Source organism: Desulfobulbus elongatus DSM 2908 (assembly GCF_000621145.1).
Taxonomy (GTDB): Bacteria; Desulfobacterota; Desulfobulbia; order Desulfobulbales; family Desulfobulbaceae; genus Desulfobulbus; species Desulfobulbus elongatus.
This window is the reverse complement of sequence record NZ_JHZB01000014.1, coordinates 1-107689: the sequence shown is the minus strand read 5'-3', so window position 1 is coordinate 107689 and position 107689 is coordinate 1. Positions and strand designations below refer to the sequence as shown.

Genomic DNA, 107689 nt, shown 5'->3' with positions numbered 1-107689 from the left:
AGCACCGGCAGACGTTTCAGGCTGCGGTTCAGCCGTCACTGCCCGGCTTTTCCGGCCTTCGCGGCGGTGTATAACCGATTGCTGTCCGCGCATTAAGCGTAGGCGCACACCCCAATCGATGCAATCAGGGGAGAAGTGCGCTCATTGATCGCAAATTTACTGAAATTTTCAAGGAACAAGACGCCAATGTCGCCGTAGCGTGCGGGGTATGCCAACTTGGGGAGAAGTCACTCCCTGAAAAACGACTTAACAGAACCATGAAAGGAAAATCCGGCCATGGCTGTCACTGATTCAGGACCGCATTCAGCAGCCTCATAAAAAGAAGAAATTATTTCTCACTAAAAAATGGTATTTTCTTGATAATCAAAATCAGCAGAAACAAAAAACAACCATTCTTCGGTTTTGGTAAGCAATTTTTTGAGTTGTTCAACATTCTTACAGAAAATAATGGCACTTACTATTTTGTAGGTCTAGAAACAAAGCAATCAGGATATGTTCTATCCAAGCCACAATTACACAACATGATTTTCAACGAGTCATTAAGTTGCTCGAAAGATGGAAAAGAATTTAAAATAAATTACTACAATTTAAAAGACAATGATCATTTTCTATCACCAAGATATTTTTTAAAAAAAATAGAAGCAGATCACACTGAAAGCATTGATTAAATAAAATTTTTCATATTAAATAGTTTCACTGGGCCGCTAAAGCTCGCCGGCGAGCTGCACGTTAAAATCTGACATTACTCCAGGTTTCCTTGACTCGATAATTATGCTGAAGAATTAGGATGAAAAGCAAATAACGTTCATTACTACCTCTATACGGTCCGAATACAGTCAAACAACCGAACACGTTGCAGACCAACTACCTAACCACCTAAATTACCGACCTCATATGTCCACACCCTTCATCCATCTCCACGTGCACACCCAGTACTCCATGCTCGACGGCGCCATCCGCGTCTCCGACCTGGTCGAAACCGCGCAGAATTTCGGCATGGACGCGGTGGCGGTCACCGACCACGGCGCCATGTACGGCGCGCTGGAGTTCTACGAAAAGGCCAAGAAAGCCGGGATCAAGCCGCTGGTCGGCTGCGAGTTCTACCTGGCGGAAAACGGCATGCACCTCCACGACCGGAGCGGCGGCCACAATTTCCACCTCGTGGCCCTGGCCATGGACGAGACCGGCTACCACAACCTGATGAAGCTGGCCTCCCTGGCCCAGACCCAGGGATTCTATTACCGGCCCCGCATCGACCGGCAAACCCTCTATCAGCACCACGAGGGGCTGATCGTGCTCACCGCCTGCCTCAAGGGCGAGATCCCCTGGCGGCTGGCCCACAACGACCCGGCCGGCGCCCGAGCCCGCACCCTGGAGATGCAGAAGGTGTTCGGCGACCGCCTCTATCTCGAAATCCAGGAGAACGGCATCCCCGAACAGACCGTCGCCAATCAGGGGCTGATGGCCCTGGCCGACGAACTGGGAATCAAGCTGGTCGCCACCAACGACTGCCACTACCTCACCAAGGAGGAATCCTACGCCCACGAGGTGCTGCTCTGCATCCAGACCGGCAAGACCATAGGCGATCCCAACCGGTTCCGCTTCAACACCAACCAGCTGTACTTCAAATCCGGCGACGAGATGGCGGCCCAGTTCGGCTACTGCCCGCAGTCCCTGAGCAACACCCTGGAAGTGGCCGAACGCTGCAATCTGAACCTCACATTCAAGGACCACCATTTCCCCATCTTTCCGGTGCGGGAAGACGAAACCCTGGATTCGGTCTTTGCCCAGGCCTGCTGGGACGGCTTCAAACAGCGGCTCGCGCAGATGCGCGAGTTGGAGACGGTCAGCGCCGAAACCGAAAAAAACTACCGAGACCGGCTGACCCTCGAAGTCGAGGTCATCCAGAAAATGGGTTTCTCCGGCTACTTCCTAATCGTGGCCGACTTCATCAACTGGGCGAAGAAGCAAAAGATTCCGGTGGGGCCCGGCCGCGGCTCCGGTGCCGGCAGCCTGGCCGCCTACTGCATGTCGATCACCGACATCGATCCCATTCCCTACGGCCTGCTGTTCGAGCGTTTCCTCAACGTCGAACGGGTGTCCATGCCCGACTTCGACGTCGACTTCTGCAAGGACCGGCGCGACGAGGTCATCGACTATGTCCGCCAGCGCTACGGCGGCGACGAGCACGTGGCCCAGATTGTGGCCTACGGTTCGATGAAGGCACGGGCCGTGCTGCGCGACGTCGGCCGGGTGCTCGACATCCCCCTGCCGGTGGTGGACCGCATCGCCAAGCTGGTGCCGGAGGAGTTGAAAATCACCCTCAAGAAGGCCATCGAAAAGGAGCCCCGGCTACGCGAGGCGATGAAGGAGAACGAGGTCCGCGAACTGCTGACCATCTCCCAGAGCCTGGAAGGGCTGGCCCGGCACAAGTCGACCCATGCCGCCGGCGTGGTCATCTCGCCCAAGCCGATGGTCGAATACCTGCCGGTGTGCATCGGTCCGAACAAGGAAATCCTGACCCAGTACGACATGAAGTACACCGAGAAGACCGGGCTGATCAAGTTCGACTTCCTCGGCCTGAAGACCCTGACCGTGATCGACCGGGCGCTCAAGCTGATCGCCAACGACCTCGGCACCGAGGTCGACCTGCGCAAGATCCCGATGAACGATCCCAAGACCTACGCCCTGCTCTGCCGGGGCGACAGCCTGGGGGTCTTCCAACTGGAAAGCGACGGCATGCGCGAACTGCTGATCAAGATGCAGCCCGAGCAGTTTTCCGACCTGATCGCGCTGGTGGCCCTGTACCGGCCGGGGCCGCTCGACTCGGGCATGGTCGACACCTTCGTCGAAACCAAGCACGGCCGCAAGCCCGCCGACTACCCCCTGCCCCAGATCAAGTCGGTGCTCCAGGAGACCTACGGCGTCATCGTCTACCAGGAGCAGGTCATGAAGATCTCCAATATCCTGGCCGGCTACAGCCTGGGCGACGCCGACATCCTCCGCCGGGCCATGGGCAAGAAGATCCCGGAGGTCATGGAAAAGGAGCGGGGCAAGTTCATGGCCGGGGCCAAGGCGAACAATATCCCGGAGGAAAAGGCCAAGTACATTTTTGATTTGATGGCCAAATTCGCCGGCTACGGCTTCAACAAATCGCACTCGGCGGCCTACGCCCTGGTCGCCTACCAGACCGCCTACCTCAAGGCCCACTACCCGGCCCAGTTCCTGGCGGCCCTGCTCTCCTGCGACGTGGAGAACACCGACAAGGTGGTCAAGTACATCAACGAGTGCCGCCAGGAAAAAATTGAAGTGCTGCCGCCGGACATCAATGAGTCGGTCAACGACTTCACGGTCATCAACGACCGGATCCGCTTCGGCCTGGCGGCGGTGAAGAATGTCGGCGGCGCGGCCCTGGAATCGATTCTGGCCGAACGCGAGGCCGGCGGCCAGTACCGCTCGCTGGCCGACTTCTGCAGCCGGGTCGATTCCTCCAAGGTCAACCGCAAGGTGATCGAGAGCCTGATCAAGGCCGGGGCCTTCGATTCGCTCAATTCCAACCGGAAGCAGTACCTGGAGGCCCTGGACCAGTGCCTCGAACGGGCCAAGGCGGCGCAACGCGACCGGTTGAGCGGCCAGATGAATCTGTTCGCCATCGGCCAGCCGGAGGCTGTGCAGAACGGCAGCATCGAGGTCGATCTGCCGGAGGTCGAGGACTGGCCCAATCTGGAACGGCTGGGCTATGAAAAGGAAACCGTGGGCTTTTTCCTCACCGGTCATCCCCTGGAGGGCGTGCTGGACGATCTGCGCCGGGTGGTCGACACCGACATCGCCGGGGCCGAAAAGCTGCGCGAGGGCCAGGTGGTGCGGATCGGCGGCCTGATGGCCGCATACAAGGAGCACAAATCGAAAAAAGGCGAGCGCATGGCCTTCACCGTGCTCGAGGACATGAGTTCCAGCATCGAGGTGATCGTGTTTCCCTCCACCTTTGCCGAGTGCTCCCACCTGCTGACCAGCGACCGGCCGCTGATCGTGCTCGGCACGGTGCAGCAGGGGGAACGGGGGGCCAAGATCATCGCCCAGGAGGTCGCCGGCCTGGCCGAGACCATGGAGCAGTACACCGAACGGGCGGTGATCACCCTGCAGGCCGCCTCGACCTCACGCCAGCACATGACGGACCTGAAGGAGCTGCTCTACCAGCACCACGGCGCCACGCCGATCCTGCTCACCCTCCATTTCGACCAGCGGGGCGAGGTCGACATCCAGGTGCTGAAAGACATGGCCATCCGGCCGTCGACCGATCTCTTCCACCAGATCACCAGGCTCTGCGGCCCACGTTCGCTGGCGGTGCAGATGCGCAAGCCCGAGATACAGCCGCGCCGCAACGGCAATGGCAACGGGCGCAACGGTAACGGCCGCAACGGCCATTGACGCTCCACACTCCCGGCATAAAAAAAGGCGGCCCGTCCCTGCGAACGGCCGCCTTGCGCATCCCGTGAACGGCACCGGCCTTGTGGCCGGTCAGCCGCCCGTTTCTTCAGATATTTTCGAACACCTCGTACTGGGTCGGCGCCCCGAGCAGTTTATCGATCCGCTCCTGCACCTCGATCCGCTCCTTGCTGAGTGTCCAGGCCCGCCAGTCGTCGAGGGACTGCCAGGTGCTGATGACCATGCTCACCCCCGGTTCATCGAGCCGGGTGAACGTTTCCCCCGAAATGTAGCCCTTCTGGTTGAGGGTCAGTGCCCTCATCTTCCGAAGGAGGGCTTCGAGTTCGGGAGCCTGCTTGTCCGCGACCTTTCGTTTGATCAAAACCTTGACAGCCATGTGTTCCTCCTCTCGTGTGGGTGAATGAGACGTACAGAACAACCAGACAGCAACAGCTTTTATTTCCTATATAAACACATCCGACCGGGGACGCAAAAGAATGTGCGGGCATTGCTTGAAATAATTCTGCCGCCGCCTATTCGGGACCCGTGGCGGCGCGCCCGCGCTGCAGTCCTCAGACCGTCTCCTTGCGGAGGAGATGGACGGTCACCGGATCGCCGGGCCGGCAACCGGCCAGGGCGGCGGCACTGGCCTGATTGGCGGCGATCTCCAGGTAACCGGTACTGTCGACGAGCACCAGCAGGGTGCCCGGTTCCGCTTCGTGGTAGGAGCGCACCAATTGGCTGATGCGCTGGCTGCCGATCTCGACGAAGTTGAACAGGGCCGGATTCCACCAACCGGAACCGGCGCGGATGGTGGTGTGGAGATTGCCGAAATGATCGACGCGCCGTATCTGCCCCTGCAAGCGGTCGGCGGCGGTATGGACCGCCGAGGGGACGATCGCCATCCGGATGGTTTCCGGGGCCACGGCCGGGCCGAACTGGCTGAGGTCGCCGGTTCGGGCCAGGGCGGCCGCCACCGGGGCCATGATGTCGCGGCCATGAAAGGTGGGGCTGATGGTGGGGGCGAGAAAGGCGGGCTGCTCCAGCCGATGGACCGAGTCGATGCACCGGTCGGCGACCAGCAGCGACAGACAGCCGTTGTCCGGAGCGACGAAAAAATGGCCGTCGCCGGCCGCGGCCAGGATGGCGCGCTCGCTGCCCACGCCGGGATCGACCACGATCACGTGGATAGTGCCGGACGGAAAAAACCGGTAGCTGGTCCGGATGGTGACCGCGGCGGTCACCACGTCCCAGGCGGGGATGGCGTGGGTGAGATCAACGATGGTGGCCGTCGGACAGCCCTTGAGCACGGCCCCCTTGAGTTGGCCGACGTAGGGGTCCTGGAGGCCGAAATCGGTGGTCAGGGTGATGATGGTCGGTTCGTTGCCCATGGCTGCTCTCCGGAAGCTGGCGGGGAAGCGCGTTGGGATTATTGGCGGGCACCGCTCCCGATGCCGTCAACGCCGGCCGGCGCGGGTCCCGGAGCAGATGGAGCCTGACTTTCAGGCAAAGCAGAGACCGCAGTCCGGGCATTCGCTCGAGCCGGGAGGAAACCGGCAGCCGCAGGCCGGACAGACCGCCTCGGCCTCCCCGCCATCGCAGACCGCGCCGGCAAAGCGGGTATCGTGGTCTGCCAGCCCCGTGCTCTGCCGGTATTCCCGCTCCAGGGCGGCCATCACTTCAGCCAGATCCTCCTCCCGCACCTGGAGCAGGACTTCGGGGCCGCGACAGCCGCAGGCGCCTCCGGCCTCCCTGGCCACAACCGACGGCAGTCCCTGGGCGCGGAGAGTTGCCTGCAAGGCCTTCATCTGCAGAATCGGTCCCTTGCGGACGACCACCACCGGTTCTGCGGGATCAATCTCATCGGGTCGGGACACCCGCTCCTCTTGCCGGGCAAGCAGGAGTACGCCGCTGACCAGGGCAAGGCCGCAGTCCGCGCAACTTTGGATCTCGGCGCGGTATTCGCCCTTGCACTGCGGGCAATAGTTGCATTCGGGATCGATGTCCATGGTCCGGACTGATGGATGTTAGAGGATATACCGGCTTAGATCCTCGTTTTCCAAGATGTCGGCCAACCGGCGGCGGACATAATCGGCGGTGACCGTGAAGGCCAGGTCTTCCCGGTCCGAGGCGTCGAAGGAGATTTCGTCGAGCACCCGCTCGATGATGGTGTGCAGACGGCGGGCACCGATATCCTCGGTTTTCTGGTTGACCTGCACGGCAATCCGCGCCATCTCCCGGATGGCGGCATCCTCGAAAACCAGCCGGATGTCTTCCGTGGCCAGCAGCGCCATGTACTGCTTGATCAGGGCGTTTTTCGGTTCGGTCAGGATGCGGAAGAATTCCTCTTCGCCCAGGGCGTGGAGATTGACCCGGATGGGGAAGCGGCCCTGGAGTTCGGGCACCAGGTCCGACGGCTTGCAGACGTGGAAGGCGCCGCTGGCGATGAACAGAATATGGTCGGTCTTGACCGGGCCGTACTTGGTGGACACCGTGGTGCCCTCGACGATGGGCAGCAGGTCCCGCTGCACCCCCTCGCGCGACACCTCGGGCGAGCCTGAACCGGTGCCGCCCCGCGAGGCGATCTTGTCGATTTCGTCCAGGAAGATGATGCCCGACTGCTCGGTGCGACGGATGGCCTTCTCGGCGATGGATTCGGTGTCCACCAGCCGTTCGGCCTCTTCCTTTTTCAAAAATTCCAGGGCCTCGGGCACCTTCATCTTCTTGGGCTGCTTCTTTTTCGGGAAGAATTTGGAAAAGGCCTCCTGGAGGGAGTTCTGCATGTCCTCCATGACCGAGGCGGAAAACACCTCGACCACCGGCGTGCCGCCGGTCGCGGCCACCGCCAACTCCACCACCCGGTCGTCCAGTTCGCCCCGACGCAGCATCTCGCGAAACCGCTCCCTGGTGGTCTGGGCGCGGCTCTCCTCCTGCCGGCCGCCATCGCTACCGTCATACCCCAGGGAAATCACGTTGGCCGACGTAGCGGTACCGTGCCCGGCGGGACGGGGCAGGAGCAGATCGAGCAGCCGTTCCTCGGCCATGGCCGCCGCCTTCTCCTGCACGCCCTCCTCCGCCTCCCTGGTCACCATGTTGACCGCCAACTGGGTGAGGTCGCGAATCATGGATTCGACATCGCGGCCGACATAGCCGACCTCGGTGAACTTGGAGGCCTCGATCTTGAGAAACGGGCTCTGGGCGAGATGGGCGAGGCGCCTTGCGATTTCGGTTTTGCCCACGCCGGTCGGCCCGATCATGATGATGTTCTTCGGGGCGATCTCCTCGCGCAGAGGCGGTGCGACCTGCTGCCGTCGCCAGCGGTTGCGCAGGGCGATGGCCACCGAGCGTTTGGCCTCGGCCTGGCCGATGATGTAGCGGTCGAGCTCGGCCACTGTCTCCCGCGGCGTCAGGGAATTGATGCCTTTCATATTGTTTCGACAACGATGTGGGTGTTGGTGTAGACGCAGATCGAACCGGCGATTTCCAGGGCGGCGCGGGCGATGGCCTCGGCGTCGAGGTCGGAATGGGCCACCAGGGCCTTGGCCGCCGCCTGGGCATAAGGTCCGCCGGAACCGATGGCCAGGATGCCGTCGTCGGCCTCGATGACGTCGCCGGTGCCGGACAGCAGCAGGGAATGGGTGGCGTCCACGGCGACGAGCATGGCCTCCAGTCGTCTGAGCATCTTGTCCATGCGCCAGTCCTTGGCCAGCTCGACCGCGGACCGCATGAGGTTGCCGTTGTACTGTTCGAGCTTCTGCTCCAGCCGGTCGTAGAGGGTGAAGGCGTCGGCTGTGGCGCCGGCGAATCCGGTGATCACCTGGTCGTGGTAGAGCCGCCTGACCTTGCGGGCCTGATGCTTGATGACGGTGGCGCCGAATGAGACCTGGCCGTCGCCGGCGACCACCACCCGACCCTTGTGGCGGATGGCGATGATGGTGGTGGAGCGTATCTTCTGCATGGCTGTAGTTCGCTGCATACCTGTGCGATTCTGGTGCGTTATTGAAGGAAATATGGGCTTGATCTGTAACCACGATGCCGGGCGGAGTCAACCCCGGCCGCCATTTATCGGGACCGTCCCCTGGCCTGGGGATGGGCCTCATCGTAGACCTTGGCCAGGTGGTCGATGTTGAGGTGGGTGTACTTCTGGGTGGTCGACAGGCTGACGTGCCCCAGCAGTTCCTGGACCGTGCGCAGATCGGCCCCCATCTCCAGCAGGTGGGTGGCGAAGGAGTGGCGCAGGGCATGCGGCGTCACCTCCACGCCGATGCCGGCCCGCAGGCCGTAGAGCTGAATGGAACGCTCGACGCTGCGCGCGCTCAGCCGGCCTCCCTGGCCGTTCAAGAAAAGGGCCTCGCGCTCGGGCGGCCTGCCCCGCTGGATGCGCGCCGCCATCAGGCTGTCCCGCTCGGGCCGGTAGCGTTCCAGGGCTTCTGTGGCCGCCCGGCCGAAGGGAATCAGCCGCTCCTTGTTGCCCTTGCCCCGCACCCGGACCATCTCGGCCGCGAGATCGATGTCGTCCAGATTGCAGCCCGCCAGTTCGGAAACCCGCATGCCGGTGGCATAGAGCAGCTCCAATATGGCCCGGTCGCGCCGCCAGAACCGGTCGGTGGCCGCCACCGGTGCTTCCAGCAGGGCGAACACCTCGTCCACCGTCAGAAAGGAGGGGATGTGATGACCGAGTTTGGGACCGGCGACGCCGGCAACCGGGTCCGCGGCGATGATCTTTTCCCGCCGGAGAAAGCGGAAGAAGGTGCGCAGGGCCGAGAGCTTGCGCGCCACCGAGGCGCTGGCGTTCACCGCGTAGAGCGAGCCGACGAAGTCCTGCACCCGGTCGGCGGTGATGGCGGCCGGATCGGGCTCCTCCCCGCAAAAACGGGAAAACTCCACGATATCCCGGCGGTAGCTGTCGGCGGTATGGGGCGAGTAGCCCTTTTCCACCAGCAGCCAGGTCACGAATCGTTCGATCTGGGCGGTCATGGGCAAAGAGATATTGAAACCAAAATGGAGAATGTCTATTATAGACGATTACCTTTGCCCGAGCCAATGGGCAAATAAAATCGTGTGCAGCCCGGACGGGCGGAGCCCTTGTATGGCGAAAAAGACCTTCGAACAAGCGCTGGCCAGGCTGGAGCAGATCACCGCAGAGCTCGAATCCGGGGAACTCAGCCTGGAAAAGAGCCTGGAAAAATTCAACGAAGGCATGGCGCTGGTCCAATTCTGCAGCGGCAGGCTCGACGAGGCGAAATCGCAGGTCGAACTGCTGCTGCACAAGGATGGCGAGCTGACCGGCGTGCCCTTTGCAGAGGAAGACGGTGGAGATCCGAACCTATCTTGACGACCAGCGCCGGCGGGTCGAGGACCGCCTGGCCGCGCTCATGCTGGAGCCCATCGGCGCCTTTGCCGAGCATATCAAGGCCATGCGCTACAGCCTCTTCGCCGGCGGCAAGCGCATCCGGCCCGTTCTCTGCCTGGCCGGCGCCGAGGCGGTGGACGACGGCGAGCCGGCCCGGCAGCGCGCCCTTTCCGTGGCCTGCGCCCTGGAATGCATCCACACCTATTCCCTGATCCACGACGACCTGCCGGCCATGGACGACGACGATCTCCGCCGGGGCAAGCCGACCAACCACACCGTCTTCGGCGAGGCAGCGGCCATCCTCGCCGGCGATGGCCTCCTCACCTTCGCCTTCGACCTGCTCAGCGGCCCGGCTTCCGCCACCATTGCCGATCCGGCGCGCATCCGCATCATCCGGACCATTGCCCACGCGGCCGGCCCCCTGGGCATGGTCGGCGGCCAGTCTCTGGACATGATCTACGAGGGCCAGCAGGTGGGCTACGAGGAACTGCGCCGCATCCACCGCAGCAAGACCGGTGCCCTGATCACCACCTCGGTGGCCTGCGGCGCCATGGTCGCCGGGGCCAGCGAGGAGCAGGAGGCGGCCCTGACAACCTACGGCGACCACATCGGCCTGGCCTTCCAGATCGTCGACGACCTCCTCGATGTCGAAGCCACCACCGCCGAACTGGGCAAACCGGCGGGCAGCGACGTCAAATCCGACAAGGTCACCTATCCCTCGCTGTTCGGCACGGAGACCTCGCGGACCATGGCCAGGGAAGCGGTGCAGGAGGCGGTCGCCGCCCTGGCCGGCTTCGACCACCGGGCCGACCCGCTCCGCGCCCTGGCCCGCTACATCGTCGACCGCAAGAAATAGAACGTCATCATGCTCATTGTGGATGCCCTGACCGACCAGCCCGGCGCCCTGCTGGACACCATCGATTCGCCCCAAGATCTGCGCGGCCTCAGCCTGGCGCAGATGGAGCAGCTTGCCCGCGAGCTGCGGGAAACCATCATCGCCACCGTGGCCGAGACCGGCGGCCATCTGGCCCCCAGCCTGGGCGTGGTCGAGCTGACCCTGGCCCTGCACTATGTCTTCGATACCCCCCATGATCGCCTGATCTGGGACGTGGGCCATCAGGCCTATGCCCACAAGCTCATCACCGGCCGCCGGGACCGGTTCCATACCCTGCGCCGCTACCGGGGCATCAGCGGCTTTCCCAAACGGTCGGAGAGCGAATACGACACCGTCGAAACCGGCCACAGCTCCACCTCGGTGTCGCACGGCCTCGGCATGGCGGCGGCCAAGGCCATCCGGGGCGAGCGGGCCAAGATCGTCGCCGTTATCGGCGATGGCTCCATGACCGCGGGCATGGCCTTCGAAGGACTCAACCATGCCGGCGATCTCGGCCGCGACCTGGTGGTGGTCCTCAACGACAACGAGATGTCGATCTCGAAAAATGTCGGGGCCTTGTCCAGCTTCCTCAGCCGCAAGATGACCGGCAAGATGGTCCGCCGTCTGCGCGACCATATCGAGGAGCGGCTGCTGGCGCTCTCCTCGGTCGGCGAGAACATTCTCACCGTGTTGCGCAAAAGCGAGGAGAGCATCAAGGGCTTCTTCACCCCCGGCATGCTGTTCGAGGCCCTGAAGTTCAAGTATGTCGGCCCGATCCCCGGCCACGAGCTCGGCGATCTGATCGCCACCCTGGAAAACGTACGCGACCACAACCACGGCCCGGTGCTGGTCCATGTGATCACCACCAAGGGCAAGGGCTACGTGCCGGCCGAAACCCATCCCGGCGACTACCACGGCATCGGCCCCTTCGACGTGGCCACCGGCGCGCCCAAAAAAAATTCCGGCGCACCGGTCTCCTACACCAGGGTCTTCGGCGAAACCCTCTGCCGCCTGGCCCGGCAGGATCAGCGGCTGGTGGCGATCACCGCCGCCATGCCCGGCGGCACCGGCATGCTGCCGTTCGCCGCCGAGTTTCCCGACCGGTTTTTCGATGTCGGCATCGCCGAGCAGCACGCGGTCTCCTTTGCCGCGGGCCTGGCGCTCGAAGGGCTGCGGCCGGTGTTCGCCGTCTACTCCTCGTTCATGCAGCGCGCCCTGGACCAGCTGATCCACGATGTCTGCCTGCCCAACCTGCCGGTGACCATCGCCCTGGACCGCAGCGGCGTGGTCGGGGCCGACGGGCCGACCCATCACGGCGTCTTCGACCTCGCCTTCCTCCGCTTCATCCCCAACCTGACGGTGATGGCGCCCAAGGACGAGAACGAACTCCAGCAGATGCTGTTCACCGCCCTGCACCACGACGGCCCGGTGGTGGTGCGCTATCCCAGGGGCAGCGGCGAAGGCGTGCCCCTGGACGCCTCCTTCCGCCTGCTGGACATCGGCGCGGGCGAGGTGCTCAGGGAAGGGCGCGACGTGCTCCTCCTGCCGGTGGGCAACCGGGTCTCTCCCGCGCTGGCAGCGGCAGAACGGTTGGCAGAGGCGGGCATCGACGCCGCCGTGATCAACCCCCGTTTTATCCGCCCTCTGGACAGCGAACTCATCGCCACTTGGGCGGCACAGACCGACCGGGTGGTCACCATCGAGGACAACTGCGTCTCTGGTGGATTCGGCAGCGGCGTGCTCCAGTTGCTGAACAAACGCGGCCTCCATCTGCCGACCGCCATCCTCGGCTACCCGGACCAGTTCATCGAACACGGTCCCCAGGCCGTGCTCTGGGCCAAGGCCGGCATCGACGCCGACGGCATCGTCCGCAGCGTGCAGACGCTTTTGCGCTGAACAAAAAAACAAGGGGCGGCCACGCTGTGCGCGTGCCGCCCTTCCCGTCCCCTTCCGCCCGTTTCCCGGCGGATCGTGTTCACACCCGGTAATAGTCCCGGTACCAGTCAACGAAGTTTTTGATGCCGGTCTCGATCGAAGTGGCCGGCTTGAAGCCCACCGCCGCCACCAGATCGGCGACATCGGCGTAGGTGGCCGGTACGTCGCCGTCCTGCATGGGCAGGAAATTCTTTTTCGCCGTGCGGCCCAGGCAGTCCTCCAGCACCTCGATGTAGCGCATCAGCGGCTGTTTGCTGTTGTTGCCGATATTGTACACCCGCCAGGGGCAAAAGCTGGTGGCCGCGTCGGGGGCGCCGCCCCGCCACTGGGGATTCGGCTCGGCCACCTGGTCGATCACCCGGACCACCCCCTCGACGATGTCGTCGATATAGGTGAAATCCCGTTCCATGTTGCCGTTGTTGAACACGTCGATCGGCCGGTCCTCGAGGATGGCCTTGGTGAACAGGAACAGCGCCATGTCCGGCCGACCCCACGGTCCGTAGACGGTGAAGAAGCGCAGCCCGGTGGCCGGGATGCCGAACAGGTGACTGTAGGTGTGGGCCATCAGTTCGTTGGCCTTCTTCGAGGCCGCATAGAGCGACAGCGGATGGTCGACGTTGTCGTGCACCGAGAAGGGCATTTTGGTGTTGGCCCCGTAGACCGAACTCGACGAGGCGTAGACCAGGTGCCTGACCCCGGTATGGCGGCAGCCTTCGAGGATGTTGGCAAAGCCGACCAGGTTGGTGTCGACGTAGGATGAGGGATTGATTAAGGAATAGCGGACGCCGGCCTGGGCCGCCAGGTTGACCACGGCGTCGAACCGTTCCGCCGCGAACAGGGCCGCGGTCTGCTCCCGGTCCGCCATGTCGAACCCGGCATGGCGGTAGTTGGCATGGGCCGTCAGTTGGGCCAGGCGATCCCGTTTGAGCTGGGGATCGTAGTAGGCGTTGAGATTGTCGAGCCCGACCACCTCGCGGCCCTCGGCAAGCAGCCGCAGGGCCAGGGCATGGCCGATGAACCCGGCCGCGCCGGTGATCAGAATGTTCTGTAACCTGTCCAATCCGTTCTCCCGGTGGGCTCAGTCGTCGTAATTGCCCGCCGGCCCCTTGTCGGTGCCGAGGGATGCAGCCCGTTCCCGGATCTTGGCCACGGTCCAGTTTTCCGGCGATTCGATCCGGCCGGTCTTGGGTCCGATGTCGTAGGAACCGGCCTCGAGGATCGCCTCCACGCCGAAGCGGGCGGTATCGGCGGCGTTGAACACCTCGACCAGCATGGTATAGATGAAATTCTCCACCCGGCGGGCCATCCGCTCGCGCACCGCCTTGGGCTGCCCCAGGATCTTGTTTTCGAAGGGCAGGTTGAGGCTCTTATAATCCCCCTTCTTCCAGCCCTTGGCATCGGCGTAGGCCCGCATCGCCTGCCACAGCTCCTCGGTGACGCCCTCGTCCGGAACCTTGATGAATTCGCCGTTGGCATCCAGCGCGGCGTTGCCGTAATCGTTCACCTCCACGCCCCAGGACACCATCTGCAGGGCGGTGGCCACGTTGGCCTTGGTGGTGTAGGTCTGGGCGGCGATGGCCCGCAGCCGGTCGGAATTGTTGCCGGAGGTGCCGTGCTGGGCTCCGGAAACCGCGTATCCGGCCAGGGCCTTGTGGATCTCGGCGGTCAGTTCCACCTGGATGCCCTGGGCCGAGGCCTCGATGCCGTGGGTGGTGCCGTTGTTGAGCGCGATCCAGTCCGGAAAAATATCGTGGGCGTTCAACCCCTGGATGATGAACAGGGCCTCTTCCTTGGTGGACAGCCCCTGCTTGCCCTTGATCTCGCCCACTTCGGTCTCCAGTCCGGCCCAGGACGGGACGTATTGCGCCAGTTCGATGCTGGCCAGCAGGTTATCGGCGTCGGGCATGTGCGAGGCGTCGATGGCGATCGAGGTGATGCCGGCCTCGAAGATGGTCGGGATCTCGACGGCGGCCGGCGGCACGTCTTCCGGTTTCTTGATGCCGTAATGATCGGCATGGATGGCCACCGGCACGGTGATCGCCAGTTCGTTGCAGAGAGCGTCCACCTGGCGGGCCATGTTCCAGTAATTCACCGGGCAGTAGGCATTGGCCCCGCCCTCGGAGCGGGCGATCTCGATGATGATCGCCGCATGCGCCCGCTGCGCCGCCCGGAGCGCGCCGCGGATGATGAGATTGTTGCGGCCGTTGGCGGCGATGGTCATGGCCCCGCCCTTGGCCAGCATGGCGCGGTCGATCACCTTGCCGCTGACGATCAGGGCGCGCGAGTTGGGAAACAGGGTTCTGATGTTCGGCGGCCGGCCTACTTCCAGGGCTTTCTCGAAATCGGCGATATAGGACATATGCTCCTCCTGTTGACGATGCGTTCGGGTGATGGACGGTGGCGGGATCGGCACTCGCTTTCCGCCTACCGGAGGCGTACAGGCCAACTTGTCTAAAATAAACGAATGGTTCTCTATCCGGCAAGGAGAAAGTCACGGTCCCGGCACAGACGGCGGCGGATGCCTCACTCCTGTTCGTGGCTGTCCGCGTCGGCGGCCGGCTCTTCTTCCCTGTCGCCCCTGGGAGAAAAACCGGCCAAGGTGGTGCGGGCGAAGAGGGCCACGGCCACGATGCTGACCTCGTAGAGCAGAACCAGCGGGCCGGCCATCAGCAACTGGTTGACCACGTCCGGCGTCGGGGTGAGGATGGCGGCGACGATGAAGGCGATCAGCACGGCGTACTTGCGGTTTTTCGTCAGAAACGGCTTGTTGACCACGCCGATCCGCCCCAGAAACACCATCAGCACCGGCAGTTCGAAAATGAGGCCGAAGGCGAAAAACAGGCGCAGGGCCAGCGAGAAATATTCGTCGACCGCCGGCATGGGTTCGAGGAAATCGCTGGTGTAGCCGAGCAAAAACTGAAAGGCCGGCGGAAAGACCACAAAATAGCCGAAGGCGGCACCGGCGAGAAAGCAGAGGGTGGAAACCAGGGTGAACGGGATCAGCACCCGTTTTTCATGGCGATAGAGACCGGGAGAGACAAACCGCCACACCTGCAGGAAAATGACCGGGCTGGCGAAGACCACCCCTGCCACCAGGGCGAGCTTCAGATAAAAAAAAACCCTTCCTGGTAGGCGGTGAAGATCAGCGGCGTTCCCTCGGGCAGGACCTTGAGCAACGGTCGGAGAAACCAGGCGGCCAGCGGTTCGACAACGCTGTAGGCCGCGGCAAAGCCGGCGGCCACCGCCCCGAGCGACACCAGCAGGCAGGCGCGCAGCTCCCGCAGGTGCTCGGTCAGGCTCTGTTCAGTGAAGTGTTCCTGGGATGCCACGGCAGTCTCGTTTTCCCTTGAAGTTGGTCTTTTTCCCCCGCCTTTCTACCCGATCATCGGAGGAATGTAAACGGGTTATGGATAATGTTTGACTTCAACTTCCACTTGGGGCTACACTGGCCCGTAGAGCCAATGAATTGATTTCCAAGGATTTTTACAAGGTTGACCATGGCCGCCATTCTGGTTGTCGACGATGAGTTGAGCATGCGCGAGTTCCTCAGGATTCTTCTGACCAAGGAAGGATACGAGGTGACCACCGCCGCGGAGGGAACAGCCGCCCTCGCCCTGGTCGCGAAACAGGCCTATGATTTGGTGATTTCCGATATCCGCATGCCCGGCATGAGCGGCCTCGACCTGTTGTCCCGGCTCAAGCAGGTGCAGCCCGAGACCGGCATGATCATGATCACCGCCTTTGCCTCGCCCGACGATGCGGTGGCGGCGATGAAGAACGGGGCCTTCGATTACATCACCAAACCCTTCAACGTCGACGAGATCAAAGCCGTCATCCGGGCGGTACTCAAGAAGAAGCAGCAGAACGAGGCGCAACCGGCGAACTGCTTCCCGGAGATCATCGGCCAAAGCCCGGAGATGACGAAAATCTTCGACCTGATCGCCAAGATCGCGCCTACCCCGGCCAACGTACTGATCTATGGCGAATCGGGCACCGGCAAGGAACTGGTGGCCAAGGCCATTCACAATTGCTCCCGGGTCGCGGCCCATCCCTTCGTCCCCATCACCTGCAGCGCCATTCCCGAAAGTCTGCTGGAGAGCGAGCTGTTCGGCCATGTCAAGGGGTCGTTCACCGGAGCCATCGCCGACAAGGCCGGCCTGTTCCAGCAGGCCGACGGCGGCACCGCCTTCCTCGACGAGATCGGCGAACTGACGCCGATCATCCAGACCAAGCTGCTGCGGGTTCTCCAGGAGCGGGAATTCATGCCGGTCGGCTCGACCAGGACCCGGCAGGTCAACGTACGGATCATCGCCGCCACCAACCGGGTCCTGGAACGGGAAATCATCGAGGGCAAATTCCGGGAGGATCTGTACTACCGCCTGGCCGTGGTGCCCATCCGGGTGCCGCCGCTACGCGAACGGATCGGCGACGTGCCGCTTCTGGTCGACCATTTCCTGAAAAAATACTCCAGGCTGCTCGGCAAGGAAGTGCAGACCATTTCCTCCTACGGCATGGAGGTGCTGATGCAGTACGATTTTCCCGGCAATGTCCGCGAGCTGGAAAATATCATCGAGCGTGGCGTGGCGCTGGAATCCTCCAACATCATCCTGCCGGAAAGCCTGATCCTCTCCCTGCACCGCCGGGAAAAGAACAAGGCGGAACCGACCGCCCCCACCAGCGCGCCGCTCTTTGTCGCCGCCCACGACGAGACCGAACTCTTCAGCGAGGGCTTGGAGGAAATCCTGCAGCGGGTGGAGAGGGAGATGCTTCTCCACGCCCTGGCCAAGGCCGACAACTCCAAGATGCGGGCCGCCGACCTGCTCAAGCTCAGTTTCCGGAGCCTGCGCTACAAGACCAAGAAACACCAGATCGACTGAAGCCTCCGCCCGCCGGGGCGGAATCCCCCGATCCATACAAGCCGTCCGCTTTCAGCGTCCCATCAGCATGTTGCGTTTTCTCTCCCGACCGATCATCGACAGCGAGCAGGAAACCCGGAAGCATCTTCTGTGGTGGCTCATCACCCGTGTCGTCCTGTTCACCCTGCTGTTCGGCCTGACCACGGTGCTCCGGGAAAAGGGGCTCGCCCTCGTCATGCCCGACGCATCCGTGAGCCTCGCCTTTCTCGCGGGGCTCTACGGCTTTTCCTTCGTCTCCGCCCTGTTTCTGCAGAGACGCTGCCGGGCGGTGCGCCGGTTCGGCCTGCTCCAGCTCTGCTGCGACGCCGGCCTGATCGCCCTGCTGGTGTATGGCACCGGTTGCAGCAAATCCGATTTCACCTCGCTGCTCATTCTGCCGGTGATCGCCGCCGGCTTGATCCTCTACCGGATGGGCGGCTTGTTCCTCGCCGCGGTCACCACCTTCGCCTACGGCGCGATCCTGGCCCTGGAGCAATTCCGCTGGCTTCCCGCCTATTTCGCCCGCGCATCCCATGTCGGCACGGTTTCCCTGCTCTCGGCCACCAACCTGTTCGCCGTCTACGGCCTGCTCTTTTTCCTCGCCGCGCTGTTGAGCGGCCAACTGGCGCGCCGGCTGCGGGCCACCGAGGAAAAACTCCACCGGACGGCCCTGGAGTACGACCGGCTCTCGATTCTCTACAAACAGATCTTCGACGATATCTCCACCGGCATCATCACCACCGATCAGTCCGATTTCATCACCTCCTACAACCAGGCTGCGGAGCGCATCACCGGCATTCCCCGCGAGCAGGTGCTGGGCCAACCGTTCAGCCGGCGTTTTCCCGCCATGGTCCTCCAGGACATGCAGGGCCGCAATGTCTGCGATTTCGGCAGACCGGACGGCGCCGTGATCAGGATCGGCTATTCTTTTTCTTTTCTGAACATGCCCGTCCGGCAGGAACAGGAGGATGGACAGCAGTCGCGGTGGAAGGTGGTCACTCTCCAGGACATCAGCCAGATCGAACGGATGGAGCAGCAGGTGCGCGAGGCGGAAAAGATGGCGGCCATCGGCGAATTGAGCGCCTCGATCGCCCACGATTTCCGCAATCCCCTGGCGGCCATTTCCGGTTCCGCCCAGATCCTCGCCATGGACCAGGACAATATCGGCGCCCTCGACCCGGCGACCTTCAAGTCGCTCGTGGGGATCATTCTCCGGGAAACCGGCCGGATGGCCAAAACCATCACCGATTTTCTCCAGTTCGCCAGGCCGGCCCCAATCCAGCCGGAATGGTTCGACCTCAATCGGCTGGTGGACGAGGTGCTCGCCCGGGGACAACTGGCAACCGCCATGGTGGCTGGCACGGTGATCAAGGACATCGGGGCCCGCATCGACTGCTGGGCGGACCGGCAGCAGATCCAGACCGTCCTCGCTCACTTGGTGGACAATGCCTGCCACGCGGTCGCCGATCGACCGGGAAACGTGGTGATCGCCGCCGGAGAGATCAACGGAGGCGATCAGGGGGAACTGTGGCTGGAAATTCGCGATCAGGGCCCCGGCATCCCGCCGGATCTGCGGGAGAAAGTCTTCGTCCCCTTCTTCTCCACCCGGACGGACGGCACCGGCCTGGGTCTGGCCATTGCCCGCCAGATCGTGGAGCAGCACGGCGGTAGGATCGAGATCGACGCCAGTCCCGACTACCCTACGATCATGCGCGTACGTCTGCCCCTGCCCGCGCCGACTCCTCCCTGACCTTCCCCACCCTGGCGCCGAGCCGCTGCAATTTTTCCACCATGTTCTCGTAACCTCGCTCCAGGTGGTAGATCCGGGAAATTCGGGTCGTGCCGCCGGCGGCCAGGCCGGCGATCACCAGCGACGCCGAGGCCCGCAGATCGGTGGCCATCACCGGCGCGCCGCACAGTTTGTCGCGGCCGATGCCCCGAACCACGGCGCGGGAACCCTCGATGGTGATGTCCGCCCCCATGCGTTTAAGTTCGGCCACGTGCATGAACCGGTTCTCGAAGATGGTTTCGTGGATGATGGCGGTTCCGTTTCCCAGAACCATCAGGGCCATGAACTGGGCCTGGAGATCGGTAGGAAAACCGGGATACGGCAGGGTGGTGATGTCGACGCTGCACGGACGGCAGATGCTGCGGCCGTCGATTTCCGGGCAGGAAACGGTGAGCGATGTCGCTTCCGTTTCGATGTTGACGCCGCAGAGCAGCAGTTTTTCCGTCAATGCCGGCAGATGGGCGGGGGTGCAGTCGGTCAGGGTGACCGTGCCACCGGCGGCCGCCACGGCGATCATGTAGGTGCCGGTCTCAATGCGGTCGGGGATGATGGTCGATTCGGTGGCGTGCAGCCGGTCGACGCCGTGGACGACCAGCCGGTCCGTGTCCTTGCCCTCGATTTCGGCGCCCATGGCCACCAGCATGTCGATGAGATTGCCCACCTCCGGTTCCTTGGCGGCATTCTTGATCACCGTATCCCCCCTGGCCATGACCGAGGCCATGAGCACGTTTTCGGTGCCTGTCACCGAGGGAATGTCGAAATAGACGGTCCCACCGCGCATGCGGCCCTCAACGGCCGCCTCCACATAGCCGTGCTCCAGGCGGGTGGTCACCCCCAACTGCTCGAAGCCTTTGAGATGGAAATTAATCGGCCGGGCGCCGATGGCGCAGCCGCCGGGCAGCGACACCCGGGCGAAACCGGTGCGCGCCAGCAGCGGTCCCAGAACCAGGACCGAAGCCCGCATGGTTTTCACCAGGTCGTAGGGCGCCTCCACCCCGGTGAGGTGGTCGCTGTTGATCTGCACCGTCTGCCCCTGCCGCTGCCATCGCGCCCCCAGGATTTCCAGGAGGTTGAGCATGGTCCTGGTGTCGCGCAGATCCGGGACATTGTGCAGGGTATGCGATCCTGGCGCAAGCAGGGTGGCGGCGATGAGGGGCAGGGCCGCGTTCTTGGCGCCGCTGATCGCCACCGTGCCGTACAGGGGCGATCCGCCCTCGATGATGAGTTGGTCCATAAGGTGTGTCTGGTGAAAAAAACAAGACAGGACGCGGCGGCACCGAAAAACGCCCCGCGGCCGAGGTTACGGTTCGTGGCGCGCCCGCAGCACCCGCGGTCGGCCGGCCCAATCGTCGATGACCCGGACCTGACCATAGCCGGGCACGGCCGACCGGAAAAGACGGTCGACCCTTTCGCCCTGATCGGCGCCGATCTCCAAAAAAAGCCAGCCACCGGGACGCAGGTGGTGCCGGGCCTCTGCGGCGATCCGTTCGATGCAGCCCATCCCGCCCGGACCACCCGACAGGGCCAGCCGGGGCTCGGCCCGGCCGACCTCCGGCTCCAGGCCGTCGATCTCCTCTTCGGCGACATAGGGTGGATTGCTGACGATCAGGTCGAAGACAGCGCAGGGCGTCAGGGCGGCAAACAGATCGCAGCACAGGGGCAGAACCCGGTCAACGGTCCCATGCCGAACGCTGTTTTCCTGCGCCACCCGTAGCGCGGCCTCGGCAATGTCGGCGGCCACCACGGGGCATCCCAGTTCCCTGGCCAGAACCACCGCGATCACCCCGCTGCCGGTGCAGAGATCGAGGGCTCGGGTTATTGTGCCGCCCGTGCAGGTGGCCAGCACCTGCTCCAGGAGAAATTCGGTCTCGGGACGGGGAATGAGCACCGCCGGCGATACCGCGAAATCGAGCGACCAGAACTCCTGTGAGCCGGTCAGGTGCTGGAGGGGAATCCGCTGGCACCGGCGGGCCAGCAGTTCCCGATACCGGGCCAGGACCGTTTCGTCCACGTCCTGGTCGGCGCGCAGCACCAACTGGCTCCGGCTCAAGCCCGTGACATGTTGCAGGAGCAGGCGGGCGTCCGGGGCCGCATCGGCGATGCCGGCGGCGGCCAGCCGGGCGGCCGCGTCGGCCAACAGGGCATCGATCCGCATCGGGCCGCCGGTCAGTGGACCGATTTGAGGGCTTCGGTCTGATAGTGGGTGATGAGCGGCACGATGACGTCGTCGAGCATGCCGGCCATCACCTGATCCAGGCGGTAGATGGTCAGATTGATGCGGTGATCGGTGACCCGGCCCTGGGGAAAATTGTAGGTGCGAATCCGCTCGCTGCGGTCGCCGGAGCCGACCTGGCTCTTCCGCTCCTCGGAGATCCGGTCGTGCCGCTCCTGCTCCATCCGGTCGAGCAGGCGGGCGCGCAGGACCTGCAACGCCTTGGCCTTGTTCTTGTGCTGGGATTTCTCGTCCTGACAGGTGACCACCAGGCCGGTGGGCAGGTGAGTGACCCGGACGGCGGAGTCGGTGGTGTTGACCGATTGGCCGCCCGGACCGGAGGAACGGTACACATCGAATTTCAGTTCGTTGGGCTCGATGTGGAGGTCCACCTCCTCGGCCTCGGGGATGATGGCCACGGTCACCGCCGAGGTGTGGATGCGGCCCTGGGTTTCGGTGTCCGGCACCCGTTGCACCCGGTGTACCCCGGATTCGTACTTCAGACGGGAATAGACCTGCTGGCCGCTGATCAGGGCGATGATCTCCTTGAAGCCGCCGATGCCGATGGGATTGGAACTCATCACTTCGACCCGCCAGCCCTGCATTTCGGCATAGCGGCTGTACATGCGGAAGAGGTCGGCCACGAACAGGGCGGCCTCGTCGCCGCCGGTCCCGGCCCTGATCTCCAGAAAAATGTTCTTTTCGTCGTTCGGGTCCTTGGGCAGCAGACGGATGCGGATCGCCTTCTCCAGTTCCGCCTGCTTGCAGGCCAACTCCTCCAGTTCCGCTTTGGCCAGGGCCACCAGGTCGGGATCGTCCTGCTCGGTACGGATCAGTTCCTGGCTATCGCGAATCTGGACGCAGACCGAGGTATAGGCCGCGTACAGTTCGGCGATTCTGGCGACCTGGGCATGTTCGCGGACCACCTCCCGGTAGCGCTGCTGGTCGGTCACCAGCTGCGGGTCGGACAGCTGCCGCTCCAGCGCGTCCAGCTTTTCGTCGATGTCGCGGAGATTGTCAAACATGCCTGCCCTGCACGGACTCCGGGAAAGGAGAGAACCACATCATCCAGAAAGGACGGAACAAAGCCCACTGTGCCGTTGCCACCGTTGTTGGCGAAAACGGCCGGCCTTAAGCGGAAAAAGAAAATCCCTCGTGTCCCGGCACCTCAGGCACCCGCCGCGTGCCCGGTTTTCCGGGACGCGCAACGGCTGGCGAGAGAGCCGGGATCAGGAGGGGAAAAAGAAAAAAGGGCAACGACCGTCTTATTTCTTTTTGCTGCCCTGGTAGCCCGCATATTTCTTCTTGAACTTCTCAATCCGCCCGGCGGTATCGATCAGTTTCTGCTTGCCCGTGAAGAAGGGATGGCAGGCGGAACAGATTTCGACCCGTACCTCGCTCAGCACGGAACCGAGTTCGAACTCGTTGCCGCAGGCGCAGACGGCGGTCACTTTATGATAGGTGGGATGGGTATCCGATTTCATGGCACACACTCCTTGGGCAAAAATGGTCTCGATGCAGAATAATCAAAAAGCGGGAATATATCTTTTTTCGTCACTTCTTCAAAGAAAAAACAGGCGCTACCGGTTCATGGAAGCGAAAAACTCCTGATTGGTCTTGGTCTGGCTCATTTTATCGAGGAGAAATTCCATGGCGTCGGCGGGGTTCATCGAAGAGAGCAGCTTGCGCAGAATCCAGATACGGTTGAGTTCCTCGGGCGGCAGGAGCAGGTCCTCCTTGCGGGTCCCCGACTTTTGGATGTCGATGGCGGGATAGATGCGCCGGTTGGCCATCTTGCGGTCGAGCACGATCTCCATGTTGCCGGTGCCCTTGAACTCCTCGAAGATGACCTCGTCCATGCGGCTGCCGGTATCGATCAGGGCCGTGGCCAGGATGGTCAGGCTGCCGCCCTCCTCGACATTGCGGGCGGCCCCGAAAAACCGTTTCGGCCGGTGCAGGGCATTGGCTTCGACACCGCCGGACAGAATCTTGCCCGAGGCCGGGGTGACCGTGTTGTAGGCCCTGGCCAGGCGGGTGATGGAGTCGAGGAGGATGACCACGTCCTTCTTGTGCTCCACTAGGCGCTGCGCCTTCTGGATCACCATCTCCGCCACCTGGATGTGGCGCTGCGGCGGTTCGTCGAAGGTGGAACTGACCACCTCGGCGGCGACGCTGCGCTTCATGTCGGTGACCTCTTCCGGCCGCTCGTCGATGAGCAGGACAATGAGGATGATCTCCTTGTGGTTGGCGACGATCGAGTTGGCGATCTTCTGCATCAGCACCGTCTTGCCGGTCCGGGGCGGCGCCACGATCAGCCCGCGCTGCCCCTTGCCGAGCGGGGCGGTGATGTTGAGCACCCGCATGGACAGGTTGTCCGGCGTGGTTTCCAGATCGATCAACTGCTCCGGGTGCAGGGGGGTCAGGTTGATGAAGGCGGTCTTGTTCTTCGCCGCCTCCGGCAACTCATAGTTGATGGTGTCGACCTTGAGCAGGGCGAAATAGCGCTCGTTGTCCTTGGGCGCCCGCACCTCGCCTTCCACGGTGTCGCCGGTGCGCAGGTTGAGGCGGCGGATCTGCGAGGGCGAGACATAGATATCGTCCGGACCGGGCAGGTAGTTGTAGTCCGGCGCGCGCAGGAAACCGAATCCATCCTGCAGGATCTCCAGGACACCGCTGCCCCGCAACTTGCCGTCCTCATCGGCCTGCTCCTTGAGGATGGCGAAGATCAGTTCCTGCTTGGTCATGTTACTGTAGCCCTCGATATTGAGAGACGCGGCAAGACTGACCAAATCTTTTATTTTCTTGTTCTTGAGCTCAGTGGGATTCATGGACCGGTTGTTCCTCCAAGGTGGTCAACACGATAAACCGCCGAAGGGTATCATCTGTCATTATGGGATAGTGTAATAGGGAATTAAGCAGCGGCAAAGGGAACTTGCCTTCTTGTTCTCTGTGTGGGCCAGGGTACCGAGGTTGACTGGATGGGAAAGGCGGGACAGACCTTGCGACAAACAGGTATCCAGTTGATGCACCTGCATCGGGCAGCGCATCGGGCGCGATTCAAGGAATCGAGTATATTTTTCAGCGTGAAATAGCAGAGCAAAAAAGCGACAGACGCTATACCGGTCTGCTGAGAGTTCCTGTTAGATATTTGTTTCCCGGTCCGCTGTCAAGATTTTTCTTGGCAAAATCAGCCCCAAAACCGTTGCGACAGCTCATTTCCCAGGGAAACGACCCGGTCACGGCTCTCTATCCACCGGCCGCTGTTGTCGATCATCAACTCGGCGCGCGCGGCTTTTTCCTCAAGGCTCATCTGCGCGGCGATGGCCTGCGCCGCTTCCCGCCGCGTCACGCCGTCGCGCTGCATGATCCGGCAGCAGCGGGCGCCGCGCCGGGCATAGACCACCAGCACCTCGTCGACCTCGTCCCGCCAGCCGGCCTCGTACAGGAGGGGAATCTCGGCCAGGACCAACCGGACATGCTGACGGCCGACCTCTGTCCGGAGCGCCTCGCGCGCCAGGGGGTGGAGAAGGCAGTCGACCTGCCGGCGGATGCCGGCGTCCCCGAAGATGTGCCGCCGGAGCGCCACCCGGTCCACCGAACCGTCGCGCTGGAAGAACGTCCGGCCAAAGACCGACCGCAGCGCGTGCCAGCCCGGCTGGTCAAGATCGAGCAGCCGCCGGCAACACTGATCGATATCGATGAGCGGCACCAGGCAGTAGCTGGCCAGCAGGCGTCCCACGCAACTTTTTCCCGAGCCGATGCCGCCGGTGATGCCGAGGAGAAAGGGAGTCATGTGCCGGCCTCGCGGAGTGCGGTCAACACGGCTTGCATGTCCTCGGCCAGCGGAGCCGTGCAGCAGAACGCCTCGCCGGTGACTGGATGCCGGAACCGCAGGGTGCTGGCGTGCAGCATCTGGCGGCGCGGCCTGATGGCGGCGCGGCGGTCCACCGCCCCTCCGTAGAGCGTGTCGCCGGCAACCGGCGCCTTGATCGAGGCCATGTGGACCCGGATCTGATGGGTCCGGCCGGTCTCGATCCCGATCTCCGCCCAACACCAGCCGTTGGCGAACCGTTCGAGCACCCGCCAGTTGGTGGCGGCGTATTTCCCGTGCACGGGCCGGACAGCCATCTTTTTGCGGTCGACCGGGTGCCGGCCGATGGGGGCCACCACCCTGCCCTCGTTTTCCTTGGGGCAGCGCACCAGCAGGGCATGATAGGTCTTGCGGATCCTGCGGTCCTTGAAATCGGCCATCAGCGAGCGCAAAGCGATCTCCGTCTTCGCCACCAGCATCACCCCCGAGGTGTCCTTGTCCAGCCGATGCACGATGCCCGGCCGGCCGGCATCCGCTGCGGGCAACTCCCTGCACAGATGGAGCAGGCCGTGCACCAGGGTGCCGCTGCGGTGGCCGCCGGCGGGATGCACCACCAGTCCGGGCGGCTTGCTGATGACGAGGAGATGAGCGTCCTCATACAGTACCGTGAAATCGATCTGTTCCGGCGTGAGTTCGGGCAGTGACGGTGGCGGCAGAACGACGGTGACGGTTTCGTTCGTCCGCAGACGATGGCCGGCTTTGACCCGGCGACCGTCGACCAGCACATGGGACGTGCCGATCAGCTTGTTGAGTGCGGAACGGGTGTATTCCGGATAGGTGCCGGTTAAAAAATGATCGAGCCGCTGACCGGCATCGGCAGGGGTGGTGACAAAAACGGCCGCTGAAGCGGCCGGATCGCCGCCGTCCGGCGCCGGCGCTCCGTTCTTCTCAGGGCCGGTCATGGGAGGCGCGTGACGAAAAACGTCAGCAAAAGAGTTTCTCGATCTGTTGTTCTATGTTCGCTTCTTCCGTCTGCTTGGCGAGCGACAGCTCCTTGACCAGCAGATTCTTGGCGGTATCCAGCATCTTCCGTTCGCCGTAGGAAAGGTCCTTGTCCTCCTTCAGCAGGAAAAGATCCCGCAGCACCACGGCCACCTCAAATACCGAGCCGGTCTTGATCTTCTCCATGTACTCGCGATACCGGCGATTCCAGGTCTGGGCCGTGATCTTGACATCGCGCTCCTTCAGAATGTCGATGACCTTGGGCACGTCGTCCCGGGAGATGATCGCCCGCAGGCCGAACTTGGCACTGGTGGCGATCGGGATCATGATCGTCATATCGTTGTCCAGAATCTTCAGCACGTAAAACCGCTGGTCAACCCCGCCAATGGTTTGTGTTTCTATGGCCTCGATGAGCCCGACGCCGTGGGCTGGATAGACAGCCATGTCACCTTCTGCAAACACATGCTCCTCCAAAAACTAGAGAGACCTGCGCCGGCCGGCAAATGCTGCTGAGCGCATTCTTAAAATACTATACTACCATATTTTTTCATTTTTGGCAAAGGTTGTCTCTGTTTGACGGAGGAATGATGCGCGGTCAAAAGGGACACGGTCAAAAAGGAGACGGCGGGTGCCGTCCGCAAAGGCACGACACGGGAAGGCGGAAAAGTCTCCGCCCCTCGTCACCGCCTGTTGATCCGGTTCATACAGGTGTCGATTCCCTCGCGGACAAACAGTTCGATCGCCTCGACGATCACAGATTGGCGCTGGTCGAATAGGGCGCGTTCGTCGTCGCTCATGCGCGACAGGACAAACTGGTCGACCGGCTGGCCTCCACCTTTGGGATTCACCTGAGGGCGGCCGATACCGATTTTCATCCGGGCGAATTCCTGGGTGCCGAGGTGCCGGATGATGGAGCGGATACCGTTATGACCGCCGGCGCCGCCCCGGGCCACCAGTTTGATCCGGCCGGGCGCGAGGTCGATATCGTCATGCAGCACGAGAAGGTGTTCCGGGGGGATCTTGAAGTAATCGAGAAAAGAGCGGATGCACTCGCCGGAGCGGTTCATGTAGGTTTGCGGCTTCACCAGAAAAATCTGGGTGCCCGCCAGCCGCCCCTGGCAGTAGAGCCCCTGCATTTTCAGAGAATCGATCCGCCAGCCGTGGCTGTCGGCCAAGTGATCGATGCACAAAAAACCGATGTTATGCCGCGTCAGATGGTATTCCCGGCCCGGATTGCCGAGGCCCGCAAGTAAAAATCGCCGATCCGCCATGGCAACATACAGGAAACAATAAAAAAACGAGCCGAAAGAATCCTTCGGCTCGTCGGTGACACAAACAACAGCCAGTTGCTGTCAAAAAAGCAAAAGCGTTATTGAACAGCCACGCAGGTCACGCCGGGCTTTTCCAGCATTTCGACATTGGCCGGGAGGGGCAGATCGCCAAAGGTCAGACCAGGGCCGCCCTGCTCCAGCGGGGTGATGTCGACACGGATGACATCAGGGATATCGAGCGGACAGCCGCGCAGATGCACCACATTTTTGTACACGTGCAGTTCGCCACCCAGATCGACGCCCTTGGCGGTGCCGACATACTCGATCGGCACGATAAACTTGCCGGTTTTCTGCAGATCGATCTCGAGAAAATCGACGTGGAGCAGATGGCCGGTGGTGGGATCCTTCTGGATTTCCTGGACCAGCACGTGCCGCTCATCGACGTTATCGCCTTCCACTTTGAGCGTGATCACCGCATTGCGGCCATGGATGAAAAGAAGATTCTTGTACAGTTTCGGCGTTTCGAATTGAAGAGAAACCGGAGGAGTGCCACCGCTGTAAAGGTTGGCGGGTGTGATCTCGCTCATCCGCAACTGCCGCATCGGGCCCTTGCCAAAAACCGTGCGCACCTTGGAATCCATACGTACCTGTAACATGCAAACCTCCCCTTTTCTCCGGGACTCAACCAACTCGTTAGTAGAAATCGAATTCAAACAAATAAATAACTGACGGAATCCTCATTGTGGATTCTGCGGATTGCCTCGCCCAGCAATGGCCCCACGGACAAGACGGTGATTTTGTCGCACTGCCCGGCCTCTTCCTTGAGCGGGATGGAATTGGTCACCAACAGGGATTTCAGGCAGGATTTGGCGATCCGCTCGACCGCCGGGCCGGAAAGCACCGCGTGGGAGCAGCAGGCGTGCACTTCCCTGGCCCCCACCTCCTTCAGGATCTCCGCCCCGCCGCACAGCGTGCCGGCGGTGTCCACCATGTCGTCAAGCAGGATGGCCGTCTTGCCGGCCACGTCGCCGATGACGTGCATGGCCTCGCATTCGTTGGCCCGCTCCCGGCGCTTGTCGATGATGGCCAGCCCGGCGTTGAGCCGCTTGGCAAAGGCACGGGTCCGCTCCACGCCGCCGGCATCCGGCGACACCATCACCACATCGGAGAAACTGTCGCGGATGTATTTGAGGATGATGGGCGCCGCGTAAAGATGATCGACCGGGATGTTGAAAAAACCCTGAATCTGGCCGGCATGCAGATCCATGCACAGCACCCTGCGGGTTCCGACCACCATGAGCATCTCTGCGACCGCCTTGGCGGTGATCGGCACCCGGGGCCGCACCTTGCGGTCCTGGCGGGCATAGCCGTAATAGGGCATGACCGCGGTGATCCTGCGGGCCGACGCGCGGCGCAGGGCATCGATCATGATCAGCAACTCCATGAGGTGATCATTGACCGGGGTGCAGGTGGGCTGAACAACAAAGACGTCGGCGCCGCGGACATTTTCGCCGATCTCGACGGAAATCTCGCCGTCGGAAAACTGTTTGACCTCGGCCGCCCCGAGGGGAACGCCTAGATAGTCACAGATTTCCTGGGCGATGGCCGGGTTGGCGTTGCCGGTAAAAATCTTCATCTTGTTGAGCATGGTCTATTTTTAACCGTTTTCGAAGGAAATGGCTGGGGCGGGAGGATTCGAACCCCCGAATGCAAGGATCAAAACCTTGTGTCTTACCGCTTGACGACACCCCAGCCCATTGCCTGGTGAACGAAACGGGCCGTGTATTCACTTCTCTTCAACCGGAGCAACCAGATAGGTGTCGGGAAACCGGGGCATGCACGCAACACGGCAGGCTTCCGCCTTCCCATGGTCGTCGAAAAGGCCGAACACCGTGGGCCCGGAACCGGACATCACCGCCCTGACCGCGCCGCACCGGAGCAACTCGTCCTTGAGCCGGTCAATGACCGGATACCGGGTTCTGGTCACTGTCTCAAGGTCATTGACCAGAACCGTGTCCGGCCCCATCACGGCGTCAGAATCGCCAAAAACCGCCTCCTCGACGACACCTTCTTGAAAATTGGCAAGGTTACTTGCATCTTCTTTTTTTGTCAATGCAAAAGTCTGATACACCCAGCGGGTGGAGACGGGAAATCCCGGATTCACCAGCAGGATCGAGTATCCCCGCAACGAGGCTACCGGCCGCAGCAGTTCGCCGACTCCAGTGGCAAAAGCCGCCGGGGTGTCGGCGAGAAAAAACGGCACATCCGCCCCCAACCGCAGGCCCAGCACGGCCAGCTCATCGGGCGTCAAGGCGCAATCGAACAACTCGCTCATCGCCAGGAGGGTCGCGGCGGCATCGCTGCTACCGCCTCCCAGACCGGCGGCCACCGGTATTCTTTTGGTCAGGTGGATGGCGATCCCGGCTGCCGGAACACCTCTGCGCCCCTGGGTGGCCTGCAAAAAAAGTTCGGCCGCCCGGTACACGAGATTGGTCCGATCGTCGGGGATGCCGGCACCTGCGCAGTGAAAATGAATGCCTTCCGAGCAGACGGCCAACTCGAGGGTATCGTAGAGGGCCACCTTCTGCATCCAGGTGGCGAGCAGGTGATAGCCGTCGGGGCGTCGGCCGGTCACCCGGAGGGACAGATTGATCTTCGCCGGCGCCTGGACGGTCAGCGCCCGCTGCACGGCGGCCAACGAGCCCTCAGACCAGCTTGACAAACCGCATCTTCAATTCGTAGAGAATGCGGGTCAGCAGTTCGTTCTCTTCGTAATCGAGATTGCCCTTGGTCTTTTCGGCGAGCAGGATCAGGGTGTCGATGGTGTGCTTGGCCAATTCGCGGTCGACCAGCCGCTGCCCCGTTTCCGGATGCGGCAGTTCGCCCATGTGGTAGAGCGCCGATGTGTTCAGCGAGAGAATAAAGGAGGCAAAGGTAACTTCAGGCATGACGCACCTGCCGGACGCATCCCTGACCCGTCCCTCCGGACATTCGCCGCATTGGGCAAGATTTTCACTCATGGCAGTTCACTCATTCTTCCAATTCCCTTCTAATGCACGACGCCGAACAATGGACAGCCCGACAGACAGCCGTAGCCCGTTGCACCGGGGCGCGCGCCCTCTGTCGGAACAAGGGCGGGCATCGCGGCAAGGCGCCGGTCCGGGGCGCCAATTGCCGGAATATACCGGTATTCCAATCGGGCCACAATGGGAAAGTACAGCGTTTGCCACCCCTCTTACGCCCGTCGGCGGACATGATCGGCGCCGGCATTCAGCTTCCCCTTGAAGTGATACCGCCAAGACGCTATATAATTTGGGTTTGCCACGCCGAAACCGGCGGGCAACACATCAAGCGTCAATGAAGGAGTGGTCCATGGAAGAAGTCCGCGTTCGCTTTCCCCCCAGCCCCACCGGCTACCTGCACATCGGGGGGGCCAGAACGGCCCTGTTCAACTGGCTTTTTGCCAAAAAACACAACGGCAAGCTGATCCTGCGCATCGAAGACACCGACGAGGAGCGCTCCACCCAGGCCTCCATCGACGGCATCATCGACGGCTTGCAGTGGCTGGGCATCGACTGGGACGAAGGCCCCTACTTCCAGACCGACTTCGCCGCCGACCATACCGCCGCCGCCAACCGGCTGCTCGCCTCGGGCCACGCCTACAAATGCTTCTGCACCAAGGAGGAGCTGGAGAAAAAACGCGAGACCGCCCTGGCCGAGAAGAAAGCCGAGGTCGGCTACGACGGCACCTGCCGCCATCTCACCGCCGAGCAGGTCCGGGCAAAGGAAGCCCAGGGCATTCCGGCCACCATCCGCTTCAAGGTGCCAAAACGGCCGGGAACCCTCTTTTACGACGACGAGGTCCTGGGCCGGATCGAGCGGGCCTACAGCGAAATCGAGGATTTCGTCATCGTCCGCTCCAACGGCAAGGCGCTCTATCTGCTGTGCAACGTGGTCGACGATATCCGCGACCGCATCACCCACGTCATCCGCGGCCAGGACCACATGACCAACACCACCCGCCAGGTCCTGCTCTACGAGGCCCTGGGCGCCAAGCTGCCGGTGTTCGCCCATATGCCGCTCACCCTGGATCTGCAGAAACGCAAAATTTCCAAGCGCAGCCACGGCGAGGTGGTGGCGGTCCAGTTCTACCGCGACATGGGCTTCATCCCCTGGGCCCTGTGCAATTTCCTCTGCCTGCTGGGCTGGAATCCGGGCAACGACCGGGAATTCTTCTCCCGCGAGGAGCTGATCGAGGCCTTCAGCCTTTCCCGGATCAGCCGGGTCAACTCGGTGTTCAACTTCAAGCCAGGCGACGCCAAGTTCTTCACCGATCCCAAGCTGATCGCCATCAACGAACACTATCTGCGTACCATGGATCTGGCCGAGCTGGGCGATCTGGTCCGCAAGGAACTGGAGGCGGAGCACCTCTGGGATCCCGCCTATGCGACCAGCCGCCGCGACTGGTATCTGGCCACCCTGAATCTCATCCGCGACCGCTTTCACACCCTCAAGGATTTCGTCACCGCCGGCCGCGCCTATTTTTCGGACCAGTACCCCATCGATCCCAAACCGTTGGCGAAAAACGTGCTCAAGCAGCCGGAGCTGGCCGTCTGGCTGCCGCAACTGGCCGGACGCTACGAGGCGCTCGCCGAATTCGACGCCGAGGCGACCGAACGGGTCTGCCGGGAATTGGCCGAGGAGTTGGCGGTGAAGCCGGGCGTGCTGATCAACGGCATGCGCACCGTGCTCACCGGACAGTTGGCCGGACCCTCGATGTTTGATATCATCACCACACTGGGCAGGGAAAAAGTCGTGGCGCGGCTGCGCCGCATCGACCACCTGTACGCCGCCGCCTAACGTCTGCCACGGAGCATGCGATCATGACCACCGACAAAGAACCCGCCGCCAAGCCGCTCGACTTCATCCGCCAGATCATCGCCGACGATCTGGCCTCCGGCAAGCACCGGACCACGGTCACCCGTTTTCCGCCCGAGCCCAACGGCTTTCTGCACATCGGCCATGCCAAGTCGATTTGCCTCAATTTCGGCATCGCGGTGGAAAACAACTCCGTCTGCCACCTCCGCTTCGACGACACCAATCCGGGCAAGGAATCCACCGAGTACGTCGAGTCGATCCAGCGGGATGTGCGCTGGCTGGGCTTCGACTGGGGGCCGCATCTCTATTACGCCTCCGACTACTTCGATCAGATCTACGACTTCGCCGTCCAGTTGATCACCCTGGGCAAGGCCTATGTCTGCCACTTGACCGGTGACGAGATCCGGGAATACCGCGGCACCCTGACCGAACCGGGGCGAGAGAGCCCGTACCGCAACCGGCCGGTCGAGGAAAACCTCGATCTGTTCACGCGTATGCGTAACGGCGAATTCGACGAGGGCACCTGCGTGCTCCGGGCCAAAATCGACATGGCCTCGCCCAACATCGTCATGCGCGACCCGGTGCTCTACCGCATCCTCAAATCGAGCCACCACCGCACCGGCGACAAGTGGTGCATCTACCCGATGTACGACTTCACCCACTGCCTCTCCGACATGCTGGAGCAGATCACCCACTCGCTGTGCACGCTCGAATTCGAGAACAACCGCGCCCTCTACGACTGGGTGCTCGACACCCTGCATACCCCCAACCACCCGCGCCAGATCGAGTTCGCCCGGCTCAACGTCAACTACACGGTGACCAGCAAGCGCAAGCTGCTGCAACTGGTGAACGAGGGGCACGTGTCCGGCTGGGACGATCCCCGCATGCTCACCATTTCCGGCCTGCGCCGCCGGGGCTACACCCCGGCCGCCATCCGCAGCTTCTGCGCCACCGTCGGCATCGGCCGCCGCGAATCCTGGATCGACATGGGCGTGCTGGAAAACGCCGCCCGCGACGACCTCAACCTGCACGCCCGCCGGGTCTTCGGCGTGCTCGATCCGCTCAGGATCGTGCTCACCAACTACCCGGAAGGCCAGACCGAGGAGATGGTCGCCCAGAACCACCCGCAGAATCCGGCCCTAGGCGAGCGGACTCTGCCCTTTTCCCGCGAACTCTACATCGAACGGTCGGATTTCATGGAGGATGCGCCGAAAAAATTCTTCCGCCTCAGCGTGGGCCGGGAAGTGCGCCTGCGCTACGCCTACCTGATCACCTGCCAGGAGGTGGCCAAGGATGCGCAGGGGCGGATCGTGGAGCTGCGCTGCACCTACGATCCGGCCACCAGGGGCGGCTCGGCGCCCGACGGCCGCAAGGTCAAGGGCACCATCCACTGGGTCTCCGCGCCCCATGCCCTCAAGGCCGAGGTGCGGCTCTACGACCGGTTGTTCACCGCTGAATACCCGGACGCCGACAAGGAACGGAGCTTCAAGGAATTTCTCAACCCGGCCTCGCTCACCGTCCTCACCGACTGCATGCTCGAACCGGGGTTGGCCCAGGCCGGTCCGGACGACCGCTTCCAGTTCGAGCGCCAAGGCTATTTCTGCCTCGACACGGCGACAAGCGCTCCGGGCAAACCGGTATTCAACCGGATCGTCACCCTGCGCGACAGCTGGGCCAAACAGAGCGAGGCCGAGTAAGCGACCATGACGATCGTCAACCTGCGAACAATGGCCATCAATCAGAGCGGCACCATCGTCGCCGTCAAGGTGGGCGGCGAACTGGGCCGCCGTATCCGCGAAATGGGCCTGGTGCCGGGGACCGAAATCACCATCAAGCAGCGGGCCCCCCTGAACGACCCGGTGGCGCTCAGGGTCATGGGCGGCACCCTGACCCTGCGCAACAACGAGGCCGATTACATCGAGGTGGAGGTCGCCTCCTGACCCGCTGACCGCCTGCCGGCAGACGGGGCGCCTCCGCTTCACCACGATGACTGCCGACCGCTCCCCCGGCCTTCCTGCCGTCTGCCGGCGACGCCCTCCCCTTTCTCCTGCCGGTTCCGAAAAAAAGCGCGTACCTCCCGTTCTTTCCCTGGCAAAGCTATTGACAGCAATGATTGTTTGGAGTACCTAACACAAACATTAGCTGTCCTACAGCAGAGGTGGTACGAAATGTCGCCACAGAACACGCTGTGGGAGCCCTTTGTGGTCCTGATCGATTTTCACCGATGCCCGGCACGCGCATGGATCAATCCGAAATCTTCTGCCATTTCTTCAGCGATATCCAAGCTCTGTGCCGGCGACGCCGGCAATGCGGGAAACGGACGGACCAAACCGCCACCCCCCTGTCCGAATCGTGCTGCCACAGCCGCATGCGGGTGTGCGCCGTCACCGGCGACCGCCAGACCTGTGCCCGCATGGCCGCCCTGGGCGTTCTGCCCGGCTCCGAACTGGAACTGCTCTGCAAGGGCGGCGGCCGGCATTGCATGATCAAGGTCAACGGTGGCACCATCAGCCTGGACGAGTCGGCCGCTGCCGCGGTCCTGGTCGCACCGGCCTGACCATCCCGTTTCCGCCGGGGACGGTCCGGGGGCACCGCAGCCACCCGGATATCTCTGCGTCCACATTTTTTTCTTTTCGGAGCACGAACCATGCAACACTTCCTGGTTGTCCTTGCCGTGGCGATCGCAGCCTTGTTCATCGGCCGGCGGCTGTGGCGCTTTTGGCGCAATGCCGGCACCTCCTGCGGATGCGGCTGTTCCGGCTGCGACGGTGCGGCCCGCCCTCCGGCGGCAAAAAAATCCCTCCCCATGCACAAGCCGTGAGCAGCGCCACCGAAGCGGACGACAACACCGCACCAGCGCCGATCTGACCATCCCTTTTCTCGTCTGAACCCCAACCGACGATCCCTTGTCCGCACGCATTATGGAACCTGTCCTCACCATCGCCCTGGCCGGCAACCCCAACGCCGGCAAAACCACTCTGTTCAACCATCTCACCGGCGCCCGCCAGCACGTGGGCAACTATCCCGGCATCACGGTCGAGCAGAAGGAAGGCTGCTGCCTGCACCAGGGCCGGGGGGTACGCGTCGTCGACCTGCCGGGCACCTACTCCCTCACCGCCTACTCGGTGGAGGAACTGGTGGCCCGCGACTTCCTCGTCAACGAACAGCCCGATGTGGTGGTGGATGTGGTCGACGCCTCCAACCTGGAGCGCAACCTCTATCTCAGCTGCCAGTTCCTGGAACTGGGCGTACCGCTGGTGATTGCCCTCAACATGATCGACGTGGCCGAAAAACGCGGCGTGACCATCGATGCCGAGGCGTTGAGCAGCCGCCTCGGCGTGCCGGTGGTGCCGATCATCGCCCGGTCCGGCAAGGGCGTCGACCGGCTGCTCGACGCCGTGCTGGCGACCGCCGCCAGCGCCCGGCCGCATCCCGTCTTTCTGCGCTACGGTTCGGACATCGACCAGGCCCTGACCGACATGACGGACGACATCGCGGCCTGCACCGAACTGACCGCGGTCTATCCCCAGCGCTGGCTCGGGGTCAAGCTGCTGGAAAACGACGAGCAGATCGTGCGCAAGACCCTTGAAGCTCATCCGGAGGCCGGAAAGAAGCTGATTGCCCGCTGCGAGAGCGTGGGCCAGCACCTTCAGCACACCCTCGGCGTCTACCCGGAGGCGGTGATCGCCGACCATCGCTACGGGTATATCAAGTCGATCATCCACCAGGGGGTGGTGCACCGCAAATTCGTCGCCGACCGGCTCTACGCCTCGGACAAGATCGACAAGGTCGTCACCCACCGCATCCTCGGTCCGCTGATCATGGCCGGCGTCCTTTACTGCCTCTACACCTTCACCTTCAGCTACAGCTCGGTGCCGGTCGAATGGCTGGAGAAATTCTTCGCCCTGCTCAGCACAGGCGTCGACACCCTGCTTCCCGACGGTCCCTTCAAATCGATGCTCATTTCGGGCGTGATCGACGGGGTCGGCGGGGTGCTCGGTTTCGTGCCGATCATCATGTTCATGTTCTTCGGCATCGCCCTGCTCGAAGACTCCGGCTACCTGGCCCGGGTCGCCTTCATGATGGACCGCATCTTCCACTTCTTCGGCCTGCACGGCTCCTCGGTGATGCCGTTCATCATTTCCGGCGGCATTGCCGGCGGCTGCGCCGTGCCCGGCGTCATGGCCGCCCGCACCCTGCGTTCCCCCAAGGAGCGGCTGGCCACACTCCTGACCGTGCCTTTCATGAACTGCGGCGCCAAGCTGCCGGTCCTCACCCTGCTGATCGGCGCCTTTTTCTCGGCCCACCAGGCCCGCTACATGTTTCTCTCCACCCTGGCCGCCTGGCTCATCGCCCTGTGCGTCGCCAAGCTCCTGCGGCTGACCCTGCTCAAGGGCGCCTCCACCCCCTTTGTCATGGAACTGCCGCCCTACCGTTTCCCGACCCTGAAGGGCTTGTTCATCCACACCTGGGAACGCACCTGGCAGTACATCAAAAAGGCGGGCACGGTTATTCTCGGCATTTCCATTCTGATCTGGGCGATGATGACTTACCCGGAGTTGCCGGAGGCGCGAGTGGCCCATTACGACAGCCTGCGGCAGGAGGCGCGGCAGACTCTGGCCGTGGATACGGAGGGATTGGCGGCGGCGCTGGCGAAAATCGACACCGATAAGGCCCAGGACGGTCTGCGGCACTCCATCGGCGGCCGGATCGGCCTGGCTCTGGAAGGGGTCAGCCGCTATGCCGGCATCGACTGGCGCACCAATATCGCCCTAGTCGGCGGCTTTGCCGCCAAGGAAGTGATCGTCTCGACCCTGGGCACCGCCTATTCGCTGGGCGAGGTCGACCCGGAGGAAACCACCTCGCTCCAGGAACGGCTGGACAAGGACCCCAACTGGAATCCGGTGGTGGCCCTGGCGGTGCTGGCGTTCATCATGTTTTACTCGCCCTGCTTCGTCACCGTGGTCTGCATCGCCAGGGAATCCGGTTCCTGGAAATGGGCGGCCTTTTCCATGCTGTTCAACACCGTCTTCGCCTTCATCCTGGCGGTGGCGATCTACCAGATCGGCATCCTGCTGTATCCCCGCTAAAAGACCGCTCTGCCCGTTACGCCTTGTAGTCCTTGAACCGGCGCAGAACCTCGGCCATTTCCGCCGCCGGCAAAACCGGCGGCTCGGCCACGGCCAGGGCCTGGAGATAGATCCGCGCCAGGGTTTCCACCTCAATGGCCAGGGCCAGGACACGGTCGAGGTCCGCGGCATGGCAGATCATGCCGTGATGGGCCAGGAGGGCGGCGGACCGGTCGCGCAGCGCCGCGATCGCCGCATCGGACAGGGCCTGGGTGCCGAAGGTGGCATAGGGGGCGCAGCGGATCGAATCGCCGCCGGCCATGGCCACCATGTAGTGAAAGGCGGGGATGGACCGCTCCAGGCAGGCCAGGGTTGTGCAATAGGGGCTGTGGGCGTGCAGGATGGCGCCGGCCTGAGGATAGGTGCGGTAGATGTCGGCGTGCATCCGCCATTCGGACGAGGGCTTGCGCCGTCCCCGCGCCTGCCCGGCCAGGTCCAGCCACACCATGTCGTCGGCACCGCATCGGTCGTAGGGCAGGGCCGAGGGCGTGATCCAGAACCCGCCGCCGTCGCGCACGCTGACATTGCCCGCGGAGCCCTGGTTCAAGCCCTGGCTGTTCATGGCCCGGGCCGTGGCCAGCACCGACTCCGACGCGGATTGCCCGCTCATTGCCCCTGCTCCGGATAGAGGCCACGGAGTCCCTCGCGGCTGGCCGGACAGATGCCCCGCTCGGTGATCAATCCGGTCACCAGCCGGGCCGGGGTGACATCGAAGGCCGGATTGACCGCCGGCGTGGCAGCCGGGGCAATGGCCACGATGCGCAGCGTGCCGCTGTCGTCCTCGCCCTGCACGCGCAAGACCTCCTCCGTCCCCCGCTCCTCGATGGGAATCTCCATCACGCCGTCGTCCACGGTCCAGTCCACGGTCGAGCCCGGCAGGGCCACGTAAAAGGGCACGCCGTTGTCCCGGGCGGCCAGAGCCTTCAGATAGGTGCCGATCTTGTTGCAGACGTCGCCGCTGGCCGTGGTCCGGTCGGTGCCGACGATGCACAGATCGACGCGGCCGTGCTGCATGAGATGGCCGCCGGCATTGTCGACCAGCAGATGATGGGGGATGCCCGCCGCCACCAGCTCCCAGGCGGTCAGGCTGGCGCCCTGGTTGCGGGGCCGGGTCTCGTCCACCCAGACATGGATCGGGATGCCCGCCGCCGCAGCGGCATAGACCGGGGCGAGCGCCGTGCCCCAGTCGACCGTGGCCAGCCAGCCGGCATTGCAATGGGTGAGGATGTTGACTGCCTCACCCGCCTTCTTCCGCTGCCACAATTCCCTGATCAGGGAGAGGCCATGGCGGCCGATGGCCTCGTTGGTGGCCACGTCCTCTTCGCAGATCCGCCCGGCTTCGCGGTAGGCCGCGGCCAGCCGCCGTTCTTCGGACAGGGGCAGGAGACAGCGCAGCATCCGTTCCACCGCCCAGCGTAAATTGACGGCCGTGGGCCGGCAGGCGATCAGTTGGCGGGCCATCTCTTCCAGGGCCTGCGAACCGGTGGCCTGCCGCAATCCCAGGCACAGGCCGTAGGCGGCGGTGGCCCCGATCAGCGGCGCGCCCCGCACCAGCATCCGGCTGATCGCGCTCGTAGCCTCCTCCAGCCGTTCCAGCCGCACCACCTCAAAACGAAAAGGCAGCCGGGTCTGGTCGATGATCTCCACCCCCACGCCGTCCGCCGCCAGCCAAATTGAACGATACGCCTGCCCGTTGACCTGCACTGTTCACCTCGTCGCTGTCCGGAGTCCCGGCGGCGCGATGCCGCCACCGGAACCTGCCCGATGTTGGTCGTGATGACTTTTCCTACCGGAAGCGGCCACCGGGGGCAAGCGAATTATGCCCTCCCCGCAGGATCCCTCGGGACAAGGACATGGCAGGCCCGACATGCGGCGGGGCGGCGCACCGCGGCTTCTTGCCGCATTCCGTCCCTTCCCAAACCGTTTCGAAAAGGAGGTAAAAAAAATAATGATTCTCCTCAACGCGGCTGCTGGATTTTTCGCCAACGCTCTGCTATACAAAGTAAAGTCGCCTGTTTTAAGAGAGTTATCCATACCGGCTCACCGTATTCGGCCATGACCACCTCCGACGCTGTCTTCAATACCCTCAAAATCTCCGGCAACCTGCCGAGCATGCCCCAGATACTGGTCCAGTTGATCGACAAATGCCATGAACCGGAGATCGACTTGCAGGCCATTGTCCGTATTGTCGACAAGGACGCGGCTATCAGCGCGAAATTACTGCAACTGGTCAATTCGGCCTTCATCGGGGCGCGCCGCCCCTTCACCAACCTGGAACAGGCGGTGGTGTACCTCGGAAGCGATACCATCCGCAACCTGGCGATCAGCCTGTCGGTGCAGCAGGTCTTCCGCCGGGTGGAAAACAACAGTCTGCTGTCGGTCGACCGGTTCTGGCACCACAGCTTCCTCACCGCCCTCCTGGCCCGGAACATCGCCGTTGCCACCGGATACCCCGACCCTGCGGAAGCCTACCTGACCGGCCTGCTGCACGATATCGGCAAACTGCTGCTCTGGATGGCCTTCCCCGGCAAATACGCCCCCCTCCTGCTCAAGGGCGTCCGCTGCCACAACGGCCGGCTGGCCTTTCTCGAAGAGGAAAAACTCCACGTCAACCACTGTTCGGCCGGGGCTTGGCTCTGCGAGCAGTGGCACCTGCCGACCCTGCTGGCCGACGCCATCCGTTATCACCATCATCCCCTCGAGGAGGTGGAACAGGCCCTGCCGCTGACGAGAATCGCCTGTCTCGCCGATCTGCTGAGCCACAGCAGCACCGGGGGCCGGGATTGCCTGGATGCGGCCGGGCGCCTCTTCGATTTGTCCGGCGAGCAGGTGTCGGCCCTGTACGAAGGCGTGGAAGAGCGGATCGGGGAACTGGCCGACCTGCTCGGCATCCACGTCCCGCGCAGCGCCAAAAGCTCCCACGACCAGGAACCGGAAAGCCAGGAAATCCACAAGGAAACCTCCCTGGGCCTGATCAGCCGCGTCCGCGAAATCACCCAGATGAGCGGCCTGCTCGACAACCTGCTCCGGGCGGAAAACACCATCCAGGTGGCGGCCGCGGTGGAGCAGGGGTTGCGCATCCTCTTCAACGAAGAAGCGTGCCTGATGATGGTGCTGGACGGGCACGGCGGCGAATTGCGCGGCGTGGCCTCGCCCGACAACAGGCTGGCCGGGGAAATGGACGGATTGGCCTTTTCCCCGCAGCGCTACGCCCGCAGCCTGCCCGGCAGAGCCATCCGCGCCGGCCGGCTGCTCCACTCCTTCGGCAAGAAGACCGACGGCAAGCGCGCCGCCAGCCTGCTCGACACCCAACTGCTGCATCTGCTCGGCACCGAGGGCATGGTGGCCATTCCCATGGTCTGCCGGCAGGAGACGCTGGGACTGCTCCTCATCGGCCTGGGCGAGGCCGCCTTTCATCGCTTCAATGGCCAATGGACGCCCCTCCGGCTTTTGGCCAACCATGCGGCCATCTGTCTGTCCATGGAGCGGATGCGCACGGCGCAGGCGGAGCAGATCGTCGCCGAGCGCATACAGGCCGCGACCCTGGCCGCCCGGAAGATCGCCCACGAAATCAACAATCCCTTGGCCACCCTCCGCAACTACACCCGCATCCTCGGCAAGAAAAGCGAACAGGGGGAGCCGATCGGCGACGAACTGGCCATTCTCGACAACGAGCTGGAACGCCTCGGCCACATCACCCTGGGCCTGGAAGATCTGGCCCAGGAGCACGACGAAATCCGCCCCGAGCCGCTGGACCTGCACAGGCTGATCGCGGAAACGCTGCAACTGTTCCGGACCGCCTCCGGCACCACCAGCCGGGTCGACTTCACCTATGTCCCCTGGCCCGATCCCCTGCCCATCCGGACCGATCGCCACTGTCTCAGCCAGATCCTGCAGAATCTGCTCGGCAACGCCGTGGACGCCGTGGCCGGACAGGGCCACGTCACCGTCAGGACAACGGCCGAGGTCAGCGGCACCGTGCTGATGACCGTCGAGGACGACGGCCCCGGCATCGATCCCGGCCTGGGCGCCATCCTGTTCACTGCCGGCACCTCGACCAAGGGCGGCCGCCATGGCGGGCTCGGCCTGGCCATCGTCCACAGGCTGACGACCCGGATGGGCGGCACCATCAACTACCGATCGCAACCCGGCCAAACGGTCTTCACCCTCGCCCTCCCAGCCTGAAAACCTTGTCTCCATTGGAAAAACACCATTTTTCAGTGGACTTTTGCATGTAAACGCGCTTGAATGGACATATTTGCACAACCGCTTGTTTTTTTGCGCAATACCAACAAAAATTTCAGCGAGAAATTTGCCCAGCCCCATGTCTCGGTTGCCCTCTGTTCTTGTCGTTGACGACGAAGTGCATCTTTGCAACAGTCTCGCCATCCTGCTGAGAGCCGAGGGATATCGGGCCGACATCGCCCATTCCGGCGAAGAGGCGCTCCTGCAGCTGCGGCGCGCCGCCTATGCCGCGGCCCTGGTGGACATGGACCTCCCGGACATGAGCGGCAACCACATCGCCGCCCGCATCGGCGAGGAGCACCCCGGCACGGCCATCATCATCCTCACCGGCAACGCCACCATCGACAATGCCGTGGAATCGTTGCGGCTGGGCGTCTACGATTTTCTCCGCAAACCCTGCCCCCCGGACAGCCTGCTGCGTACCATCGCCCGGTCCATCCAGCACAAGCAGCTCAAGCAGGACCTCCACAACAGCGAGAAACGGTTCCGCCAACTGGCCCAGGCGACCTGGGAGGGGATCATCATCTACGACAGGGGCGAGCTGCTCCTGGCCAACAACCAGCTCTGCAAGATGTTCGGCTACCAGGAAAGCGAACTGTTGGGCAGGCAGATCTTCGACGTGCTGCTGGACCGCGACACCATCCGCCTCATGAACGCCCCGGCCGAATCGGACCCCATCGGGCCGTTCGAGGCCAGGGGCATCCGCAGGGACGGCTCCAGCTTTCCCGTCGAATTCAGGGTCAAGCACATCGATTTTCAGGGCCGGCAGGTGCAGGTGGCCGCCATCCGCGACGTCACCGACAGCGAGATCGCCATGCAGCAGAAGATCGCGCTGACGGAAAAGCTGGCCGATGCCAAACGCATGGAATCGCTGGGCCTGATGGCCAGTTCCGTGGCCCACGACCTCAACAACATCATGGCCGGCATCATCACCTACCCGGAATTGCTGCTCATGGACCTGGGCGAGGAATTCAAATACCGGGAAGAACTGTTGATGATCCGCGAGGCCGGCAAGCGGGCGGCGGCGGTGGTCAACGACCTGCTCACCGTGGCCCGCGGCGCCACCTGCAAAAAGGAGGTGCACAATGTCAACGACATTGTCACCGACTACCTGAAATCCATGGAATTCAAGGAGATCTGCCAGCGCTTCCCCGCCGTGCAGATCACCCCCTATCTGGAGGGCAAGCTCCACAATATCAACTGCTCGGCCATCCATCTGGCCAAGTCGATCATGAACCTGGTGAACAACGCCGCCGAGGCCATCCAGGGGCAGGGACGCATCATCGTGGCCACCAAGAACATCCGGTTCACCTCCCCCCACCACGGGCACGAGACCATCGAGCCCGGCGATTACGTCATGATCTCGGTGGAGGACGATGGCCCCGGCATTTCCTCACAGGACGTCACGCAGATCTTCAGCCCCTTTTACAGCAAGAAGGTGATGGGCCGCAGCGGCACCGGCCTCGGGCTGGCCGTGGTCTGGAACACGGTGCACGATCACGGCGGGTTCATCGATGTCGTGAGCAGCGACAAGGGCTCACTGTTTTCCCTGTACTTTCCGGCCGACCGGCAGGACGTGTCCCAGCCGGTGCAGCCCGTGCCGGTCATCAGCCTGCATCACGGCAACGGCGAGAAGATTCTGGTGGTGGACGACCAGAAAAGCCAGCGCGAAATCGCCAGCCGCCTGCTCGCCCGGCTCGGCTATCACCCGCTGACCGCCCAATCGGGCGAGGAGGCCATCGAATACATCAAGCACACGCCGGTGGACCTGGTCATCCTCGACATGATGATGGACCCGGGCATCAACGGCTGCGAAACCTACGAGCGCATGCTTCGCCACGTTCCCGGCCAGAAGGCCATCATCACCACCGGCTATTCCAACGCCGAGGATATCCGCCGGGCCATGGAACTCGGCATCAGCCAGTTCGTCAAGAAACCCTACTCGCTCCATGAGTTGGCCCAGGCCCTCAAGATGGAAATCAGCACCAGGCAGCCCTCCCCCTCGGCCTGAACGCCACCTTACTGAAAAAAACTCTCACTCCCGAAAAGTTCCTCCCATAACTGAGCGAGTTCAGTTATAAAGAGTGCGACTTGTTCGATGCGTCCGTTTTCGTTTTCCCTCTTCAATCGCTTAAAGGAATCGTCATGGCACTTAAAAGGTACTGTACCGTTTTCGCTTTCCTGTTGATGGGCGGCGCCCAGGCCGGCGTGCCCGCGTCCGCCCAGACGCTTCAAGAAGCCGTGCATCAGATCATCGCCACCAATCCCGATGTCCGCTCGGTGGCCCATAGCCGCCTGGCCAGGGACGAGGAGGTCCGGCAGGCTCGATCCGGCTATTTCCCCAGCGTGAACTTCGAGGCCGGGACCGGCAGGGACTACGTGGACAAACCGTTCGACGACGATCTCAGCCCGCAGCAGGTGAAAATCGGGGTGCGCCAGAATCTGTTCGCCGGTCTTTCCACCATGAACGAGGTGGACCGGCAAAAGGCGCGGGTGCAGTCCGAGGCCTTTGTCGTGCGCAGCACGGCGGACAACACCGCGCTCAAGGCGGTGAACGTGTACCTGGAGGTCCTGAAGAACCAGGCCATCGTCGAACTGGCCCAGGAAAACCTGACCCTGCATCAGCGCATCGCCGATCAGATCAGGCTGCGCAGCGAATCCGGCGTCGACCGGCTCGCCGACATGGACCAGATCCAGAGCCGTCTCAACCTGGCCCAGGCCAATGTCGTGGTCGCCGAGCAGAACCTGTTCGATGCCCAGACCAACTACAATGCGGTCATCGGCAATCCGCCCGCGCAGTTGAGCCAGCCGGACAGCCCCGCCCCCCTGCTGCCCGCCAGCCGCGACGAGGCCGAAAGCATGGCCCTTGCCAACCATCCCCAGCTCAAGTCGGCGGTGGCCGATCTGGAAGCCCGCCGCAAGCAGGACGAGGTGGCCAAGAGTCCCTTCATGCCGATCATCGACCTGGAAGCGGACAAGGTCTGGGAGGAGGACACCTATCTCAGCGATTACTACGACGGCGACAAACGGGAGGACCTGCGCATCTTTCTCCGCCTGCGCTACAACCTGTTCAACGGGTGGAAGGACGAGGCGAGGAAAAGCGAGACCACCCATCTGATCAACGAGGCGCAGGAGATCAGGAATCACACCCACCGGCAGGTGGTCGAATCCACCCGGCTTTCCTGGCAGGCCCACGAGGCCGCCAAGAAGAAGATCAGCTATCTCAGGCAGCGCATGCAGTTCGCCGCCAGTACGGCCAGCGCCTACACCAAGCAGTGGAACATCGGCCAACGAACCCTGCTCGACGTCCTCGACGCCGAGGCCGAACGCATCGACTCCGCCCGGCAACTGGTCACCGCCGAGCATGACGGCCTCTATGCCCAGTACAGGATTCTCAACAGCATCGGCAGGCTGATCCCCGCGCTCGACCTCCGCTGGCCCACGGAGGGATCGATCGACGGCGAGAGAACCGAGGCCGCGCCGACCACCGGCAGCAGCGCGCCCAAAAAGCCGGAACGGCACCTCGCCCGCGTCTCAGCGGCAACGGACGCCGTGACCGCCTCCGCTCCTGCGGCGGCGGGCGGTTCGTCGTTGAAGCTCAACCCGTTGACCATGGAGTGACCGGCGCGCCGCCGCCGTTCGCCCCGCCACGGCCGGGGGCAGGCGGCTGTCCGTGCCGCCGGTGCCGCCGTTGCTCACCCCATGCCTCCCGGATGGGGTGAGCCTCTTTTCTCTACGGGAAGATAAGCTGCTTGTTTGACGGGACATGCTGACACCATGCGCAGACACCGTTCTTCCTAGACCACTTTCTCCATGCCTCCCCGCGCGCGCTCCCTCTCGTTGATCCGGAGTCCGATCCTGTGGTGGCTCCTGCTCTTCCTGGCCATCCCCGGGTCGCAGGTGTTGACGGGTGAGCCGTTTGTCATCAACGAGCAGACCATGCGTCTGATGGTCCAACGGTTCGGCGCCGGCGCCCGCGAACGTCTGCTCGCCTGGCAGAGTCTGGTGCAGACCACCGAAGGCACGGACCGGGCGAAGCTGGAACGGGTGAACCGGTTTCTGAACACCATGCGCTTCGTCGACGATGCCCTACACTGGAAACAGCCCGACTACTGGGCAACGCCGATCGAATTCATCGCCAGCAACGCCGGCGATTGCGAGGATTTCGCCATCGCCAAATTCTTCACCCTGATCAAACTCGGCATCCCCGAAGACCGGTTGACCCTGACCTACGTCAAGGCCCTGCGCCTCAACCAGGCCCACATGGTCCTGACCTACTATCCGACCCCCGGTGCGGAACCGCTGGTGCTCGACAACCTGGTCGAGGCCATCCTGCCCTCCTCGCAGCGGACCGACCTGTTGCCGGTGTACAGCATGAACGGTTCAGGGCTCTGGCTGGCGAAACAGCGCGGCAAGGGCAAGCTGATCGGCGGCAGCGACCGGCTCAAGCGCTGGAACGACTTAGTGGACCGGATGTCCGGCGAAATGGAAGTGGACGAGGAAACCCCATGACACTCTACCGACAACTGCTGCTCTTCACCCTCATCATCCTGGCCTGCCTGGGCGCCGGCCTCTGGGTGGGCGATCACACCCGCACCCGCGACTTCCTCGCCGACCAGCTCGAATCCCATGCCCAGGACACCGCGACCTCGCTCGGCCTCTCGCTCAGCACCCTGGCCAAGGGCACGGACATTCCGGCCATGGAGGCCATGATCAACGCCCTGTTCGATCGGGGGTTCTACCGGCGCATCCAGTTGCTCGACGTCGAGGGCAAGGTGGTGATCGACCGCCAGGCCGACCTGGCCATCGAGGGCGTGCCGGCCTGGTTCATCCGGCTGACGCCGCTGGCCGCCCCCCAGGCCGACGCCCTGATCATGCACGGCTGGCAACGGACCGGTTCGGTCATCGTCGAAAGCCATCCCGGCTATGCCTACCAGACACTGTGGCGATCCGCCCTGGCGGCGGCCCAGTGGTGCGCCGCCGCCGCCGTGGCCGTGGCGCTGCTGGGCGGGCTCGGCCTGCGCCGGCTCCTCCGTCCCCTGCACCGGGTCGAGGAACAGGCCCAGGCGCTGTGCGAGCGGCGTTTCCTCATCCAGGAACCGTTGCCCCGCACAAGGGAACTGCGGCGCGTGGTCCTCGCCATGAACCGGATGACCGAGCGCATCCGGGCGCTGTTCGACGAGCAGACGGCCATCGCCGAGGCCCTCAGGCAGCGGGCCTACCAGGATGCGCTGACCGGCCTGGGCAACAGGCGTTTTCTGGCAACGCAGGCCAAGGCCAAGCTCGCCGACAGGACGACCAGGGGCGCCCTGCTCCTCTTCCAGATCCGCGATCTCAACGCGGTCAACCGGGAACAGGGCTATGCGGCCGGCGACCGGCTGATCAAAGAGACGGCCGCCTGCATCCAGCGGGCCTGCGCGGAACTGCCCGAGGTCATCGCCGCCCGGCTGGGCGGCGGCGATCTCGCCCTGCTGCTCCCCAACGTGGACCTGGCCGCGGCCGCCCAGTTGGCCGACACCGTGCTCGCCGACCTGTGCCCGCCGGATGCCGAACGGCCCGGACAGCCGCCTCCCGTGATCTGCGGCGGCACCATTTACGACCGGGAAATCGAATTAGGTGCCCTGCTGACCAAGGCCGACACCGCCCTGGCCACCGCCCGTTACCATCACGATAACCGTGCCGTCATCGCCCCGCCGGCTGCCGGCCCGGAGACGCTCGCCGCCGGCAAGAGCGAATGGCGGCCGCTCCTGGAAAACGTGCTCGCCGGCGGTTCCGTCGTCCTGTACAGCCAACCGGTGGTCAGCCGCGGCAACCGGAACCTGGTCGTCCACCACGAATTGCTGGCCCGGGTGATCGATGACCAGGGCACCCACCTGTCGATCGGCCGGATCGTCCCCATGGCCGAGCAACTCGGCCTGATGCCCGCTTTCGACCGCCTCATCCTGGAACGGTTTCTCGCCCTGCCGCCGGAACAGTTCGCGCCGCCACAGGTGACGATCAATCTGTCGCCGCTGTCGCTGGCCGACGGCGACTTCGTTGCCTGGCTGGTACCGCATCTGCGCCGGTGCGCCGAGGCCGGCCTGCGGCTCCAGATCGAGTGCCCCGAATTCCGCGCCATCCGGCATCTGGACCTGCTCAGATCCTTTGCCGGCGAAATCAGGCCCATGGGCCACGCGCTCGGCATCGATCGCTTCGGCCAGGCCTTCTCCCATTTCGGCTATCTCAAATCCCTGCTGCCCGATTACGTCAAGATCGACCGGGCCATCACCAACGAATTGCAGAACGCCGGCGACGACAGCCATTTCTTTGTCAACGCGCTCTGCACCGTGGCGCACAGCCTCGACATCAAGGTGGTGGTGGAAGGGGTCGAAACCGAACAGCAGTGGCACACCGTCTCGGGCCTGCCCATCGATGCCGTCCAGGGATACTTTGTCCGACGGCCCGAACCGGTGCAGTGAGGGGGAAAAGACGGTCAGAGGATGTCGTCGACCATCAGTTGGTCGCCGGCCATCTGGGCGCGGATCTGTTTGCGGCTGAGAATCTTTTCCCGCGCCTCGGGCGGCAGTTCGGTGATCAGGATCAGCTTCTTGGCGATCAGCAGATCGATCAGGTCCTCGAGCACCCGCACCATCGAGGCGTCCGAGGACATCAGCAGATGGGTCAGCGTTTCCAGTTCGCCGCCGGCCTTGAGAAAGGCCAGGACCTCCGCGTCGAGCAGGGAGGCGGGCTCGCGCCCCGGTTCTTTCTCTCCGCCCCTGCGGATGGCGGCAATGGCCCCCTGGGCGTCCCGTTCGATATACAACATTGTGGCTGCTCCGCTGAACGTCTTGTTTCACTTGATTTTGTTATGCTCAAGTCATCATACCACAGGCATTGATCGCTCCACAACCGGACTGTGCACCCCGCATGAATGCAACCGAACGCCCCCAGCACGACGAGGCCTGGCGCCTGAACCCCGGCCCGGACTCCGTCGACGACCCCCTCACCGACTGTCTGCTCCAGCTCGGCAGGCTGTACAACCTGCCGGTCTCCCGGACCGGCCTGCGCGCCGGCCTGCCCCTGGTGGACAACCGTCTCACCGTGGAACTCTTCGGCCGCGCGGCGGACAGGGCCGGCCTGATCACCCGGCTGCTCAAGCGTCCCCTCGCCCAGATGTCGGACCTTGAGCTGCCGACAGTGCTCCTGCTCGACGGCGGCCAGGCGTGCCTGCTGGCAAACATCGATCACCAAGCGCAACGGGCCACCGTTGTCCTGCCGGAAACGGGGCTCGGCGACACCGAACTCTCCCTGGAGGCGCTCGAACGCAAGTACAGCGGCTTCGCCTTTTTCGTCCGGCCCAAATTCCGGAAGGACCGGCAGCTCGACCAGCGCCCCCTCGCCAGGGACGGCCACTGGTTCTGGGGCGCCCTCTTCTCGTCCTGGCGGATCTACCGGGATGTGCTCCTCGCCTCGCTGCTGATCAACATCTTCGGCCTGGCGAGCCCCTTCTTCACCATGAACGTCTATGACCGGGTCATCCCCAACCTGGCCTTCGAGACACTGTGGGTGCTCGGCATCGGCATCGGGGTGGTCTATGTCTTCAACCTGATTCTGCGGGGGCTGCGCGGTTATTTCATCGACGAGGCCGGCAAGAAGACGAACTTGCAGGTGTCGGCCACCCTGCTGGAACAGGTGCTGGGCCTGCGGCTCGAAGTGCGGCCGAAATCGGTGGGCGCCTTCTCCAGGAAATTGCAGCACTTCGAGTCGATCCGCGATTTCATCACCTCGTTTTCGATCACCGCCCTCATCGACCTGCCCTTCATGGTCCTGGGTCTGGTCGCCATCTGGTACCTGGGCGGGCCGATCGTGCTCATCCATCTGAGCGCCGTGCTCCTGATGGGACTGTTCGCCCTTGCCGTGCAAGCGCCGCTCAAGCATGCGGTGGGACAGTCCCTGCAGGCATCCGTCCAGAAGAATTCGATCCTGGTCGAGGGGCTGGCCGGCATCGAAACCGTCAAGATGCTGGGCGCGGAAAGCCAGATCCAGCGCGCCTGGGAGGAAACGGTCAGCCACATCGCCACCTGGAGCAGCCGCTCCCGGCTCTTTTCCTCCTCGGTGGCCCACTTCGCCGACTTCGTCATGAACCTGGCCACGGTGACGACCGTGATCGCCGGCGTGTACCGGATCGCGGCCGGCGAACTGACCCAGGGCGGCATCATCGCCCTGCTCATCCTCTCCCGCCAGGCCATCGTGCCGATGTCCCAGGTCGTCAACCTCGCCACCCGTTACCACCAGGCCAAGGCCGCCCTGGCGGAACTGAACGCCGTCATGGAGCTGCCGGTGGAACGGCCGCCGGACCGGACCTTTCTGCTGCGCGGCGCCTGCCGGGGCAGGATCGCCTTCGAGCAGGTCGATTTCCAATATCCCGAACAGACGGGGCTGGCGCTGGCCCATATCTCCCTGGCCATCGAGCCCGGCGAGCGGGTGGCGATCATCGGGCCCATCGGTTCGGGCAAGACCACCCTGGGCAAACTGCTGCTCGGCCTCTACGAGCCGACCGCCGGCATGGTGACCCTCGATGACACCGACATCCGCCAGATCGACCCGGCCGAACTGCGCCGCTTCATCGGCTATGTGCCCCAGGACATCACCCTGTTCCGCGGCACCATCCGGGACAACATCATCCTCGGCTCGCCGGAGGTGGAGGATGACCGCATTCTCCGGGCCGCCCGGCTTTCCGGGGTCAGCGAATTCGTCGGCAGGCACGCCAAGGGCTTCGACCTGGAGATCGGCGAGCAGGGCCGCGGCCTTTCGGGCGGCCAGCGGCAGAGCGTCGCCATCGCCCGGGCCCTGTTGCACGACCCGCCCATCCTGGTCTTCGACGAGCCGAGCAGTTCCATGGACAACCGCAGCGAAACGCGGCTCAAGCAGCACCTCGGCCAGTTGCTGCCGGGCAAGACCCTGATCCTGATCACCCATCGCGGCTCGCTGCTCGACCTGGTCGACCGGATCGTCCTCATCGACAACGGCGCGGTGGTGGCCGACGGCCCCCGCGAACAGGTCATGACCGCCATGAGAAGCGGGCAGATTCACCTCTAGGCACAGACCAACATGAGCGAACAGCAACCGAAAAACGAGCAGCCCCCGGCCTCTTCCGGCCTCTTTGGCCGTCTGCCGGCAGCCGATCCGGACCTGGCCACCGACATCCGGTCGACACTGCTGCTGCAGAATCCCCGCGGCGGCCGGCTGATCGTCTGGCTGACCGGCCTTTTTTTCCTGTTTTTCCTTGTCTGGGCCGCCTTTTCCCAGATCGACGAGGTGACCAGGGGCGACGGCAAGGTCATCCCGTCCCAGCAGATCCAGGTGGTGCAGAACCTGGAGGGCGGCATTCTCGCCAAACTGCTGGTCCATGTCGGCGACGTCGTCGACAAGGACCAGTTGCTGCTCGAAATCGACAAGACCAGATTCTCGGCCCCCTACCAGGAAAGCCGGGTCAACTACCTGGCGCTCAAGGCCCAGATCGCCCGGCTGGAGGCCGAAACCCAGGACCGGCCGTTTGCCGTGCCCGAGGAGGTGGTCAAGGAAAAGCCGGAGATCGGCAGCCGCGAGCAAAAACTGTACGATTCACGGAAAGAACAACTGGCCGCCAAGCTGCAGATCCTGCAGGAACAGTGGAACCAGCGCAAGCAGGAGCTGGCCGAACTGCGCTCCAAGCTGGACGAACTGGGCCGCACCGCCGGGCTGCTGCAACGGGAGCTGGCCATGACCAAACCGCTGGTTTCCCAGGGCGCGGTCTCCGAAGTCGAGGTGCTGCGGCTGCAACGCCAATACAGTGCGATGAGCGGCGACATCGAAGCCACCCGGATCGCGATCCCCAAGGTGGAGTCGAAGATCGCCGAGGCCAGGAAGGCCATGGAGAACGAGCAGCTCGTGTTTTTCAATGCGGCGCGGGCCGATCTGAACGAGGCCTACGCCAAGCTCGAGTCCATCAGCGCCTCCGCCGAGGCCCTGATGGACCGCCTGCAGCGCACCGCCGTCCGGTCGCCGGTCCGTGGCACCATCAACCAGATCAAGGTCAACACCGTGGGCGGCACCATCCAGCCGGGCATGGACCTGATCGAAATCGTTCCGTTGGAGGACACCCTGCTGGTGGAGGCCCGGATCAAACCGGCCGACATCGCCTTTCTCCGGCCCAACCAACACGCCATGGTCAAGTTCACCGCCTACGACTTCACCATCTACGGCGGCCTGGAGGCGAATCTGGAGCACATCAGCGCCGATTCCATCACCGATAAGCAGGGCAACGATTTCTACCTGGTCCGGCTGCGCACCAAACAGAACTACCTGGGCGGCAAGGACAAACCGCTGCCGATCATTCCCGGCATGGTCGTCTCGGTGGATATCCTCACCGGGAAGAAGAGCATCCTCTCCTACCTGCTCAAGCCCGTGCTGCGCGCCAAGTACACGGCACTGCGGGAGCGGTGAGATGAACCTGATCCTCTGCTGCGGCAACACCGGCCTGCGGGAGCGCTGGTCCGCCGCCCTCGGTTCGCTCTTTCGCACCTACCAGGCCAGCACCCTGCAGGATCTGCGTATCCTGGTCGGCCAGCATATTTCCTTCGACCTGCTGTTCGTCCACCGCCTTCTGGTCGACCAGGAGATCGTCGCCTACATCCGCGAACGGCAGCCGGCCTGCAAGCTGGTCATCCTGTCCGACCGGCCGGACGAGGCCGAGGGCCTGATCTTTCTCCGCCTGGGGGTGGTCGGCTATGCCAACAGCTACATCAACCCGGAACGGCTGCGGGAGGCGGCGCGGGTGGTCGCCTCGGGTTCGGTCTGGATCAACCAGCAACTGATGCAGCGGTTGATCGCCGAGTCCGCGCCGGCCACGCTGCCGGAAAAAGAGGCCACGGAGGAGAACAAACGGAATTGGCAGCTCGCCAATCTGTCGGATCGGGAATATCAGATCGCCGGCCTGGTGGCGGAGGGATTGTCCAATCTGGAAATCGCCGAGCGGTTGGGGATCACCGAACGGACGGTCAAGGCCCATCTCGGCGCCGTGTACGCCAAGGCGTCCATCCGGGGCCGGTTGGGGCTGGCGCTGTTGTTCAACAAATAAAGAAACGGCCTGAACCAGTCAATAAACCCTGGTTCAGGCCGGAGCGTCACTCATGCCGTCGGGGCGGCAGGCTGGATCAAGGATGCTGCCCTATGGAACCGACAAGGTGGTCCAGCGGTGTCTGGTCGTGTACTTCCCCGGCCCCCGCTTCCAAGTCGATGAAGGTGTCGGCACCCGCACCGCCGGTGATATGATCGTGTCCCGCGCCGCCGTCGATCTTGTCGTCGCCGTCACCGCCGCGGATTACGTCATCCCCGCCCTGCCCGTAGATCACATCATCACCTCCACCGCCATCAATGTTGTCAGCTCCCGCCCCACCGGCAATGACCTCGTTCGCATCAGAACCATGAATATTGCCATCGGCATCAAAGGTGACATCGAAAGTCGTTGAAGCGGTATCTCCATCGCCATCGGTGGCCACCACATCGTATGTGACGGCATGGTCAACATTACCTACCGTGACTGACTGTATCTGATAACTTCCTTTATCCCCGTCAACGCCAAAAACAATCGTGTCAAAGGTCACATCGGTTACATCATGAAGGTTTACGGTCACAATTCCATTGCCACCTTCCTTACCCTCCACCGTACCAGTGTAGACCTCTGCCCCCTGGTAGTATAAGGTGTAGGAAGCCACATCAGGGATGAAACCTGATCTACCATCAACTCCATCCAAGTTGGACAAAGTAAAGCTGAAATCATTAACCGATTGAGCATGTCCCTGGGAATCCTGAAATTGCAGCGTCAACTCTTCACCATAGTTGATCTGATTAGATTCATATGAAGGATTGCTGTTTACCCCAATGCCGTGCTCATCCCATTGGACCATGCTTTGCACGCCTCCTCCGCCCCCAACCCATTGCGCTGTGGCAACGATCGTAAGATCGTCCGAGATATTGAAACTTGCACTTTGGTGCGGGATATCGCTCCCTTCCGAAGTAAACAGATCCTTCGAAAGGGTTGAGTCAAGAGCGTACTCATTACTTAACGCCACGGAATATGTGCCGGTATGAGGATCAACACTCACCGTGAAAACAACATGATCCGTCCCTTCAACAACAGCCTTCACACCACCAGCACCATCATCAACATAAACAAGATTTTCTCCTCCCGATGTCAGATGGATGCCATCGTTCCCGACTACGTATCCCGAAAGACTGTTGCCATCCTTGTCAAGCAGCTGCAAAGCAAATGTATGTTGAGCCGGGCCATCGGCTCCAAATGCAAAACCGAGATCTCCGTCGACGGAATTGCCGGCCTCATTGACCAGGATGGCATGTTGCGCGCCATTTGCAACCGGCACGTCGTCCAGTACGTCCACGTTCAGTGTAATGGCTCCGGCCACCTGATCCCCATCCGCATCCTGCGCCACGACTGTCAGCTCCACGCCATTTGCCAGCAATGCCTGAAGGTTCTCTCCCTGGATGGAATCATGAAGCAAATTCTCGTGCAGCGTAAAGGTATATGCCCCCGTTGCCGCCGTTACATCCAGTGTGTAAATTGATGTTGCAAGCACTATGTGACCCAATGCATTCGCCATTATTCCGTTCACGCTGTAAATGGCCTGTGCCGCTGCTCCATCAGCGCCAAAATTAAAGTTGTCCGCCAAGTTCCCCGTGGCCGTTGCCAAGCCGGTTCCGCTTACTTCTCCAGCACGGCCGGCATCCGCATTCGCTCCCGCCAATCCGTCCTCGTCAACGGTTATTCTGTCAGAAGTCGTTATCAAAACCGGCACGTCGTCAATCACATTGATCGTCACCAAGCCCGCGAAGGTTGACGCGGTCGTGTCACCGCCACTGTCAGTAGCCACCACCTGAATATATTGCCCCAGATCAGTGATCGGCAGATTTGTGCCATGGTCACCCAGATGATCCAACCTGTCATCCAAATTGAAGACAACCTGACCGTTGCTGCCAACGCTCACCGTGAAAACCACACGAATAGCGCTTTCCGCTGAATCTCCGGCCCGGCCCTCAATCTCGCCGGTGCTCTGATTCAGAATGTAATAAATCTGCTGCCCGCCGGAGGTCAAACCTGTCGCAACGGCGCCACCGGGATCAATGACGCTGAAGCTGATGGAGCCAGGACCATCGTTGCCGAAATCAACGGTGACCAGTTTGGCGAGATCAAGGGTCTGAATATCCGTCGGATTGACTACATCGGCCGGATTACCGATGGTGGCATCGCTATCGGGATCGCCATAGGATGTTCCCAAGGCATCTTCTTGTACGGTGGCAACCGCAGGGCTCAAAAGAAATGTGGGGTTGTCATTAAGTGCGGATGCAATCTCTTCTTCAGGATTTCCCCCAGGGGGAGGATCGAGAAAGTTGAGCGAGACGCCTCTGGTTTCCGCACCGGAATCGGGCAGCACTTCCATCTGATCGGCGGAGAAGATCACAACCTGCCGGCCGCCGCCTCTCGCACCAGCTCCCGCCCCGGAGACACCGGCGCCAGCCGCGGTCGCGGGCAAATCGGTGGTGGGATCGAAATTTTCATCCTGCAACGCAGCCTGGATATCCTCAACCTGGGCGACGGCATCCGTGGTCCCTTCGTGCCCACCGGCACCATAGACATCACCGTCCAACAGCACATCGGACATTCGCCCCAAATCGAGATGCCCCTGCTGATCGGTCAAGGCAACGGAAATGCTACCGTCGGGACCGGTAACGATCCGCTCGTGGGCATATATGGGGCTGTTCGGGGTCAGGATACGTTCAACGCCGGCGGGGGAAACGGCCTTGACTGTGCCATAAACGATAAAGACCTTGCCAATGGGATGGTTGTTCACTGGAGCCATGCGATCATCCTTTGAGTAATGAGGGAAAAATTCCGCCCGATAATTTTGCATACTGTAAACCAGAAAAAAAGACACTGCCATTGTACCAAGGTACTATTGCGTGTTTTTTCTGGTCGGTTATGTTATCGCTGTATGGAGACGAGCTGATTGCCTCGGCTTCGGTTTTCCGGATAATCAAACGCCCTGGACATGCTTTTCCGAAAATTCGGACGATTCCAGAGCGATCAATCCGGGAAGCTGAAAGAATCGAAAAAAGAGACGACGAACTTTTTCAGAAGATCGCCATTCCTGGCAAACAACAGCAAACAACATATTGAAATAAAACGAAGAAAAATACAGCTATCAAAACAGGCTCGCCTTGTGCATACAGTTATGCATTTAATCAAACAACCATATCGCACCCTGAGAATCCAACGGTGCTGTTTCGGCCTTCTGCAGATAACTTCTTTTAGAAAAGGAGAAATGATTATGAATAAGAACTTGCGATTGATTGCGCTAACTATTCTTTCAACTGCGGTTCTTGCAGCTTCCAACGCGCAAGCGGCCTATATCGAGGATACATTTTGGGGCGCGGGGTTGAGTGATAAGGATAAAAACCTCATCACTAATGATGGTCAGACTAAGACGTCACCTGCAACAAGCGGTGACGTATGGGGGGCTGGTTACAATATAACCGGAATGGATGTTGTTACTTCGGGTGGCAACCTGGTAGTAACCATTTATTCAGATGAGTACTTCAACAATTGGCTCAATAGGTCATCAAGCTATGCCCCGGGCGATCTTTTCTTGAGTACCGACGGCTGGAATCCTGATGCCAGCGAGTCCAATTATGGAGCAGACGGTAAAAACACAGGAGAAGATTGGGAATTGGTTCTTTCTCTGAGCGGGATTGAGAATGCAAATACAAGTGGCAATGCAAACTTGTATTCTGTTGGTGACGGTGGCTCCATTGTATATGGAATATCCCGGTCCGAACAGGAAGCATGGTACAATGTTTCAACCAATAGTGCCACTTCCCTCGGTGCTGGTACCTGGGAGTACCTGCAGGATAATGATAACAAGTACTATGCCCTTGTTATCACCATGAGCTTGACAGATTTAATGGATGCAGGATGGGATGGCACCGCTCTCGGCCTTCATTGGACCATGGAGTGCGGCAACGACGTCATCGAAGGTGCGTTTACCCCCGTTCCCGAACCGGGTACCGCGCTGCTGCTCGGTTCCGGCCTGATCGGCCTGGCCGGTATTCGCCGCCGGACCAGATAAGTTTTTCTCCTTCACCGAAGGTCAACGGCCGCTTTCCACCCGGAAAGCGGCCGTTTTTTTTATCGTTCCCGCCGCTTCCCGCTGCCGAAGGCAGCGCCAACCGCTCTTCCCCGCCTCCGTTCTCCCCGCCCCCTCCGCTCCAGAGGAAGCTGTTTCGCTTTCAGCGTGATCGTGCTATGGTGCCGAAAATATCCCTCCGGTCATTGTGCCGACGGGCAGAAGCCACCAAGTGCCGCCGAGATGCTGTTCGTTCATCCATCCGTGAAGCCATCCCTGTTCCGGGCCAGATGGGTCGCCCGGTTTCCGATTGCCCTCCAGCCCGAGGTTGTCCCGTGAAGAAATTCTTTTCCCTGATGCTGCGTCCCTTTGTCTGGTTGTGGAAATTCCTCAGCTCCGGCCTGACGGTGGTCTCCAACCTCGTTTTTCTCGGCCTGGTCATGCTCGTGCTCACTGCGGTCCTGTATACGCCCCAGGTCCAGGTGCCGATGCAGAGCGCCCTGCTCCTGGCCCCGGAGGGGGACATCGTCGAACAGCGATCGTCCATGGACCTCGTCACCAAGGTATTGAACCGGCTCTCCGGCACCCCCCTGCCCCAGGAGACCTTTCTCCAGGACATTCTCGACGCCATCCGCGCCGCCGGCGACGACCGGCGGATCAAGCTGCTGGTCCTCAACACCAACCGCATGGGCGATGCCAGCCTCGACCAGATCCGGACCATCGGCGCGGCCATCGACACCTTCAAGCGGACCGGCAAAAAAGTGCTGGCCGTGGGCAACAGCTTCAACCAGGCCCAATACTACCTGGCCTCCTGGGCGGACAAGATCTACCTCCACCCCCTGGGCGCGGTGCACCTTCGCGGTTTTTCGGTTTTTCGCCTGTATGCGCGCGAACTGCTCGACAAGCTGGCGGTCAACTTCCATGTCTTCCGGGCCGGCGCGTTCAAATCGGCCGTGGAGCCGCTCCTGCGCGACAACATGTCGGCCGAGGAAAAGGAGGACACCGGCCTGTGGCTCGGCAACCTGTGGAATATCTACTGCGACGACATCGCCGCCCACCGCAAGCTGGACAAACGGGTGTTCGTCGACAACGTCAACCAACTGGCCGCCCAACTCGGCTCGGCGGGTGGCGACCGGGCCCAGTTGGCCCTGACCACCGGCTTGGTGGACGGCCTGAAGACCCACCGGGAGATGGAAGAACTGCTCAGTCAGGAAGCCGGCCCGGCGCCCGACAAGAAGGGCTTCAACCATATCGGCTTTCGGGAGTATCTCGACACCGTCACCCCCTCCTACACCGACAGCGGGGAGAAAAAAGAGCTAATCGGCATCATCGCCGCTTCCGGCAATATCCTGCCCGGCAAGGGGGCGACCGGCCAGATCGGCGCCGAGGATCTGGTCAAGCGCATCCGCAAGGCGCGCCAGGATGCGCGGGTCAAGGCCATTGTCCTGCGGATCGCCACCGGCGGCGGCAGCGCCTTCGCATCCGAACTGATCCGGGAGGAACTGGCGGCGGCGAAGAAGGACGGCAAGGTCGTGGTGGTGTCCATGGGGTCGATGGCCGCCTCGGGCGGGTATTGGCTGGCGGCCGAGGCGGATGCGATCGTGGCCGCGCCGACCACGCTCACCGGCTCGATCGGTATTTTCGGCGCCATTCCCACGGTGGAAAAAACCCTGGCCCGGCTCGGCATCCACAGCGACGGCATCGGCACCACCGACATCGCCCACTTCGGCAATCTGACCACCACCATGAGCACCGCGGAGGCATCGATCCTGCAAATGGACATCGACCGGGGATACCGCCGGTTCATCGATATTGTCGCCAAGGGGCGGAACATGAACGCGGAGCAGGTGGAAAAAATCGCCGAGGGGCGGGTGTGGGACGGCGCCACCGCCCTCAAGCTGGGGTTGGTCGACCAGCTGGGCGACCTTCAGGATGCGGTGGCCGAAGCCGCCAAGCGGGCCAAGGTCCCGGCGGAGAATGGCTATTACATCGAATTGACGCCGGAGAACTATCTGGAGCGTTTCAAACAACGGGCCGAACAGCCGGTCGAGGCCCTGATGGCCCGGCTGTGGCCCGCAACCCTGGTTCCGGCCCCGCTGCGGCGGCCAATCGCGGAGCACCTCGACCTGCTCCTGCTCCAGGGCGACCCCAGGGGCCTCTATTCCCACTGCCTGCTGCCGCTTTCGGCCCTTTCCTTCCGCTGAACCGGTGCCGCGAAAGCGGCACCGCATTCTATTGCCACATCGGCCATCCCATACTTTGTAGAATAAAATTATATGGATGACGACGTGTCATTTCGAGCGGAAGCGAGCAATCCCCTTGCCATGACGAGATTTCCCCGCGCTCCGCACGCCGAAACGACCAAAACATCTATCTCGCTTGAATAAAAAAAAATCACCTAACCCTTGAGCACCGCCAGGGGTTGGAGTTCGACCGCGATCTCGATCAGATCGAGCTGGTTGGCGATTACTTCGCCGATATCCTTGTAGGCGCCGGGCGCCTCCTCGAGATCGGCGCGGTGGCGCAGGGAATGGAGAACCCGGCTCTGTTCGAGCCTGGCGATCTCCTCTTGTAAATTCAGCACCCGCTGGGCCTGTTTGCGGCCGAGCACCCGGCCGGCCCCGTGCGAGCAGGACATGAACGACTGCGGATTGCCGAGCCCCCGGACGATGTAGCTGCGGCTGCCCTGGCACCCCGGAATGATGCCGTACTCGCCCGCGAAGGCACGGGTGGCGCCCTTGCGGTGCACCCAGACTTCCTTGAAAAAATGGGTCTCGCGGGCCGCGTAGTTGTGGGCCACGTCCAGGGGTGGCTCAAACTGATCACAGCCGGTCGCCTCGGCAACGATCTCCTGGAGCACGGCCATCATCTCGCCCCGGTTGGCCCGGGCAAAGTCCACGCAGTAGGCCATCTCCCGCAGGTAATTCTGCCCCTCGGGGGAATCCAGCGGCAAGAGCGCCAGTTGCCACTCTTTGGGCACCGCGTTCCTGCCCGCCTTTTTGGCCAGACGGACGGCCAAGTCGTTGTAGTGGCCGGCCACCTTGTAGCCGAGATTGCGGCTGCCTGAATGGATCATCAGCCAGATCCGCCGGTCGTTGCCCCGCTGGATTTCGATGAAGTGGTTGCCGCCGCCCAGGGTGCCGATCTGGCGGCGGGCATTGTCGAACTCGCCGGCCACCACCGGCAGTTCCCCGGCGCCGGGATCGGGCATGACCTCGGCCGGCCGCGGTTTGTCGTGATGCTTGAACCCCAGGGGAACGGCGGTGCGCAGGGAAGCGAGGATCTTTTTGAGCTGCAGGACGGTCACTTCGGCCAGGCCGGTGCGGACGGCCCGCATGCCGCAGCCGATATCGACCCCGACCGCGTTGGGGATGACCGCCCCCGAAGTGGCCAGCACGCCGCCGATGGGCATGCCGTAGCCCACATGGGCATCGGCCATGATGGCCACGTGGTGAAAGGCGCAGTCCAGGTTCGCCAGGCGGTGCGCCTGGGCCATGGCCTCGTCCTCCAACTCGTCCAGCCACAGCAGCAGCGGTATTTTTTCGGTGGAGATCGTCCGTTTCACAGTGTCCTCTTGCTCTCTGCGCTCCCTGGTCTATAGTACCGCCTCATGAACCGGGCCCTTCGTCGGCCCTGAGCCCCACGATTCGGCACTTTCCCTGAAACAACTGCCCACACCACCTGGCCCATGATCACCCCGGACACCCTGACCCATCTCTGGCTGCACCTCGGCTGGCCGCTGCTGCGCCTGCTCCTCTTTCTCGCCATCGGCCTGCTGGCGGCCCTGTTCATCGAATCGCTCAACTGGACCGGAAAACTGGCGGTCATCGCCCGGCCGCTGACCCGGTTCGGCCATCTCTCGCCCCTGACCGGCGCCTCCTTCTCGGTGTGCTTTTTTTCCGGCATGGCGGCCAACACCATGCTGGCCGAAGGGTACGCCACCGGGCAGTTGAGCCGCAGGGAACTGATCCTGGCCAACCTGTTCAACAGCCTGCCCAGCAATTTCCTCCACCTGCCGACCACCTTTTTCATCGCCGCGCCGATGATCAAGGGCGCGGCCTTCGTCTACATCGGCCTGACCGTGGCCGCGGCCATCCTGCGGACCCTGCTCGTCACCCTGCTGGGACGGACGCTCCTGCCCGCCGGCAACGGCGAGATCGCCCCCGTCGACCTGCCCCCAGCTCCGGAACATCCCTTTCGCGCCGCCCTCGACAACACCATGAAACGGTTCAAGCGGCGCATCCGCAAGATCGCCGGCTATACCGTGCCGATCTACATCATCTTCTACGCCCTCACCGAGGCCGGTTTTTTCGCCGCCGCCGAACGGTTCATGGGGCAGCATCTCTCCTGGCTTTCCTGGCTCTCGCCCCAGGCCCTGTCGATCCTCACCTTTCAGATGGCCGCCGAGTTCACCGCCGGCCTCGCCGCCGCCGGCTCGCTGCTGGCCAGCGGCACCATGCGCATGGAGGAAATCGTGCTGGTGCTCCTGATCGGCAACATCCTCTCCTCGCCCATCCGCGCCCTCCGCCATCAATACCCGTACTATGCGGGTATCTTCAAACCGGTGCTGGCCGCGGAACTGATCTTCTTCAGTCAGGGATTCCGGGCCTTGAGCATAGCCCTGGTCGCCTTTTTGTATTATTCTCTGGTCATGTAGCCACCCGGCCGGCACGGCGGGCACCCACTCCGGCACCTCTTGCGAGGGAGACACGATGGACAAGACCATTCTGGTTGCGATCGACGGTTCGGTGTACTGCGGCAACAGCCTGGAATATCTGAGCAGACTTTTCCGTTCCGACCCGAGCCTTTCCCTTCACCTGTTCAGCGTAGTCTCCAGCGGGGGCGGCGGCAAGGACTGGATGTTCGATGTCGACCCGCTCCGCGGCCAGTCCCCCGAGGCGGAGCAGCGGGCGTGGGTGGCCCGCCGGCATCTGCGGGAGGCCGAGGACCGGCTGGTCCGGGACGGATTTCCTCGGGAACGGATCGAGACCAGGGTGAAGATCGCGGCCAGTGTCAGCGGCACGATCCGCGACGAGGCCGAACATGGCAACTACGATAGCGTGGTCATCGGCCGCCGCGGCCTGGGCACCGTGGGCACCATGTTTTTCGGCAGCGTCTCGGGCGAACTGGTCGAAAAATGCCACAAGGTGCCCCTGTGGATCGTGGACGGCAGCGCCACTGCCGAACGGTTTCTCCTCGCCGTCCACAGCCATCCCTCCTCGCTGCTGGCCGCCGACCACCTCGCCTACATGCTCAAAAGCCATCCAGGGGGCGCCGACATCTGCCTCTATCACTCCAATTCGGTTTTCGGGTCCCAGCGGGCGGCCAGGCCCGAGGAGTTTCACGCCCAATGGGGCAGGGAGTGGTGCGACACACACCTCGATCTGGAGAACTTCCTCTTTTACGCCCACCTTCAGTTGCTGGTCGAGGGGGGCATCCCCCGGCACCGCATCACCCAACTGCCCATGCAGATGCATCTCGATGTGGGCAGCGATCTGCTGCGCCAGGCCAAACAGCACCGCTGCGGCACCATCGTCATCGGCCGTCGTCGTCGCGACCTCGCCAAGGCGCAGCTCCGGGGCGTTTCCGACAAGACCCTGAAACAGGCGCAGAACATCGCCGTCTGGCTGGCGGGCTGACCTCCCGCGCCACCCTGCCTTTGCCGCCCTTTTCTCAGGGTTGAGGGCCCGGCTGGCCGGGGACGGACGGCCCGACGATCACCGTGGCCGCCCGCTCGGGCGCGAGGTACTGCCGCGCCAGTTCGGTCAACTCCTCGGCCTTGATGGCGGCGAATCCCTCCAGGATGGTGAGCGGCCATTGCAACTGCTGCGGATGGCGGCTGGACAGGTTGAGCACCGATTCCATCCAGTAGCGATTGTTGCGCTTGATGTCCTTGATCGAGGTCAGTGTTGGCTCCAGGGCCCGGTGCAGTTCGTCCTCGCCGACCCCCTTGCCGCTTAGGCCGGCGGCCACCTCCCTGGTCGCCCGGGCGAGCGCTTCGGCCTGGTCCGGGGCGACGATCAGGCTGCTTTTCATCAGGCCGAAGCCGGCGTTGGCCCGGCTGGGCTGGCTGATCACCCGGGGGGCATAGGTGGCTCCCAACTCTTCCCTGATCTTGACCCGCAGCCGGTCGTCGAACACGGAGGCCAGCAGGTTGAGCCGCCGGGTGCGGTCGATATCCCAGAAATCGCTGGTCTGCCAGGCCACGGTCAGAAGCGCCCGGTCGAGGGAACTGGCCGCCTGCAGACGACGCTGTTCGCCGGCCGGGAACACGATCGGCTGTACCGGCGGCGCCTCCCCGGCCTGCCGCCGGTCCGCCCCGAAATACTGTCGCACCAGCGTGACCGCCTCGCCGGGATCGATGTCGCCGACCACATTGATTTCAAGAGGTTCGCGGGCAAAAGCAGGCGCCAGCCACTGGCCGATCCGGGCCAGATCGATTGTGTTCACCTCGTCCCAGGTCGGCAGCCCGTACTCCGGACTGCCCCCGGCCAGAAACCGGTCTCCCTGGATCTGGCCGATCCCCTCCACCGTGCCGGCCAGTTGATCGTACATCCGCCGCAGGTTTTCCCGGCTGCGGCGGAAGTCCTCGGCCCGGAAGACCGGATCGTACAGGCGATGGCGGAGCAGGTGCAGCAGTGTTTCGAATTCATTGCGCAAACTGCCGCCTTGAAAGGAAAAGCTTTCGGGACCGACGGCAAAGTCGAGACTGACGTTGGTCCCGGCCAGGGCCTCGCCCAACTGCTCGCGGGTCAACCTGCCGATGCCGCTTTCCCGCATCAGGGCCTCGGCGGCCAGGGCCATGCCCGCCGCCGGTTCGGCCTGCCTGCCGTTGCCGAACTGCACGGACAGCAACACCTGATTAGCCTGGAAATCGGTGGCCTTGACGTTGAGGACCACGCCGTTGGGCAAGGTCACCGTCTCCACGCCTATCTCCTTGTGGCTCGCCCGTTCGACCGGCTCGTTTGCCGGGACAGGCGGCGGCGCCAGATAGGGAAAAGGCGCCCGCTGCGCCTCCACCCAGGCCGGGATCTCTTTGCTTTCGTTAGTTCTGTACAGCGCGCGCACCTGGTCCTCCAGTTGGGCGGCCGTCAGCCCCGGTTCCAAAACCCCGGCCAGGTGGATCTGCCGTCGCGGCTGGCTCCACTGCTGGCGCAGGGCATCGTTGATTTCGGTCAGGGTGAGGCCATCGACCTCCGGCCCATAGAACGCCATCTCCTGGGTCGGGCTCATGACAACCTCGCCGTCGCCGAGCTTGCGGATGATTTCCTCGGCAATCTCCCGGCTGTCGCGGGAAGGCGCGGTCTGCACCGCCTTGTCCAGCAGCGCCCTGATTTCCCGCTTGCCCCGGGCCAGCTCCGTCTCGGTGAAGCCGTGCTTCAGGGCCTGGGCAAGCGTCGTCTGCAACAGGGCCAGCCCGTCCCGCCATGTGCCGGGCTCGGTCCGGGCGGTCAGGGTGGCGTATTGGTATTGTCTGAGAAAAAGGCCGGCGTGCGTCTGGGGTTGCGCCAGGGGACTGCCCGGACGCTGTTCGAGCTGATCCAACCGGTTGCCGAGCAGGATCGAGGCCATGTACTGCCGCAACTGCTCGATTTCCCAGGCCCGCGAATCCTGGCGGGGCTGGATGTTGCCCACCGTGGACAGGCTCAGCGCGGTGGAGCCCAGTTCCGGTTCGGGCAGGACGAGGATCTCGATTCCCGATTCCTTGACCGACCCCGTCTCCGGACATGACACCGTTGCCTCCGCCGCCGTCAGTCCGGCAAAGGCCGTCTCCAGGAGTTTCGCGGTTTCCGTCGGACGCATGGCGCCGACCACCACCACGATCATGTTGTCGGGCCGGTACCACCGGTCGTAGAACGAACGGAGCAGGCGGCTGTCGGCCGTATTGAGCACCTCCTCCACCCCAATGGGATCGCGCCGGGCCACCAGGGTGCCGGCGAAATCGAACTCCATCTGTTTTTTCGAGACCCGGCTGGCGGCGGAATCGCGGCTGCGCTTTTCCGCCAGGATGACGCCCCGCTCCCGATCCACCTCTTTCTCCAGCAGCAGGGCTCCCCTGGCGTAATCGGCCAGCACCTTGAAGCCCTCCGCCATCACCGCGGACTCGGCCGAGGGCAGCAGGAGATTGTAGACCGTCTCGTCGAAACCGGTGCGGGCATTGGTGTCGCCGCCGAAGTCCATGCCCAGGGACTGGAAGTACTTGATCAGCGTGCCAGGCGGATAATGGGTGGTGCCGTTGAAGAGCATGTGTTCGAGGAAGTGGGCCAATCCCCGCTGCTCCTCGGTTTCCTGGAGCGAGCCGGCCCGGACGACCAGGTAGAGGGCCACCCGGTTTTTCGGCTCGTCGTTGGCCATGAGCACGTACCGGAGCCCATTGGCGAACCTGCCGAACGTGAGCGCCGGGTCCGGTGGCAGATCGCTGCCGTCGTGGGGCCAGTTGGCGGCCAGGCAGGACGGCTGCGCTGGCCGGGGCGCTGGCCCGATGGACTCTGCGCCGAGCAGCGACGGCAGGAACAGGAGCGCGAAAAACAGGGCGGCCACGCGGCGCCACGAAAACGGAAAGACGGATTGCGGCATTGTCGAACCTCGAGGTTTGGTGTACACAACGGAAACAACTGTCAGACTATAGTGTGCGCCCGGAGGGGAAACAAGATGATTATCGCCGGCAAACGGGCCCTGGTGCTGGGGGCGACGCGCGGCATCGGCCTGGCCGTCGCCCGGACCCTGGCCGATCAGGGCGTCCGCCTGATCCTGCCCTGGTTCGACTGGCCCGAATCGGTGTCGGCCCTCCAGGAGGAATTCGGCGGCGGCCGGGACGGCCACCTGCTGCTGCGGACCGACCTGCGCCAGCCGGATGAGGTGGCGGCGTTGATGGCCGCCATCGACGAACGGTTCGGCGGCCTGGAGATCGTGGTCAACAACGTCGAGCGCGGCGGCATGCCGATCCTGCACGGCGGCTATCGGCGCGAAGTCAACCGCGAGCAGTGGCAGTTGGAAATGGACACCACCCTGCGCGCCAAATGGCTGGTGTTCGACCACGCCCTGCCCCTGCTGCGCCGCAGCGGGGCGGCAACGGTGGTCAACGTCTCCTCGATCGCCGGGATCGTCGGCCGGTCCGGGCCGGCGGGGCTCCTGTTCAACGACGGCTATGCCGCAGCCAACCGGGGCGTGCAGTCCCTGACCGAGACCTGGGCCAGAATCGGCGCGCCTTCCATCCGGGTCAACGAAATCATGCTGGGCCTGATCGATTTCCGGCACGGACCGGGCACCAGGGGGTGGGATTTGCTCACCGAGGAGCAGCGGTGCGACCTGCTGGCGCACACCCTGCTCCGGAGGACGGGCACACCGGAAGAGGTGGCGCAGGCCGTGCTGTTTCTGATCCGGGATGCGGATTTCCTGACCGGCGCCGTTCTGCGCCTGGACGGTGGTTACGTGGTGGGGGGGGAGCGCCCTTCGGTCATGCCCGAAGGGATTCTCTAGCAGGGGAACGTTCCGAGGATGGTGCTCTCAGCTTTCCAGCACCCAGTCGGGGAGGTGGTGCATGATGTAGTCGGTCACCTTTTCCTTGGCGGCCGGGTCGTTTTGCCGGATGCCGGCATCGCGCATCACTTCGTCGAAGTCGTACCAGCAGAGTTCCTTGTCCTGATGACTGTACACCGTCAGGATCCGGTGATCCGGGTCGTCGAGGTCCTCTTCCTCCTGGATGGCGGCCACCAGGCGGACCGCTTCGTCATAGGGCAGAAAACGGACTGCATCTTCGCTCATCGAACACTCCACACTCCGGCCGACAAGGGACGGGAGCAACGCACACGTGCAAGGCGGGCCGCACGGGTCAGCGCGCCTTGCACGACAAAAACGGGGGATCAGGCTGGCTTGACGACAGCCCCGGAACGGATGCAACGGGTACAGACGTTGGCATGCACGGTACTGCCGCTGCTGGTCTGCATGCGCACCCTTTGCAGATTGGGCAACCAACGACGACGGGTCTTGTTGTGGGCGTGGCTGACGTTGTTTCCCGTCGAGGGGCCTTTGCCGCAGATTTCGCACGTACGGGCCATGATCGTTTCTCCTCAGGTGAATCGTTTGACAATAGCCGCGAATAATAGCCTCGCACCATGAAAAAGCAAGTTCTTTTCGCAGCCGTCCCCCAGAATTCGCTCCGGGCGACCCCATCGGCCGCGCGCGGCGGCGGGACGGCGGAAGCCTTGCAGCCCTTGGCAAGGTGTACCTATAACCCGGCAAAAACGATACAGAAATTTTCTTCGTTCAATGGTTGGTTTTTGTTATAATCGTCCTTACAATCAAAACGCCCCGAAAGCCGCACGACCCGCCGCATCTGTACCTGCGAAAAACGGCGTTCCCGCCGCGCGGGACAACCGGGGCACCGATGCCGCACCGTTCTCCGTACCACAAGGAATCACCGCATGCCACATGCCGTCACACTGATTTATGAATTTCTCTCGTGGCGGTCAGTCCTTGACATTCTCCTGATTGCCGCCGGTCTGTTTTTTCTCTACCGGACCCTGCTCCGCCTCGGCACATGGAAAATCATGGCCGGCATCCTCCTGGCCCTGGTGGTGTTCATTCTGGCCAACGCCCTCCAACTGAAGGGCATCGAGTGGATTTACCACAACGTCAGCAACGTGGCCGTGCTCGGTCTCATCATCATTTTCCAGCCGGAACTGCGCAAGGTGTTGGAAAAGGCGGTCTCGGTCCCGCCGCACCGGCTCAGGGATCAGGACACCTCGCTGCACGCGCTCATCGGCGAAGCCCTCGTCAAGCTCGCCCAGGAACGGTGCGGCGCCATCATCGTCTTCCCCGGCAAGGAGCCGATCAACGGCAAGATTTCAGGCGGCTATCAACTGAACGCCGTCCCCAGCCTGCCGCTCATCCTCAGCATCTTCGATTCCAATTCACCGGGGCACGACGGCGCGGTGATCATTGAAGGCGGCAAGCTGACCCAATTCGGGGTCCGGCTGCCCATGTCGCAGTCGACCAGACTTTCCGAGGAATACGGCACCCGCCACCATGCCGCCATGGGGCTCGCCGAACAGACCGACGCCCTGGCCCTGGTTGTTTCCGAGGAGCGGGGCAAGGTTTCGGTCTTTGTCAACGGCGAGATGCACCCGGTGCGCACCACCGATGAAATCGCCAAGGCCATTGTCAGTCATCAGCGGGAAATGGGCTTCCTCAATCGGGACAGCACCCCGAAAATCCGCAAACGAACCATTTTCCAGATTGCCGCCAGCCTGATCATCGCCATCGTCTTCTGGTCGACCCTCATCATCTCGCAACGCGAGGTGGTCGAGCGCGTCCTCCCGGCAACCATCGACTACACCACCCCGGCCGAGGACCTGGTGCTGGTCGGCGAAAAAGCCAACGAAGTCAAACTCTATCTTTCCGGCCCCAAATCGGAGATCGACAACCTGGCCAACAACCCGCCCAGTGTCAAGATCGACCTGTCCAAAATGGCCAAAGGCAGCCAGACCATCATCATCACCAGCGAAAACCTGCGGCTGCCCAAGGGGATCACCCTGCTCGACACCTCCCCCCAGCAGCTCAAACTGACCCTGGCCGCCGTGGTGCAGAAAAATGTGCCGATCACCCCCCAGATCATCGGCAAACTCCCCGGCAACCTGAAGATCAAGCAAATCACCGTGATCCCGGACACCGTACTGGTCACCATTCCGGTCACCAAGGAAGAAAAAATCAACGAAGAAGTCCTCACCACCCCGATTTATCTGGAGTCGATCTCCACCGACAGCAAACTGTTCTGCAAGGTGATCGCCCGCCCCTCGATTCAGCCGGTGGCGAAACGCTGGCCGGACGTGGAAGTCATCATCGAGTTGAAATGACCGCCCTTCGGCGGCTGACCGGACCCGCCTGAGCCGGGATGGCCGGCCGCCGTTCCAGCCGGAAACCCTCCCCGCCACTCTTCTTTTCCCCTGTCGCTTTTCCCTGCCCCGCGCAAAATCGCACCCCCACCCCCGCATCGTTACATTTTTGAGCATATACATAAAAAATTATGCCATAAATGTTACATGAAATGCGATTTTCCGTCACCTCACCCCAGACCTTCTCGAGCAACATACTAACAATAAATTAATTTTTCAAAATCTCAAACTCTATCAAAAAGGGCACGATACGTGCATAATTGTAACCATCATGTACTACTGCGCCACGTGCAAAGACGGCCTGCCCGGACAGCCAGACTCTCTTCGCACGGGGGACCGCTGCAACATTTATTGAAAAAGGAGAGAATATGAAACGTTTGTTTTCCGTGGCCGCCTTTGCCGCCCTCGCCATGGCCACCACCGCACCCCAGGCAACCGCGGCGACCGCCACCGCCGCCCTTGACGCCAACAGCGCCTACGTATGGCGTGGCTTGACCATGAACAACGGCTTTGTCCTGCAGCCGAGCATGGATGTTTCCCACAATGGTTTCGCCTTCAATGTCTGGGGCAACTACGACGTCGACGATTACGACGGCGCCCTCAACGACAACAGATTTTCCGAAATCGACCTGACCGGTTCCTACGCCTTCAAGCTGGGGAGCGTCGACGCCAGTCTCGGCATCATTCATTATCTGTTCCCCGAGGCCTCCGACGATGCCGACAGCAACACCACCGAACTGTTCGCCGGCCTCAGCTACGACCTTGGCGCCGGGTTCGCCATCTCCACCAAGATCTACTACGATATCGATGTCGTCTCGGATTATTACATCACCGCCGGCCTGGGATACTCCTACAACCTCAACGACCAGACCACCCTGGGCCTGAGCGCTCTGGTCAGCTATGCCGGTGACGACTTCACCGAGTATTACGCAGGAGGTACGGACAGCGGTTTCTTCAACTACACACTCACCGCTTCGGTGAAGTACATGGCCACCGAGGCCTTCGGCATCGGCGCCAATATCAATCTGGCCGACAACCTGGACGACGACGCCCTGCCAGATGAGTCCGTGCACACCAACGTCTACGGCGGCATCAGCCTGACCTACACCTTCTGACCCCTCTTTCCTCCGTTCCTCTCCCCCTCTTCCCGGCATCGGCATGCCCCCCGGGAAGGGGGGTTCCATTCCGCTCCCCCTGCTTCCATCCCGTCCTCCGCAAAAAAAGCGCCCCCGATTCCCCCCTTTTTCCCGCGCATCTGCCCTTGGTATCTCCTTGCCGGATTTCCGCGGGGCCGTATTTGACATTTGTCCCCAAACGTGCGTGAATACATCTGGTAACAGGTGTGGCCGGTTCGAGCGTCCTTCGCGTCGCTCTTCCGGCTAAGCCGCGTTGCCGTCCCCCTCAACACAAAGGAGAGTCCGTATGTTGAACAATCTGAAAATCGGAACACGACTGAGCCTCGGCTTTGGCGCGCTGCTGGCGCTCATGCTCCTGGTCGGTGGATACAGCATCAAGGAGATCAAGGAGTTGCATCATGAAATCGACCTGCTGGTCACGGACCGGATGGTCAAGGTCGAGCAAGCCAACGCGCTCATCCGCGACATCAACGTCGTGGCCCGTGCGGTTCGCAACCTGCTCCTCGACGACGACAGCGGGCGTCGGCGAACCGAATTGGAGCGGGTAGCCGAAGCACGGAAAAGTGCCAGCGGGCTGCTGGAAAAACTCACCGCATCCGTCACCGACGAAAAGGGCGCGGCACTGGTGAAAAGCATCATCACCGACATTCGCCCCGTTTTTTCCCGGCACCTCGATGCCATCGTCAAGTTCATCACCGACGGGCAAACGCTCCAGGCCAAGACGCTCCTGCTGGGCGACTACCGGCAGATCCAGGCCACCTATCTGAACATCGCCGAGGACCTGATTCGCCTGCAGACCGAGCTGGCCCAGGATGCGGGAAAAAGGGCGGCGGGCATGGCGACCCTCGCCACCCGGATAACCGCGACGATCCTCCTCTCGGCCCTGGTCCTCAGCGTACTTCTGGCCTTCTTCATCGTCCGCTCGATCACCGGCCCGGTGCACAGGGCCTCGGCTCTGGCCGAGACCATGGCCAAGGGCGATTTCACCGTCAAACTGCATCTCAGGCAGCAGGATGAAATCGGCCTGATGGCCGCATCGCTCAACACCATGGTGGGGCAACTGGGAGGCATGATTAGGGAAATCGTCGGCGGGGTGAAGCGCTTGGCGAACTCGTCCAACGAACTCGCCGCCGTCTCCAGACAACTCTCCGTCGCCGCCGAGGACACGGCGGACAAGGCCGCCACCGTCGCCACGGCCACCGAGGAAATGAGCACCAATATCCAGTCCGTATCGGCTGCCATGGAACAGTCGACCGGCAACGTCAACATGGTAGCCTCCTCGGCCGAGGAGATGACCGCCACCGTGGGCGAAATCGCCCAGAACGCCGAGAAAGCCCGCTCCATTTCCGAAGGTGCGGTCAGGCAGTCGCGGCTGGCGTCCGAAAAAATGGCCGCGCTTGGCGAATCGGCCAGGAAAATCGGCCGGGTGACCGAAACCATCACCGAGATTTCGGAACAGACCAATCTGCTCGCCCTCAATGCCACCATCGAGGCGGCGCGGGCGGGCGAGGCGGGCAAGGGTTTTGCGGTGGTCGCCAACGAAATCAAGGAGTTGGCCCGCCAGACCGCCGAAGCCACCATCGACATCAAGAACCAGATCGGCGAAATGCAGGCCACCACCGCCACCACGGTCGAGGACATCGAGCACATCTCGGGAATCATCGCCGAGATCAACAACGTCATCAACGGGATAGCCACTGCGGTCGAGGAACAGTCCGCCGCCACCGGCGAAATAGCCGGCAATATCGCCCAGGCCTCGCAGGGCATTGCCGAGGTCAACGAAAACGTGGCGCAATCCACGGTGGTCATCGCCGACATCACCCGGGACATCGCCGGCATCAACCAGCAGTCCGGCCAGGTCGGCGCCGGCAGCAATCAGGTCCTGCAGAGCGCGCAGGGACTGGCGGAACTAGCGGTTGAACTCGAAAAACTGGTCCAGCGGTTCAAGGTCTGACCTTTCTTCGCCCCCCGGACGAATGGGCGCTCCCATTCGTCCGGTCCCTGCCGGCCTCCCGTCGCCGCACCGCTCCCCCGCGTCGTTCCGGTCCCGTTCCGCGCCTTCTTCCGGCACCGCGGCCAATCCAAAACAAACGCATTTTTAATCCCATCGTAACGCAATCCCGATACAAGGGAAACGGCAGGAGCGAGCATCCCGCCACAATCCCTTCGTACCAGGACCTTCAGCCGACGCATTCCGGCGACGATCGACAGAACCCATGGACCAGAAAACAGAAGAGTTGCTGCGCGCGGTCATCCGGCGTCAGGATGTCCGCGTGCATTTCCAGCCGATCATCCATATCCGGACCCGGCAGATTTACGGTTACGAGGGATTGATTCGCGGCCCGGTGAACACCGTGCTGCACGCCCCCACCCGCCTGTTCGAGGCGGCGGCCAGAACCGGCCTCCTGGCGGAACTCGACCTGCTCTGCCGGCAGGCGGTGATCAAGCGCTTTGCCCAACTGGGCCTGCCGGGACGGCTGTTCATCAATGTCGATCCCTTCAGCCTGGTCCACGAGCATTTCCGCGAGGGGCAGACCCTGGAACTCATCGAACAGGCCGGCCTCACTCCCTCCCAGCTGATCATCGAACTGACCGAAACCCACCCGGTGGAGGATGTGCATCTGATGCAGCAGGCCATGGTCCACTACCGGGAGATGGGGTTCCGGGTGGCGCTGGACGATCTCGGCGCCGGCTATTCGGGCCTGAAGCTCTGGTCGGAGATCCGGCCGGACATCGTCAAGATCGACCGCCACTTCATCCACGGCGTCGACCAGGACCGCACCAAGCAGCAATTCGTCAGCACCATCCTCAAGACCGCCACCGCCCTGGGATGCAGGGTGATCACCGAAGGGGTGGAAACCGGCAACGAGTACGCCACCCTGCGCAAGATCGGGGTGGAGATGCTCCAGGGCTACTATTTCAGCCGCCCCGTGGAACTGCCGCCGGTGGCCATTTCCTCGAAACTGTTTCGCAAGGAGGTGCGGGTCGCCGAGGAGGACGAGGCGCCGACGGTGGAGATGCTGACCCGGCCGGTGGTGTCCGTGCAGGCCGAGGCCATGGTCCGGGAGGTCGGCGACCTGTTCACCTCGACGCCGGAGCTGGAGTCGATCGTGGTCGTCCACGAAACCGAGGTGCTCGGCCTGGTGCTGCGCCGGGAATTCATGAATCTCTATGCCAGCCTCTACGGCAAGGAACTGTACGGCAAGCAGCCGATCCTCCGCTTCATGAACCGGAACATTCTGCAGGTGGACAAGAAACTGCCGCTGGAGGAAGTCAGCTACCGCCTCACCACCTCGCTCGACATCCACACCGACGAGTTCATCATCCTGGACGACTGCCGGCTGGCGGGCAAGGGCCGCCTGATCGACCTGCTCCACGAGATCACCAAGCTCCAGGTCAGCCGCGCCCGCCACGCCAATCCCCTGACCCTGCTGCCCGGCAACGTACCCATCCAGCAACAGCTCCAGAAGCTGTTCCGCCAGAACATACCCTTCACCGTCTGCTATTTCGATCTCGACAACTTCAAACCCTTCAACGATTTCTTCGGCTTCAGCCGGGGCGACATGGTGATCCGTTTCGTCTCCGACCTGCTGACAGCCAATATCGACGACCAGATCGACTTCATCGGCCATATCGGCGGCGACGATTTCGTGGTCATCTTCCGCAGCGACGATTGGCAGCACAAGGTGGAGCGGATACTGCGGCAGTTCGACGACAGCATCGGCGGCCTGTACAACGGCCACATCGGCTGCGTGATCACCACCACCGACCGCGAAGGCCGCGAACGGCAATACGGGCAGATGACCCTGTCGGCCGGAGCGGTGATCATCCATCCCTCTCCCTGGCGCTGCCACATCGATCTCTCCGAGGAGGCCTCCATCGCCAAGCATCACGCCAAGGCCCTGCCCGGCAGCGTGCTGTACATCCACGAACTCCCGGTCGACCCGCCGCTCGTCGCAGCGCCGATATGACCCCGGCCGCCACGCCGGAAAATTGGCTGGATGTCCTGGCGGCAAGGCAGCGGCTGGCGCTGGGACCGACGCGGCGCGCATAGAGCGCGGCTGTTCGGCGCAGGAGCAGACAGCCGTCCGCAACAACGACAAAAGAACGCTGCCTCCCGCGGGCCAGCCGGACGACCATCGCCCGGGCGGCGAAACGATCCCGGCCGATTTCAGTGTCGCTGCACCGCCGGGAAATGGCTGTCGACGATGGCCTCGACCTCCGCCAGCCACGCGGCCCGCTGGGCCTCGCTGCCGGTCACCACGACACCGAAGGTTCGACGCTGGAACCCGCGCACGCCGCAGAGGCCAAAGATGCAGTTTTTCCAGATGGTTTCCAAGGGATCGCCGAACACCGTGCGCTCGCGCTCGGCCTCGGTGTTCGAGGTGTTGAACACCAGGGCGGCGCGGGCCTTGAGCAGGCCCACCGGCACGCCCTCGCCGGAATCGCCGGCCACGAATTCGTAGGCCACCCCCGGCCGGAGAACCCGATCCACCCATCCTTTCAAAATGGCCGGCGGCATGCCCCACCAGTTGGGATGAACGATGACAATGCCGTCGGCCTCGGCAATCTCGGCGCAGTGGCGCGCAACCAGCGGCGGCAGGGAGGCGCCGCGCGGAATCTCGCCACCGGGCAACAGGGGATCGAATCCCTCCCGGTACAGGTCATGTTCCATGACCGCATGGCCGTTGGCCCGCAACCGGTCCGCCGCTGTCCGGGCAATGGCATGGTTGAAGCTCCTCTCCCGGGGATGCGCCACAATCAGTACAATCATCATCGGTTGTCTCCAGTATTCCGTCGCCGGCCCGGCGCCGGTCGTCGATCGACAGGGGAAGCCGCACCACAACAAAACGGCATCCCGGAGGATGGACCGGGATGCCGGGTCGGACGCCGGGGTGAATGAAACACGGCCTATTCGCGCAGAATCGTGGTCCGCCGGTCCGGATCCTCGGGGAAAACGCGGCCGGTGCGCAGACACTCGAAGATATGGTCGAAGACCACGCCAGCCCGGCCCGGTGTCCTGCCGCTGCGGAAATAGCTGTGTCCCTTGGGGAAGTCGTAGACATTGTTGACGTCGTCGCAGTCCACGGCGTAGACGTTGTTCGGCGTCAGGTGCATGTCCTCCGGGCCGCTGTGGCCGAGCCGGCGGGAGGCGATCTTGTTTTTCAGGTTGGCCGCCTTGCTGCTGCGCAGGGCCATGTCGTCGGAAGCGAAGTAGACGACGACATTGCGCGAGGCGTCGCAGATGAGCTGGCCCCGTTCACCGCGATGAATGGACTCGTTCTCGATGTCCGCCGCCACCAGGAAGGTGTTGCGGAACAGCAGGGGCACGCCGTCGGCCAGGTCGTACCTGTCCCAGGCGGACAGGGCTTCGCGCAGCACCCGGTTGCCCATGGAATGCGCCAGGACATTGATCCGCTTGAGGCAGGGATCGTTTTCCGGGTCGTTGCTGGCGGAATTGCGCCACTCGACGAACCGTTGCAGGGCGCGGGCGAAGGAGGTGGCGCTGGCATCCGCCGCCTTCTGATCGTCCCAGTAGTCCTTGACGATGCCGAAATCGTTGTCGCAGGGCCAGATCACCGGAATGATCAGCACTTCCCGGTTGTTCCTGTCGTTGCAGAGTTGCTGAAATTCGCCGGCGGCCTTGAACACGTCCTCGGGCAGGTTGGAGTAGCCGTGGATGTAAAACAGCAGTTGCCGGTAGGGCGATTGTTTCAGCTCCAGCATGAACTGATCGCGGCCGATGGTGGTGATGGCGCCGTCGGCGTCGCGCCGGCAGGCGAACACCACGTTCGAGGGGGCATTGTTGTGCAGATCGAAGACAAACGCCCGCCCCGGATCGGTTTGCAGGGGCCCCGCAGGATACCGATTGGTCAGAAACAGCATGGTGCCATCCTTGGCAAGCACGGGTTCGCCCCGATGTTCGGCCGGGGCGGTCCCCGCCCCTTCGCCGCAAGGGGCACCGGCTGCGGCAACGGCCACCGTTTGCCACAACTGCGCCTCGGCCTCGCGCCGGCGCTTGAGCCCCGCCAGCTCCTTGCCGCCCGATTTGGTCCAGCGCAGCATCTGGGCCGGCACCTGATCGAGGGCGCCCTCGTTCAACAGGCGGAGCAGGGTCGATTTCTCCAGGGCGCCGATGCCAACGTTGTAGGCGAAGCTGATCAGGGCGCAGAACTGGTTGTCGCCGACCGGAACCTTGACGAGCCGCTCGACGCCGGCGGCGAAGCGGCGGACATCGTCGTCCAGCAGCACGTCGGCCTCGGCCCTGGTGATGCCATCGGGATAGACGGCGCGGGCCGATTCCCTGTTTTCCGCGCCCTTGAGCATCTTGCCGCGCGGGTCGATCACCACATGGCCCCAGCCGATGGTCCAGTAGCCGGCGGGGCACAGATAGGGATCGAGGTTCACCGTGGCCGGATCGCCGTCCGAAATGCCCTCGAATGACTTGATCAGTTCCACCGCCTGACGAAGATCTCGTGCCATTGCGTCCTCCGATGCAGAAAATATAGGTTCAAGAAAAATACTGCGGATCCGCTCCCTTGGGTGTGGGGGCGGGGACGGGCCGATGGCGCCGCCCCCATCCGCAGTCGACGAGTATTCGCTGTTTCCCCGGGAAAGGCAAGCGAGAAAAAACGAAGAGGAAACGGATAGAAATTCTATCCACTCGACAGTGTGCCTCGACCTCGGTTGCTGTCAGTCCCGCCGAATCCCCCTGGGAATCTTTGGCCGCTCAACGCCGACTCCGTCGCCGGTCACGCATCGGGCCCGATGCGCAACTCCAGGGTGAGGGAGGAACCGGGGCGGCAGCCGGGCACGGTTTTGCCCGTCTCCCGCTTGATCCGCACGGTCTGGCGGCGCAGCCACTGCCCGACTTCGTCACGGCTGACCGCCATCCTGAGCGTGCCGCCGCAACCGGACCTGATACCCACCGGCCCCTCGGAGGAACCGAACTCGATAACCGGGCCATCGACCCGGAGGATCATCCCCCGGCCGTCGCTGGTTGCGGTGACCACGCCATCGGCCCTGCCGGGATACTCTTCGCCGTCGGCGATCTGCCACAGGTCGATGCGGTGCCATTGGGTGCACACCGGCGGGGAGCCGGTGTATTTGGCGCAGCCCCGGCCGCTGAAGCGTTCGACGTCGATCTCGGTGGACAGGGTCTGGATGACGTAGTCCTCGCGGCTGCCGGAGCGGCCCGTGCCCGGGTTCCGGGATCGGCTGACGATCAGGTTGCCGACAAAGGTCTCCCGAATGGTATAGCTCAGTTCCTGCCTGACCTTGCCGTACAGGGTCGAGGCGGTGGCGCCTTCGATCACGATCATCCCTTCGAGGGGGATGGCGCGCATCACCGTGCCCGCTCCCGTCCTGGGCAGACCGGGCACCGGCTGGCCGAGCCGGTTGATCATGTCCCGCCGGCGGCGGGATTCCTCCTCCGGCGTTTCGGCCTGCCCCACGACGGCTTGAGGAAAAAGAACGTCTTTCTGGTCCGCGATCCCGGCATTGCCCGCATCCGCCCCTTTGGGGGCAGCGCCTTTGACTTTGGCCGCGCCTTTTGGAGTGGCCACCTTGGCTTTGGTCACGCCTTCCGAAACGGCTTTCTTGCTCTTTGCCGGACCTTTCCGAGCGGATGCCTCGGCTGTGCCTTGAGCTGCGCAGACCTGGGCCGCCTGCGCGGTCAGACGGTCAAGCTCGGCCCTGGCCCGCGCGGCAGCCTCCTTGCCGGCAGCCTTCCTGATGGTCAGCTTCAGCCCGTCCATATGGGACTGTATCTCCCGGCAGGTCAGGGGTGCGGCACCGGCACCGGGCGGCGCCGTCATCAAAAACACGAGGACAACCAGCGCGGATAAACAACCCGTCAGCGACATTCCGCCCCTCTCTCGCTCATTGCAAGCGGCAGATGACTCCGTTCATGCCGGCCGGCAGGGCCGCACCGCCACGATGCCCGCCGCCATCAGTTGCTCGAGTTCGTCGTCGGACACGCCGGCCAGTTGCAGGATATCGGCCGCCCCTTCGCCGACCTCCGGCGGTTGCAGGCGAAGGTCAAAGGAACGGCCGTCGAGGCGCAGCGGCAGCTTGGGCAGCTTGACCCGCCCGCCGCCCGGCGTCTCGGTTTCTGCCAGTCCGCCGGATACGTTCATATGGGGATCGTCCCACAGATCGACCGGCCCGTTCACCGGAGCAAAGGGGATGCCCGCCCGCTCGGCCAGGGCCATCAGTTCGGCCTTGCTCAACCGGTGCAGCCGCTCCTGCAATTCGGGAAAAAACCAGGAGCGCGCCTCGAGTCGGTCCTGATTGGTGGCCAGCCTCGCATCCCCGGCCCAGTCGTCGAAGCCGAAGGTGGCGCAGAATCGCCGCCAGTGCCGGTCCGAGGTGATACCGACGAAGACCTGCTGGTGGTCGCTGGTGGTAAACAGCTCGTACACGGACCAGGTGCGGCCGCGCTCCGGCATGGGCGGCGGCACCTGCCCGGACACCGCCGCCCCGGCCATGTGCTGCCCCATGAGGAAGGCCACCGATTCGAACAGCGAGGCCTGCACCACCTGGCCCAGGCCGGTCTGCTGCCGTTGGAGCAGGGCGGCGAGGATGCCGATTGCGCCGAAGCCGCCGCTGAGAACGTCGGTGACCGAGGCGCCGGCCCGCATCGGCTTGCCGCTCGGCCCGGTCATGTAGGCCAGTCCGGCCATCATCTGCACCACCTCGTCCAGGGCCGGGCGGTGGGCGTAGGGGCCGGGCATGAAGCCCTTCAGCGCACAGAAAATCAGGCGGGGGTTGCGGCGGCGACAAACATCGGCACCGATGCCGAGCCGGTCGACGGTGCCGGGGGCGAAATTCTCGATCAGCACATCGACCCGTTCCACCAGCCGGAGAAAGAGATCCCGCCCCCGGTCGTGCTTGAGATCGATGCCCAGGCTTTTTTTATTGCGGTTGAAACAGGTGAAGAAGCCGGCGCCGAACCCCTGCAGCCAGCGGGTATCGTCGCCCCTGCCCGGCCGCTCGACCTTGTAGACCTCGGCTCCCAGATCGGCCAGGATCAGCCCGCAGGCCGGTCCCATGATATTATGCCCCAGTTCCAGTACCCGCAGGCCCGCCAGGGGCAAGGCAGCAGCTTCCCGCTGTTGGTGTCGCTCACTGTCCATGGAGACCTCCGAGGTGTATCAGCCGCTCGGGCCGAAAAACAGGGATGGACGGCCCGGTCACTGGACCAGGGCCCAGGCCAGCTGGATGACCGTCCTGGCGAGATAGTCGTCAACATAGACCAGGACCATTTGCACCGGCACCTCGTTCTTCGTGGCGACAAAGAAATAGTGCCCGCCCTCGAGGGCCGGATCGCCGCTGTGCCCCGGCGGCGGGGTCAGCTTGAACAGGGCCTCGCCAATGATATCGGCGGAGGCTGAGGCGGTGATTTCCTTGCTCAGTTCCTCCACCCTGGTCAGGATGGCCGGGGCCATCGTCTCTGCGAATTTCTTGGCCAGCGCCTCGATTTCCTTCAGTTTGGCATTGCCGGCCAACTTGCCCTCCACAGCCTGCTGCGACGCCGCTCTCCTGCGGTCGAACTCGGCGCGGTCCATTGCATTCTGCCCGGTCGCCCCGCGATAAAAGGCCAGCACCTGCTCCACGGGATCGGTGGTGGCGAAACCGGCGGCCCTGTACCCGTCCGCATAGACATCGGCCAGATCCAGGGGCGTGCTGTGCGGATATTTTTGCAGCCCGTGTTCCGCAAAGTTCGGGTGTTCGGCGCCGGCATACAGTGGCAGGGTGCCGCTATGCATCGTTGGCCCGCGATTGGCGAGCAACTGCTTCGCCACCCGCGCCACCCCCTGGTCAGGGGAGCGCTCCAGAATCTTCGCGGCGGTATAGGCCTGCAGCGGACTCGCATCCAGCAGAAAGGGGCGGACCGCCTGCTGCACCTCCGGATGCTGCGGCCATTTGCCGATCACCTGCAGAGCTCTCAACTGCACATCCCTGTCCGGCACCCTCAGTGCCCTGATCGCCGGTTCGATGTTGTCCTCGGTGTTGGTCCATTGCATCACCCTCAGCTCGTCCTCCAGAGCGAGGTAGAGCAGCGCCCTGAGCGAGCGGCACTCGTCCTCGTTTGTCTGGCCCCGGACGCAGCGAGCCTCGTAGGCCGCCCCGGCATCGTCGATCTCTTCGAACTTCGTGACCGCAATGCTTTTGGCCGCCGCCCATTCCCCCATCAGCAGAACGGCCATGACCGCCGCCATCGTCTGTCTCATCGCGCGCCTCGTTCCGCTTAGAGTCCGAGCTGATTCATCAGCTGCTGGATTGTTTTTCCGGCATTCTTGGCCTGCTGCTTTGTCGGGGTGCAGCGCTGCTTCTGCCACGATTTTTCTTCCTCGAGATAGGAAATCTCGTGCTGATACGCCTGCTTTTCCTCATTGATATAGGTGTCGAGATCCCGGCGGTCGGCAGCGGGTTCCGATGGATTCGCCTTGGCCCACTGGCAGCGGTTCACGTGCCAGAGTTCATGGACGCGGGCGGCGGCATTGAACTCCGCGCAGGTGTTGAGGGCCAGCGCCTCCTCCTTGCTGGCCTCCTGATCCCGATCGTTGACGTAGTGGATGTCGCAGTTCTGGTCGGTGTACATGGAGTATGGATTTCTGATACCCGGGTTGTCGCTCGGCTGATCACCGCATTTCGTCAGCTTGATGGTCTTGCCGTCCATGACCTTTTTCTCGAACAATTCCTGGAAAATGTCGCGGGCCCGGTGCGACCGCTGGATCAACGTGACCTGATCCTTTCCCGGATACTCCTTGGTGGCCAGATCCACAGCCTGCTTCCGCAAATCGGCATCGCCATACAGGGTTTGCAGTTGTTTCTTCATCTCGATCTGTCGCTCATACATGCACTGCTCCTTGCGGTCGCAGGATTTGTCCTTCTTGATGCAGGAGACCTCCGCGTGCCCCGCCGGAACCAGCGAGAACAACAACACCATCGGCAACAGGCGTTTCATTGATCGTTTTCCTTGAGCAATTGTTGATATTGCATGTGTTGCAGCGCGTCCGCCAGTTCGGCGTCGAACGGGTCGATCGCCCAGGCGCGGAGCAGGACGGCCCGCGCCTCGCCGGTCCTGCCTTCGCCGATCAACAGCGCCGCAGAGTTGAGATGGGGGCGGATGTTGGTTGCGCTCTTTACCATCGCATCTTTCCATATAGCCGACTCATTCCGGTACAGCAACGACCGCGTGGCCGTCGCAACGGCCAGTACCGCAATTGTCGCGACCAGGGCACCGGCCATGACCGGGCGGGGCATCCTGGCCGTCACGATGCGGCGGCCCAGCCACAGCAGACAGAGCAGGCAGCCGGGCAGGGCCAGGGCAAACGGCCGCTCGGTGAGTGCATCCAGCTTCGGGATGCAACTCTGCGTGGGCATGATGGCGGCCAGGATCCACAGGGCCGCGAGCCTGCCCCGACGGCCGCCGTAGCACGCGAGCGATAGCAAAAAAATGTAATTCAGGACACCGCCGAGAAAGAGCGGATCGCCGGCGCTGGCCGCCAAGTGCTCGCCGTGGTCGATGCTCAGGTTCCAGGGGGCGAAATAGAGTGAAAAACCGAGGGGAAGGGCAGAAACCTGCTGGATGCAACTGGACGCCACATCCCGCGCTGCAAAGGAGAAATCGAAAAGAGCCCGGTAGCGCGGCACAGCCGCCAACAGGCCGACGACCAGCACGGTCACGAGCGCAAGCAGCCACCGCTCCCGATCCCGCGAGGCTGGCAGCAGCATTGCCAGCAGCGGCAGGAATACCAGGGCCGTCTCCCTGGCCAGCAGGCTGGCGGCAAACAGCAGCATGGCGGCGGCATACCGTCCCCCGGCCGCGGCGAGCATCGCCCCCAGGAGCAGGCCTTCCATCAGCAGGGTCGGGCGACCGGCGACGGCGAGCACCTTCTCCGCCTGGATCGGATGGAGCAGGTAGAGCGCGGCCACGGCCAACAGCAACGGCATGTCCTGTCTGTGCTCCGGGACCAGTCGCCGGAGCAGGAGCAAGAAGAGGACCCCGTTGCCCGCGTGCATCGCTATCTGCACGATCCGCCGGCAATCGACCGTATCCAGGCCCAGGGAGGCTTCCACCGCATAGGTCAATTTGGTCAAAGGCCTGATGGTGGCACCCAACTGCGCCAGGAACGCGCCCAGTCCCTGGGAGGCGGGATCATTCAGGGGGGTGATGTAGTCGTCGAAGAGATAGACGCCGGGGAGGGAAAAAAACCAGGGGAGACAGAAAAGCGGCAACAGCAGCGGCAGGAGGGAAGGCAACCCGGCTGCGGTCGCGTGCGCACGGGGAAAAAGTCGCCGCAGCCATCCGGTCATGCCGTTCATCTCCACCGGCTTCCCCGGCATGATGGGCGCTTTTGTCCGCTCACTCTTCCCCGCCTTCCCGCCACACCTCGAACCGGTTGCCGCCCGCTGCCTTGGCCCGGTACATGGCCTTGTCGGCGCAGGCGAGCAGCCGTTCCTCATCCTCGGCGTGGTCGGGATACACGGCAACTCCTATGCTCGCCGAAACGGTGACCGTGTGCGCGCCGATCAGAAACGGCTGCTCCACCGCCCGGCGGACCTTTTCCGCCACCACCGCGCCGGCCCGGATGTTTTTGACCGCATGGAGCACAACGACAAATTCGTCCCCGCCCAGCCGAGCCAGGGTGTCGGCAGCGCGCACCTCCCGCCTGAGCCGGTCCGCCAGCACCTGCAGCAGGCGGTCGCCCACGGTATGACCGAGCCGATCGTTGACCGGTTTGAACTTGTCGAGATCGAGGAAGAGCAGCACCAGGTGCCTGGAATCGCGGTGTGCCTGGCGGATCCCCTGGCGCAGACGGTCGAGCAGCAGCGCCCGGTTGGGCAGGCCGGTGAGCAGATCGTGATGGGCCAGATGGGAGATGCGCTCGGCCTCGGCACAGTAATCGGTGATGTCGGACAGCCCGGTCACCTGATGGACGATGCGGCCGCTGTCGTCGCGCACCTGGCTGATCGACTGCCACGCCACAAATATTTCTCCGTTTTTGCGTCGATTACGAACCTCCCCCTCCCAACGCCCCTGGGTGGCCAACGAGTGCTGCATGGCCTGGAGAAACTCATCGGTGTGGTAGCCGCTGGCCAAAAGGGAGAGATCCGCCCCGACCACTTCTTCGGCGCTGTAGCCGGTGATCCGGGTAAAGGCCGGATTCACCGCCACAATACGGCGCTCGCCATCGGTGACCACAACCGCCTCCAGAACCGTTTCAAACACCGTGGCGGCCAGGCGTTCGTAGTCGTGCCGCCGGACCGCTTCCCGCTCGGCGGCGACGCGCTGCTGCCGCCGGTACAGGACGGCGGCCAGATAGAACACGGCCAGCAGCGCCGGGATCGCCAGCAGCAGCATCCTGCCGCACTCCTGCCGCCAACCCGCCAGGGCCTGGTCGCGATACAGGTGGGTCACCACCACCAGCGGAAAATGCCGCGCGGCCCGGAAAGCGGTGACCGTTTGCTTCGTCCCTTCCTGTTCGCCATGATACCGGCCGATTTCGGCTTCACGCAACAGCCGCGCCAACACCCGGTCGCCGTGCTGTCCGCCGGTGAGAACAGTCGTGCCGGTGGTCAGCAACAGGACCAGGTCATAACGCAAAACCTCGGCAAATCCTTCGTCCGGCGTCAGCCACTGGGTGAAATAGTTGAGTATCGAATCAGGGTTGAGGGCGGCCATTATCCGCACGGTGCCATCGCGGGATCGGGCGCGACAGAGGACCGGTATGAAGCCGAGACCGTCCGCAGGCAGGGGATTTGCCGCCGACACTGGCTCCCCCTCGACAAAATCGCGGCCGGCCCAGGGAAGGCCGATCCGCAGGGCGGCGGTGTCGGAGGAAAGCTCCGGCGGATAATAGTCTCCGGTTGCCACCCGCAGCCCGACATTGCCGTCGTTCGAGCTGGCGACGATGCGTCCCCCGTCGTCCAGCAGGGATAACGAACGCAGGAAGGGAACCTGGCGCAGGGCCAGTCGGAGATGCGCATTCATCTCTTCGGGCTTCGATCCCACGGCCATGAACTCGACGAGCCGCTGAACGGTTTCCAGACTGCGGCTCAGATGTTCCTCGAAGGCCCGCGTCCGCAGGGAGCTGTGCGCCAGCGCCTCGGCGAGGGCGGTGCTCTTCTGGCGGTGGATGACGTAGGTGAGTCCGGCAACGGCGGCGCACACGATCAGCATCATCAGGATTGCGAAGGCGATGTTGGCACGCAGGGCGCGACGCAGGGCCATGGAGCGCAACCGGTCAGTCGGGTTTGACGATGGCTTCGAGGTGGTAGCGCCGGGCTATCGCCAGCAGACGTCCGTCTTGCTTTATGTCCCGGATGAAGCGTTCGACGCGCTGGTGCCAGCGGCCATCGCCGGGAGCCATGGCGTAGGCATAGGGCATCACCGCGTAGGGGGAGGCGGGCGCCACCAGCCGGGTCCAGTCGGAATTGGCCAGCATCCGCTGGCTGTAGGGATAATCGGTCATGAACACGTCGGCGCGGCCCGCCTCCACCTCCTGTTCGCGGGCGAACGGCGTGTTCAGCACCACCAGCCGGGCCTGCCGGAGCCGATCGCGCATCAGCGGCTCGTGCAGGGTCCCCTTGGCCACCGCCACCACCACGCCGGGACGGTCGATATCGCTCCATTGCCGGATGCGCCGATTGCTCCGGGTGGTGATGGCGTACACGTCGCTGTGCAGATGCGGTTGGGTGAAGTACAGCTTTTCCGCACGATCGGGAGTGATGGCGATGGCGAACATGGCGATGTCGCAGCGGTCGGCGACCACGTCGTCGATTAGCCGGGCAAAGGAACTGTCGACAAATTCCACCTGAACTCCTTCACTCAGGTCGCGGGCCAACTCCCGCGCCAGGTCGACATCGATGCCGGCAAGCTGCAGGGTTTTCGGATTCCGGTAACTGATGCCGTAATAATCGGGCCAGATACACACCCGCAGCCTGCCGCTTTGCAGCACCCGGGCCAGCCTGTCCGGGGCGACATCGGAGCCGGCGGACCGGACCGGCGGCACGATCAGGACAACGAACAGCAGCAACAACGTCCATGCTTTCATCCTGCCTCCTTGGTCGGCGTCGCCCTCCAGTACGTACGGGCGGCACTCTTTACCTCCCCGTGGCGCGGCAACGATGAAGAGCCGACGCGGCGGAAGGGCAGATGTTCGTGTAGGCAAAACGTGACGCTTATGAAAAAGTATAGAGAATCGGTCAAAATATGTCAATTTTTCATGCCATCACCGTATCTTGCCCCTGATTTCGGCCAACGGTGCCGAAGGCACTCTCCCCATTGGATTCGCCGTCGCTCCAATGCCCACAAAGAAGGATACGCCCCCTGGCATGGCCAGAAAAAATATTGACCGGTACATACCGATTTGTCATAGTTATCGCATCGTGCCGGCAGAAAACGAGACCGCATCGGCACCGCTCCCACAACCCCTTTTCGGGAGACGACCATGGCGTCAACAGGCAATGGAGCGCAGACAGGTCGACCGGTGACATGCCGACCTCCGTGCCGCGGCCGTCACGAATCCGTTTGCGGCCATTGCCCAGCTTCCCCCCATCCCCTCCCCGCCCGCCGGCTCGTCCGGCTCCCGACCAGACAGCAATCCGCAGCGGACACCGAATCCGCTGTCATCCGTGGGACGATCCGCAACGGGATCGTGCATGGCAACCATCCATCGACAAGGAGGAGCGCATGAAATTGATTCAGGGAGTACTCGCAGTCTTGATGGTGGCGGCGCTGCCTGTCGTCTCGCCGGCCAAGGAGGCGCAAACCCTCGACGAACTGGTGCGCCAGTACGACTCGTCGCGGTGCAAGGAGTGCCATCCGGAAATCTACGGCCAGTGGGAACAGTCGCTCCACGCCAAGCCGATGCTCGGCCCCATCGGCAGGACGCTGGCCACCTTCCAGGGCTATGTCAATTCACGGGACACGGAGCTGAAAAAATCCCGCGAGGTCGCGCCCACCACCAAGGAGTTCCTCAAGCCCTGCGTCGAATGCCATCTGCCGCAGATGATGGACGCCTCGGACAAGGTCGCCGACGAAATCGCCAAGGCCATCGTCGACGGCAACGAGGAGGTGCTGAACAAGCTCCAGATCACCTGCATCGTCTGCCACAACCGCAATGCCATCATCCGCAAGTTCCGCGACGGCAATCCCCAGCCCGGCGTCATCTACGGGCCGAAGCACGTCGGCCCGCACGGCGATGCGGTTTTCACCGCGGCGGCCAAGAGCGAAATGCTGCGCGATCCGGTCTTCTGCGCCCAGTGCCATCAGGGGCCGAATGTGCAGCACTACGACGAGCCGATGTGGTGCACCTCCACCTTCGACAGCCATCAGCAATTCTACGTGCCCATGGGTGGCACCGAATCGTGCCAGGAATGCCACATGAAGAAGGAGGGCGGCCACCGCTTCCCGCCCAACTATCAGGACCCGGCCCAGACCTCCAAACGCCTGCAGGAATGGATCGACCTCAACCTGACCACCATCGGCTACCGCATGAAACCGGACGCCAAGAATTTCATCCCCATGGTGGTGATCAACAGCGAGGTGGTGAGCCGGATCGGCCACCGCTTCCCCGACGGTTGTCCGTCGCCCAACCGGGTCACCCTGGATTTCAAGGTGCGCACCAAGGACGGCAAGGAGCTGTTTGCGGACACCAAAACCTACATGCCGCAGCACAAGCTGGGCTATGACGACAACACCATGGTCTATGCGGCCAACCGCAAGCTGACCCTGATGCGCGACACCAGCCTGCAACCCTTTGTACCCAAAAAGGAAACCATCGAGGTAAAACTGCCGGACGGGGTGGAGGAAGCCGTGGTCGAGGCGACCCTCACTTTCCGGCAATTGCCCGGCATACCCGAGGCCGAATTCCCGATCCACAAGGTAACCAGGGAAGTGAGCCTGAAGCGCTAGACGCGATGTCCTGACAGGCAGCAGCGGACTCCGGCCGGCTGTGCCGGGGTCCGCTGCTGCCGATGCCTGCCGGATACCGTTATCTCCCGGCAACCGGGAATACCCCGGGTTTCAGGCGGCGCTCGCCAGCTTGAGTCCCATGATGCCGGCAATGACCAGGACCAAGCTGACCAGCTTCAACGGGGTGACCGCTTCGTGGAAGAGGATAATGCCTGCGATGGACGTACCCACCGCGCCGATGCCGACCCAGACGGCGTACGCGGTGCCCAGGGGCAGCGTTCGCAGGGCGGCGCTGAGGAAATAGAAGCTGGCGCCCATGGCGCCGAGGGTGAGGAGCGATGGCATGAGCCGGGTAAAGCCTGCGGTATGCTTCAGGCCGACGGCCCAGACCACCTCGAGAAGACCTGCGACAAATAACAACAGCCAGTTCATAATACGGTTTTTTTGTCCTGCGGGGCCGTCCCCGCGATTGGAAAAAACGCCAAGGTCGTCCCTGGTGTTGGCCGCTCGGCCTGACATCCGCTTGCACCGGCAAGGGCGGCCCGCCTGCCGGCATCAACCCGAAGCATATCAGAGATGCCGCTCTTTTCCTTCCCGTTCGGCCTGCCCCGCTGCTGTTTTTTTATTGATGCGGTTCCGTCTTCCCTTCCGCCACCACTTCCCAGACGCCGTCCTCATTCATTCTTCTTATCGTCACGGCCTCTCCCTTGATCCAGAATTCCAGTTCGCGCTCGTCGCTGTACCTGGCCCCCGATGCCGACACCAATTGCGGCAAGGTGTATTTTCTGCCGTCAGGTAGGCTGATCCGGGCGAAATGAAGACTGTCATCCGACAATCCGCCGAACTGAGCCCTGATTTTTGTTCCATCAATGCAACTGTACGTGTATTTTTCTCCCAGGACAATACGCAACGCCGCATCGTTTTTTGTTGCGCAACCGACCAAAACAAGAGAGACAGACAACAGTAACGATACAGACAGCCATCTTCCTTTCATGTAATCACCTCTGCACTATCGGCAAACACAGCTCCATCCGTTCCATTCCCCGACGGGATTCGGATCGACCGGCAGGCCGGCAACGAACCCTCCTCGGTTATCATACACACCGCCAGGTCTCTTGCCCAGCATGACGGCTCGCGGCAAGCGTTCCGGGCCTTCTTCATTGATCGTGTACAACCGGCACAGCACAGGGAGGGCGACCATGTTGGATCTCATCCAAATCAGACACGATCTCCATCAGATCCCGGAAGTCTGTTTCCACGAGCGCGAAACCAGCGACTATCTTTTTCGCATCATCGGCGGGCTGACCAAAGATCACCTAGGCGTTGAAGTCACCCGCGGCCAGACCGGCATCGTCGTCTTTCTCCCCGGCACCGCCCCGGAGAAGACCATCGGCTGGCGGGCCGACATGGACGGACTGGCCGTCAAGGAAGAAACGGGCTTGCCTTTTGCCTCGAAACACGAGGGATTCATGCACGCCTGCGGTCATGACGTCCACATGACGATTGGTTTGGGCGTGCTCGAGCAACTGCTCGCCCAACCACGGAAAAATAATTTCGTCGTCCTCTTTCAGCCCGCCGAAGAAGGTGGCGGCGGCGCCAAGGCTCTTTATGACGCGGGTGCGTTCGCCCAATACAAGGTCAGCGAATTCTACGCCCTGCACGTCTCGCCCGAATACCCGCTCGGCACCATCGCCACCAAGGCCGGCACCCTCTTTGCCAGCTCCAGCACCGTGGTCGTCACGTTCAACGGCAAGGCCGGGCACGCCGCCATGCCCCACAAGACGATTGACGCGATCGCCGCCGCAGGCGCTTTCATCATGGAAATCCAAACGCTCGTTTCACGCAACCTCAATCCACGCGAAGGCAGCGTACTGACCTTTGGCCGCATTGCCGGCGGCACGCAGCCGAACTCGGTCGCCGCCAGTTGTACCCTCGAAGGCACCCTGCGCGTGTTGACGGCCACGACCATGGAATTCGCCCACAAGCGCATCCGCGAAATCGCCGAGGGAGTGGCGCTGGCGGCCGGGGCGCAGGTCGAGGTGGCCATCGAGAGCGGCGCCTATCTGCCGGTCGACAACAACGAGGAACTGACCAACCGCTTCATTGCCTATGCCAAGGCGCATCCCGCGTTTCGATTCCAGGAGGCGGAGATCACCATGACCGCCGAGGATTTCGGCTACATCGTCAATCATATTCCGGGGATGATGTTCTGGCTCGGGGTCGGCGGGGCGGACAGGGGCGTGGTGCTCCACTCCGACACATTCGCTCCGGATGAAAGCGTCATCGAACCGGCCGTCAGGTTCATCGGCGAATATCTGTCCAGTCTGCACTGAAAACAACCTGGAGGGAGATCATGAACATCGATACCGAAGCCATCCACGCAGGAGCGTCCCACGACCAGTACGGCAGCGTCACCGAGCCGGTCTATCGCGCCAGCACCTTCGCCTTCCGCAACATCGCTGAATCCGACGAGCGGGGCAGGAAAATTTTCTCGGGCGAAGGGGGCGCCTATATATATACCCGGCTCGGCAATCCGACCAATGCCGCCCTCGAACGCCGGATCGCCGCCTTGGAGCAGGCCGAGGACTGCGTGGTCACGGCCAGCGGCATAGGCGCCGTTTCCACCGTGATGTGGACCTTCCTCAAGGCCGGCGATCATGTGCTTGCGGACACGGCCCTCTACGGTGACACCCACGGTCTCATGGAGCACGTCCTGACCAAATTCGGGGTCGAGGTCACCTTCGTCGATTTCGGCAATCACGGGCTGGTCAGAAATTCGCTACGCCCCGCCACCGCCATCGTGTACTTTGAGAGCCCCTGCAATCCGACCCTCAAGGTGAACGACATCGCCGACATCGCCCGGCTCGTTCACGATATCAACAGGGACATCCGCATCGTCATCGACAACACCTTCGCCACGCCGTATCTGCAGAATCCGCTTACCCTGGGCGCTGATATCGTCGTTCACTCGATGACCAAGTACATGGGCGGTCACAGCGACGTTCTGGGCGGCTGCATTCTTGGTTCCAGAGCCGACATGACCCAGGTCCGCACCACCGGCATCGAAATGGCCACCGGTGCGGTCGCGGCCCCGGACAACGCCTTTCTCGTCCTGCGCGGCCTGGCCACGTTGCCGGTGCGCATGGCCAGGCATTGCGAAAATGCGGCCAAGATCGCCGATTATCTGGCGGCTTCGCCCTTCGTCGCCAAGGTCCATTACCCCGGCCTCGCCTCCCTCTCCGGCCACGAGGTCGCCAGGAAACAGATGCGCCTGTTCGGCGGGATGATCTCCTTTGAGTTGAACGCCACCTTTGCACAAACCAAGGAATTCGTCGACCGGCTCAACCTTGTCCGGCTGGCGGTCAGCCTGGGCGGGGTGGAATCCCTGCTCGAACACCCGGCTTCCATGACCCACGCCCATTTCACCCCTGAAGAACTGGCCGCCGCGGACATCACCCCCAGTCAGGTCCGCCTCTCGGTCGGCATCGAGAACGTGGAGGACATCATCGCCGATCTCGAACAGGCGCTGCAAGCAGCCTTGGGATAACGCAGCCTTGCGCGAATACAGAACGTGTTGCCATATCGGACCGATCGTTCCGGATTCATCGAGCAGCAGCATCACCATGTTCAGGAGGCATGCGGAGTTGCGCCCTCTCTTGATCGAGCATTTTTCTGGTGGAAATCCAGTGGGGCGCTATTATTGTCTTTGCGCTGGCGGTCCTGGCCCACATGTCGTCTCCTTTGCAAGGCATTTTTTCATGAATACAAAAAAATCCTGTCTTTTCAGACCGCAGGTTTCCTTCCGGCCGTACCGTTGCGGGGGAAGCGGCTGTCTCCAGCCTGAATCGGGCGAGCTGACCCCGCAGCCATGCCTGATTCCCGTCCGCGACCAATGAACACCATGCGCCTGCGTCCGCTGTTGGCGGCCCGCTTTCCCGACATCGATCCGGCCAGGCTACCGGGCGGGTTCGACCGGGTGGGCGACATCGCCGTGGTCTCCGTCGTGCCGGAGTTGGAGCTGCTGGCAGGTGAGATCGGTGCCATCCTTCTGGAGTTGCACCCGCCCCTCCGGGTGGTGGCCCGGCGCGATGGCCAGTACGGCGGCACCTTCCGCACCCTCCCTTTAAGAATCGTCGCCGGCGAGCACCGCCTGACCACGGTGCACCGGGAAAACGGCGTCGTCCTCCACCTCGATCTGGCCCGAGGGTATTTCTCGGTACGCCTGGCCCACGAACGCGCCCGCATCGCAGCCCTGGTTCGGCCCGGCGAGCGGGTTGCCGTGCTTTGTTCGGGCGCAGGCCCTTTTCCGCTGATCATCGGCCGGCACAGCCAGGCCGCCGAGGTGCTCGGCATCGAGATGAATCTGGCAGCCCACGCCCTTGCTCTCCGCAATCTCGCGGCCAATCGCGCCATCCGCACCGTTGACTTTCTTGCAGGCGATGCGACCGAGGTCCTGCCCGTCGCGGGCCGCAGCTTCGACCGCGTGCTCGTGGTGCTGCCGTACGGCGGCGAAAGCCTGCTGCCTACCGCCATTCGGGGATTGCGGCCGGGCGGCACCCTGCATTTCTACGCCATGCAGGCCAAAGGCTGCCACAGGGACGCGCTCGCCATGATCGAGACGGCCTGCCGGCAGACCGGCCGCAGGTGCCGTTTGCTTGAAGTGGCGGTCTGCGGCCACTGCGGGCCAGCCCTGCACCGCATCTGCCTGGATGCGGCGATCGAGCCGGACGCATAAATCGCCCCGCTTTTTCATCCCGTTGCGGTTCCGGGTCGCCTGTGCTATCTTCCCCACTTCAGAGTCTGCGCCGTGCAGCCTCATTTCCTTTTTTCCAGGTGACCGCGTGGACCCGAAAGGCATGATCAAGAAAGAACGAGTGTATCTGTACGTGGCGGCAGCCCTGATCATCGGCTTCCTCGGGGGCGTGATGTATTCCGCCTACCGCGCGCCGGCCACCGATGCCCGCCAGGAAGCCGGCCACCAGCATGAGGCCGCCATCGCCGCCCTGGAAAAGGCGGCCCAAGACAACCCCACCGACGGCCAGGCCTGGGTGGAACTGGGCCACGCCTATTTCGACACCGGCCAGGCCAAACAAGCCATCGCCGCCTACAACAAGGCGCTCGAACTGCTGCCGGGCGATCTCAACGTCATGACCGATCTCGGGGTCATGTACCACCAGGACAACCAGCATCAAAAGGCCGTCGAACTGTTCGACCAGGTGCTGCACAGCAATCCCGAGCACGAGCAGGCCCGCTTCAACAAGGGCGTGGTCCTGTTGACCGGCCTGAACGATCCCAAGGCCGCTCTGGCCGAGTGGAAGATACTGGTCCGATACCATCCGATGGCGGCAGCGCCCTCCGGCAAGATGGTGGCCGACCTGATCGACCAGTTGGAAAAGGAACCCCCCAAGCAGTGACGTGGCGGCCGTCTTTCCCGGCCGCCCCCCGTTTCTTTTTTTCCGGACAACGGCGCGCTGCTCTGCACGGAAAACGACCGGTTTCCCGCTTGACAGCCCCCTGCGCTCCCACTATAGTTCTCGGTTCTTTTGAACATTTTTGTTCAACCGGGCCGTTCCTGACCGCATCCCGGCCACCGGACGGCACCGCAGAGCACGCAAAGGACGACGACATGAGTAAGATGAAAGGTACCCAGGCCATTATCAAGTGCCTCCAGGAAGAGGGCGTGGAGCTTCTTTTCGGCTATCCCGGCGGCGCGGTCATTGAACTCTACGACGAGCTGTGCAAGAGCGACATCCGCCACATCCTGGTGCGCCACGAGCAGGGAGCGGTCCATGCGGCCGACGGCTTCGCCCGCTCCACCGGCAAGGTCGGCGTGGCGCTGCTCACCTCCGGCCCCGGCGCCACCAACGGCGTCACCGCCATCGCCACCGCCTACTGCGACTCGATTCCGCTAGTGGTCCTCACCGGCCAGGTGCCGCGCGCCCTGATCGGCAACGACGCCTTCCAGGAAGTCGACATCGTCGGCATCACCCGGCCCTGCACCAAGCACAACTACCTGGTGTACGATCCGGAAGAACTGATCCCGACCCTGCGCGAGGCCTTCTACCTCGCCGCTTCCGGCCGGCCCGGCCCGGTCCTGGTCGACCTGCCCAAGGACGTCATGGCCTCGCTGCTCACCTATCCGCCGAAAAAGCCGATCAAGATGCAGACCTACCAGCCCAACGTCAACCCGCATCCCAACCAGGTGGAAAAGGCCTGCCGCGCCTGCCTCCGGGCCAAACGGCCGGTGCTGTACGTGGGCGGCGGCGTCATCCTCTCCGGCGCGAATGAAGAGCTGACCACCCTGGCCCGGCGCCTCAACATTCCGGTGACCATGACCCTGATGGGTTTGGGCGGCTTTCCCGGCACCGATCCGCTGTCCCTGGGCATGCTCGGCATGCACGGCAGCTATGCCGCCAACATGTCGGTGGCCAAGAGCGACCTTTTGATCGCCGTGGGTTCGCGCTTCGACGACCGGGTGACCGGCCGGCTCGACGCCTTCGCCCCCCAGGCCAGGATCATCCACATCGACATCGATCCCTCCTCGATCAGCAAGAACGTCGGCGTCGATATCCCCATCGTCGCCGATTGCAAGCGGGCACTTCAGGCCATGAACGCCTGGCTCGATAAATCCGGCGACTTCAATCCCAGGGAGGTGGCCGAGTTGCACCAGCCCTGGATCGATCAGGTCAAGGAATGGGATGACAAGCACCCGCTGACCTACGTGGAGGACGGCGACGTCATCAAACCCCAGTATGTGATAGAGACCCTGCACAAGCTGACCGGCGGCGACGCCATCATCACCACCGAGGTCGGCCAGAACCAGATGTGGGCAGCCCAGTTCTACAAATTCAACCATCCCCGCCGCCTGCTGACCTCGGGCGGCCTCGGCACCATGGGCTACGGCCTGCCGGCGGCCATCGGCGCCCAGATGGCCTTTCCCGAGGCCACGGTCGTCGACGTGGCCGGCGACGGTTCGATCCAGATGAACATTCAGGAACTGGCCACGGCCCGCGAATGCGGCGCCCACGTCAAGATCGCCATCCTCAACAACAACTACCTCGGCATGGTGCGCCAGTGGCAGGAACTGTTCTACAACCGCCACTACGCCTCCACCGTGATGGAGATCACCCCGGATTTCGTCGCCCTGGCCCAGGCCTACGGCGCGGTCGGCCTGCGCGCCAGGACCAGGGCCGAGGTCGAGCCGGTCATCAGGGAGGCGCTGGCCACCAAGAACGTGGTGATCATGGACTTCTCCATCGCCCGGGAGGAAGGCGTCTTCCCCATGGTGCCGGCGGGCAAGGCCACCACCGAGATGCTTCTGGTCTGAACAGTGCCGACGCGCCCTTGCCCCGGATCAACAGAACAGTCCCAACCGTCGAACAGGACAACACCCATGAAACACACCCTGTCTGTTTTACTGCGCAACCGGCCCGGCGCGCTGTCGCGCGTGACCGGCCTTTTCAGCGGCCGCTGCTTCAACATCGAAAGCCTGTGCGTGGCCGAGACCTACGACCCCCAGATCTCCTGCCTGACCGTGGTCACCAGGGGCGAGGCGGCCATCATCGAGCAGATCACCAAGCAGCTGCACAAGCTGATCGACGTCATCAAGGTCAACGACGTCAGCGAGGGCGAGTTCGTCGAGCGGGAAATGGCGCTCATCCGGGTCAGGGCCGAGGCCGGCACCAGGGCCGAGGTCCTGCGGATTATCGACATCTTCCGCGGCAAGGTGGTGGACGTCAGTCCCAACTCCTATGCTTTGGAAATCACCGGTTCCGAGTCCAAGATCAAGGCGGTGATCGACATTCTCAAGCCGCTCGGGATCAAGGAAATCGTCCGCACCGGCAAGATCGCCATGGCGCGCGCGCCCAAGAAATAGCCGCCGCGTCACGGCCCGCAGCTCCGCAACCGCCCATTCCCTGCACCTTCATTTTCCCGGAGCCATCCCATGCAAAAAACCGAATTGCCCCTGGCCCTCGAAGGCTACCCCTTCATCCTCTTCTGCGCCTTTGCCACCCTGGTCCTGGCCCTGCTCGGCCTGATCGTCCCCGCCCTGGCCGGCCTGCTGCTCACCGGCTTCGTCACCTACTTTTTCCGCGACCCGACCCGGGTGCTGCCGGGACAGCCGGGCGCCATCGTCTGCCCGGCCGACGGCAAGGTCATCGTCGTGGACGAAATCGACGACGACCGTTTCCTGCAGGCGCGAGTGCGGAAGATCTCCATTTTCATGAATATCTTCAATGTCCACGTCAACCGTATCCCCCTGACCGGTACGGTGGAGCGGGTGGTCCTGTCTCCGGGCAAGTTTTACGCCGCCGACAAGGACAAGGCCGTCCTCCACAATGAATACTGCGCCCTGACCCTGAGCACCCCCAACCAGCAGCGCTACGCCGTGGTGCAGATCGCCGGCCTGATCGCCCGCCGCATCGTCTGCCGGGCGGAACCGGGCGACCGGGTGCTGGCCGGCGAGCGGTTCGGCCTGATCCGGCTCGGTTCGCGGGTCGACCTCTACCTGCCGCTTTCGGCACAGATCGCGGTCAAGGTCGGCGACACGGTCCGGGCCGGCGAGACCGCCCTCGGCGTGCTGCCGGCACGGTCCGAGGCGGACTCGCAGGAACCTATTGCCTAACTCGCCGACCTACCGTATAATATTTACATTCTATTCTCCGGTCATCCGTGCGGCCGCATGGATAACCGATCAGTGCACGCATCATCATACCGGAACCGTTTCGCAACGGTCCGATGCCAACGAGCCATCATGGAAAACACCGTCCCCGCCGCCCCGCCGCCCAACCGCTTTTACGTGGTGCCCTGCATGCTCACCATTTGCAGCCTGTTCAGCGGTTTCTACTCCATCGTTTCCTCTTTCAACGGCCATTTTTTCGCCGCCGCGGTGGCCATCCTGGTGGCCGCGGTCTTCGACGGCCTCGACGGCCGGGTGGCGCGGATGACGCATTCCACCTCGACCTTCGGCATGGAGTTGGATTCGCTCTGCGACATGGTCGCCTTCGGCGTGGCCCCCGGCGTGCTCGCCTATCTCTGGGCACTGACCCCGTACGGCCGCTACGGCTGGCTGGCCGCCTTTCTCTATGTGGCCGCCACCGCCCTGCGCCTGGCCCGCTTCAATTCCCAGACCGTGGCCAGCCCAAGCCACGACTTCACCGGCCTGCCCTGTCCGGCGGCGGCCGGCATGATCGCCACCTCGGTCATGTTCAGCACCCACGTCTTCAACACCACCACCACGGTCCAGCACATCATCCTGCTGCTGATGGTCTATCTGCTCTCCTATTTGATGGTCTCCACCCACCGCTATCTGAGCTTCAAGCACATGGACATTTCCAGGGAGAAGCGGTTCCAGTTGATCGTCGGCCTCATCCTCCTGCTCATCCTGCTGGCCAGCGAGCCGCCCATCACCCTGTTCGTGGCCTCCGCCCTCTACATTCTTTCCGGTCCGGTCCTGGCTATCAAAACCCGGCTGCGCAAAAAGCGGCCGGAACCGGTCAGGCAGGAAAACTCATTTGACTGAAATCCCGCTTTTTCGAGGATTGCCGTGCGCATCACCGGCGGCAGCGCCAGGGGCCGCAAGCTGACCTCGCCCCGTTCCGACCGGATCCGCCCGACCTGCGACCGGGTGCGCGAAGCCCTGTTCAACATTGTCGGCCAACGGATCGTCGGCAGCAGGGTGCTCGACCTCTTCGCCGGCACCGGCGCCATCGGCGTCGAGGCCCTGAGCCGGGGAGCGGCCTCGGTCCTGTTCGTCGATCAGTCGCCCGCGGCGGGCCGGCTGATCGAAACCAACCTCCGCGCCTGTCTTGTCCAGCCCCGCGCCGCCTTCCTCGCCCTCAACCTCGCCACCATCCCGCATCTGCACGCATTGCAGGCCGCCGTCGCCGCCGGCCGTTTCGATCTGGCGATCATGGACCCGCCCTACCAGAAAAATCTGGCGCAACGGGTTCTGGCAATGGTAGAAGAAGCGGACATCCTGGCGGAAGGCGGCCTGATGGTCGTGGAGGAGCACCGCAGCGTCGCCCTTCCCGAAGCGGTCGCCTCCCTCGCCCTCATCGATCACCGCCGCTATGGAGAAACCGGGTTGTGGTTCTACGCGCCGCAACCGGCAGCACACCAGCCATGAATGACAGCCAACCGCCAGCCACGGTCGGGGCAGGCCACGGACCGCTCTGCGTCGCCCTCTATCCGGGCACCTTCGACCCGATCACCAACGGCCACATCAACATCATCGAGCGCGGCCTGCACCTCTTCGACCGGATCATCGTCACTATCGCCGTCAATGTGCAGAAAGTGCCGCTGTTTTCCCTGGAAGAACGGCTGGATATGATCGAAAAATGCTTCCCAGATTCCGATCGGGTTTCGGTCGGTTTCACCGACGGCCTGATCGTCGACTACGCCCTGCGCCACAATGCGCAGACCATCATCCGCGGCCTCCGGGCCGTCTCCGATTTCGACTATGAGTTTCAGTTGGCGCTGATGAACAGGCGGCTCGAGCGCTCGGTGGACACAGTCTTTCTCATGACCGGTTTCCGCTGGATCTTCATCAGTTCGACCGGCATCAAGAACGCGGCCCGGTGCAAGGGCAACATCACCGGCCTGGTTCCCGAGCACGTGGAGAGGGCCTTGCAGGAAAAATTCAGCTGATGGCACCTCCGGTTCGCGGCGCAGCCAGCGCCTCCGATCCCACGAGCGGCCGGCGCGAGATTCTGATCCGCTGGCTGCACTGGGCGGCCGCCGCCGGGGCGGCGCTTGTTCTCTATCCCCTGCTCCGCTTCAGCGGCCACCGGATTCCCCCCAGGCCCCGGCTGGTGGAGGTGCCCGCGCCCCTGCCGATAAGCGGCGTCCACACCGCCCACGACTTTCTCCTCTTCGCCACCCCCGAGGGTGCCATCGCCGTCTCCCGGACCTGCACCCATCTCGGCTGCCGGATCAGCTATCAGGAGGACAAGCAGTACATCGAGTGTCCCTGCCACCACAGCCGCTTCACCCCGGACGGCACGCGCATCGCGGGACCGGCGGAAAAAAACCTTCCCCGGTACGAGGTCACCCTGAAAAAGGACGGCGAGGGACGGGTGACCGCCTATGTGGTGCACCTCTGATGCCGTCCCGGTGGCGACAATTGGCGGCCGGGCCGCTACGCTGGCTGCTGGCCCACCGCTGGGGAGGCGGTTCGCTGATCAGCCTGCTGCTCTCGATCGGCTCGGGCATCGTGGTGGCCCTGCAATACGATCCCGCCGCGCCGTTCTATTCGACCGGCGCCATCGAGCTGGTGGTGCCGTACGGCTCCTTCTGGCGGGCGCTGCACTACTATTCGAGCCAGGCGTTCTTTCTGCTGCTGCTGGCGCACGTGGCCGTGGTTCTGTGGAAAAATGAGGAGCAATTCCGGCGCGGCCCCTGGATTCGGCTCTGCGCCACCGTGCCCTGCGGCCTGCTGCTGCTGTTCACCGGCTATGTGCTCCGGGGCGACGCCACCGGCGAGGCGGCCGGCGCCATCGCCGAACACATCTGCCTGTCCGTGCCGCTGGTCGGCGAGCCGCTCAACGATCTCCTCTTCGATCTGTCCGACAGCGGCCTGCGCAAGGTTTACGCGCATCATGTCATCGGCCTGGTGGCGCTGGGCTTCATGGCCGCCTGGCCCCATCTCCGCCGGTACACCGCCCGCTGGCGTTCGCACCTGGTGCTGGTCCTGGTCACCGTGCTGGCGGCCGTCGCCGTGCCCGCGCCCATGGAACCGAACCGGTTCGGCCTGCTGTTCATTGCCGGCCCCTGGTTTTTCCTCGGCCTTCAGGAACTGCTCCGCTTTCTGCCGCCCTTTGTCGCCGGCGTGCTGATTCCCCTGCTGCCGCTCCTTCTGCTCTTCTGGCTGCCCACCGCCACCCGGCCCCGCGCCTGGACCCTGCTCGCCATCGGCTGCTGGCTGCTCGCCTACGGCATTTTCACCGCGCTCTGCCTCCTGCGGCTCTGACCCGGATTACCGGCGACATCAATCCACCCGGAGCAGGGTCAGCCGCTCCGGCGCCAGAAACCGGTCCAGCAGGACCTCGCCGTCCAGATAGTCGATGGCGGTCTCAGCCGAGCCGGCCACCTGCAGGTACACCGACTCCACCGCCTCGCCGTAACGCGCCAGGGTATAGCGAGTCCGCAGCACGGACTGGTTTTCCTGAACCGAGGCCCGCAGGCTGGCCGGTTCCGGCAATTCGTTCGGGGCGACCAGGGCGGACTGCGCCCGGGCGATAACCAGCCGGCGCAGGACGATTTCTTGCAACGGTTCGTCGAGCCGGCCGAAATCGATCCGGCCTTCCCGGATCCAGGCGGCCAGCACCCGGAGGACATCGTCTTTTCCGGGACAACGGCCATAGGCGGCCAGATTGCGGTGCAAGCCTTCATGGGCCGCCCGTTCGATCTGGACGCCGCCGAGCCAGTCCAGGGGCACATCCAGCCGCTCGTAAGTCCAGGGCAGATCGACGCCCCCGCCGCCGGTACGGGGCACGATCTCCGGCAGGTTGCGGCCGAAGACCGGCACGCCGAGGGACCAGGGTTCGAGAAAGGCCATGCCGAACCCCTCGGCCACGCTGGTGGTCACGGCCACATCCGCCCGGCGCAGCAGTTCGGCGAAACTCGGACCGCCCGGCCCCACCATCTCGAACTGAACCGGCAGTCCCAGTTCACCGGCCAGCAGCCGCCAGAACCGGTAGCGGGGCTGCTCCGCCGGATTCTCCGGTCCCGAGGTGGTGCCGAAACGGGTATCCCTGGGGGCCAGTGCCGACCAGAGCAGGAATTCGCCCAGATTCTTGCGGCGGATGGCGCGGGTGGGATAAAGCCAGAACGGCTCCTGCCCAGCGGCAACAGGCGACGCCTCCCACTTCACCGGCCCCAGGTCCACCGGGTTGAGCAGCAAATGGACGTGGCCGACATCGAGCCCGGCTTCCCGCAGAAACCGGTAATCGCGGCGATTGAGCACGGCGTAGTGGAGATGCTCGCCCCGGGGATAGAGGAGACGGGCGAGGGTCTGCTGCCGGCCCGCCGCCATGGCGGCGAGCATGGCCCGGTAGTTGGCCGGCCGGCCATCCTCGGCAAAATCGTGGAGCTGGAACAGAAACCGCTCGCCCCGGGCGGCGAGGCATCGCAGGGCCAGGGGCAGGACGAGGTTCTTGCCCAGGCTGTGATTGTGCACGTGCCAGAGATCGGGCGGTCCGCCCAGGGCCGCACTGGCCGCGGCCCGCATCTGGTCGGCCAGTTCGTCGGGAGACACGGAAGGGCGATCGGCCTCGTACTGGAGGCCGGGCACGACCCGGAAATCGCCCGCATCCGAAACCGCCGGCGGCTTGCCGATCAGGGCCACGGTGGCGATGCCCCGCCGGCCGAGCGCCTTTTGCTGGTGACAGACGATCCGAGTCACCCCGCCCCCTTGCAGATGATAGTGCACCAACGCAACCCGCATGGTCACTCCTCCGCAACGACCGCAGCCGCTCCGGCCGGTTGCGCCGCCACGGGCCGGGAACAGGGCCGGTCATCCCGCCCGGCATGCCGCTGCCGGTAGGCCGCCACCGTCCGCAGCGGTGGCCGCTCCTGTTCCGCAACGACGCAGGTCGCCTTACGGAAGGCGCCGTCCTCCCGGACGAACTGACGAAGCAGGCAGCCGTCCGCCGCCCGTTCGACCCCATGCCCGCGCCGCCGCAGCCGCCGCTCCAGCACCTGGAGAATGGCGCAGGCCATGCGACCCAGTTCGTCGTTGCTCCGATTGCGGTGGTAGCGCTGCCCCAGATCGGTCTGGGCGAAGACGGAGAGGCCGTGGTGGGCATGGAGGTCGATGAGATGGGCCGCCTCGACGCCGTAGCCCACCGGAAAGGGGACAGTTGCCAACAGAGAGCGCCGGGCCGCGAACTCGCCGGCCAGGGGTTGGATGAAACTGGTCAGCTCGGGGAAGTGCAGGGACAGAAACGGCCGCACCAGGATCTCGGTCACCCGGCCGCCTCCGGTCGGGGCGCCGCTGCTGCGGCCGGCGGGCCGATCGTAGCAGGCCTTGACGTAGCCGATCTCGGGATGGAGAAGAAGCGGCCCCGCCAGGCCGGTGACGAAGCGCGGGTGCATGTTGGCGATGTCGGCATCGAGCGCGATGAGGATATCGCCCGAGAGCCGGTACAGCGCCTTCCATAGGTTCTCGCCCTTGCCGCGGGCCGGCCCCGCTTCCGGCAGGATGTCCGCCGCCCGGTATACGTCGGCGCCCGCCGCCCTGGCCCGCTCCTGGGTTCCATCGGTGGAACCGGAATCAAACACGGCGATTTCGTCCACGAGCTGCGCATCCCGTAGCGGCAGCAACGGAGCCAGCACGGTTTCGATGGTCTGCGCTTCGTTCAGCGTGGGGATGACCAGCGACAGCCGCAGCCCCTGGGCGCGCTTCAGCCGGACCAGGGCGACGATGTCGGCGAACTGCCGATGGTGGAAGGTCCGGGCTGACAACCATCTCTCCGCTCTGTCCATGGGCCTCCTGCAACCTGGTCCCGTGCCTGCGCACTCCGGAAAACTCGGCTCGAAAATTGAATTATTTCAAATCTATGAACGACACCCCCGGTCCGTCAAGGGGCGGCGATGACGACAGCGATGAAAACATGCTGGCGACGGCCGGCCGGAGACGAAGACCGGTTTGCGTTTTGACTTTGCCCCATCGATGGAATATCCTGCACGGTGATCGGGCGGCCTTGGAATGGATAAAATCTCCTCTCTTTAACTCACCGCGCCCCGGACGGAAAAAGGAGGGCAATGAACGCAATAACGCCGGCAAGACACGCACAGATACAAGACAAAATAGCCCGGATTGAAAGTGAAAGGAATGTCGCCATCATGCTTGCCGTCGAATCCGGCTCGCGGGCCTGGGGCTTTGCCTCGACCTACCATTATCTGAACATGGCCAAGGGGAACTTTCGCGAATACCTGCAAGGGGAAAACGTCAAACTGAAGAAATATTTCTACGTCCTGCGCCCCATCCTGGCATGCGCCTGGATACACGCCCACAACGAACCCCCGCCCATGGAATTCGACCGGCTCCTGGCCACCATCGACGATCCGTCTCTCCTGCGGGAAATCCAGGCCCTGCTGCACCGGAAGAAATCCGGGGATGAATTGAAGCAGGGCCGGAAGATTGCCAGCATCAACCGTTTTCTCGAAGAACAGATCGGAGCGTTCGAGCAGATCGCCTCCCGGTACGATCCCGGCAGCAAGCCGCATCCGGAATTCCTCGACCGGCTCCTCTGGACCATCGTCACCGAGCCGCTGCCCGCGTCCTCCTGCCCCGCCGGGCAGGGTTGAGGCTGGCCATGCTGCTCAGCTGGAACGAAATCAGATCCCGCGCCCTGGCTTTTTCGAGGGAATGGGCCGACACCACCTCCGAGGAGGCCGAGGCCAAATCCTTCTGGGACGACTTTTTCAACATCTTCGGCATCAGCCGCAAGCGCGTCGCCGCCTTCGAGGAGCCGGTCAAGAAACTCGGCGACAAGCAGGGCTTCATCGATCTGTTCTGGAAGGGCCTGCTCCTGGTCGAGCACAAGTCGCGCGGCCGGAGCCTGGATCGCGCCTACACCCAGGCCCTCGACTACTTTCCCGGCATCGCCGAGCGCGACCTGCCCAAGTACGTGCTGGTGTCCGATTTCGCCCGCTTTCGCCTCTACGACCTCGAAGAAAACGAGCAGCACGAATTCGCCCTGCGCGACCTCCACAAGCACGTCCGTCTGTTCGGCTTCGTCGCCGGCTATCAGGCCCACAAAATCGGGGAGCAGGACCCGGTCAACATCAGGGCTGCCGAGCGCATGGGCAGCCTGCACGACCGCATGAAGGCGGTGGGCTACGACGGCCATCCCTTGGAGATCTACCTGGTGCGCATCCTCTTCTGCCTCTTTGCCGAGGACACCGGCATCTTCGAGCGCCAGCAGTTCCAGGACTACATCGAGCAGCGCACCGCCGAGGACGGCTCCGACCTGGCCCACCACCTTGGCACCCTGTTCCATGTGCTCAACACGCCGCCGGCCAAACGGCTGACCGTGCTCGACGAGCAGTTGGCCGCCTTTCCTTATGTCAACGGCAAGCTGTTCGCCGAACTGCTGCCGCCCGCGGCCTTCGATCGGGGCATGCGCCAGGCCCTGCTCGACTGCTGCACCCTGGACTGGAGCCGCATTTCGCCGGCCATCTTCGGCTCGCTCTTCCAGTCGATCATGGACAAGAAAGCCCGGCGCAATCTGGGCGCCCACTACACCAGCGAGGCCAATATCCTCAAACTGATCCGGCCGCTGTTTCTCGACGGCCTGCGCGAGGAGTTCGCGCGGGTCAGGCACAACCGCGCCCGGCTGTTCGAGTTCCACAAGAAGCTGCGTCGACTCACCTTTCTCGACCCGGCCTGCGGCTGCGGCAACTTCCTGGTCATCGCCTACCGCGAACTGCGCCTGCTGGAGTTGGACGTGCTCCGCGCCTCCCGCGATCCCCGCCAGCAACTGCTCGCGGTCCATTCACTGATCCAACTCGACGTCGACCAGTTCTACGGCATCGAGATCGAGGAATTTCCGGCCCAGATCGCCCAGGTGGCCCTGTGGCTGATGGATCACCAGATGAACCAGCTGGTCTCCGAGGAATTCGGCCTCTACTTCGCCCGCATCCCGCTGCAATCGAGCGCCAACATCGTCTGCGCCAACGCCCTGCGCCTCGACTGGAACGAGGTGATCCCGGCAGAGCGCCTCACCTGTATTTTGGGCAACCCGCCGTTTGTCGGACATCACTATCAGAGCGCAACGCAGAAAGTCGACCAGACTCAGACAATGCGTGAGATCAGCGCTCACGGCGTTCTTGATTTTGTGTCGAACTGGTATGTCAAAGCTACAGAATATATGCTGGCCAACCGTGCCATCGAAACCGCACTTGTCTCCACCAGTTCAATTACCCAAGGGGAGCAGGCTGGTCTTCTCTGGCCGTACCTGTTGGCAAAGGGAGTGCGTATTAATTTTGCCCATCGCACCTTCCAGTGGAGCAGTGAGGCAAGGGGCAAGGCGGCGGTGCATTGTGTGATCGTTGGTTTTGCCTTGTTCAACCGAACGGCGAAATGGTTGTTCGAGTATGAGGATATCAAAAGAGAACCCCAAGCCATCAAGGCAAGCAACATCAACCCCTATTTGGTCGATGCGCCGGATTTGATTGTCAGTAACAGAAATGTCCCTTTGTGCAAGGTGCCCAAAATGAGTTGGGGCAACAAACCCACCGATGGGGGTCATCTCCTCCTTTCTCCAGCGGAAAGGCAAGAACTGTTGGTGTTGGAGCCAGGTGCGGGACCATACGTGCGCCGATATATGAGCGGTGGCGATTTCCTGAAGAATGAGGAACGTTACTGTCTGTGGCTGGTTGATGTGCCGCCGCAGGAGTTGAAAAAATTGCCGCACATCATGAGCAGGGTGGAAGAGGTCCGGAAAAGCAGACTCGCCAGCAAAGCGGCAAGCACGCGGGCGTATGCGGACCATCCAACCCTGTTTCGGCAGATTGCCCAGCCTGCTTCAGATTATCTTGCCATTCCCGAGGTTTCGTCGGAACGGCGTAGATATATCCCCATGGCTTACTTGTCAAAAGAGGTCATTTGCAGCAACAAAATCCAGTTTGTTCCCGATGCAACGTTATTTCACTTTGGCGTTTTGCAAAGCATCATGCACATGGCTTGGGCGAGAACTGTATGTGGTCGTTTAAAAAGCGATTACAGTTACTCAAACACCATCGTCTACAACAATTTCCCCTGGCCGGAAAATCCGACCGACAAGCAGAAACAGGCCATCGAGGCTGCGGCCCAGGGTGTGCTCGACGCCCGCGCCGACTTTCCCGAGGCGTCGCTGGCCGACCTCTACGATCCGCTCACCATGCCGCCGGTGCTGCTCAAGGCGCATCAGGCGCTCGACCGGGCGGTGGATGCGGCCTACGGGAAAAAAGGCTTTGCCACGGAGGCGGAGCGGGTCGCCTTTTTGTTCGAACTGTACCGGCAATACACAAGCTCACCCGGCCCCGCATGACGGAGCGGGCCAAAATGGCGGGCTGAAATGAAATAGCCGATCGGATCTGATCGGATCGGAAAAAAATCGAGCGTGTCGGGTCGAACTGTTGGTGCTGAGCGCAGCGAAGCCCAACATTCAGCTGGTTGAGCGCCAGCGAGTTTTCCGATACGCCGTGTGGTCTCGCGCTACGCTGCTCGCCACACCGCTTCCGCCCTGACCGAGAAGCGCAAGAAAGCCCGAGGAGCCTTAAGCAGCGGGGTGCTCTTTTCTTGATGTCAGGCGAGCGAAGAAGGAAGGCCGCTTGAACAGGATGGCCAGCACTCCCCAAATAAGGCCGATGAGCACGCCAAGAGGTGACAGCAGGATCAGGACGATCGGCACGGCAATCATGGTGACAATGGAAGCGGCGCAGAATTCGCCCGTGGCCCACCACAGGGGAACAAACATTGCGAAAGAGACCGCCGTGGCTATAGAGGTGGCGGCGAAATCAATCGAGTCGTTCGTTTTCATAGCAAGACAGGTAACATTGGCCGCCTTTCATGTCAAACTCCATGGCCCTATCCCTCGTCATCGACGCGGTCCTCCCAACAACGGTTCAGCACGTTGGCTTGAGCGCAGCGAAGCCCAACGAACTGAAGAGTGTCTGCACGAACAAAAGGACCGGGGCGGTGGTGTATATGGCAGGTGAGGCAAGGCCGGGACGGCTCACACCCCGGCGCGCAGGCACCTCATGACAGGGTGGCCCCCCTAGTGCGATGCGCCCTGCACAAAATAGACTCCGTTGCCCCACAGCAAAGGTCAAAGGCGGCGATAAGGCGCCCTCCGGTGTGCACGGCACGTTGGTGCTGAGCGCAGCGAAGCCCAACTTTACTGGCGGCTAAATAAGCGCGTCTGCCTCCAGGGATTTGGGATCGTCCCAGCCGGCCTTGACATAGTCGATCTCGGCGCCGGTTTCCAGGGCGCGGCGGAATAGCTCATTGAACTGTTCGGCGATGAGGTCGGGCGCGGTGAAAGAGCAGACCATGCCGAACCGCCGTGTATAGGCGTTGAACAGAGCGCCATCCATTTTCGACCAACCATCGAAGGCCGCCATGTGCACCTCATGCGGAAAAGGGTGATGTAACCATTGAAAATGTAGACGGCGCGACCGGAAAAAACAAGGATCAAGAAATGCCCGCCATTGTAACAACGGCCGGCCCAACCGATGGGGGCCGCTCAAACATTGCAAGGGGCAGCCTCTGCACGATACCGGCCGGTTGATGAACTCGATCACCAGGTAGCGCAGCCGGGATTGATTGATGGCAGGAAAAACGCGTAGCCCGTTGGGTTAGGCGAAGCGAAGTCCAACGTTCAGATGTCCCGCCCTTATGTATTGGGAACTCCGTACCCGTTCCGCCGGCCGGGCAGCGGGATGGAGTCCCTTGACAGATGGAGCGGATGAACGTAATCTTCTGCAAAATTCGTCAATTGCCGCTGACAGAACGCTCTCTGTCTTGTTATTGGCTGGAGCCATGCGCTGGAATCTTCCACTCGTTTTTCTCGCTCTTTGCGCCGGACCAGGTATCTATGTCCTGCTGTCCCTGTTGCAGCCCAGCAAACTGCTGGTCACGGGCATTACCCTGGGCCTGCCGCTGCTTATGATCGTCGCCAGGGGAGCAGCGGCCATGTTTCGGCTCCTGTTTCCTTGACGGTTTTACCAGGCAATCAAGCGCGATCAGGCGGGAAAAAGTGCCAGAAACCGTTTTGAAAGCCAAAGCGAGTTGTATCGCCCCCTGGCTTACCTCTCGATTTCTCAACTCAATTAAATTGGTTTTCCTGCAGCGAAGGATGCGGTTTGGCCCTGGACTGATCACCGCATCCGGGCGATCGTGCCGCCAGGGCGGTATAGGTCGTGGTTTTTCCGCTTTTCAGTCCCATTGACCGCGCCATGCTCCGTTAACATGGCGTCTATTCCCCAGCCTTTGTTTTTTACGCCTTTTCACCTGGATTTTGTCTGGGTGGCGCCGGGACTCCACAACCAGCATCCGGTGGCGGATATCGGTACCGACGGGACAACGTGTTGGCCGTACGAACCGAACAGACCGAGATTGCCCCTTTTCTTCCGCCAAGCAAACACTCCCCAGCGATAGTCGCCGCCGCTTCGTCGAGCCGCGTCCGCCCCGCAACTCAAGGATAGCTCTGGCCGGTGGGGCGGATCGTGACCTCGTTGACGTGCACGTGGGCCGGCAGGGTGAGCAGCCAGCGGATGCCCTCGGCGATGTCGCCCGGTTCGAGCAGAGTGCCGAACTGGGCGGAGAAGGTGCCGAAATTTTTCTCGTCGTAGCCCGCCACCTGCTGAAATTCCGAGGTGACGATGCCAGGCATCACCAGCGTGACCCGCACGCCGTGACCGCAGAGTTCGCGGCGCAGGCCTTCCACCAATCCGGCCACCGCGAACTTGGTGATTATCCACAAATAATTTGCTCGCAATTTTCCCACCTCCAGCTAATATCCGTTGAAACCAAGCAACGGGGGGAGAAATGGCACGCATCAAAACCTGGGAAATTTCGGATGCATTCTGGGCGATCGTTGAACCGTTGATCCCCACAGATCTGCGAGAAGCCGGAAAAGAATATACTCGTAAGCCGGGCGGCGGCCGAAAGCCGAAGTATTCGAACCGACTCTTTTTCTCCGCAATAGTGTACGTCCTGAGGACAGGAATCATCTGGAACGCCTTGCCGCGTGAGAAATTTGAA

Annotated in this window: 92 protein-coding genes, 1 tRNA gene and 1 pseudogene; 47 read left to right on the top strand and 47 right to left on the bottom strand. The window is 62.9% G+C overall.

What is annotated here, in order from left to right; translation table 11 throughout:
* Nucleotides 1-356: 356 nt before the first annotated feature.
* Entirely contained in the window at nt 357-668 is a 312-nt protein-coding gene (locus tag Q362_RS23520) for a hypothetical protein (RefSeq protein ID WP_157469981.1), read from the top strand.
* Nucleotides 669-894: 226 nt separating this feature from the next.
* Nucleotides 895-4428, top strand: a complete 3534-nt coding sequence (gene dnaE, locus Q362_RS0108560; RefSeq protein WP_028318343.1) for a DNA polymerase III subunit alpha — start codon at nt 895-897, stop codon at nt 4426-4428.
* 106 nt (nt 4429-4534) lie between these two features.
* On the opposite strand, the gene Q362_RS0108555 is transcribed toward dnaE, so the two are convergent.
* The 6 genes from Q362_RS0108555 to xerA all read right to left on the bottom strand — a co-directional run bounded on the left by Q362_RS0108555 (nt 4535) and on the right by xerA (nt 9402).
* Nucleotides 4535-4822: an antibiotic biosynthesis monooxygenase family protein gene (locus tag Q362_RS0108555; protein ID WP_028318342.1), complete on the bottom strand. Its 288-nt coding sequence runs from the start codon at nt 4820-4822 to the stop codon at nt 4535-4537.
* Between the two features lie 175 nt (nt 4823-4997).
* A complete protein-coding gene (locus tag Q362_RS19850; RefSeq protein ID WP_035216137.1) occupies nt 4998-5816 on the bottom strand; it encodes an SAM hydrolase/SAM-dependent halogenase family protein in 819 nt (272 codons plus the stop codon).
* Between the two features lie 111 nt (nt 5817-5927).
* Nucleotides 5928-6434 carry a zinc ribbon-containing (seleno)protein DG gene (locus Q362_RS0108545; protein WP_028318341.1) on the bottom strand — a complete coding sequence of 169 codons (507 nt, stop codon included), beginning with the start codon at nt 6432-6434 and terminating at the stop codon, nt 5928-5930.
* An 18-nt stretch (nt 6435-6452) separates the two neighbouring features.
* Nucleotides 6453-7853, bottom strand: a complete 1401-nt coding sequence (gene hslU, locus Q362_RS0108540) for an ATP-dependent protease ATPase subunit HslU (RefSeq protein WP_028318340.1) — start codon at nt 7851-7853, stop codon at nt 6453-6455.
* Nucleotides 7850-8383 (bottom strand): ATP-dependent protease subunit HslV, encoded by a 534-nt coding sequence (gene hslV, locus Q362_RS0108535; RefSeq protein WP_211248468.1) that lies wholly within the window; start codon nt 8381-8383, stop codon nt 7850-7852. Before hslV ends, hslU begins: the two co-directional genes overlap by 4 nt.
* Before the next feature lie 104 nt (nt 8384-8487).
* Entirely contained in the window at nt 8488-9402 is a 915-nt protein-coding gene (gene xerA / locus Q362_RS0108530; RefSeq protein ID WP_028318338.1) for a site-specific tyrosine recombinase/integron integrase, read from the bottom strand.
* Between the two features lie 112 nt (nt 9403-9514).
* Here xerA and xseB point away from each other — a divergent pair, with 112 nt between their 5' ends.
* Genes xseB through dxs form a run of 3 tightly spaced genes read left to right on the top strand, consistent with a single transcriptional unit; the run spans nt 9515 to nt 12548 of the window.
* Nucleotides 9515-9760, top strand: coding sequence for an exodeoxyribonuclease VII small subunit (xseB, locus tag Q362_RS0108525; protein ID WP_028318337.1), 246 nt, complete (start codon nt 9515-9517; stop codon nt 9758-9760).
* Nucleotides 9738-10634 (top strand): polyprenyl synthetase family protein, encoded by an 897-nt coding sequence (locus Q362_RS0108520; RefSeq protein ID WP_028318336.1) that lies wholly within the window; start codon nt 9738-9740, stop codon nt 10632-10634. The genes xseB and Q362_RS0108520 overlap by 23 nt, the downstream gene beginning before the upstream one ends.
* 9 nt (nt 10635-10643) lie before the next feature.
* Nucleotides 10644-12548, top strand: coding sequence for a 1-deoxy-D-xylulose-5-phosphate synthase (gene dxs / locus Q362_RS0108515; protein WP_051553936.1), 1905 nt, complete (start codon nt 10644-10646; stop codon nt 12546-12548).
* Nucleotides 12549-12627: 79 nt separating this feature from the next.
* Here the strand turns inward: dxs and Q362_RS0108510 are convergent, their stop codons facing one another.
* The 3 genes and pseudogenes from Q362_RS0108510 to tatC all read right to left on the bottom strand — a co-directional run bounded on the left by Q362_RS0108510 (nt 12628) and on the right by tatC (nt 15829).
* Nucleotides 12628-13647 (bottom strand): NAD-dependent epimerase, encoded by a 1020-nt coding sequence (locus Q362_RS0108510; RefSeq protein ID WP_028318334.1) that lies wholly within the window; start codon nt 13645-13647, stop codon nt 12628-12630.
* Between the two features lie 18 nt (nt 13648-13665).
* Entirely contained in the window at nt 13666-14946 is a 1281-nt protein-coding gene (locus tag Q362_RS0108505) for a class II fructose-bisphosphate aldolase (RefSeq protein ID WP_028318333.1), read from the bottom strand.
* A 164-nt stretch (nt 14947-15110) separates the two neighbouring features.
* Nucleotides 15111-15829: pseudogene (tatC, locus tag Q362_RS0108500) on the bottom strand (twin-arginine translocase subunit TatC).
* Between the two features lie 255 nt (nt 15830-16084).
* Here tatC and Q362_RS0108490 point away from each other — a divergent pair.
* Entirely contained in the window at nt 16085-17464 is a 1380-nt protein-coding gene (locus Q362_RS0108490) for a sigma-54-dependent transcriptional regulator (RefSeq protein ID WP_028318330.1), read from the top strand.
* Between the two features lie 67 nt (nt 17465-17531).
* Complete coding sequence (locus Q362_RS19845; protein WP_051553934.1) at nt 17532-19232, top strand: two-component system sensor histidine kinase NtrB; 1701 nt, start codon at nt 17532-17534, stop codon at nt 19230-19232.
* Here Q362_RS19845 and murA read toward each other — a convergent pair.
* From murA to Q362_RS0108415, 14 genes are all read right to left on the bottom strand, one after another.
* Nucleotides 19189-20505, bottom strand: coding sequence for a UDP-N-acetylglucosamine 1-carboxyvinyltransferase (gene murA, locus Q362_RS0108480; RefSeq protein WP_028318329.1), 1317 nt, complete (start codon nt 20503-20505; stop codon nt 19189-19191). The genes Q362_RS19845 and murA overlap by 44 nt on opposite strands.
* Before the next feature lie 66 nt (nt 20506-20571).
* The gene (prmC, locus tag Q362_RS0108475; protein ID WP_035216133.1) at nt 20572-21426 is read right to left on the bottom strand and encodes a peptide chain release factor N(5)-glutamine methyltransferase; all 855 of its coding nucleotides are present in this window, start codon (nt 21424-21426) and stop codon (nt 20572-20574) included.
* Between the two features lie 11 nt (nt 21427-21437).
* The gene (gene prfA, locus Q362_RS0108470; RefSeq protein ID WP_028318327.1) at nt 21438-22508 is read right to left on the bottom strand and encodes a peptide chain release factor 1; all 1071 of its coding nucleotides are present in this window, start codon (nt 22506-22508) and stop codon (nt 21438-21440) included.
* A gap of 240 nt (nt 22509-22748) precedes the next feature.
* Entirely contained in the window at nt 22749-22967 is a 219-nt protein-coding gene (gene rpmE / locus Q362_RS0108465) for a 50S ribosomal protein L31 (protein ID WP_028318326.1), read from the bottom strand.
* 96 nt (nt 22968-23063) lie between these two features.
* Nucleotides 23064-24311, bottom strand: coding sequence for a transcription termination factor Rho (gene rho / locus Q362_RS0108460; protein WP_028318325.1), 1248 nt, complete (start codon nt 24309-24311; stop codon nt 23064-23066).
* Between the two features lie 359 nt (nt 24312-24670).
* Nucleotides 24671-25276, bottom strand: coding sequence for a dephospho-CoA kinase (gene coaE / locus Q362_RS0108455; protein ID WP_028318324.1), 606 nt, complete (start codon nt 25274-25276; stop codon nt 24671-24673).
* The gene (locus tag Q362_RS19840; protein WP_051553933.1) at nt 25273-26256 is read right to left on the bottom strand and encodes an RluA family pseudouridine synthase; all 984 of its coding nucleotides are present in this window, start codon (nt 26254-26256) and stop codon (nt 25273-25275) included. Before Q362_RS19840 ends, coaE begins: the two co-directional genes overlap by 4 nt.
* A gap of 22 nt (nt 26257-26278) precedes the next feature.
* Nucleotides 26279-26758 (bottom strand): CarD family transcriptional regulator, encoded by a 480-nt coding sequence (locus tag Q362_RS0108445; protein WP_028318323.1) that lies wholly within the window; start codon nt 26756-26758, stop codon nt 26279-26281.
* 218 nt (nt 26759-26976) lie between these two features.
* Complete coding sequence (pth, locus tag Q362_RS0108440) at nt 26977-27567, bottom strand: aminoacyl-tRNA hydrolase (RefSeq protein ID WP_028318322.1); 591 nt, start codon at nt 27565-27567, stop codon at nt 26977-26979.
* Nucleotides 27568-27665: 98 nt separating this feature from the next.
* Nucleotides 27666-28223, bottom strand: a complete 558-nt coding sequence (locus tag Q362_RS0108435; RefSeq protein ID WP_028318321.1) for a 50S ribosomal protein L25 — start codon at nt 28221-28223, stop codon at nt 27666-27668.
* Between the two features lie 53 nt (nt 28224-28276).
* Nucleotides 28277-29215, bottom strand: a complete 939-nt coding sequence (locus Q362_RS0108430) for a ribose-phosphate diphosphokinase (RefSeq protein WP_028318320.1) — start codon at nt 29213-29215, stop codon at nt 28277-28279.
* 29 nt (nt 29216-29244) lie between these two features.
* Nucleotides 29245-29319, bottom strand: a tRNA-Gln gene (locus tag Q362_RS0108425).
* A 34-nt stretch (nt 29320-29353) separates the two neighbouring features.
* Nucleotides 29354-30256: a 4-(cytidine 5'-diphospho)-2-C-methyl-D-erythritol kinase gene (gene ispE / locus Q362_RS0108420; RefSeq protein ID WP_028318319.1), complete on the bottom strand. Its 903-nt coding sequence runs from the start codon at nt 30254-30256 to the stop codon at nt 29354-29356.
* Nucleotides 30257-30272: 16 nt separating this feature from the next.
* A complete protein-coding gene (locus tag Q362_RS0108415) occupies nt 30273-30587 on the bottom strand; it encodes a DUF1844 domain-containing protein (protein WP_028318318.1) in 315 nt (104 codons plus the stop codon).
* Between the two features lie 352 nt (nt 30588-30939).
* Here Q362_RS0108415 and gltX point away from each other — a divergent pair, with 352 nt between their 5' ends.
* From gltX to feoB, 6 genes are all read left to right on the top strand, one after another.
* Nucleotides 30940-32427 carry a glutamate--tRNA ligase gene (gene gltX, locus Q362_RS0108410; RefSeq protein WP_028318317.1) on the top strand — a complete coding sequence of 496 codons (1488 nt, stop codon included), beginning with the start codon at nt 30940-30942 and terminating at the stop codon, nt 32425-32427.
* A 23-nt stretch (nt 32428-32450) separates the two neighbouring features.
* The gene (locus Q362_RS0108405; protein WP_028318316.1) at nt 32451-34142 is read left to right on the top strand and encodes a glutamine--tRNA ligase/YqeY domain fusion protein; all 1692 of its coding nucleotides are present in this window, start codon (nt 32451-32453) and stop codon (nt 34140-34142) included.
* Between the two features lie 6 nt (nt 34143-34148).
* Nucleotides 34149-34385, top strand: a complete 237-nt coding sequence (locus Q362_RS0108400; RefSeq protein WP_028318315.1) for a FeoA family protein — start codon at nt 34149-34151, stop codon at nt 34383-34385.
* Nucleotides 34386-34684: 299 nt separating this feature from the next.
* Complete coding sequence (locus tag Q362_RS19835; protein WP_051553928.1) at nt 34685-35002, top strand: FeoA family protein; 318 nt, start codon at nt 34685-34687, stop codon at nt 35000-35002.
* Between the two features lie 90 nt (nt 35003-35092).
* Entirely contained in the window at nt 35093-35266 is a 174-nt protein-coding gene (locus Q362_RS22805) for a FeoB-associated Cys-rich membrane protein (RefSeq protein WP_084312477.1), read from the top strand.
* Between the two features lie 100 nt (nt 35267-35366).
* Complete coding sequence (feoB, locus tag Q362_RS0108385; protein WP_028318314.1) at nt 35367-37535, top strand: ferrous iron transport protein B; 2169 nt, start codon at nt 35367-35369, stop codon at nt 37533-37535.
* Between the two features lie 16 nt (nt 37536-37551).
* Here the strand turns inward: feoB and Q362_RS0108380 are convergent, their stop codons facing one another.
* On the bottom strand, nt 37552-38184 hold the full coding sequence (locus Q362_RS0108380) for a class II aldolase/adducin family protein (protein WP_028318313.1): 633 nt from the start codon (nt 38182-38184) through the stop codon (nt 37552-37554).
* The gene (gene mtnA / locus Q362_RS0108375; RefSeq protein ID WP_028318312.1) at nt 38181-39278 is read right to left on the bottom strand and encodes an S-methyl-5-thioribose-1-phosphate isomerase; all 1098 of its coding nucleotides are present in this window, start codon (nt 39276-39278) and stop codon (nt 38181-38183) included. The genes Q362_RS0108380 and mtnA overlap by 4 nt, the downstream gene beginning before the upstream one ends.
* A 351-nt stretch (nt 39279-39629) precedes the next feature.
* On the opposite strand from mtnA, the gene Q362_RS0108370 reads away from it, so the two are divergent.
* The 5 genes from Q362_RS0108370 to Q362_RS0108350 all read left to right on the top strand — a co-directional run bounded on the left by Q362_RS0108370 (nt 39630) and on the right by Q362_RS0108350 (nt 48277).
* Nucleotides 39630-41759: an HDOD domain-containing protein gene (locus tag Q362_RS0108370; RefSeq protein ID WP_028318311.1), complete on the top strand. Its 2130-nt coding sequence runs from the start codon at nt 39630-39632 to the stop codon at nt 41757-41759.
* Between the two features lie 139 nt (nt 41760-41898).
* Entirely contained in the window at nt 41899-43830 is a 1932-nt protein-coding gene (locus Q362_RS0108365) for a hybrid sensor histidine kinase/response regulator (protein WP_084312473.1), read from the top strand.
* Nucleotides 43831-43964: 134 nt separating this feature from the next.
* Nucleotides 43965-45440, top strand: coding sequence for a TolC family outer membrane protein (locus tag Q362_RS19830; protein WP_051553926.1), 1476 nt, complete (start codon nt 43965-43967; stop codon nt 45438-45440).
* A gap of 192 nt (nt 45441-45632) precedes the next feature.
* Entirely contained in the window at nt 45633-46331 is a 699-nt protein-coding gene (locus Q362_RS0108355; RefSeq protein WP_051553924.1) for a transglutaminase-like cysteine peptidase, read from the top strand.
* A complete protein-coding gene (locus Q362_RS0108350; RefSeq protein ID WP_028318308.1) occupies nt 46328-48277 on the top strand; it encodes an EAL domain-containing protein in 1950 nt (649 codons plus the stop codon). The genes Q362_RS0108355 and Q362_RS0108350 overlap by 4 nt, the downstream gene beginning before the upstream one ends.
* Before the next feature lie 14 nt (nt 48278-48291).
* On the opposite strand, the gene Q362_RS0108345 is transcribed toward Q362_RS0108350, so the two are convergent.
* The gene (locus tag Q362_RS0108345) at nt 48292-48624 is read right to left on the bottom strand and encodes a hypothetical protein (protein ID WP_028318307.1); all 333 of its coding nucleotides are present in this window, start codon (nt 48622-48624) and stop codon (nt 48292-48294) included.
* Nucleotides 48625-48725: 101 nt separating this feature from the next.
* Here Q362_RS0108345 and Q362_RS0108340 point away from each other — a divergent pair, with 101 nt between their 5' ends.
* The 3 genes from Q362_RS0108340 to Q362_RS19825 are packed head-to-tail and all read left to right on the top strand — an operon-like array spanning nt 48726 to nt 52917.
* Entirely contained in the window at nt 48726-50897 is a 2172-nt protein-coding gene (locus Q362_RS0108340) for a type I secretion system permease/ATPase (RefSeq protein WP_028318306.1), read from the top strand.
* Between the two features lie 12 nt (nt 50898-50909).
* Complete coding sequence (locus Q362_RS0108335) at nt 50910-52283, top strand: HlyD family type I secretion periplasmic adaptor subunit (RefSeq protein ID WP_028318305.1); 1374 nt, start codon at nt 50910-50912, stop codon at nt 52281-52283.
* A gap of 1 nt (nt 52284) precedes the next feature.
* Nucleotides 52285-52917: a response regulator transcription factor gene (locus tag Q362_RS19825; RefSeq protein WP_051553921.1), complete on the top strand. Its 633-nt coding sequence runs from the start codon at nt 52285-52287 to the stop codon at nt 52915-52917.
* A 76-nt stretch (nt 52918-52993) separates the two neighbouring features.
* Here Q362_RS19825 and Q362_RS0108325 read toward each other — a convergent pair whose 3' ends face one another.
* Nucleotides 52994-55714 carry a DUF5801 repeats-in-toxin domain-containing protein gene (locus Q362_RS0108325; RefSeq protein ID WP_028318304.1) on the bottom strand — a complete coding sequence of 907 codons (2721 nt, stop codon included), beginning with the start codon at nt 55712-55714 and terminating at the stop codon, nt 52994-52996.
* Between the two features lie 189 nt (nt 55715-55903).
* Here Q362_RS0108325 and Q362_RS0108320 point away from each other — a divergent pair, with 189 nt between their 5' ends.
* Together Q362_RS0108320 and sppA are read left to right on the top strand one after the other, a co-directional pair.
* Nucleotides 55904-56980 carry a PEP-CTERM sorting domain-containing protein gene (locus tag Q362_RS0108320; RefSeq protein ID WP_084312471.1) on the top strand — a complete coding sequence of 359 codons (1077 nt, stop codon included), beginning with the start codon at nt 55904-55906 and terminating at the stop codon, nt 56978-56980.
* Between the two features lie 332 nt (nt 56981-57312).
* Nucleotides 57313-59181, top strand: a complete 1869-nt coding sequence (sppA, locus tag Q362_RS0108315) for a signal peptide peptidase SppA (RefSeq protein ID WP_028318302.1) — start codon at nt 57313-57315, stop codon at nt 59179-59181.
* A 194-nt stretch (nt 59182-59375) separates the two neighbouring features.
* On the opposite strand, the gene Q362_RS0108310 is transcribed toward sppA, so the two are convergent.
* Nucleotides 59376-60542: an RtcB family protein gene (locus Q362_RS0108310; protein ID WP_028318301.1), complete on the bottom strand. Its 1167-nt coding sequence runs from the start codon at nt 60540-60542 to the stop codon at nt 59376-59378.
* Nucleotides 60543-60665: 123 nt separating this feature from the next.
* Between Q362_RS0108310 and Q362_RS0108305 the strand changes: the two genes are divergently transcribed.
* Together Q362_RS0108305 and Q362_RS0108300 are read left to right on the top strand one after the other, a co-directional pair.
* A complete protein-coding gene (locus tag Q362_RS0108305) occupies nt 60666-61634 on the top strand; it encodes a membrane protein (protein WP_028318300.1) in 969 nt (322 codons plus the stop codon).
* Between the two features lie 55 nt (nt 61635-61689).
* Nucleotides 61690-62616, top strand: a complete 927-nt coding sequence (locus Q362_RS0108300) for a universal stress protein (RefSeq protein ID WP_028318299.1) — start codon at nt 61690-61692, stop codon at nt 62614-62616.
* A gap of 34 nt (nt 62617-62650) precedes the next feature.
* On the opposite strand, the gene Q362_RS0108295 is transcribed toward Q362_RS0108300, so the two are convergent.
* Nucleotides 62651-65554, bottom strand: a complete 2904-nt coding sequence (locus Q362_RS0108295) for a M16 family metallopeptidase (RefSeq protein ID WP_028318298.1) — start codon at nt 65552-65554, stop codon at nt 62651-62653.
* 75 nt (nt 65555-65629) lie between these two features.
* Here Q362_RS0108295 and Q362_RS0108290 point away from each other — a divergent pair, with 75 nt between their 5' ends.
* Nucleotides 65630-66457, top strand: a complete 828-nt coding sequence (locus tag Q362_RS0108290) for an SDR family NAD(P)-dependent oxidoreductase (protein ID WP_028318297.1) — start codon at nt 65630-65632, stop codon at nt 66455-66457.
* A gap of 27 nt (nt 66458-66484) precedes the next feature.
* Here Q362_RS0108290 and Q362_RS0108285 read toward each other — a convergent pair whose 3' ends face one another.
* Together Q362_RS0108285 and rpmB are read right to left on the bottom strand one after the other, a co-directional pair.
* A complete protein-coding gene (locus tag Q362_RS0108285; RefSeq protein ID WP_028318296.1) occupies nt 66485-66742 on the bottom strand; it encodes a hypothetical protein in 258 nt (85 codons plus the stop codon).
* A 98-nt stretch (nt 66743-66840) separates the two neighbouring features.
* A complete protein-coding gene (gene rpmB / locus Q362_RS22800; RefSeq protein ID WP_084312467.1) occupies nt 66841-67035 on the bottom strand; it encodes a 50S ribosomal protein L28 in 195 nt (64 codons plus the stop codon).
* Between the two features lie 366 nt (nt 67036-67401).
* Here rpmB and Q362_RS0108280 point away from each other — a divergent pair, with 366 nt between their 5' ends.
* From Q362_RS0108280 to Q362_RS19815, 4 genes are all read left to right on the top strand, one after another.
* The gene (locus tag Q362_RS0108280) at nt 67402-68832 is read left to right on the top strand and encodes a diadenylate cyclase (RefSeq protein ID WP_028318295.1); all 1431 of its coding nucleotides are present in this window, start codon (nt 67402-67404) and stop codon (nt 68830-68832) included.
* A 407-nt stretch (nt 68833-69239) separates the two neighbouring features.
* On the top strand, nt 69240-69986 hold the full coding sequence (locus Q362_RS0108275; RefSeq protein ID WP_028318294.1) for an MltA-interacting MipA family protein: 747 nt from the start codon (nt 69240-69242) through the stop codon (nt 69984-69986).
* 307 nt (nt 69987-70293) lie between these two features.
* A complete protein-coding gene (locus Q362_RS19820; protein WP_051553915.1) occupies nt 70294-71961 on the top strand; it encodes a methyl-accepting chemotaxis protein in 1668 nt (555 codons plus the stop codon).
* A gap of 262 nt (nt 71962-72223) precedes the next feature.
* Nucleotides 72224-73978, top strand: coding sequence for a bifunctional diguanylate cyclase/phosphodiesterase (locus Q362_RS19815; protein WP_051553913.1), 1755 nt, complete (start codon nt 72224-72226; stop codon nt 73976-73978).
* A 200-nt stretch (nt 73979-74178) separates the two neighbouring features.
* Here Q362_RS19815 and Q362_RS0108260 read toward each other — a convergent pair whose 3' ends face one another.
* The 9 genes from Q362_RS0108260 to Q362_RS0108215 all read right to left on the bottom strand — a co-directional run bounded on the left by Q362_RS0108260 (nt 74179) and on the right by Q362_RS0108215 (nt 85072).
* A complete protein-coding gene (locus Q362_RS0108260) occupies nt 74179-74784 on the bottom strand; it encodes an NAD(P)H-dependent oxidoreductase (RefSeq protein WP_028318293.1) in 606 nt (201 codons plus the stop codon).
* A 134-nt stretch (nt 74785-74918) separates the two neighbouring features.
* Nucleotides 74919-76490 carry a glycoside hydrolase family protein gene (locus Q362_RS24240; protein ID WP_211248467.1) on the bottom strand — a complete coding sequence of 524 codons (1572 nt, stop codon included), beginning with the start codon at nt 76488-76490 and terminating at the stop codon, nt 74919-74921.
* Between the two features lie 269 nt (nt 76491-76759).
* Entirely contained in the window at nt 76760-77764 is a 1005-nt protein-coding gene (locus tag Q362_RS0108245) for a hypothetical protein (RefSeq protein WP_157469977.1), read from the bottom strand.
* Between the two features lie 150 nt (nt 77765-77914).
* Nucleotides 77915-79144, bottom strand: a complete 1230-nt coding sequence (locus Q362_RS0108240) for a CaiB/BaiF CoA transferase family protein (protein ID WP_028318291.1) — start codon at nt 79142-79144, stop codon at nt 77915-77917.
* A 57-nt stretch (nt 79145-79201) separates the two neighbouring features.
* Complete coding sequence (locus tag Q362_RS0108235; RefSeq protein ID WP_157469975.1) at nt 79202-80242, bottom strand: hypothetical protein; 1041 nt, start codon at nt 80240-80242, stop codon at nt 79202-79204.
* 17 nt (nt 80243-80259) lie between these two features.
* On the bottom strand, nt 80260-80979 hold the full coding sequence (locus Q362_RS0108230) for a hypothetical protein (protein ID WP_028318289.1): 720 nt from the start codon (nt 80977-80979) through the stop codon (nt 80260-80262).
* On the bottom strand, nt 80976-82340 hold the full coding sequence (locus tag Q362_RS0108225; protein ID WP_169737386.1) for a hypothetical protein: 1365 nt from the start codon (nt 82338-82340) through the stop codon (nt 80976-80978). Before Q362_RS0108225 ends, Q362_RS0108230 begins: the two co-directional genes overlap by 4 nt.
* Nucleotides 82341-82380: 40 nt before the next feature.
* A complete protein-coding gene (locus Q362_RS22175; protein ID WP_051553911.1) occupies nt 82381-84249 on the bottom strand; it encodes a diguanylate cyclase domain-containing protein in 1869 nt (622 codons plus the stop codon).
* A gap of 13 nt (nt 84250-84262) precedes the next feature.
* The gene (locus Q362_RS0108215) at nt 84263-85072 is read right to left on the bottom strand and encodes a substrate-binding periplasmic protein (RefSeq protein WP_028318287.1); all 810 of its coding nucleotides are present in this window, start codon (nt 85070-85072) and stop codon (nt 84263-84265) included.
* Nucleotides 85073-85710: 638 nt separating this feature from the next.
* Between Q362_RS0108215 and extKL the strand changes: the two genes are divergently transcribed.
* Nucleotides 85711-86934, top strand: coding sequence for a multiheme c-type cytochrome (seleno)protein ExtKL (extKL, locus tag Q362_RS22170; protein WP_051553909.1), 1224 nt, complete (start codon nt 85711-85713; stop codon nt 86932-86934).
* A 111-nt stretch (nt 86935-87045) separates the two neighbouring features.
* Here extKL and sugE read toward each other — a convergent pair whose 3' ends face one another.
* Complete coding sequence (sugE, locus tag Q362_RS0108205) at nt 87046-87366, bottom strand: quaternary ammonium compound efflux SMR transporter SugE (protein WP_028318286.1); 321 nt, start codon at nt 87364-87366, stop codon at nt 87046-87048.
* Between the two features lie 190 nt (nt 87367-87556).
* Entirely contained in the window at nt 87557-87928 is a 372-nt protein-coding gene (locus Q362_RS0108200; protein ID WP_028318285.1) for an MliC family protein, read from the bottom strand.
* A gap of 205 nt (nt 87929-88133) precedes the next feature.
* On the opposite strand from Q362_RS0108200, the gene Q362_RS0108195 reads away from it, so the two are divergent.
* The 12 genes from Q362_RS0108195 to Q362_RS0108140 all read left to right on the top strand — a co-directional run bounded on the left by Q362_RS0108195 (nt 88134) and on the right by Q362_RS0108140 (nt 98905).
* Nucleotides 88134-89267, top strand: coding sequence for an N-acetyldiaminopimelate deacetylase (locus Q362_RS0108195; RefSeq protein ID WP_028318284.1), 1134 nt, complete (start codon nt 88134-88136; stop codon nt 89265-89267).
* A gap of 20 nt (nt 89268-89287) precedes the next feature.
* Nucleotides 89288-90481, top strand: coding sequence for a trans-sulfuration enzyme family protein (locus tag Q362_RS0108190; protein WP_035216120.1), 1194 nt, complete (start codon nt 89288-89290; stop codon nt 90479-90481).
* Nucleotides 90482-90826: 345 nt separating this feature from the next.
* Entirely contained in the window at nt 90827-91669 is an 843-nt protein-coding gene (locus tag Q362_RS19795) for a class I SAM-dependent methyltransferase (protein ID WP_169737385.1), read from the top strand.
* 106 nt (nt 91670-91775) lie between these two features.
* Nucleotides 91776-92348, top strand: coding sequence for a tetratricopeptide repeat protein (locus Q362_RS0108180; protein WP_028318282.1), 573 nt, complete (start codon nt 91776-91778; stop codon nt 92346-92348).
* A 212-nt stretch (nt 92349-92560) separates the two neighbouring features.
* Entirely contained in the window at nt 92561-94261 is a 1701-nt protein-coding gene (ilvB, locus tag Q362_RS0108175; RefSeq protein WP_028318281.1) for a biosynthetic-type acetolactate synthase large subunit, read from the top strand.
* Nucleotides 94262-94327: 66 nt separating this feature from the next.
* Nucleotides 94328-94810, top strand: coding sequence for an acetolactate synthase small subunit (ilvN, locus tag Q362_RS0108170; RefSeq protein ID WP_028318280.1), 483 nt, complete (start codon nt 94328-94330; stop codon nt 94808-94810).
* A gap of 69 nt (nt 94811-94879) precedes the next feature.
* Entirely contained in the window at nt 94880-95560 is a 681-nt protein-coding gene (locus Q362_RS0108165) for a phosphatidylserine decarboxylase family protein (RefSeq protein ID WP_028318279.1), read from the top strand.
* Between the two features lie 129 nt (nt 95561-95689).
* A complete protein-coding gene (gene pssA, locus Q362_RS0108160) occupies nt 95690-96457 on the top strand; it encodes a CDP-diacylglycerol--serine O-phosphatidyltransferase (RefSeq protein ID WP_028318278.1) in 768 nt (255 codons plus the stop codon).
* A 24-nt stretch (nt 96458-96481) separates the two neighbouring features.
* On the top strand, nt 96482-97063 hold the full coding sequence (gene rsmD / locus Q362_RS0108155; RefSeq protein WP_028318277.1) for a 16S rRNA (guanine(966)-N(2))-methyltransferase RsmD: 582 nt from the start codon (nt 96482-96484) through the stop codon (nt 97061-97063).
* Nucleotides 97060-97584, top strand: a complete 525-nt coding sequence (gene coaD, locus Q362_RS0108150) for a pantetheine-phosphate adenylyltransferase (protein WP_028318276.1) — start codon at nt 97060-97062, stop codon at nt 97582-97584. Before rsmD ends, coaD begins: the two co-directional genes overlap by 4 nt.
* Nucleotides 97584-98039: a QcrA and Rieske domain-containing protein gene (locus Q362_RS19790; RefSeq protein ID WP_035216118.1), complete on the top strand. Its 456-nt coding sequence runs from the start codon at nt 97584-97586 to the stop codon at nt 98037-98039. Before coaD ends, Q362_RS19790 begins: the two co-directional genes overlap by 1 nt.
* Complete coding sequence (locus Q362_RS0108140; protein WP_028318275.1) at nt 98039-98905, top strand: cytochrome b N-terminal domain-containing protein; 867 nt, start codon at nt 98039-98041, stop codon at nt 98903-98905. Before Q362_RS19790 ends, Q362_RS0108140 begins: the two co-directional genes overlap by 1 nt.
* Nucleotides 98906-98923: 18 nt before the next feature.
* On the opposite strand, the gene Q362_RS0108135 is transcribed toward Q362_RS0108140, so the two are convergent.
* Both Q362_RS0108135 and Q362_RS19785 read right to left on the bottom strand, forming a co-directional pair.
* Nucleotides 98924-100381, bottom strand: coding sequence for a glycosyltransferase (locus Q362_RS0108135; RefSeq protein WP_028318274.1), 1458 nt, complete (start codon nt 100379-100381; stop codon nt 98924-98926).
* A 2-nt stretch (nt 100382-100383) separates the two neighbouring features.
* Entirely contained in the window at nt 100384-101421 is a 1038-nt protein-coding gene (locus Q362_RS19785; protein ID WP_035216113.1) for a glucosyl-3-phosphoglycerate synthase, read from the bottom strand.
* A gap of 279 nt (nt 101422-101700) precedes the next feature.
* Here Q362_RS19785 and Q362_RS19780 point away from each other — a divergent pair, with 279 nt between their 5' ends.
* Complete coding sequence (locus tag Q362_RS19780; RefSeq protein WP_084312454.1) at nt 101701-102246, top strand: DNA polymerase beta superfamily protein; 546 nt, start codon at nt 101701-101703, stop codon at nt 102244-102246.
* A gap of 8 nt (nt 102247-102254) precedes the next feature.
* Entirely contained in the window at nt 102255-104972 is a 2718-nt protein-coding gene (locus Q362_RS0108120; RefSeq protein WP_028318272.1) for a class I SAM-dependent DNA methyltransferase, read from the top strand.
* A 228-nt stretch (nt 104973-105200) separates the two neighbouring features.
* On the opposite strand, the gene Q362_RS0108115 is transcribed toward Q362_RS0108120, so the two are convergent.
* Nucleotides 105201-105464, bottom strand: a complete 264-nt coding sequence (locus Q362_RS0108115) for a hypothetical protein (RefSeq protein WP_028318271.1) — start codon at nt 105462-105464, stop codon at nt 105201-105203.
* A gap of 367 nt (nt 105465-105831) precedes the next feature.
* Nucleotides 105832-106047: a hypothetical protein gene (locus Q362_RS0108110; RefSeq protein ID WP_028318270.1), complete on the bottom strand. Its 216-nt coding sequence runs from the start codon at nt 106045-106047 to the stop codon at nt 105832-105834.
* A 418-nt stretch (nt 106048-106465) separates the two neighbouring features.
* On the opposite strand from Q362_RS0108110, the gene Q362_RS23515 reads away from it, so the two are divergent.
* Complete coding sequence (locus Q362_RS23515; RefSeq protein ID WP_157469971.1) at nt 106466-106642, top strand: hypothetical protein; 177 nt, start codon at nt 106466-106468, stop codon at nt 106640-106642.
* Between the two features lie 478 nt (nt 106643-107120).
* On the opposite strand, the gene Q362_RS19775 is transcribed toward Q362_RS23515, so the two are convergent.
* Nucleotides 107121-107408 (bottom strand): SDR family NAD(P)-dependent oxidoreductase, encoded by a 288-nt coding sequence (locus Q362_RS19775; protein ID WP_211248466.1) that lies wholly within the window; start codon nt 107406-107408, stop codon nt 107121-107123.
* 65 nt (nt 107409-107473) lie between these two features.
* Here Q362_RS19775 and Q362_RS0108095 point away from each other — a divergent pair.
* On the top strand, nt 107474-107689 hold a 216-nt coding region (locus Q362_RS0108095; RefSeq protein WP_028318344.1), incomplete at its 3' end, for a transposase.

What these genes read in the sequence shown, in the direction of transcription:
- rho (WP_028318325.1), bottom strand. Translation starts at nt 24,311, where the DNA reads ATGAATCCCACTGAGCTCAAGAACAAGAAAATAAAAGATTTGGTCAGT.
- Q362_RS0108325 (WP_028318304.1), bottom strand. Translation starts at nt 55,714, where the DNA reads ATGGCTCCAGTGAACAACCATCCCATTGGCAAGGTCTTTATCGTTTAT.
- dxs (WP_051553936.1), top strand. Translation starts at nt 10,644, where the DNA reads ATGCTCATTGTGGATGCCCTGACCGACCAGCCCGGCGCCCTGCTGGAC.
- Q362_RS0108200 (WP_028318285.1), bottom strand. Translation starts at nt 87,928, where the DNA reads ATGAAAGGAAGATGGCTGTCTGTATCGTTACTGTTGTCTGTCTCTCTT.
- Q362_RS0108190 (WP_035216120.1), top strand. Translation starts at nt 89,288, where the DNA reads ATGAACATCGATACCGAAGCCATCCACGCAGGAGCGTCCCACGACCAG.
- coaE (WP_028318324.1), bottom strand. Translation starts at nt 25,276, where the DNA reads ATGACTCCCTTTCTCCTCGGCATCACCGGCGGCATCGGCTCGGGAAAA.
- Q362_RS0108275 (WP_028318294.1), top strand. Translation starts at nt 69,240, where the DNA reads ATGAAACGTTTGTTTTCCGTGGCCGCCTTTGCCGCCCTCGCCATGGCC.
- Q362_RS0108260 (WP_028318293.1), bottom strand. Translation starts at nt 74,784, where the DNA reads ATGATGATTGTACTGATTGTGGCGCATCCCCGGGAGAGGAGCTTCAAC.
- pth (WP_028318322.1), bottom strand. Translation starts at nt 27,567, where the DNA reads ATGGCGGATCGGCGATTTTTACTTGCGGGCCTCGGCAATCCGGGCCGG.
- prfA (WP_028318327.1), bottom strand. Translation starts at nt 22,508, where the DNA reads ATGTTTGACAATCTCCGCGACATCGACGAAAAGCTGGACGCGCTGGAG.
- Q362_RS0108300 (WP_028318299.1), top strand. Translation starts at nt 61,690, where the DNA reads ATGGACAAGACCATTCTGGTTGCGATCGACGGTTCGGTGTACTGCGGC.
- prmC (WP_035216133.1), bottom strand. Translation starts at nt 21,426, where the DNA reads ATGCGGATCGATGCCCTGTTGGCCGACGCGGCCGCCCGGCTGGCCGCC.
- Q362_RS0108235 (WP_157469975.1), bottom strand. Translation starts at nt 80,242, where the DNA reads ATGAGACAGACGATGGCGGCGGTCATGGCCGTTCTGCTGATGGGGGAA.
- Q362_RS0108165 (WP_028318279.1), top strand. Translation starts at nt 94,880, where the DNA reads ATGCAAAAAACCGAATTGCCCCTGGCCCTCGAAGGCTACCCCTTCATC.
- coaD (WP_028318276.1), top strand. Translation starts at nt 97,060, where the DNA reads ATGAATGACAGCCAACCGCCAGCCACGGTCGGGGCAGGCCACGGACCG.
- Q362_RS19840 (WP_051553933.1), bottom strand. Translation starts at nt 26,256, where the DNA reads ATGACCGGCCCTGAGAAGAACGGAGCGCCGGCGCCGGACGGCGGCGAT.
- Q362_RS0108290 (WP_028318297.1), top strand. Translation starts at nt 65,630, where the DNA reads ATGATTATCGCCGGCAAACGGGCCCTGGTGCTGGGGGCGACGCGCGGC.
- pssA (WP_028318278.1), top strand. Translation starts at nt 95,690, where the DNA reads ATGGAAAACACCGTCCCCGCCGCCCCGCCGCCCAACCGCTTTTACGTG.
- xseB (WP_028318337.1), top strand. Translation starts at nt 9,515, where the DNA reads ATGGCGAAAAAGACCTTCGAACAAGCGCTGGCCAGGCTGGAGCAGATC.
- Q362_RS0108285 (WP_028318296.1), bottom strand. Translation starts at nt 66,742, where the DNA reads ATGAGCGAAGATGCAGTCCGTTTTCTGCCCTATGACGAAGCGGTCCGC.
- Q362_RS0108305 (WP_028318300.1), top strand. Translation starts at nt 60,666, where the DNA reads ATGATCACCCCGGACACCCTGACCCATCTCTGGCTGCACCTCGGCTGG.
- Q362_RS0108370 (WP_028318311.1), top strand. Translation starts at nt 39,630, where the DNA reads ATGACCACCTCCGACGCTGTCTTCAATACCCTCAAAATCTCCGGCAAC.
- murA (WP_028318329.1), bottom strand. Translation starts at nt 20,505, where the DNA reads ATGGACCAACTCATCATCGAGGGCGGATCGCCCCTGTACGGCACGGTG.
- Q362_RS0108225 (WP_169737386.1), bottom strand. Translation starts at nt 82,340, where the DNA reads ATGAACGGCATGACCGGATGGCTGCGGCGACTTTTTCCCCGTGCGCAC.
- Q362_RS22175 (WP_051553911.1), bottom strand. Translation starts at nt 84,249, where the DNA reads ATGGCCCTGCGTCGCGCCCTGCGTGCCAACATCGCCTTCGCAATCCTG.
- Q362_RS0108240 (WP_028318291.1), bottom strand. Translation starts at nt 79,144, where the DNA reads ATGGACAGTGAGCGACACCAACAGCGGGAAGCTGCTGCCTTGCCCCTG.
- Q362_RS19815 (WP_051553913.1), top strand. Translation starts at nt 72,224, where the DNA reads ATGGACCAGAAAACAGAAGAGTTGCTGCGCGCGGTCATCCGGCGTCAG.
- dnaE (WP_028318343.1), top strand. Translation starts at nt 895, where the DNA reads ATGTCCACACCCTTCATCCATCTCCACGTGCACACCCAGTACTCCATG.
- Q362_RS0108320 (WP_084312471.1), top strand. Translation starts at nt 55,904, where the DNA reads ATGCTTTTCCGAAAATTCGGACGATTCCAGAGCGATCAATCCGGGAAG.
- Q362_RS0108140 (WP_028318275.1), top strand. Translation starts at nt 98,039, where the DNA reads ATGCCGTCCCGGTGGCGACAATTGGCGGCCGGGCCGCTACGCTGGCTG.
- Q362_RS19835 (WP_051553928.1), top strand. Translation starts at nt 34,685, where the DNA reads ATGGATCAATCCGAAATCTTCTGCCATTTCTTCAGCGATATCCAAGCT.
- Q362_RS0108430 (WP_028318320.1), bottom strand. Translation starts at nt 29,215, where the DNA reads ATGCTCAACAAGATGAAGATTTTTACCGGCAACGCCAACCCGGCCATC.
- Q362_RS0108405 (WP_028318316.1), top strand. Translation starts at nt 32,451, where the DNA reads ATGACCACCGACAAAGAACCCGCCGCCAAGCCGCTCGACTTCATCCGC.
- hslU (WP_028318340.1), bottom strand. Translation starts at nt 7,853, where the DNA reads ATGAAAGGCATCAATTCCCTGACGCCGCGGGAGACAGTGGCCGAGCTC.
- Q362_RS0108505 (WP_028318333.1), bottom strand. Translation starts at nt 14,946, where the DNA reads ATGTCCTATATCGCCGATTTCGAGAAAGCCCTGGAAGTAGGCCGGCCG.
- ilvN (WP_028318280.1), top strand. Translation starts at nt 94,328, where the DNA reads ATGAAACACACCCTGTCTGTTTTACTGCGCAACCGGCCCGGCGCGCTG.
- Q362_RS0108215 (WP_028318287.1), bottom strand. Translation starts at nt 85,072, where the DNA reads ATGAAAGCATGGACGTTGTTGCTGCTGTTCGTTGTCCTGATCGTGCCG.
- Q362_RS19780 (WP_084312454.1), top strand. Translation starts at nt 101,701, where the DNA reads ATGAACGCAATAACGCCGGCAAGACACGCACAGATACAAGACAAAATA.
- hslV (WP_211248468.1), bottom strand. Translation starts at nt 8,383, where the DNA reads ATGCAGAAGATACGCTCCACCACCATCATCGCCATCCGCCACAAGGGT.
- Q362_RS19845 (WP_051553934.1), top strand. Translation starts at nt 17,532, where the DNA reads ATGTTGCGTTTTCTCTCCCGACCGATCATCGACAGCGAGCAGGAAACC.
- Q362_RS19830 (WP_051553926.1), top strand. Translation starts at nt 43,965, where the DNA reads ATGGCACTTAAAAGGTACTGTACCGTTTTCGCTTTCCTGTTGATGGGC.
- Q362_RS19785 (WP_035216113.1), bottom strand. Translation starts at nt 101,421, where the DNA reads ATGGACAGAGCGGAGAGATGGTTGTCAGCCCGGACCTTCCACCATCGG.
- Q362_RS19820 (WP_051553915.1), top strand. Translation starts at nt 70,294, where the DNA reads ATGTTGAACAATCTGAAAATCGGAACACGACTGAGCCTCGGCTTTGGC.
- Q362_RS0108345 (WP_028318307.1), bottom strand. Translation starts at nt 48,624, where the DNA reads ATGTTGTATATCGAACGGGACGCCCAGGGGGCCATTGCCGCCATCCGC.
- feoB (WP_028318314.1), top strand. Translation starts at nt 35,367, where the DNA reads ATGGAACCTGTCCTCACCATCGCCCTGGCCGGCAACCCCAACGCCGGC.
- xerA (WP_028318338.1), bottom strand. Translation starts at nt 9,402, where the DNA reads ATGACCGCCCAGATCGAACGATTCGTGACCTGGCTGCTGGTGGAAAAG.
- rpmE (WP_028318326.1), bottom strand. Translation starts at nt 22,967, where the DNA reads ATGAAATCGGATACCCATCCCACCTATCATAAAGTGACCGCCGTCTGC.
- rpmB (WP_084312467.1), bottom strand. Translation starts at nt 67,035, where the DNA reads ATGGCCCGTACGTGCGAAATCTGCGGCAAAGGCCCCTCGACGGGAAAC.
- Q362_RS0108110 (WP_028318270.1), bottom strand. Translation starts at nt 106,047, where the DNA reads ATGGCGGCCTTCGATGGTTGGTCGAAAATGGATGGCGCTCTGTTCAAC.
- Q362_RS0108400 (WP_028318315.1), top strand. Translation starts at nt 34,149, where the DNA reads ATGACGATCGTCAACCTGCGAACAATGGCCATCAATCAGAGCGGCACC.
- Q362_RS0108350 (WP_028318308.1), top strand. Translation starts at nt 46,328, where the DNA reads ATGACACTCTACCGACAACTGCTGCTCTTCACCCTCATCATCCTGGCC.
- Q362_RS24240 (WP_211248467.1), bottom strand. Translation starts at nt 76,490, where the DNA reads ATGGCACGAGATCTTCGTCAGGCGGTGGAACTGATCAAGTCATTCGAG.
- Q362_RS0108115 (WP_028318271.1), bottom strand. Translation starts at nt 105,464, where the DNA reads ATGAAAACGAACGACTCGATTGATTTCGCCGCCACCTCTATAGCCACG.
- Q362_RS0108295 (WP_028318298.1), bottom strand. Translation starts at nt 65,554, where the DNA reads ATGCCGCAATCCGTCTTTCCGTTTTCGTGGCGCCGCGTGGCCGCCCTG.
- Q362_RS0108435 (WP_028318321.1), bottom strand. Translation starts at nt 28,223, where the DNA reads ATGTTACAGGTACGTATGGATTCCAAGGTGCGCACGGTTTTTGGCAAG.
- sugE (WP_028318286.1), bottom strand. Translation starts at nt 87,366, where the DNA reads ATGAACTGGCTGTTGTTATTTGTCGCAGGTCTTCTCGAGGTGGTCTGG.
- Q362_RS0108355 (WP_051553924.1), top strand. Translation starts at nt 45,633, where the DNA reads ATGCCTCCCCGCGCGCGCTCCCTCTCGTTGATCCGGAGTCCGATCCTG.
- ilvB (WP_028318281.1), top strand. Translation starts at nt 92,561, where the DNA reads ATGAGTAAGATGAAAGGTACCCAGGCCATTATCAAGTGCCTCCAGGAA.
- Q362_RS22805 (WP_084312477.1), top strand. Translation starts at nt 35,093, where the DNA reads ATGCAACACTTCCTGGTTGTCCTTGCCGTGGCGATCGCAGCCTTGTTC.
- Q362_RS0108545 (WP_028318341.1), bottom strand. Translation starts at nt 6,434, where the DNA reads ATGGACATCGATCCCGAATGCAACTATTGCCCGCAGTGCAAGGGCGAA.
- Q362_RS19825 (WP_051553921.1), top strand. Translation starts at nt 52,285, where the DNA reads ATGAACCTGATCCTCTGCTGCGGCAACACCGGCCTGCGGGAGCGCTGG.
- Q362_RS0108245 (WP_157469977.1), bottom strand. Translation starts at nt 77,764, where the DNA reads ATGGACGGGCTGAAGCTGACCATCAGGAAGGCTGCCGGCAAGGAGGCT.
- Q362_RS19850 (WP_035216137.1), bottom strand. Translation starts at nt 5,816, where the DNA reads ATGGGCAACGAACCGACCATCATCACCCTGACCACCGATTTCGGCCTC.
- Q362_RS0108120 (WP_028318272.1), top strand. Translation starts at nt 102,255, where the DNA reads ATGCTGCTCAGCTGGAACGAAATCAGATCCCGCGCCCTGGCTTTTTCG.
- Q362_RS0108340 (WP_028318306.1), top strand. Translation starts at nt 48,726, where the DNA reads ATGAATGCAACCGAACGCCCCCAGCACGACGAGGCCTGGCGCCTGAAC.
- Q362_RS0108335 (WP_028318305.1), top strand. Translation starts at nt 50,910, where the DNA reads ATGAGCGAACAGCAACCGAAAAACGAGCAGCCCCCGGCCTCTTCCGGC.
- Q362_RS0108195 (WP_028318284.1), top strand. Translation starts at nt 88,134, where the DNA reads ATGTTGGATCTCATCCAAATCAGACACGATCTCCATCAGATCCCGGAA.
- Q362_RS23515 (WP_157469971.1), top strand. Translation starts at nt 106,466, where the DNA reads ATGCGCTGGAATCTTCCACTCGTTTTTCTCGCTCTTTGCGCCGGACCA.
- Q362_RS0108365 (WP_084312473.1), top strand. Translation starts at nt 41,899, where the DNA reads ATGTCTCGGTTGCCCTCTGTTCTTGTCGTTGACGACGAAGTGCATCTT.
- Q362_RS0108415 (WP_028318318.1), bottom strand. Translation starts at nt 30,587, where the DNA reads ATGAGTGAAAATCTTGCCCAATGCGGCGAATGTCCGGAGGGACGGGTC.
- Q362_RS0108555 (WP_028318342.1), bottom strand. Translation starts at nt 4,822, where the DNA reads ATGGCTGTCAAGGTTTTGATCAAACGAAAGGTCGCGGACAAGCAGGCT.
- Q362_RS0108490 (WP_028318330.1), top strand. Translation starts at nt 16,085, where the DNA reads ATGGCCGCCATTCTGGTTGTCGACGATGAGTTGAGCATGCGCGAGTTC.
- Q362_RS0108380 (WP_028318313.1), bottom strand. Translation starts at nt 38,184, where the DNA reads ATGAGCGGGCAATCCGCGTCGGAGTCGGTGCTGGCCACGGCCCGGGCC.
- extKL (WP_051553909.1), top strand. Translation starts at nt 85,711, where the DNA reads ATGAAATTGATTCAGGGAGTACTCGCAGTCTTGATGGTGGCGGCGCTG.
- Q362_RS0108280 (WP_028318295.1), top strand. Translation starts at nt 67,402, where the DNA reads ATGCCACATGCCGTCACACTGATTTATGAATTTCTCTCGTGGCGGTCA.
- gltX (WP_028318317.1), top strand. Translation starts at nt 30,940, where the DNA reads ATGGAAGAAGTCCGCGTTCGCTTTCCCCCCAGCCCCACCGGCTACCTG.
- Q362_RS0108135 (WP_028318274.1), bottom strand. Translation starts at nt 100,381, where the DNA reads ATGCGGGTTGCGTTGGTGCACTATCATCTGCAAGGGGGCGGGGTGACT.
- Q362_RS19790 (WP_035216118.1), top strand. Translation starts at nt 97,584, where the DNA reads ATGGCACCTCCGGTTCGCGGCGCAGCCAGCGCCTCCGATCCCACGAGC.
- Q362_RS19795 (WP_169737385.1), top strand. Translation starts at nt 90,827, where the DNA reads ATGAACACCATGCGCCTGCGTCCGCTGTTGGCGGCCCGCTTTCCCGAC.
- Q362_RS0108230 (WP_028318289.1), bottom strand. Translation starts at nt 80,979, where the DNA reads ATGAAACGCCTGTTGCCGATGGTGTTGTTGTTCTCGCTGGTTCCGGCG.